Annotated in this window: 107 protein-coding genes, 3 tRNA genes and 1 pseudogene (1 of these 111 running past the window's edge); 68 read left to right on the plus strand and 43 right to left on the minus strand. The window is 65.8% G+C overall.

All coding sequences use genetic code 11. The features are described from left to right. Positions 1-456: LysR family transcriptional regulator (locus ABB22_RS11345; RefSeq protein ID WP_152984153.1), on the minus strand; the 456-nt coding region annotated here is incomplete at its 3' end. A 402-nt stretch (positions 457-858) separates the two neighbouring features. Here ABB22_RS11345 and trpB point away from each other — a divergent pair. The 4 genes from trpB (at position 859) to ABB22_RS11365 (ending at position 4,779) form a co-directional block, all read left to right on the plus strand. Next, a complete protein-coding gene (trpB, locus tag ABB22_RS11350) occupies positions 859-2,076 on the plus strand; it encodes a tryptophan synthase subunit beta (protein WP_055769800.1) in 1,218 nt (405 codons plus the stop codon). After that, positions 2,073-2,711, plus strand: coding sequence for a hypothetical protein (locus tag ABB22_RS11355; RefSeq protein WP_055769799.1), 639 nt, complete (start codon positions 2,073-2,075; stop codon positions 2,709-2,711). Before trpB ends, ABB22_RS11355 begins: the two co-directional genes overlap by 4 nt. Positions 2,712-2,718: 7 nt before the next feature. Beyond that, positions 2,719-3,522 (plus strand): tryptophan synthase subunit alpha, encoded by an 804-nt coding sequence (trpA, locus tag ABB22_RS11360; RefSeq protein WP_200911387.1) that lies wholly within the window; start codon positions 2,719-2,721, stop codon positions 3,520-3,522. 72 nt (positions 3,523-3,594) lie between these two features. Then, positions 3,595-4,779: an acyltransferase family protein gene (locus ABB22_RS11365; RefSeq protein ID WP_055769795.1), complete on the plus strand. Its 1,185-nt coding sequence runs from the start codon at positions 3,595-3,597 to the stop codon at positions 4,777-4,779. Here ABB22_RS11365 and ABB22_RS11370 read toward each other — a convergent pair. Further along, positions 4,760-5,296, minus strand: a complete 537-nt coding sequence (locus ABB22_RS11370; RefSeq protein WP_055769793.1) for a methylated-DNA--[protein]-cysteine S-methyltransferase — start codon at positions 5,294-5,296, stop codon at positions 4,760-4,762. The genes ABB22_RS11365 and ABB22_RS11370 overlap by 20 nt on opposite strands. A gap of 129 nt (positions 5,297-5,425) precedes the next feature. On the opposite strand from ABB22_RS11370, the gene accD reads away from it, so the two are divergent. Next, positions 5,426-6,313 (plus strand): acetyl-CoA carboxylase, carboxyltransferase subunit beta, encoded by an 888-nt coding sequence (gene accD / locus ABB22_RS11375; RefSeq protein WP_055769791.1) that lies wholly within the window; start codon positions 5,426-5,428, stop codon positions 6,311-6,313. Continuing rightward, complete coding sequence (gene glmM, locus ABB22_RS11380; protein ID WP_055769789.1) at positions 6,313-7,680, plus strand: phosphoglucosamine mutase; 1,368 nt, start codon at positions 6,313-6,315, stop codon at positions 7,678-7,680. The genes accD and glmM overlap by 1 nt, the downstream gene beginning before the upstream one ends. A 144-nt stretch (positions 7,681-7,824) precedes the next feature. Here the strand turns inward: glmM and ABB22_RS11385 are convergent, their stop codons facing one another. Together ABB22_RS11385 and ABB22_RS11390 are read right to left on the minus strand one after the other, a co-directional pair. Beyond that, positions 7,825-8,679, minus strand: a complete 855-nt coding sequence (locus tag ABB22_RS11385) for a polysaccharide deacetylase family protein (RefSeq protein ID WP_055769787.1) — start codon at positions 8,677-8,679, stop codon at positions 7,825-7,827. Next, positions 8,591-9,838: a glycosyltransferase family 4 protein gene (locus ABB22_RS11390; protein WP_082443645.1), complete on the minus strand. Its 1,248-nt coding sequence runs from the start codon at positions 9,836-9,838 to the stop codon at positions 8,591-8,593. Before ABB22_RS11390 ends, ABB22_RS11385 begins: the two co-directional genes overlap by 89 nt. A gap of 199 nt (positions 9,839-10,037) precedes the next feature. On the opposite strand from ABB22_RS11390, the gene ABB22_RS11395 reads away from it, so the two are divergent. From ABB22_RS11395 to istB, 40 genes and pseudogenes are all read left to right on the plus strand, one after another. After that, positions 10,038-10,973, plus strand: a complete 936-nt coding sequence (locus ABB22_RS11395; RefSeq protein WP_055769785.1) for an isopenicillin N synthase family dioxygenase — start codon at positions 10,038-10,040, stop codon at positions 10,971-10,973. Positions 10,974-11,171: 198 nt separating this feature from the next. After that, positions 11,172-11,927, plus strand: coding sequence for a triose-phosphate isomerase (gene tpiA, locus ABB22_RS11400; RefSeq protein ID WP_057505246.1), 756 nt, complete (start codon positions 11,172-11,174; stop codon positions 11,925-11,927). A gap of 28 nt (positions 11,928-11,955) precedes the next feature. Further along, complete coding sequence (gene secG / locus ABB22_RS11405) at positions 11,956-12,372, plus strand: preprotein translocase subunit SecG (RefSeq protein WP_055769781.1); 417 nt, start codon at positions 11,956-11,958, stop codon at positions 12,370-12,372. A gap of 52 nt (positions 12,373-12,424) precedes the next feature. Further along, positions 12,425-12,509 (plus strand) — tRNA-Leu (locus ABB22_RS11410). Positions 12,510-12,622: 113 nt separating this feature from the next. Beyond that, on the plus strand, positions 12,623-12,979 hold the full coding sequence (locus ABB22_RS11415; RefSeq protein WP_055769779.1) for an NADH-quinone oxidoreductase subunit A: 357 nt from the start codon (positions 12,623-12,625) through the stop codon (positions 12,977-12,979). Next, positions 12,970-13,524: a NuoB/complex I 20 kDa subunit family protein gene (locus tag ABB22_RS11420; RefSeq protein ID WP_054664850.1), complete on the plus strand. Its 555-nt coding sequence runs from the start codon at positions 12,970-12,972 to the stop codon at positions 13,522-13,524. Before ABB22_RS11415 ends, ABB22_RS11420 begins: the two co-directional genes overlap by 10 nt. A gap of 32 nt (positions 13,525-13,556) precedes the next feature. Then, the gene (locus ABB22_RS11425; protein WP_055769778.1) at positions 13,557-14,309 is read left to right on the plus strand and encodes an NADH-quinone oxidoreductase subunit C; all 753 of its coding nucleotides are present in this window, start codon (positions 13,557-13,559) and stop codon (positions 14,307-14,309) included. Beyond that, positions 14,306-15,613 carry an NADH-quinone oxidoreductase subunit D gene (locus ABB22_RS11430; protein ID WP_055769776.1) on the plus strand — a complete coding sequence of 436 codons (1,308 nt, stop codon included), beginning with the start codon at positions 14,306-14,308 and terminating at the stop codon, positions 15,611-15,613. Before ABB22_RS11425 ends, ABB22_RS11430 begins: the two co-directional genes overlap by 4 nt. Positions 15,614-15,704: 91 nt before the next feature. Continuing rightward, the gene (nuoE, locus tag ABB22_RS11435) at positions 15,705-16,232 is read left to right on the plus strand and encodes an NADH-quinone oxidoreductase subunit NuoE (protein WP_055769775.1); all 528 of its coding nucleotides are present in this window, start codon (positions 15,705-15,707) and stop codon (positions 16,230-16,232) included. 3 nt (positions 16,233-16,235) lie between these two features. Next, positions 16,236-17,573 (plus strand): NADH-quinone oxidoreductase subunit NuoF, encoded by a 1,338-nt coding sequence (nuoF, locus tag ABB22_RS11440; protein WP_055769773.1) that lies wholly within the window; start codon positions 16,236-16,238, stop codon positions 17,571-17,573. Then, a complete protein-coding gene (gene nuoG, locus ABB22_RS11445) occupies positions 17,570-19,816 on the plus strand; it encodes an NADH-quinone oxidoreductase subunit NuoG (RefSeq protein ID WP_055769771.1) in 2,247 nt (748 codons plus the stop codon). Before nuoF ends, nuoG begins: the two co-directional genes overlap by 4 nt. After that, positions 19,813-20,907 carry an NADH-quinone oxidoreductase subunit NuoH gene (gene nuoH / locus ABB22_RS11450; protein WP_055769769.1) on the plus strand — a complete coding sequence of 365 codons (1,095 nt, stop codon included), beginning with the start codon at positions 19,813-19,815 and terminating at the stop codon, positions 20,905-20,907. Before nuoG ends, nuoH begins: the two co-directional genes overlap by 4 nt. A gap of 3 nt (positions 20,908-20,910) precedes the next feature. After that, positions 20,911-21,399 (plus strand): NADH-quinone oxidoreductase subunit NuoI, encoded by a 489-nt coding sequence (nuoI, locus tag ABB22_RS11455; RefSeq protein WP_055769766.1) that lies wholly within the window; start codon positions 20,911-20,913, stop codon positions 21,397-21,399. A 10-nt stretch (positions 21,400-21,409) separates the two neighbouring features. Then, positions 21,410-22,069 (plus strand): NADH-quinone oxidoreductase subunit J, encoded by a 660-nt coding sequence (locus tag ABB22_RS11460; protein ID WP_055769764.1) that lies wholly within the window; start codon positions 21,410-21,412, stop codon positions 22,067-22,069. Then, on the plus strand, positions 22,066-22,371 hold the full coding sequence (nuoK, locus tag ABB22_RS11465; RefSeq protein WP_055769762.1) for an NADH-quinone oxidoreductase subunit NuoK: 306 nt from the start codon (positions 22,066-22,068) through the stop codon (positions 22,369-22,371). The genes ABB22_RS11460 and nuoK overlap by 4 nt, the downstream gene beginning before the upstream one ends. Positions 22,372-22,378: 7 nt before the next feature. Further along, positions 22,379-24,517, plus strand: coding sequence for an NADH-quinone oxidoreductase subunit L (gene nuoL, locus ABB22_RS11470; RefSeq protein ID WP_055769761.1), 2,139 nt, complete (start codon positions 22,379-22,381; stop codon positions 24,515-24,517). Positions 24,518-24,537: 20 nt separating this feature from the next. Next, entirely contained in the window at positions 24,538-26,049 is a 1,512-nt protein-coding gene (locus ABB22_RS11475; RefSeq protein ID WP_055769759.1) for an NADH-quinone oxidoreductase subunit M, read from the plus strand. A gap of 37 nt (positions 26,050-26,086) precedes the next feature. Then, positions 26,087-27,547 (plus strand): NADH-quinone oxidoreductase subunit NuoN, encoded by a 1,461-nt coding sequence (nuoN, locus tag ABB22_RS11480; protein WP_055770363.1) that lies wholly within the window; start codon positions 26,087-26,089, stop codon positions 27,545-27,547. A gap of 206 nt (positions 27,548-27,753) precedes the next feature. After that, positions 27,754-27,830, plus strand: a tRNA-Met gene (locus ABB22_RS11485). A 198-nt stretch (positions 27,831-28,028) separates the two neighbouring features. After that, the gene (rimP, locus tag ABB22_RS11490; protein ID WP_055769757.1) at positions 28,029-28,619 is read left to right on the plus strand and encodes a ribosome maturation factor RimP; all 591 of its coding nucleotides are present in this window, start codon (positions 28,029-28,031) and stop codon (positions 28,617-28,619) included. A 4-nt stretch (positions 28,620-28,623) separates the two neighbouring features. Then, positions 28,624-30,135, plus strand: a complete 1,512-nt coding sequence (nusA, locus tag ABB22_RS11495; RefSeq protein ID WP_055769755.1) for a transcription termination factor NusA — start codon at positions 28,624-28,626, stop codon at positions 30,133-30,135. A 95-nt stretch (positions 30,136-30,230) separates the two neighbouring features. Further along, positions 30,231-32,894: a translation initiation factor IF-2 gene (gene infB, locus ABB22_RS11500; protein ID WP_055769754.1), complete on the plus strand. Its 2,664-nt coding sequence runs from the start codon at positions 30,231-30,233 to the stop codon at positions 32,892-32,894. Positions 32,895-32,970: 76 nt separating this feature from the next. After that, positions 32,971-33,354, plus strand: a complete 384-nt coding sequence (rbfA, locus tag ABB22_RS11505) for a 30S ribosome-binding factor RbfA (RefSeq protein ID WP_055769752.1) — start codon at positions 32,971-32,973, stop codon at positions 33,352-33,354. A gap of 152 nt (positions 33,355-33,506) precedes the next feature. Then, positions 33,507-34,418 (plus strand): tRNA pseudouridine(55) synthase TruB, encoded by a 912-nt coding sequence (gene truB, locus ABB22_RS11510; RefSeq protein ID WP_055769750.1) that lies wholly within the window; start codon positions 33,507-33,509, stop codon positions 34,416-34,418. A gap of 181 nt (positions 34,419-34,599) precedes the next feature. Beyond that, positions 34,600-34,860, plus strand: coding sequence for a 30S ribosomal protein S15 (rpsO, locus tag ABB22_RS11515; protein ID WP_055769748.1), 261 nt, complete (start codon positions 34,600-34,602; stop codon positions 34,858-34,860). A gap of 147 nt (positions 34,861-35,007) precedes the next feature. Then, positions 35,008-37,116 carry a polyribonucleotide nucleotidyltransferase gene (gene pnp, locus ABB22_RS11520; protein ID WP_055769746.1) on the plus strand — a complete coding sequence of 703 codons (2,109 nt, stop codon included), beginning with the start codon at positions 35,008-35,010 and terminating at the stop codon, positions 37,114-37,116. A 517-nt stretch (positions 37,117-37,633) separates the two neighbouring features. Next, positions 37,634-40,170, plus strand: a pseudogene (locus tag ABB22_RS11525) (DNA internalization-related competence protein ComEC/Rec2). Continuing rightward, positions 40,064-40,723 (plus strand): MotA/TolQ/ExbB proton channel family protein, encoded by a 660-nt coding sequence (locus ABB22_RS11530; protein ID WP_055769745.1) that lies wholly within the window; start codon positions 40,064-40,066, stop codon positions 40,721-40,723. Before ABB22_RS11525 ends, ABB22_RS11530 begins: the two are co-directional and overlap by 107 nt. A 6-nt stretch (positions 40,724-40,729) precedes the next feature. After that, entirely contained in the window at positions 40,730-41,152 is a 423-nt protein-coding gene (locus ABB22_RS11535; RefSeq protein WP_055769743.1) for an ExbD/TolR family protein, read from the plus strand. Further along, on the plus strand, positions 41,149-42,894 hold the full coding sequence (msbA, locus tag ABB22_RS11540) for a lipid A export permease/ATP-binding protein MsbA (RefSeq protein ID WP_055769741.1): 1,746 nt from the start codon (positions 41,149-41,151) through the stop codon (positions 42,892-42,894). Before ABB22_RS11535 ends, msbA begins: the two co-directional genes overlap by 4 nt. Next, positions 42,894-43,916 (plus strand): tetraacyldisaccharide 4'-kinase, encoded by a 1,023-nt coding sequence (gene lpxK / locus ABB22_RS11545; protein WP_055769739.1) that lies wholly within the window; start codon positions 42,894-42,896, stop codon positions 43,914-43,916. Before msbA ends, lpxK begins: the two co-directional genes overlap by 1 nt. 283 nt (positions 43,917-44,199) lie before the next feature. Then, a complete protein-coding gene (gene kdsB / locus ABB22_RS11550; RefSeq protein ID WP_055769737.1) occupies positions 44,200-44,973 on the plus strand; it encodes a 3-deoxy-manno-octulosonate cytidylyltransferase in 774 nt (257 codons plus the stop codon). After that, positions 44,970-45,458: a low molecular weight protein-tyrosine-phosphatase gene (locus ABB22_RS11555; RefSeq protein ID WP_055769735.1), complete on the plus strand. Its 489-nt coding sequence runs from the start codon at positions 44,970-44,972 to the stop codon at positions 45,456-45,458. The genes kdsB and ABB22_RS11555 overlap by 4 nt, the downstream gene beginning before the upstream one ends. After that, positions 45,455-46,870, plus strand: coding sequence for a hypothetical protein (locus tag ABB22_RS11560; protein WP_055769733.1), 1,416 nt, complete (start codon positions 45,455-45,457; stop codon positions 46,868-46,870). The genes ABB22_RS11555 and ABB22_RS11560 overlap by 4 nt, the downstream gene beginning before the upstream one ends. Then, the gene (gene uvrC, locus ABB22_RS11565; RefSeq protein ID WP_055769731.1) at positions 46,867-48,714 is read left to right on the plus strand and encodes an excinuclease ABC subunit UvrC; all 1,848 of its coding nucleotides are present in this window, start codon (positions 46,867-46,869) and stop codon (positions 48,712-48,714) included. The genes ABB22_RS11560 and uvrC overlap by 4 nt, the downstream gene beginning before the upstream one ends. A 7-nt stretch (positions 48,715-48,721) precedes the next feature. After that, a complete protein-coding gene (pgsA, locus tag ABB22_RS11570; protein ID WP_055769729.1) occupies positions 48,722-49,336 on the plus strand; it encodes a CDP-diacylglycerol--glycerol-3-phosphate 3-phosphatidyltransferase in 615 nt (204 codons plus the stop codon). Between the two features lie 50 nt (positions 49,337-49,386). After that, positions 49,387-49,462, plus strand: a tRNA-Gly gene (locus tag ABB22_RS11575). Positions 49,463-49,686: 224 nt separating this feature from the next. Then, the gene (locus tag ABB22_RS11580; RefSeq protein WP_014744326.1) at positions 49,687-51,624 is read left to right on the plus strand and encodes a tyrosine-type recombinase/integrase; all 1,938 of its coding nucleotides are present in this window, start codon (positions 49,687-49,689) and stop codon (positions 51,622-51,624) included. Between the two features lie 119 nt (positions 51,625-51,743). Then, the gene (gene istA / locus ABB22_RS11585) at positions 51,744-53,243 is read left to right on the plus strand and encodes an IS21-like element ISPa36 family transposase (RefSeq protein WP_003097546.1); all 1,500 of its coding nucleotides are present in this window, start codon (positions 51,744-51,746) and stop codon (positions 53,241-53,243) included. After that, positions 53,230-54,021, plus strand: coding sequence for an IS21-like element ISPa36 family helper ATPase IstB (gene istB / locus ABB22_RS11590; protein ID WP_003097544.1), 792 nt, complete (start codon positions 53,230-53,232; stop codon positions 54,019-54,021). The genes istA and istB overlap by 14 nt, the downstream gene beginning before the upstream one ends. A gap of 212 nt (positions 54,022-54,233) precedes the next feature. On the opposite strand, the gene ABB22_RS11595 is transcribed toward istB, so the two are convergent. The 3 genes from ABB22_RS11595 to ABB22_RS17840 all read right to left on the minus strand — a co-directional run bounded on the left by ABB22_RS11595 (position 54,234) and on the right by ABB22_RS17840 (position 56,856). Then, the gene (locus tag ABB22_RS11595) at positions 54,234-55,541 is read right to left on the minus strand and encodes a TolC family protein (protein ID WP_211264515.1); all 1,308 of its coding nucleotides are present in this window, start codon (positions 55,539-55,541) and stop codon (positions 54,234-54,236) included. A 75-nt stretch (positions 55,542-55,616) separates the two neighbouring features. Then, positions 55,617-55,928, minus strand: a complete 312-nt coding sequence (locus ABB22_RS11600; protein WP_006226245.1) for a hypothetical protein — start codon at positions 55,926-55,928, stop codon at positions 55,617-55,619. A 286-nt stretch (positions 55,929-56,214) separates the two neighbouring features. Then, on the minus strand, positions 56,215-56,856 hold the full coding sequence (locus ABB22_RS17840) for a LysR substrate-binding domain-containing protein (RefSeq protein ID WP_023657317.1): 642 nt from the start codon (positions 56,854-56,856) through the stop codon (positions 56,215-56,217). Between the two features lie 107 nt (positions 56,857-56,963). Between ABB22_RS17840 and ABB22_RS17845 the strand changes: the two genes are divergently transcribed. Then, the gene (locus ABB22_RS17845; RefSeq protein WP_003097526.1) at positions 56,964-57,269 is read left to right on the plus strand and encodes a helix-turn-helix domain-containing protein; all 306 of its coding nucleotides are present in this window, start codon (positions 56,964-56,966) and stop codon (positions 57,267-57,269) included. Positions 57,270-57,273: 4 nt separating this feature from the next. Here ABB22_RS17845 and ABB22_RS11605 read toward each other — a convergent pair whose 3' ends face one another. The 9 genes from ABB22_RS11605 to ABB22_RS11645 form a co-directional block, all read right to left on the minus strand. After that, positions 57,274-58,164: a LysR family transcriptional regulator gene (locus ABB22_RS11605; RefSeq protein ID WP_003097524.1), complete on the minus strand. Its 891-nt coding sequence runs from the start codon at positions 58,162-58,164 to the stop codon at positions 57,274-57,276. Between the two features lie 231 nt (positions 58,165-58,395). Then, positions 58,396-58,680 (minus strand): CopK family periplasmic copper-binding protein, encoded by a 285-nt coding sequence (locus ABB22_RS11610; protein ID WP_003090336.1) that lies wholly within the window; start codon positions 58,678-58,680, stop codon positions 58,396-58,398. A 128-nt stretch (positions 58,681-58,808) separates the two neighbouring features. Further along, complete coding sequence (copD, locus tag ABB22_RS11615; protein WP_143993485.1) at positions 58,809-59,720, minus strand: copper homeostasis membrane protein CopD; 912 nt, start codon at positions 59,718-59,720, stop codon at positions 58,809-58,811. 19 nt (positions 59,721-59,739) lie between these two features. Next, positions 59,740-60,126, minus strand: a complete 387-nt coding sequence (copC, locus tag ABB22_RS11620; protein WP_003090319.1) for a copper homeostasis periplasmic binding protein CopC — start codon at positions 60,124-60,126, stop codon at positions 59,740-59,742. Positions 60,127-60,267: 141 nt separating this feature from the next. After that, positions 60,268-62,706 carry a heavy metal translocating P-type ATPase gene (locus tag ABB22_RS11625; protein WP_197286470.1) on the minus strand — a complete coding sequence of 813 codons (2,439 nt, stop codon included), beginning with the start codon at positions 62,704-62,706 and terminating at the stop codon, positions 60,268-60,270. A 155-nt stretch (positions 62,707-62,861) separates the two neighbouring features. Next, on the minus strand, positions 62,862-63,134 hold the full coding sequence (locus tag ABB22_RS11630) for a DUF2933 domain-containing protein (protein ID WP_003097518.1): 273 nt from the start codon (positions 63,132-63,134) through the stop codon (positions 62,862-62,864). A gap of 33 nt (positions 63,135-63,167) precedes the next feature. Further along, positions 63,168-63,653, minus strand: coding sequence for a DUF411 domain-containing protein (locus ABB22_RS11635; protein WP_003090303.1), 486 nt, complete (start codon positions 63,651-63,653; stop codon positions 63,168-63,170). A gap of 37 nt (positions 63,654-63,690) precedes the next feature. Continuing rightward, a complete protein-coding gene (locus ABB22_RS11640; RefSeq protein ID WP_005408883.1) occupies positions 63,691-64,671 on the minus strand; it encodes a copper resistance protein B in 981 nt (326 codons plus the stop codon). Between the two features lie 25 nt (positions 64,672-64,696). Continuing rightward, a complete protein-coding gene (locus ABB22_RS11645) occupies positions 64,697-66,607 on the minus strand; it encodes a copper resistance system multicopper oxidase (RefSeq protein WP_082592173.1) in 1,911 nt (636 codons plus the stop codon). Between the two features lie 254 nt (positions 66,608-66,861). On the opposite strand from ABB22_RS11645, the gene ABB22_RS11650 reads away from it, so the two are divergent. The 5 genes from ABB22_RS11650 (at position 66,862) to tnpC (ending at position 71,482) form a co-directional block, all read left to right on the plus strand. Beyond that, positions 66,862-67,554, plus strand: coding sequence for a heavy metal response regulator transcription factor (locus ABB22_RS11650; RefSeq protein ID WP_003097513.1), 693 nt, complete (start codon positions 66,862-66,864; stop codon positions 67,552-67,554). Then, entirely contained in the window at positions 67,526-68,962 is a 1,437-nt protein-coding gene (locus ABB22_RS11655; protein ID WP_003097498.1) for a Cu(+)/Ag(+) sensor histidine kinase, read from the plus strand. The genes ABB22_RS11650 and ABB22_RS11655 overlap by 29 nt, the downstream gene beginning before the upstream one ends. A 168-nt stretch (positions 68,963-69,130) precedes the next feature. Further along, positions 69,131-69,526: an IS66-like element accessory protein TnpA gene (gene tnpA / locus ABB22_RS17850; RefSeq protein ID WP_006217728.1), complete on the plus strand. Its 396-nt coding sequence runs from the start codon at positions 69,131-69,133 to the stop codon at positions 69,524-69,526. Beyond that, positions 69,523-69,855 carry an IS66 family insertion sequence element accessory protein TnpB gene (tnpB, locus tag ABB22_RS11660; protein WP_003121550.1) on the plus strand — a complete coding sequence of 111 codons (333 nt, stop codon included), beginning with the start codon at positions 69,523-69,525 and terminating at the stop codon, positions 69,853-69,855. The genes tnpA and tnpB overlap by 4 nt, the downstream gene beginning before the upstream one ends. 76 nt (positions 69,856-69,931) lie before the next feature. Continuing rightward, positions 69,932-71,482, plus strand: a complete 1,551-nt coding sequence (gene tnpC / locus ABB22_RS11665) for an IS66 family transposase (RefSeq protein ID WP_031757192.1) — start codon at positions 69,932-69,934, stop codon at positions 71,480-71,482. Positions 71,483-71,504: 22 nt separating this feature from the next. Here tnpC and cadR read toward each other — a convergent pair whose 3' ends face one another. After that, a complete protein-coding gene (gene cadR, locus ABB22_RS11670; protein WP_010791743.1) occupies positions 71,505-71,924 on the minus strand; it encodes a Cd(II)/Pb(II)-responsive transcriptional regulator in 420 nt (139 codons plus the stop codon). A gap of 55 nt (positions 71,925-71,979) precedes the next feature. Here cadR and ABB22_RS11675 point away from each other — a divergent pair, with 55 nt between their 5' ends. From ABB22_RS11675 to ABB22_RS11705, 8 genes are all read left to right on the plus strand, one after another. Further along, the gene (locus ABB22_RS11675; RefSeq protein ID WP_077446928.1) at positions 71,980-73,080 is read left to right on the plus strand and encodes a cation efflux transmembrane domain-containing protein; all 1,101 of its coding nucleotides are present in this window, start codon (positions 71,980-71,982) and stop codon (positions 73,078-73,080) included. Positions 73,081-73,665: 585 nt separating this feature from the next. Further along, positions 73,666-73,992 carry a DUF2933 domain-containing protein gene (locus ABB22_RS17855; RefSeq protein WP_003090285.1) on the plus strand — a complete coding sequence of 109 codons (327 nt, stop codon included), beginning with the start codon at positions 73,666-73,668 and terminating at the stop codon, positions 73,990-73,992. A gap of 18 nt (positions 73,993-74,010) precedes the next feature. Then, positions 74,011-74,310, plus strand: coding sequence for a heavy-metal-associated domain-containing protein (locus ABB22_RS17860; protein WP_003090284.1), 300 nt, complete (start codon positions 74,011-74,013; stop codon positions 74,308-74,310). An 8-nt stretch (positions 74,311-74,318) separates the two neighbouring features. Continuing rightward, positions 74,319-75,986: a DUF3141 domain-containing protein gene (locus ABB22_RS11685; RefSeq protein ID WP_003090283.1), complete on the plus strand. Its 1,668-nt coding sequence runs from the start codon at positions 74,319-74,321 to the stop codon at positions 75,984-75,986. Between the two features lie 295 nt (positions 75,987-76,281). After that, entirely contained in the window at positions 76,282-77,415 is a 1,134-nt protein-coding gene (locus tag ABB22_RS11690) for an acetate/propionate family kinase (RefSeq protein ID WP_009516040.1), read from the plus strand. A gap of 217 nt (positions 77,416-77,632) precedes the next feature. Then, positions 77,633-78,085 carry a MerR family transcriptional regulator gene (locus tag ABB22_RS11695; protein WP_009516039.1) on the plus strand — a complete coding sequence of 151 codons (453 nt, stop codon included), beginning with the start codon at positions 77,633-77,635 and terminating at the stop codon, positions 78,083-78,085. 154 nt (positions 78,086-78,239) lie between these two features. Next, positions 78,240-79,556 (plus strand): SAM-dependent methyltransferase, encoded by a 1,317-nt coding sequence (locus ABB22_RS11700; protein WP_006226050.1) that lies wholly within the window; start codon positions 78,240-78,242, stop codon positions 79,554-79,556. Positions 79,557-79,673: 117 nt separating this feature from the next. Further along, positions 79,674-82,103, plus strand: a complete 2,430-nt coding sequence (locus tag ABB22_RS11705; protein ID WP_003090278.1) for a phosphoketolase family protein — start codon at positions 79,674-79,676, stop codon at positions 82,101-82,103. 177 nt (positions 82,104-82,280) lie between these two features. Here the strand turns inward: ABB22_RS11705 and ABB22_RS11710 are convergent, their stop codons facing one another. Beyond that, the gene (locus ABB22_RS11710) at positions 82,281-82,883 is read right to left on the minus strand and encodes a TetR/AcrR family transcriptional regulator (RefSeq protein WP_009516037.1); all 603 of its coding nucleotides are present in this window, start codon (positions 82,881-82,883) and stop codon (positions 82,281-82,283) included. 105 nt (positions 82,884-82,988) lie between these two features. Between ABB22_RS11710 and ABB22_RS11715 the strand changes: the two genes are divergently transcribed. Continuing rightward, complete coding sequence (locus tag ABB22_RS11715) at positions 82,989-83,819, plus strand: SDR family oxidoreductase (protein WP_009516036.1); 831 nt, start codon at positions 82,989-82,991, stop codon at positions 83,817-83,819. Between the two features lie 8 nt (positions 83,820-83,827). Here ABB22_RS11715 and ABB22_RS11720 read toward each other — a convergent pair whose 3' ends face one another. The 20 genes from ABB22_RS11720 to ABB22_RS18425 all read right to left on the minus strand — a co-directional run bounded on the left by ABB22_RS11720 (position 83,828) and on the right by ABB22_RS18425 (position 102,345). Continuing rightward, positions 83,828-85,090 (minus strand): MgtC/SapB family protein, encoded by a 1,263-nt coding sequence (locus ABB22_RS11720; RefSeq protein ID WP_003121546.1) that lies wholly within the window; start codon positions 85,088-85,090, stop codon positions 83,828-83,830. Continuing rightward, a complete protein-coding gene (locus tag ABB22_RS11725; RefSeq protein WP_003121545.1) occupies positions 85,087-86,142 on the minus strand; it encodes a type II glyceraldehyde-3-phosphate dehydrogenase in 1,056 nt (351 codons plus the stop codon). The genes ABB22_RS11720 and ABB22_RS11725 overlap by 4 nt, the downstream gene beginning before the upstream one ends. A gap of 27 nt (positions 86,143-86,169) precedes the next feature. After that, entirely contained in the window at positions 86,170-87,792 is a 1,623-nt protein-coding gene (locus ABB22_RS11730; protein WP_009516034.1) for an ABC1 kinase family protein, read from the minus strand. Further along, entirely contained in the window at positions 87,789-88,820 is a 1,032-nt protein-coding gene (locus ABB22_RS11735) for a hydroxyacid dehydrogenase (protein ID WP_057505249.1), read from the minus strand. The genes ABB22_RS11730 and ABB22_RS11735 overlap by 4 nt, the downstream gene beginning before the upstream one ends. Beyond that, positions 88,817-89,071: a hypothetical protein gene (locus ABB22_RS11740; protein WP_057505250.1), complete on the minus strand. Its 255-nt coding sequence runs from the start codon at positions 89,069-89,071 to the stop codon at positions 88,817-88,819. Before ABB22_RS11740 ends, ABB22_RS11735 begins: the two co-directional genes overlap by 4 nt. After that, complete coding sequence (locus ABB22_RS11745; RefSeq protein ID WP_003121541.1) at positions 89,068-89,712, minus strand: DUF6629 family protein; 645 nt, start codon at positions 89,710-89,712, stop codon at positions 89,068-89,070. Before ABB22_RS11745 ends, ABB22_RS11740 begins: the two co-directional genes overlap by 4 nt. A gap of 53 nt (positions 89,713-89,765) precedes the next feature. Beyond that, positions 89,766-90,665 (minus strand): ribose-phosphate pyrophosphokinase, encoded by a 900-nt coding sequence (locus ABB22_RS11750; protein ID WP_003090267.1) that lies wholly within the window; start codon positions 90,663-90,665, stop codon positions 89,766-89,768. Beyond that, positions 90,662-92,209 carry a thymidine phosphorylase family protein gene (locus ABB22_RS11755; protein WP_003121540.1) on the minus strand — a complete coding sequence of 516 codons (1,548 nt, stop codon included), beginning with the start codon at positions 92,207-92,209 and terminating at the stop codon, positions 90,662-90,664. The genes ABB22_RS11750 and ABB22_RS11755 overlap by 4 nt, the downstream gene beginning before the upstream one ends. Next, positions 92,206-93,567 (minus strand): MBL fold metallo-hydrolase, encoded by a 1,362-nt coding sequence (locus tag ABB22_RS11760; RefSeq protein ID WP_003090261.1) that lies wholly within the window; start codon positions 93,565-93,567, stop codon positions 92,206-92,208. The genes ABB22_RS11755 and ABB22_RS11760 overlap by 4 nt, the downstream gene beginning before the upstream one ends. A gap of 25 nt (positions 93,568-93,592) precedes the next feature. After that, the gene (locus ABB22_RS11765; RefSeq protein ID WP_003121538.1) at positions 93,593-94,090 is read right to left on the minus strand and encodes a TPM domain-containing protein; all 498 of its coding nucleotides are present in this window, start codon (positions 94,088-94,090) and stop codon (positions 93,593-93,595) included. A 1-nt stretch (position 94,091) separates the two neighbouring features. Beyond that, a complete protein-coding gene (locus ABB22_RS11770) occupies positions 94,092-94,976 on the minus strand; it encodes a TPM domain-containing protein (protein WP_009516027.1) in 885 nt (294 codons plus the stop codon). 1 nt (position 94,977) lies between these two features. Continuing rightward, the gene (locus ABB22_RS11775) at positions 94,978-95,589 is read right to left on the minus strand and encodes a LemA family protein (RefSeq protein WP_009516025.1); all 612 of its coding nucleotides are present in this window, start codon (positions 95,587-95,589) and stop codon (positions 94,978-94,980) included. Next, positions 95,586-96,893, minus strand: a complete 1,308-nt coding sequence (locus ABB22_RS11780; protein ID WP_015012974.1) for an MFS transporter — start codon at positions 96,891-96,893, stop codon at positions 95,586-95,588. The genes ABB22_RS11775 and ABB22_RS11780 overlap by 4 nt, the downstream gene beginning before the upstream one ends. Positions 96,894-96,924: 31 nt before the next feature. Continuing rightward, positions 96,925-99,390 carry a heavy metal translocating P-type ATPase gene (locus ABB22_RS11785; RefSeq protein ID WP_006226038.1) on the minus strand — a complete coding sequence of 822 codons (2,466 nt, stop codon included), beginning with the start codon at positions 99,388-99,390 and terminating at the stop codon, positions 96,925-96,927. Between the two features lie 32 nt (positions 99,391-99,422). Further along, positions 99,423-100,286 (minus strand): polyphosphate kinase 2, encoded by an 864-nt coding sequence (ppk2, locus tag ABB22_RS11790; RefSeq protein ID WP_003090242.1) that lies wholly within the window; start codon positions 100,284-100,286, stop codon positions 99,423-99,425. Positions 100,287-100,296: 10 nt separating this feature from the next. Continuing rightward, positions 100,297-100,455 carry a hypothetical protein gene (locus ABB22_RS18550; RefSeq protein WP_010791738.1) on the minus strand — a complete coding sequence of 53 codons (159 nt, stop codon included), beginning with the start codon at positions 100,453-100,455 and terminating at the stop codon, positions 100,297-100,299. A gap of 1 nt (position 100,456) precedes the next feature. Beyond that, positions 100,457-101,107 (minus strand): methyltransferase family protein, encoded by a 651-nt coding sequence (locus ABB22_RS11795; RefSeq protein WP_003090238.1) that lies wholly within the window; start codon positions 101,105-101,107, stop codon positions 100,457-100,459. Then, positions 101,104-101,343, minus strand: coding sequence for a DUF2933 domain-containing protein (locus ABB22_RS11800; protein WP_003090237.1), 240 nt, complete (start codon positions 101,341-101,343; stop codon positions 101,104-101,106). The genes ABB22_RS11795 and ABB22_RS11800 overlap by 4 nt, the downstream gene beginning before the upstream one ends. Before the next feature lie 11 nt (positions 101,344-101,354). Next, positions 101,355-101,756 (minus strand): hypothetical protein, encoded by a 402-nt coding sequence (locus ABB22_RS11805; RefSeq protein ID WP_003090236.1) that lies wholly within the window; start codon positions 101,754-101,756, stop codon positions 101,355-101,357. Between the two features lie 154 nt (positions 101,757-101,910). Further along, positions 101,911-102,345, minus strand: coding sequence for a hypothetical protein (locus ABB22_RS18425; RefSeq protein ID WP_161809365.1), 435 nt, complete (start codon positions 102,343-102,345; stop codon positions 101,911-101,913). A gap of 143 nt (positions 102,346-102,488) precedes the next feature. Between ABB22_RS18425 and ABB22_RS11815 the strand changes: the two genes are divergently transcribed. Continuing rightward, complete coding sequence (locus ABB22_RS11815) at positions 102,489-102,911, plus strand: MerR family transcriptional regulator (protein WP_003090234.1); 423 nt, start codon at positions 102,489-102,491, stop codon at positions 102,909-102,911. 234 nt (positions 102,912-103,145) lie between these two features. On the opposite strand, the gene soxR is transcribed toward ABB22_RS11815, so the two are convergent. Continuing rightward, positions 103,146-103,571: a redox-sensitive transcriptional activator SoxR gene (gene soxR, locus ABB22_RS11820; RefSeq protein WP_006226036.1), complete on the minus strand. Its 426-nt coding sequence runs from the start codon at positions 103,569-103,571 to the stop codon at positions 103,146-103,148. 47 nt (positions 103,572-103,618) lie between these two features. On the opposite strand from soxR, the gene ABB22_RS11825 reads away from it, so the two are divergent. Genes ABB22_RS11825 through ABB22_RS11830 form a run of 3 tightly spaced genes read left to right on the plus strand, consistent with a single transcriptional unit; the run spans position 103,619 to position 105,397 of the window. Continuing rightward, positions 103,619-104,083, plus strand: coding sequence for a Rossmann-fold NAD(P)-binding domain-containing protein (locus tag ABB22_RS11825; protein ID WP_010791737.1), 465 nt, complete (start codon positions 103,619-103,621; stop codon positions 104,081-104,083). Positions 104,084-104,135: 52 nt separating this feature from the next. After that, on the plus strand, positions 104,136-104,399 hold the full coding sequence (locus tag ABB22_RS17865; protein WP_244481344.1) for a MerR family DNA-binding transcriptional regulator: 264 nt from the start codon (positions 104,136-104,138) through the stop codon (positions 104,397-104,399). Positions 104,400-104,422: 23 nt separating this feature from the next. Further along, positions 104,423-105,397 carry an IS5 family transposase gene (locus ABB22_RS11830; protein WP_057505252.1) on the plus strand — a complete coding sequence of 325 codons (975 nt, stop codon included), beginning with the start codon at positions 104,423-104,425 and terminating at the stop codon, positions 105,395-105,397. Between the two features lie 123 nt (positions 105,398-105,520). Here ABB22_RS11830 and mobH read toward each other — a convergent pair whose 3' ends face one another. Then, the gene (gene mobH / locus ABB22_RS11835; protein WP_010791736.1) at positions 105,521-107,335 is read right to left on the minus strand and encodes a MobH family relaxase; all 1,815 of its coding nucleotides are present in this window, start codon (positions 107,333-107,335) and stop codon (positions 105,521-105,523) included. Positions 107,336-107,648: 313 nt separating this feature from the next. On the opposite strand from mobH, the gene ABB22_RS11840 reads away from it, so the two are divergent. The 3 genes from ABB22_RS11840 (at position 107,649) to ABB22_RS11850 (ending at position 109,360) form a co-directional block, all read left to right on the plus strand. Then, the gene (locus ABB22_RS11840) at positions 107,649-108,275 is read left to right on the plus strand and encodes a hypothetical protein (protein WP_003124463.1); all 627 of its coding nucleotides are present in this window, start codon (positions 107,649-107,651) and stop codon (positions 108,273-108,275) included. A gap of 12 nt (positions 108,276-108,287) precedes the next feature. Then, positions 108,288-108,920, plus strand: coding sequence for an RES family NAD+ phosphorylase (locus ABB22_RS11845; protein WP_003121528.1), 633 nt, complete (start codon positions 108,288-108,290; stop codon positions 108,918-108,920). 80 nt (positions 108,921-109,000) lie between these two features. Beyond that, complete coding sequence (locus tag ABB22_RS11850) at positions 109,001-109,360, plus strand: DUF3742 family protein (protein ID WP_003121527.1); 360 nt, start codon at positions 109,001-109,003, stop codon at positions 109,358-109,360. A gap of 6 nt (positions 109,361-109,366) precedes the next feature. Here the strand turns inward: ABB22_RS11850 and ABB22_RS11855 are convergent, their stop codons facing one another. The 3 genes in view from ABB22_RS11855 to ABB22_RS11865 are tightly spaced (at most 14 nt apart) and all read right to left on the minus strand, a layout consistent with a single transcriptional unit that may run on beyond the window. Continuing rightward, entirely contained in the window at positions 109,367-110,890 is a 1,524-nt protein-coding gene (locus ABB22_RS11855; protein ID WP_003119993.1) for a conjugal transfer protein TraG N-terminal domain-containing protein, read from the minus strand. A 14-nt stretch (positions 110,891-110,904) separates the two neighbouring features. Further along, the gene (locus tag ABB22_RS11860; RefSeq protein ID WP_010791734.1) at positions 110,905-111,261 is read right to left on the minus strand and encodes a hypothetical protein; all 357 of its coding nucleotides are present in this window, start codon (positions 111,259-111,261) and stop codon (positions 110,905-110,907) included. Next, a protein-coding gene (locus ABB22_RS11865; protein ID WP_003124515.1) for an integrating conjugative element protein crosses the window boundary here: on the minus strand, positions 111,258-112,205 show its 3' portion. The gene runs 447 nt beyond the window's last position; 948 of the gene's 1,395 nt are visible here — the last part of the coding sequence; the start codon falls outside the window, past its right edge — the gene reads right to left on this strand; it ends in the stop codon at positions 111,258-111,260. Before ABB22_RS11865 ends, ABB22_RS11860 begins: the two co-directional genes overlap by 4 nt.

Here is a 112,205-nt window from a genome sequence, read left to right on the forward strand (position 1 = left end):
CGTTAGATGGGTATAAGGGACCGCGTCCATCCCGGCCAGCCGCGGGGCGAAATCGCCGTCCTGCGCGGCCAGATGCAGGGTCAGCCCCGGCAGGTCGCGCTGCAGCTGCTGCAGGCGCGGGATCATCCAGCGCGCCAGCACGCTGCCCGGGCAGCCAAGCACGAAGGTGTCGTTGCGTTGTCCCCGGCGCAGCGCGGCCACGCAGTCGCGCAGTTGCGAGAACGCCCCGGAGGCGGCTTCCTGCAGGCGCCGGCCGGCGGCGGTCGGGCGGATGCCGCGGCCGTCGCGCTCGAACAGCACCACGCCGAGCTCTTCCTCCAGCGCCCGCAACTGGCGGCTGACCGCGCCATGGGTCACATGCAGTTCGTCGGCGGCCACGCTGACGCTGCGCAGGCGGGCGGCGGCCTCGAAGGCGCGCAGCGCATTGAGCGAGGGCAGGGCGTGTTCGTCCTTCATGGCGCACATCCCTGTGCGCCACCCTTCGGGCGGCTTCGCCGTGAATAACGACTGTCCTGCCGTTCTTTCATGGCGCACACCTGTCCGCCATGGATGGCGGGAATGCCGGTTTTGCAGGAGCAGAAACCGGCTGTGCGCCACCCGTCGGGCGGCTTCGCCGTAAATAACGGCTGTCCTGCCGTTCTTTCATGGCGCGCACCTGTCCGCCATGGATGGCGGGAATGCCGGTTTTGCAGGAGCAGAAACCGGCCGTGCGCCACCCTTCGGGCGGCCTTCCGGTGAAAAGCGCCTGTCCTGTCGTTCTTTCATGTGAGTTTTTCTAACACATGCCGGCCCAGATATCGATTTTCATCTTCGGGACCGTGCGCTACGGTGCAGGCCTGTCCTGCCGACCGCGATGCCATGACCCCCGCCCCGATCACCGATTTCCATGCCTTCCCCGATGCCCGCGGGCATTTCGGCCGCTTCGGCGGCAGCTTCGTCGCCGAGACGCTGGTCGGGCCGCTGCAGGAACTGGCCGCCGCCTACGACCAGGCACGGGTCGATCCGGCCTTCATCGCCGCCTACGACAAGGACCTGAAGCACTACGTCGGCCGGCCCAGCCCGATCTACCATGCCGAGCGCCTGAGCCGCGACGTGGGCGGGGCGCAGATCCTGCTCAAGCGCGAGGACCTCAACCACACCGGCGCGCACAAGGTGAACAACACCATCGGCCAGGCGCTGCTGGCCGCGCGCATGGGCAAGACCCGCATCATCGCCGAGACCGGCGCCGGCCAGCACGGTGTGGCCAGCGCCACCGTGGCCGCGCGGCTGGGGCTGGAATGCGTGGTCTACATGGGCTCGACCGACATCGAGCGGCAGAAGATCAACGTCTACCGGATGAAGCTGCTCGGCGCCACGGTGGTGCCGGTGAGCAGCGGTTCGGCCACGCTCAAGGACGCGCTCAACGAGGCGATGCGCGACTGGGTGACCAACGTGCGCGACACCTTCTACATCATCGGCACGGTCGCCGGCCCGGACCCGTATCCGCGCATGGTGCGCGACTTCAACGCCATCGTCGGGCGCGAGGCGCGCGCGCAGATGCTGGAGGACTACGGCCGCCTGCCCGATGCGATCACTGCCTGCGTCGGCGGCGGTTCCAATGCGATCGGCCTGTTCCATGCCTTCCTCAACGACCGCGACGTGAAGATCTACGGCGCCGAGGCGGCCGGCGACGGCATCGCCACCGGACGCCATGCCGCGTCGATCTCGGCCGGTCGTCCCGGCGTGCTGCACGGCAACCGCACCTACGTGCTGTGCGACGACGATGGCCAGATCACCGAGACCCATTCCATTTCCGCCGGCCTGGACTACCCGGGCGTCGGCCCGGAACACGCCTTCCTGGCCGACAGCGGCCGCGCCCGGTATGTCGGCATCACCGACGACGAGGCGCTGGCGGCGTTCCACCGCCTGACCCGCACCGAGGGCATCCTGCCTGCGTTGGAATCCAGCCACGCGGTGGCGCAGGCGATCAAGCTGGCGCGCGAACTGCCGAAGGAAGCGCTGGTGCTGTGCAACCTGTCCGGGCGTGGCGACAAGGACGTACATACCATCGCCGCACGCGAAGGGCTGGTGCTGTGAGCGCGCCGCTGCTGCGCGGGAGCGCGCTGGCCTGTATCGCGCTGGTGCTGGTGGCCTGCAAGCCGACCGACCCCGGGGTTGCGCCGGCCACGCCTGCACCGCCCGCCGCTTCTGCTCCAGCGTCCGACGCGGCGCCGCGGGCGGCGGCCGGCGATGCCGCGGCGCAACTGGCCGCCGTCGGCGAGCTGCGCATCGGCGCCCCGTTCGGCAAGGCGCCAGGCGATGCGGCCTTCAAGTCCGCCGGCATGCGCGAAGTCATGGAAGGCGACTGCGAGTACTACGACCGCGGCACGTTGCCCGAAGGCATGTCGATGATGGTGATCGCCGACCGCATCGCGCGTTTCGACGTGGATGGCGAAGGCGACCCCGGCGTGCGCGTCGATGCGCGGCCGGCCGCCGCGCCGCCGATTCCCTTCGGCCTGTGGGTAGGCATGGATGCGGCCGAGGCGAAGAAGCGTCTGCCTGCCGGCGTCGTGGTCAGCCCGCATGCCTATGTGTCGCCCGATGGCGACTACCTGACCTGGACCGACAAGCGGGCCAACCTGGCCCTGCGCCTGGAAACCCTCGGCGGCGTGGTGACCTCGATCTACTGGGGCCAGCCGGACGCGGTCGAACTGATTGAAGGATGCGCCTGAGATGTCCGTGACCCGTATCGACGAATGCTTCGCCCGCCTGCGGGCGTCCGGCCGCAAGGCGCTGATCCCGTTCATCACCGCCGGCGACCCGGCCTTGGAAGCCACCGTGCCGGTGATGCACGAACTGGTCGCCGCCGGCGCCGACGTGATCGAACTGGGCGTGCCGTTTTCCGACCCGATGGCCGACGGCCCCACCATCCAGCGCAGTTCCGAGCGCGCGCTGGCGCGCGGCGCCGGGCGGCGCTATGTGCTGGATACCGTGGCCCGGTTCCGCGAGCAGGACGCGCTCACTCCGGTGGTGCTGATGGGCTATCTCAACCCGGTGGAAATCCGCGGCGCCGCGCAGTTCGCGGCCGAGGCGGTCGCCGCCGGCGTGGACGGCGTGCTGCTGGTCGACCTGCCGCCGGAAGAAGCGCAGGAGACCCGCGCCGCATTCACCGCCGCCGGCCTGGCCCTGATCCTGCTGGCCTCGCCGACCAGCAGCCAGGCGCGGCTCGACGGCCTGTGCGATGCCGCGCAGGGCTATCTGTACTACGTCAGTTTCGCCGGCGTCACCGGCGCATCGGAACGGCTGGACAGCGCCGCCGCGGGCGAGCGCCTGCGCCTGCTGCGCAGCCGTTCGACGGTGCCGGTGGTGGCCGGGTTCGGCATCAAGGATGCGTCCAGCGCCGCGGCGATGGCGGTCGATGCCGATGGCGTGGTGGTCGGCAGCGCGCTGGTCGCGGCGATGGCCGAGGCCGGTTCGGTGGCGGAGGCGGTACGCGCGGCGGGGGCGTTCATGGCGCCGTTGCGGCAGGCGCTCGACGCCTGATCGGCGAAGCCGGCGCGCGCCGGCGCACGGTGCAGGGATAATGCGGGCCGGCTCCGTTCCGCAGGACGACATTTGGATCTTTCATCGGCGCATGCCGGCGGCCGCAACCCCGGCATCGATGCATTGCGCGGCGCCTCCATCCTGATGGTGGTACTGCACCACCTGGCCCTGCGCATTCCGCTGCGCGATACCGCGCTGGGCGACATCCTGCCGCGGCGCGTGCTCGATGCGCTCAGTTACAACGGCTATGAGGCGGTGTTCGTCTTCTTCGTGGTATCCGGCTTCCTGATCGCGTCGCATTCGTTGCGGCGCTGGGGTTCGCTGTCGTCCATCGACCTGCGTGCGTTCTATGTGCGCCGGGCGGCTCGCATCCTGCCGTGCCTGCTCCTGCTGCTGGCGGTGCTGAGCGCATTGCATCTGGCCGGCGTGCCTTTCTACGTGATCGACGGGAAAGGGCAGTCGCTGGGCGGCGCGCTGTTCTCGGCGCTGGGCCTGCACCTGAACTGGTACGAGGGCCGCACCGGTTGGCTGCCCGGCGGCTGGGACGTGCTGTGGTCGCTGTCGATCGAGGAAGTGTTCTATCTCGGTTTTCCGCTGGCCTGCCTGCTGGTGCGCGGACGCACGCTGCTGACCGTGCTGCTGGCCCTGTCCGCGTTGTCGCTGCCGCTCACCCGCGCGGCCCTGGCGGGCAACGAGATATGGCAGGAAAAGGCCTATCTTCCCGGCATGGCGGCCATCGCCACCGGCGTGCTGACCGCCCTGCTGGTCGAACGCTGGCAGGCGCCGCGGCGGACCGCGCGGCTGCTGCGCCTGGCCGGCGGGCTGGGCCTGCTGGCGGTGCCGCTCTGCGGGCGCGAGCTGTGGGCCTCGTTCGGCAACGGTTACATGCTGGTGCTGACCGGTTCGGCGGCGATGCTGATCGCCGGCCTGCAGCCGGGCGGAGCGGGTGCGCCGATGCGCGCGCTGGGCTGGCTGCGCGCCTTCGGCCGGCTCAGCTACGAGATCTACCTCACCCACATGTTCGTGGTGTTCGCCCTGGTGGCGCTGTACCGGCACGGCGGCAGCGATGTCCGTTCGGGATTCTGGTGGTACCTGCCGCTGCTGGCCCTGTGCTGGGCGCTTGGCGCGCTGGTGGCGCGGTTCTATTCCGATCCCTGCGACCGGGCCATGCGGCGGCGTTGGCTGGGGCTGCCCAAGGCGGACGCCCATGGCCTGCAGGCCATGGCGGCAGGTGCGGTCAGTCGCGATCGCGGGTAGCGCCGGCGGCGTCGCTGAACAGGTCGGCCGGTCCCATGGGGGGCAGGGCGCCTTCGAGTTCCAGCAGGAACTGCTTGGCCGCCAGTCCGCCGCTGAAGCCGGTGAGCGCGCCATGGGCGCCGACCACGCGGTGACAGGGCAGGAAGATGCCCAGCGGGTTGCGGCCGTTGGCCGCGCCTACCGCGCGGGCCGCGGTCGGGCGGCCGATGCGTGCGGCCAGGCGGGCATAGCTCGTGGTCTGCCCGTAGGGAATGTCCGCCAGCGCGAACCAGACCTGGCGCTGGAACGGAGTGCCCTGTGGCGCCAGGGGCAGGTCGAAGATGCGCCGGTCGCCGCGGAAATATTCATCGAGCTGGCCCTGCGCCTGCCGCAGCAGCGGATGATCGCCCTCGCGCCAGCCATCGCGCGGCAGGAGCCAGGCATCCTGCGGGAACTCGAGCGCAAGCAGTCCGCGGTTGCTGGTGACCACGGTGAGCGGCCCGAGCGGGCTGGGGACAGGGCGGAAGTGGATCGTCATCGTGTTTCCCGGCGGGCAGGCGCGGCGTTGGACCGCGCCGGCGTACGCTACCGTCGGTTTGCCGCCGCGCGCTAGACTGTCGGCCCTGTCGCGGCCTGCGGGCCGCCCTGAACGGAACCGTCATCCCGCATGAGCTGGCTCAGCAAATTGATGCCCTCGGGCATCCGCACCGACAACACGCCCAACAAGAAACGCAGCGTCCCCGAGGGCCTGTGGGAAAAGTGCAGCAGTTGCGGTGCCGCCCTGTACCGGCCGGAGCTGGAGGAGAACCTCGAGGTCTGCCCCAAGTGCGGCCACCACATGGCCATCCGCGCGCGTGCGCGCCTGGCAGCGTTGTTCGACGCCGACAGCACCACCGAGATCGCCGCCCGCCTCGGGCCGACCGACCTGCTCAAGTTCAAGGACCAGAAGAAGTACGCCGAGCGCATCAAGGCTTCGCAGAAGAACACCGGCGAGTACGACGCGCTGGTGGCCATGCGCGGCACGCTCAAGGAGCGTCCGCTGGTCGCCGCCTCGTTCGACTTCGCCTTCATGGGCGGCTCGATGGGCTCGGTGGTCGGCGAGCGCTTCGCGCTGGCGGCCGAGACCGCGCTGGAGATCGGCGCGCCGTTCGTGAGCTTTTCCGCCAGCGGCGGCGCGCGCATGCAGGAAGGCCTGTTCTCGCTGATGCAGATGGCCAAGACGTCGGCCGCGCTGGGCAGGCTGCGTGCCGCCGGCCTGCCGTACATCTCGGTGCTCACCCATCCGACCACCGGCGGCGTGTCGGCCTCGTTCGCGATGCTGGGCGACATCAACATCGCCGAGCCGCAGGCGTTGATCGGCTTCGCCGGTCCGCGCGTGATCGAGCAGACCGTGCGCGAGAAACTGCCCGAAGGCTTCCAGCGCTCCGAGTTCCTGCTCGAGCACGGTGCCATCGACCAGATCTGCGACCGCCGCGAAATGCGCGAGCGCCTGGCCGACCTGCTGGCCATGCTGATGCGCCAGGAGCGTCCGGCCAGCGACGTGGCCGCCGCCTGATGGCGGCCCGCAGGTATTTCGGTACCGACGGCATCCGCGGCCGGGTCGGCGAAGGCGCCATCTCCGCCGATTTCGTGCTGCGCCTGGGCAACGCCTACGGCCAGGCGCTGGTGCGCGCGACCCAGTCGCGCGGCAGCGGCCGCAAGCCGCTGGTGGTGATCGGCAAGGACACCCGCATCTCCAACTACATGTTCGAGGCCGCACTGGAGGCCGGGCTGGTCGCGGCCGGCGTGCACGTGCAGCTGATGGGGCCGATGCCGACCCCGGCGGTCGCGCACCTGACCCGCTCGCTGCGCGCCGACGGCGGCATCGTCATTTCCGCCTCGCACAACCCGCACCACGACAACGGCATCAAGTTCTTTTCCGCGCAGGGCGAGAAGCTCGACGACGCGACCGAGCTGTCGATCGAGGCCGCGCTCGAGCAGCCGTTCTCGACCGTGGCCTCCGAACGCCTGGGCAAGGCGGTGCGCACGCGCGATGCGATCGGCCGTTACGTGGAGGCCTGCAAGAATTCCGTGCCGCGCGACTTCGACCTGGAAGGCATGCGCATCGCGGTGGACTGCGCCAACGGCGCGACCTACCAGGTGGCGCCGCTGGTGCTGCGCGAACTGGGCGCCAGCGTCGATGCGATCGGCATCGATCCCAATGGCGTGAACATCAACGACGGCGTCGGTTCGATGCACCCCGAAGCGCTGGCCGCCAGGGTGCTGGCCAGCGGGGCGCACCTGGGCATCGCTTTCGACGGCGACGGCGACCGCCTGTTGTTCGTGGACAGCGACGGTGGCGTCCACGATGGCGACGACCTGCTGTACCTGCTGGCGATGGACTGGAAGGCCAGCGGCCGCCTGCACGGGCCGGTGGTGGGAACGCTGATGACCAACTACGGCTTCGAACAGGCGCTGTCGCGGGCCGGGATCGGTTTCCTCCGCGCCAATGTCGGCGACCGTTACGTGCACAAGGCGCTGCTGGAGCACGACGGCGTGCTAGGCGGCGAAGCGTCCGGCCATCTGCTGTGCCTGGACCGGGCCACCACCGGCGACGGCATCATCAGCGCGCTGCAGGTGCTGGAAGTACTCAAGCGCCGCGGCATCACCCTGCAGGAAGCGTTGGCGGGGCTGAGGCGGATGCCGCAGCAGACGGTCAACGTCAGGGTCGGGCAGGGCGCATCGGCCAAGGCGATGGTGCAGTCCGACCTCGTGCTGGCCGCGCTGGCCGCCGCACAGCAGGCGGTGGCGGGCCACGGCCGCGCCTTCCTGCGCCCGTCCGGCACCGAGCCGGTGGTGCGGGTGACGGTTGAAGCCGACGACGCCGCGCTGATGCAGGCCACGCTCGAACGCCTGGCCGAAGCGGTCAGGGCCGCGGCCTGATGCGAAAACGCCCCGGAATCCGGGGCGTTCTGCTTTTTGCCGGCGCATTCCCGGCGGTACCCCTTCGGGCCATCGGCCGGCGATGCCGGGAATCGCCCGGGGCGATTGCCCGTGGCGGTGGCGGCGTCGATGGCCTTCAGCCGGTCACGGCCCGGCCACCATGCCCTTGCGGTGGGCCTTGAAGCGATTGAAGAACGGCGCGATCAACGGGCTGTAGCTGCTGGCGATGCGTTTGCGCAGCCACTTCGCCGGGCGGTTGCGGATGGCGAAGCGGTAGATGTGCTCCGGATCGCCGCCGACGAGGTTGCGGCCGAACGGGTGGGTGGTGTGCAGATGGCGGAAGCCGAGCTCGCGCGCGATCCGCACGTAGTCCTCGTCGAAATCGCCATAGGGCCAGCACAGGGTGTCGGAAGCTTCGCCCAGTTCCCTGCGCAGTTCTTCGCGTGCCCGGACCAGGTCGTCGCGGATGCCCGCGCATTTCTCCTCGCGGCTGATCTCCCGGCGCAGCCAGCGGGTATGCGAATGGGTGTGGCAGTGCATCTCGAACGTGCCGGCGGCGATGGCCGCGCGCGCTTCGCTCCAGCGCATCATCACTTCGTCGGCGCGGCCCTGGTTGAAGATCGCATCCTCGCAGCCGCGGTGGTCCGGCGTGGCGGGCAGCGGCGCATCCCCTTGGCCCGCGTGCGGGCGCACGTCGCCCTGGCCCATCCAGCCGGTGACCAGGAACACCACCGCGTGCATGCCGTACTTTTGCAGGATGGGGTGGGCATGCACCCAGTTGTCCAGGTAGCCGTCGTCGAAGGTGATGAGGATGGATTTGCGCGGCACCGGCGCGCCGGCCAGGAAGCCGGCGTACTGCTGCATGGTCAGCGAGGTCCAGCCATCGGCGGCCAGCCAGGCGATCTGGCTTTCAAAGTTTTCCGGGGAGACCGTGATCATGCCCGGCGACGGGCTGACGTGGTGGTGCATCAGCACCGGTACCGACTTGGCGTGGGCCATGTCCCAATTCCTCGAGCCACTGGTGGTAATGATGTTCGGTGGCTTCGCAATGCCCGGCCACGGTGAAGCGGTGTTCCTGATGCAGCCATTCCCGGCCGGCCCGGCCCATCTTCCGCCGCAGTTCGCCCGAGGTGGCCAGTGTACGCAGTGCGGTGGTCAATGCGGCCTGGTCGCCGAGTTCGACGAGCAGCGCATTGACCTGCTCGGCCAGCATTTCCGGGATGCCGCCCACGCGCGTGGCCACGATCGGCACGCCGGCCTCGGCGGCCTCAAGGAACACGGTTCCCGCGGCTTCCTTGTGGCTGGGCAGGGCGAATACATCGAACCCGGCCATCAGGCGCGCGGCATCGTTGCGGTAGCCGGGCAGGTGGATCTGGCGCTGGATCCCGTACTGCGCGCTCGACGCCTTCAGCCGCGACATGACGGGCTCGCCGTCGCCGATGATGAGCAGGTGCAGCTTCGGGTTTTCCCGGCACAGCGGCGCGATCGCATCGAGCAGGTCGAGGTGGCCCTTGGGCTCGCGCAGCACGGCCACGCAGCCGACGACCACATCGTCGTCGTCGAAGCCGAATTCGTCGCGGACCTCGGCGCGCAGCCGTTGCAGTTCCTGCCAGGAGCGTTGCATCGGCTCCTCGCCGGTGGCCTGCGGCGATTGCGCCATGGGCGGCACCACGCCGATCCGGCCGGGGGCGATGCCGCGTTCCTGCAGCAGGCGCTTGACGAACTGGCTGACGGTGATGATCCGGTGCGGCAGCCAGGTATAGGTCAGCAGCGAGTGCACCGGACTCATCAGGTGGCGCGAGCGCACCACCAGCGGGGCGCCCGCCAGGCGCGCGCCGGCCGCGGCGATCAGCGCGTCGCGGCGGCTGGTGACGTTGACCACGTCGTAGCGGTGCGTGCGTACCAGGTCGCGTACCGCGGGGATGCCGCGCAGCAGCCGGGGCAGGCCGCCCATCTCCAGCGTATGTACGACGAAGCCATGGCTGCGGGCCGCTTCGGCCAGGCGGGCGCCGGGCTGGCACAGCAGCGAGAGATCGTGGCCGCGGGCGCGCATGGCCAGCAGGTGGCGGAGCAGGTAGATCTCCTGCCCGCCCATGCCGCGGGCGGCTTCGGTATGCAGGATCTTCAGCGGGCGGTCCGCCAGGGATGCGGGTTCCATACGGAGTGGGCGCGGAGTTGGAGGGGGCGGGAGGTGCGTCGCCGGTCCAGTACCGGCCCGGGTTGAGGGGATTGTATCTTTTTGTATCAGTGTATCCACGGCCGGCCGCCGGGGCGATCTGTCACAATGTCCAGACGGGCGACAGGTGCTGCCGGCCCGCATATCCACGACAAGCCTCCATGACAAGCCAGGAACCGCTGTGAGCAAGATCCCAACCCTCGACATCACCCGCTTCGACAGCGACCGCGAGGCCTTCGTGGCCGAGCTGGGCGCGGCCTATCGCCAGTGGGGGTTCGCGGGCATCCGCAACCATGGCATCCCGCAGGCCGACATCGACGCGGCCTACGATGCCTTCAAGGCCTTCTTCGCCCTGCCCGAAGAGGTCAAGCGCAAATACCACGTGGCCGGCGGCGGCGGCGCCCGCGGCTATACCCCGTTCGGCGTGGAGACCGCCAAGGGCTCCAAGCACTTCGACCTGAAGGAGTTCTGGCACATCGGCCGCGAGATCCCGGACGATTCGAAGTACCGCGAGGTGATGCCGCCGAACCTGTGGCCGACCGAGGTCGAGGGTTTCCGCGAGCGCGGCTACGGCCTGTACCAGGCGCTGGACAACCTGGGCTCGCGGGTGCTGTCCGCCCTGGCCCTGCATATCGGACTGCCGCAGGACTACTTCGCCGACAAGACCAACAACGGCAACTCGATCCTGCGCCCGATCCACTATCCGCCGATCACCACCGACGACATTCCGAACGTGCGCGCCGGCGCCCATGGCGACATCAACTTCATCACCCTGCTGGTCGGGGCCAGCGCGGCCGGGCTGGAAGTGCAGTCGCACGAAGGCGAGTGGGTGCCGTTCACCTCGGACGCGGACACCATCGTGGTCAACATCGGCGACATGCTGCAGCGCCTGACCAACCATGTGTATCCGTCGACCATCCATCGCGTGGTCAATCCCCCGGGCGAACTGGCCCGCCAGCCGCGCTATTCGGTGCCGTTCTTCCTGCACCCGAACCCGGATTTCCTGATCGACGTGCTGCCGTCGTGCATCACCCCGGACAATCCGAGCCGCTACCCGGAGCCGATCACCGCGCACGGCTTCCTCGAGGAGCGCCTGCGCGAGATCAAGCTGAAGTAAGCGCACGAAGGCCGCCGCGAGGCGGCCTTCGTCATGGTGCCGGTCGCCGCGCATTTCCCTGCATCCATGCCGATGGCGGCCAGTACTACCGGTTGCGGGTGGGGCGCATCCGTCCTGTCCCGTGTTGTCTGCCGGTTGTCCTGTGGCTGTCCGTAGTGGGCTATCCTTCGCCCACTTTTCATTGGGAGTCGCTCCTGAATGCGCCGCAAGATCGTTGCCGGTAACTGGAAGCTGCATGGCAGCCGTCAATTCGCCACCGGACTGGTGGGGCAGGTGGCTGCCGGCCTGCCGTTGGATGGGGTCGAGCTGGTGATCCTGCCGCCGCTACCCTACCTGGGGGATCTGGTCGAGTACTTCGAGGACACCGCCCTGGCGTTCGGCTCGCAGGACGTCAGCTGCAACGAGAAGGGCGCCTACACCGGCGAGGTGTCGGCCGCCATGCTGGTGGACGTGGGGGCCGCCTACGGGCTGGTGGGCCATTCCGAGCGCCGCCAGTACCATCACGAAAGCAGCGAGCTGGTCGCGCGCAAGTTCGTGGCGGCGGCCAATGCCGGCCTGGTTCCGGTCTTGTGCGTCGGTGAGACGCTGGAGCAGCGCGAGGCCGGGCAGACCGAGCATGTCATCGCCGCGCAACTGGCGCCGGTGCTGGAGCTGGCCGGGGTCCAGGCCTTTGCCGGGGCGGTGGTCGCCTACGAGCCGGTCTGGGCCATCGGCACCGGCCGTACCGCCAGCCCGGAGCAGGCGCAGGCCGTGCATGCCTTCATCCGTGGCGTAGTCGCCGGGCGCGATGCTAGAATCGCTGATTCGCTGCCGATCCTGTATGGCGGCAGCGTCAAGCCCGACAATGCTGCAGAGCTGTTCGCACAGCCTGACGTCGATGGCGGGCTGGTAGGCGGCGCTTCGCTGGTGGCGGCAGATTTCCTGGCCATCGCGAGGGCGGCAGCCGGTCGCTAACGGTGGAATTGTCCGGGACGGATTTCAAATGCTGATGTTGATCCTCAATGTGGTCTATGTGCTGGTGGCGGTCGCGATGATCGCGCTGATCCTGATGCAGCGCGGCTCCGGCGCGGCCGCGGGCTCGGGTTTCGGTGCCGGTGCATCGGGTACGGTGTTCGGCGCGCGCGGCGCGTCCAACTTCCTGTCCAAGTCCACCAAGTGGCTGGCCGTGGTGTTCTTCGGCATCAGCCTGTTCATGGCCTGGTATGCCTCCCATGGTTCGCGCCCCGCCGAACAGGGGCTGGGCGTGATGTCCCAGGTGCAGGCGCCTGCCGCTCCGGCGGGCGAGCTGCAGTCCGTTCCGCAGGCCGCGGCCGCGGGCGAAGTGCCGCAGGCGACGCCTGCGGCAAATAATCCGGCGCAGGGCGAAGAAAAGCCCGCCGAGGGCTCGCATAAAGACTGAAGACGGTTACAATACGCGCCGCACTGCGAAGCCGGTGCGCTGACGTAAGTAAGCCCAGGTGGCGGAATTGGTAGACGCACTACCTTGAGGTGGTAGCGACGCAAGTCGTAGGGGTTCGAGTCCCCTCTTGGGCACCATGAGTTTGTTATGCGGGTTATGCGGGATGCGGCAGCTCCCGCCGTGGCAAGTCCCGTCAATCCCCATGCGCGGGCGCCTGCAGGTGTCCGGGCAGAGGCAAGAGAGAATCGCTGTGCTGGCCGAATATTTGCCGTCCCTGCTGTTTCTGATCGTCGCCAGCGGCATCGGCGTCGCCCTGATGCTGATCGGTCGTTTCCTTGGCCCCCGCAGCCCTGACGAGCAGAAACTGTCGCCGTACGAGTGCGGCTTCGAGGCGTTCGAGAACGCGCGCATGAAGTTCGATGTGCGCTATTACCTCATCGCCATCCAGTTCATCGTCTTTGACCTGGAAATCATCTTCATCGTGCCCTGGACCCAGGTCTTCATGGAGCTGGGCGCGCGTTCGCTCGTCACCATGGGCCTGTTCGTGGGCATGCTGTTCCTCGGCTTTATCTACGTGTGGAAGAAGGGAGCGCTGGAATGGGAGTGATTCAGACTCTCGATGGCCTGATGAACAATCCGATCCCGGAAGGGCGGGTTGACGACATCCTCCGGCCCGAAGGCGACAACCCGCTGCTCGAGAAGGGCTACGTCACCACCAGCGTCGACGCCCTGCTGAACTGGGCGCGCACCGGCTCGATGTGGCCGATGACCTTCGGCCTGGCCTGCTGCGCCGTGGAGATGATGCACGCCGGCGCCTCGCGCCTGGACCTGGACCGCTACGGCGTGGTGTTCCGCCCGTCGCCGCGCCAGTCCGACGTGATGATCGTCGCCGGCACCCTGGTCAACAAGATGGCCCCGGCGCTGCGCAAGGTCTACGACCAGATGCCCGACCCGAAGTGGGTCATCTCGATGGGCAGCTGCGCCAACGGCGGCGGCTATTACCACTATTCGTATGCGGTCGTGCGCGGCTGCGATCGCGTGGTGCCGGTGGACGTCTACGTCCCGGGCTGCCCGCCGACCGCCGAGGCGCTGGTGTACGGCATCCTGCAGCTGCAGAAGAAGATCTGGCGCACCCAGACCATCGCACGCTGATCCCCTTTCAAGTCAAGAGCACGCCAGCCCCCATGGCCCAGCAAGCACCTTCACTCATCGACCGACTTCGCGCGCGTTTCGCCGGTGCGCAGGTCTCCGTGGTCGAACCGCGCGGCGAAGTGACGCTGGAGGTTCCGTCGGCCGACTGGCATGCCGTCGCCGTCGCCCTGCGCGACGAGTTCGGCTTCGAGCACGCCACCGATCTGTGCGGAGTCGATTATCTCGGCTTCGGCAGCGACGAGTGGGATACGGCCGACGTTTCTTCGCAGGGCTTCAGCCGTGGCGTGGAAGGCAAGGGCGCCGGCCGCTTCGCCTGGGGCGAATTCCCCAGCCACGAAACCGCCGAAGGCGCGCAGCCGGACGCGCTGCCGAAGCAGCGCTTCGCCGTCGTCGTGCAGTTGCGTTCCTACCAGCACAACCAGCTGCTGCGCATGCGCTGCTTCGCGCCGAGCGAGGCGCTGCCGGTGGTGGCGTCGCTCACCGGCGTGTGGCCGGGCCTGAACTGGTTCGAGCGCGAGGCGTTCGACCTGTACGGCGTGATCTTCGAAGGCCACCCGGACCTGCGCCGGATCCTGACCGACTACGGTTTCGTCGGCCATCCGTTCCGCAAGGACTTCCCGCTGATCGGCAACGTCGAAGTGCGTTACGACGAAGAAAAGAAGCGCGTGGTCTATGAGCCGGTGACGTCGGTCGAGCCGCGCGTGGGCGTGCCGCGCGTGATCCGCGACGACGCCCGCTTCGAGACCGCCGAAGGCGAGCGCGCGCAGACGGAGGCAAGCAAGTGAGTGAGTTCCATCAGGCCTCCGAGGCCTTCGCCAGCAATCCCGCCGAAGGCAGGCAGGAGATCCGCAACTACACCATGAACTTCGGCCCGCAGCACCCGGCCGCGCATGGCGTGCTGCGCCTGATCCTGGAGATGGACGGCGAGACCATCATGCGCGCCGACCCGCACGTGGGCCTGCTGCATCGCGCTACCGAGAAGCTGGCCGAGTCCAAGCCGTTCAACCAGTCGATCGGCTACATGGACCGCCTGGATTACTGCTCGATGATGTGCAACGAGCATGCCTACGTCCGCGCCATCGAGACCCTGGCGGGCATCGAGGTGCCGGAGCGTGCGCAGTACATCCGCACGATGTTCGACGAGATCACCCGCATCCTGAACCACCTGATGTGGCTGGGTTCGAACGGGCTCGACCTCGGCGCGATGGCGGTGATGCTGTATGCGTTCCGCGAGCGCGAGGAGCTGATGGACTGCTACGAGGCGGTGTCCGGCGCGCGCATGCACGCGGCCTACTACCGCCCGGGCGGCGTGTACCGCGACCTGCCGGACACGATGCCGAAATACAAGGAGTCGCGCTGGCACAAGGGCAATGCGCTCAAGCGCCTGAACGCCGCCCGCGAAGGCTCGATGCTGGACTTCCTGGAGAACTTCACCAACGAGTTCCCGGCGCGCGTCGACGAGTACGAGACCCTGCTGACCGACAACCGCATCTGGAAGCAGCGCACCGTCGGCATCGGCGTGATCACCCCGGAGCACGCCCTGGCATGGGGCATGACCGGCGTCATGCTGCGCGGCTCGGGCATCGCCTGGGACCTGCGCAAGAAGCAGCCGTACGCCAAGTACGACGCGGTCGATTTCGACATCCCGCTGGGCACCGGCGGCGACTGCTACGACCGTTACCTGGTCCGTATCGCCGAGATGCGCCAGTCCAACCACATCATCAAGCAGTGCGTGCAGTGGCTGAAGGCCAATCCCGGCCCGGTCATGGTCCGCAATTTCAAGGTCGCCCCTCCCAAGCGCGCGGAGATGAAGGACGACATGGAAGCGCTGATCCACCACTTCAAGCTGTTCAGCGAAGGCTACTGCGTGCCGGCCGGCGAAACCTATGCCGCGGTCGAGGCGCCGAAGGGCGAGTTCGGCTGCTACCTGGTGTCCGACGGCGCCAACAAGCCGTTCCGCGCGCACCTGCGCGCGCCCGGCTTCGCCCACCTGTCCTCGCTGGATTCGATCGTGCGCGGCCACATGCTGTCGGACGTGGTGGCGATGATCGGCACCTACGATCTCGTGTTCGGCGAGGTCGACCGGTAATGCCGGGCAAGCGCACAACGCCCGGTGCCAGCGCGGCCATGCTGCTGCAGGCATCGGTTTCCCAGGATCTGCTATTGGTTGAGGTCGGCCGATGAAGGCGACAGGTAATTTCGAGGCGGCGCGCGACGTCGACCCGATGGTGGTGTTGAGCGACAAGACACGCGCTCACATCGATCACTGGCTGACGAAGTTCCCGCCGGAGCGCAAGCGCTCGGCGGTGCTGCAGGGCCTGCACGCCGCGCAGGAGCAGAACCAGGGCTGGCTGAGCGACGAGCTGATCGCCGCGGTGGCCAAGTACCTGGACCTGCCGTTCGTGTGGGCCTACGAGGTCGCCAGCTTCTACTCGATGTTCGAGACCGAGAAGGTCGGCCGCAACAACGTCGCCATCTGCACCAACATCAGCTGCTGGCTCAATGGCGCCGACGACATCGTGCGCCACTGCGAGAAGAAGCTGGGCATCAAGCACGGCGAATCGACCCCGGACGGCCGCGTCTACCTCAAGCGCGAGGAAGAGTGCCTGGCCGGCTGCGCGGGCGCGCCGATGATGGTCATCAACGGTCACTACCATGAGCGCCTGACGCTGGACCAGGTCGACGCGCTGCTGGACGGGCTGGAGTAAGGCATGGCACACCACGAATCCAGGGGTCCGGTCGGTCCGGCGCCGCTTCCGCACAACGTGGTCTACACCACGCTGCACTACGACACCCCGTGGTCGTACGAGAATTACCTCAAGACCGGCGGTTACGCCGCGCTGCGCAAGATCCTCGAGGAGAAGATCGCGCCGGCCGACGTGATCGAGATGGTCAAGCAGTCCGGCCTGCGCGGCCGCGGCGGCGCGGGCTTCCCGACCGGCCTGAAGTGGTCCTTCATGCCCAAGGACGCGCCGCAGAAGTACATCCTGTGCAACTCGGACGAATCCGAGCCGGGCACCTGCAAGGACCGCGACATCCTGCGCTACAACCCGCACTCGGTGGTCGAGGGCATGGCGATCGCCTGCTACGCCACCGGTTCGACCGTGGGCTACAACTACCTGCGCGGCGAGTTCCACCACGAGCCGTTCGAGCACTTCGAGCAGGCCCTGGCCGATGCCTACAAGCACGGCTGGCTGGGCAAGAACGTGCTGGGCAGCGGCGTGGACATCGACATCTACGGCGCGCTGGGCGCCGGCGCCTACATCTGCGGCGAAGAGACCGCGCTGATGGAGTCGCTGGAAGGCAAGAAGGGCCAGCCGCGCTACAAGCCGCCGTTCCCGGCCAATTTCGGCCTGTACGGCAAGCCGTCGACGATCAACAACACCGAGACCTATGGCTCGGTGCCGGCGATCATCCGCAACGGCCCGGAGTGGTTCAAGGGCCTGAGCAAGACCGCCAATGGCGGCCCGAAGTGCTTCTCCGTGTCCGGCTGCGTGCAGAAGGGCGGCAACTTCGAAGTGCCGCTGGGCACGACTTTCGACGAACTGCTGGAAATGGCCGGTGGCCTGCGTCCGGGCCGTACGCTGAAGGCGGCGATTCCGGGCGGCGTGTCGATGCCGGTGCTGACCGCCGAGCAGCTCAAGGGCCTGCCGATGGATTACGACACCATCCGCGCGCTGGGCTCCGGCCTGGGTTCGGGTGCGATCGTGGTGCTGGACGACAGCGTGTGCTGCGTCAAGTTCGCCTGCCGCATCAGCCAGTTCTTCCACAAGGAATCCTGCGGCCAGTGCACGCCGTGCCGCGAGGGTACCGGCTGGATGCATCGCGTGCTGGAGCGCATCGTCGCCGGCAAGGCGACGATGGAAGACCTGCACCAGCTGCGCACCGTCGCCGGCCAGATCGAAGGCCACACCATCTGCGCCTTCGGCGAAGCGGCGGCATGGCCGATCCAGGGGTTCCTGCGCCAGTTCTGGGACGAATTCGAGTACTACATCGTCAACGGTCATTCGAAAGTTGACGGCAAGAAGGTGGAGGCTGCTGCCGCATGAGCGCGCAACCCATGAACCCTAGCGAGGCGCCGGTGGTGCCGGAAGGACACGTCACCATCGAGATCGATGGGCAGACGATGTTCGCGCCCAAGGGGTCGATGATCATCCAGGCCGCCGACAAGGCCGGCATCCCGATTCCGCGCTTCTGCTACCACGAGAAGCTGCCGATCGCGGCCAACTGCCGCATGTGCCTGGTCGACGTCGAGAAGTCGCCCAAGCCGTCGCCGGCCTGCGCCACGCCGGTCATGGACGGCATGAAGATCCAGACCCGCAACGAGAAGGCGCTCAAGTACCAGCGCTCGGTCATGGAATTCCTGCTGATCAACCATCCGCTGGACTGCCCGATCTGCGACCAGGGCGGCGAGTGCGAGCTGCAGGACGTGTCGCTGGGCTACGGCCGTTCGGTCAGCCGCTTCAACGAGCGCAAGCGCGTGGTGGCCGACGAGGACATGGGGCCGCTGGTCGCCACCGAGATGACCCGCTGCATCCAGTGCACCCGCTGCGTGCGCTTCACCGCGGAGATCGCCGGCACCTATGAGCTGGGCGGCATGTACCGTGGCGAAAACCTGCAGATCGGCACCTACGACGGCAAGCCGCTGACCACCGAGCTTTCGGGCAACGTGATCGACGTGTGCCCGGTCGGCGCGCTGACCAACAAGGTGTTCCAGTTCCGGGCCCGCCCGTGGGAACTGACCGCGCGCGAGTCGCTGGGCTACCACGACGCGATGGGCTCGAACCTGTTCCTGCACGTGCGCCGCGGCGAAGTGCTGCGCGTGGTGCCGCGCGACAACGAGCTGGTCAACGAGTGCTGGCTGTCCGACCGCGACCGTTATTCGCACCAGGGCCTGTATGCCGCCGACCGCGCGGTCAAGCCGCTGCAGAAGGTCAACGGCGAGTGGAAGGAAGTGAGCTGGGCCGAAGGTCTGGCCGCCGCCCGCGAGATCCTCGACGGCAACCGTGGCGATGACCTCGGCGTGCTGGTGCACCCGTCCACCTCGAACGAGGAGGGTGCGCTGCTGGCCCGCCTGGCCACCGGCCTGGGCTCGAACAACCTCGACCACCGCATCGACAACCGCGACTTCTCCGACGCCGCGACCGCCGAGGTGTTCGGCGCTTCGCTGGCCGACATCGAGAACGCCGACCGCATCGTCCTGCTGGGCAGCAACATCCGCCACGAACTGCCGCTGCTGCATGCGCGCCTGCGCAAGGCGCAGACCCAGAAGGGGGCGCAGATCTTCGCGGTCAATCCGGTCGATTTCGATTTCGCATTCGCACTGGCCGGCAAGCAGATCGTCGCGCCGTCGACGTTCGTCCAGGCGCTGGGCGATGCCGGGCTGCGCGAGGCGGTGAAGGCCGGTGGCAACGCCGTCGTCATCGTCGGCGCGATCGCCGAGAACCATCCGCAGGCGGCCGCGATCCGCGCTGCCGCGCGCGATTTCGCCGCGGCCACCGGCGCGAAGCTGTGCCGCATCCCGCAGGGCGCCAATGCCATCGGCCTGTCCCGCGCCGGCGTGCTGCCGGCCGGCAAGGATGTCGCCGCGATGCTGGCGCAGCCGCGCAAGGCCTACGTGCTGTACGGCATCGAGCCGGGCCTGGACTTCGCCGACGGCGCCGCCGCGCGCAAGGCGCTGGCGGGTGCCAAGGTGGTGGCGTTCAGCCAGTTCGCCTGCGCCTCGACCCGCGACGTGGCTGACGTGATCCTGCCGATCGGCGCGCTGCCGGAAATCGATGCGACCCTGACCAACCTCGATGGCCGCGACCAGCAGGCCCGTGCCGGCGGCAAGCTGCCGGGCGAGGCCCGCGAGGGCTGGCGCGTGCTGCGCGCCCTGGGCGGCGACCTGCAGCTGGCCGGCTTTGGCTTCACCGATCTGGCGGGCCTGCGTGCCGGCCTGCAGCCGGTGCAGGTGAGCGTGGCTGCCTCGGCGCAGCCGCAGCTGGCGGGCGAGGGCCTGGAAGTGGCTTCGACCCCGGCGATCTACCGCACCGATGCGGTGGTGCGTCGCGCCGAAGCGCTGCAGGCACATCCGCTGAACAACGCGCCGCGCATCGTGCTCAACGCCGATGACGCCGCGCGCCTGCAGCTGGTGGAAGGGCAGATGGCCAAGGTCGGCACCGACGCCGGCAAGGCGACCCTGCCGGTCGTGGTCGACGCGCGCGTCGCCGCCGGTACGGTCTGGATTGAATCGGGCCACGGCGCCACCGCGCCGCTGGGTGCCGCTCGGGTAACGGTGGTGGCTGCATGAACGAGTTGCTGTTGAACGCGGTCGATCCGCTGCACCAGTGGTTCCTGACGCTGGGCGACATCGGCATCGTGCTGTGGACGGTGCTGAAGATCCTGGTCATCGCCATGCCGATCATCGTATCGGTGGCGTTCTACGTGCTGTGGGAGCGCAAGCTGATCGGCTGGATGCACGTGCGCCACGGGCCGATGTATGTCGGCCTGGGCGGCCTGCTGCAGGCCTTTGCCGACGTGACCAAGCTGCTGTTCAAGGAAATCGTGCAGCCGGCCAACGCGCACCGGACGATCTACGTGCTGGCGCCGCTGATCGTGCTGGCACCCTCGTTCGCCGCCTGGTCGGTGGTGCCGTTCGATTACAAGCTGGTGCTGTCCAACGCCAACGTCGGCCTGCTGTACCTGCTGGCGATGACCTCGCTGGGCATCTACGGCGTGATCCTGGCCGGCTGGGCGTCGAACTCCAAGTACGCCTTCCTTGGCGCGATGCGCTCTGCCGCGCAGATGGTCAGCTACGAAATCGCGATGGGCTTCGCCCTGGTCGGCGTGATGATCGCCGCGGGCAGCCTGAACCTGAGCGAGATCGTGCTGGCGCAGAAGGGCAGTTCCGGCCTGTTCGACTGGTTCCTGCTGCCGCTGCTGCCGCTGTTCGTCGTGTACTGGGTGTCCGGCGTGGCCGAGACCAACCGCGCGCCGTTCGACGTGGTCGAGGGCGAGTCGGAAATCGTCGCCGGCCACATGGTCGAATACTCCGGCGGTGCGTTCGCGCTGTTCTTCCTGGCCGAGTACGCCAACATGATCCTGATCAGCTTCCTGATCTCGATCTTCTTCATGGGCGGCTGGCTGAGCCCGATCCAGGGCTGGGTGACGGCGGACGTGTCGCCGTGGGTCAACTGGATCTGGAACGGCGGCTGGCCGTGGCTGCTGGCCAAGGTGTTCTTCTTCGCCAGTTCGTACATCTGGTTCCGCGCCACGTTCCCGCGCTTCCGCTACGACCAGATCATGCGCCTGGGCTGGAAGGTGTTCATCCCGCTGACCATCGCGTGGATCGCGGTGACCGCATTGCTCGTGTTCTACGGCGTGATCCAGAGAGGCGTTTGATTCATGAAAAAGATCACCCACTATTTCAAGAGCCTGCTGCTGCTGGAGCTGGTCTCCGGCATGTGGCTGACGCTGAAGTACGCGTTCAAGCCCAAGTACACCGTGCTGTACCCGATGGAGAAGTTCCCGCAGTCGCCGCGCTTCCGCGGCCTGCACGCGCTGCGCCGCTACCCGAACGGCGAGGAACGCTGCATCGCCTGCAAGCTGTGCGAGGCGGTGTGCCCGGCGTTGGCCATCACCATCGATTCGGCCAAGCGCGAGGACGGCACCCGCCGCACCACGCGCTACGACATCGACCTGTTCAAGTGCATCTTCTGCGGTTTCTGCGAGGAGAGCTGCCCGGTGGACTCGATCGTGGAAACCCACATCCTCGAGTACCACTTCGAGAACCGTGGCGAGAACATCGTCACCAAGCCGCAGCTGCTGGCCATCGGTGATCGGCTGGAAGCCGAGATCGCCGAACGCCGCGCCGCCGACGCCGCCTTCCGCTGAGGACCGAAAGATGGATTGGGTAAATATCGCTTTCTGGTTCTTCTCGATCGTGGCGGGGCTTTCGGCCCTGTCGGTGATCAGCGTGCGCAACCCGGTGTATGCCGTGCTGTGCCTGATCCTGACCTTCTTCTCCATCGCCTGCGTGTGGCTGCTGGTCGGTGCCGAGTTCCTCGGCGTCACCCTGGTGCTGGTGTACGTCGGCGCGGTGATGGTGCTGTTCCTGTTCGTGGTGATGATGCTCGACGTGGAAACCGCCAGCCTGCGCGAAGGCTGGGTGCGCTACCTGCCGGTCGGACTGGTCGTCGCGGTGGTGATGCTGGTGCAGATGCTGACCCTGATCGGCATCAAGGCGCGCATGGCCGTGCCGTTCCCGGCCGACAACGCGGCCGCCGTCGCCGCCGACAACTCCAATGTCACCTGGCTGGCGCGCAGCCTGTTCACCGAATACCTGCTGCCGTTCGAGTTCGCCGCGGTGATCCTGACCGTGGCGGTGATCGCCGCGGTGATGCTGACCCTGCGCCGCCGTACCGGCGTGAAGACGCAGAATCCGTCCGAGCAGACCCGCGTCCGCGCCAGCGACCGCCTGCGCATCGTGAAGATGGCGGCCGAGAAGCCGGTCGTGCTGACCGATACCAAGCACAACGAAGGCGGCGAGGAGGCCAAGCCATGATTTCCCTGGGCCACATGCTCGCTCTTGGCGCGGTGATGTTCTGCATCTCCGTCGCCGGCATCTTCCTCAACCGCAAGAATATCATCGTGCTGTTGATGTCGGTCGAGTTGATGCTGCTGTCGGTGAACATCAACTTCGTCGCCTTCTCGCGTCAGCTCGGCGATACCGCCGGCCAGCTGTTCGTGTTCTTCATCCTGACCGTGGCCGCGGCGGAAGCCGCCATCGGCCTCGCGATCCTGGTGACCCTGTTCCGTACCCGCCACACCATCAACGTGGGCGAAGTCGATTCGTTGAAGGGCTGACCCACAGATGGAAATCACTCTCTCCAAGAGCCTGTTGATCGCAGTGGTGCTGGCACCGCTGCTCGGCAGCGTCATCGCCGGCCTGTTCGGTCGCCAGGTGGGGCGCAAGGGCGCCCAGTACGCCACCATCCTCGGCGTGGCGGTCAGCTGCGCGCTGTCGATGCACACCCTGTACCAGTTGCTGTGGGGCGGGGCGCAGCCGTTCAACCAGAACCTCTATACCTTCTTCGAAGTCGGCCAGTATTCGGCGCACGTCGGCTTCATGGTCGACCGCTTGACCGCGATGATGATGGTGGTGGTGACCTTCGTGTCGCTGCTGGTGCATGTCTACTCGATCGGCTACATGGCCGACGATGACGGCTACCAGCGCTTCTTCAGCTATATCTCGCTGTTCACCTTCTCCATGCTCACCCTGGTGATGAGCAACAACTTCCTGCAGCTGTTCTTCGGCTGGGAAGCGGTGGGCCTGGTGTCGTACCTGCTGATCGGCTTCTACTTCAAGAAGCCGAGCGCGATCTTCGCCAACATGAAGGCCTTCCTGGTCAACCGCGTGGGCGACTTCGGCTTCCTGCTGGGCATCGCCGGCGTGCTGTGGGTGTTCGGCACCCTGGACTACGCGACCGTGTTCGCCAACGCGCCGCTGCTGAACGACCCGAACGCGCTGATCCAGGTGTGGTCCGGCTCGATCAACCTGTTCGGCCACCCGGTGCAGGTGCTGGGCGAGCCGGTGATCTGGTCGATCGCCACGCTGATCTGCATCTGCCTGTTCATCGGCGCGATGGGCAAGTCGGCGCAGGTGCCGCTCCACGTGTGGCTGCCGGACTCGATGGAAGGCCCGACCCCGATCTCGGCGCTGATCCACGCCGCGACGATGGTGACCGCCGGCATCTTCATGGTCACCCGCATGTCGCCGCTGTTCGAGCTGTCGCAGACGGCGCTCAACTTCATCCTGTTCATCGGTGCGACCACGGCCTTCTTCACCGGCCTGATCGGCATCGTGCAGAACGACATCAAGCGCGTGGTCGCCTACTCGACGCTGTCGCAGCTGGGCTACATGACCGTGGCGCTGGGCGTGTCCGCCTACTCGGGCGCGGTGTTCCACCTGATGACCCATGCCTTCTTCAAGGCGCTGCTGTTCCTCGGTGCCGGCTCGGTCATCATCGGCATGCACCACGAGCAGAACATGATGAAGATGGGCGGCCTGCGCAAGTACATGCCGATCACCCACATCACCATGTGGATCGGCACCCTGGCCCTGGTCGGCACGCCGTTCTTCTCCGGTTTCTACTCGAAGGACACCATCATCGAGGCGGCCGAGCTGCATGCCCACGCGTCCGACAGCTGGGTAGCCACCTACGGCTACTGGGCGGTGCTGGGCGGCGTGATCGTCACCAGCTTCTACAGCTTCCGCCTGCTGTTCCTGACGTTCTTCGGCAAGGAGCGTTTCCGCGACGCGCACGAGGACCACGGCCATGACGCGCACCACCATGACGAGCATCATGGCCATGGCGCGCACGAGCCGCACGAGTCGCCCTGGGTGGTGACCCTGCCGCTGGTCCTGCTGGCGATCCCGTCGATCCTCATCGGCTTCTTCACCGCCGGTCCGATGCTGTTCGGCACCGACTGGGCCGGTCATGCCAGCGGCAACGGCATCCCGGGGCAGGTGATGTCCTTCTTCACCGGCATCGTCGACTTCTACGACCCGGCGCGCGACACCATCGCCGAAGTGGGCAAGGAAGGCTGGCATGGCGCCGTGCAGTTCGCGCTGCATGGCCTGACCGCGCCTGCATTCATCCTGACCGTCGCCGGTTTCGTCCTGGCCTGGGTGTTCTACATCTGGAAGCCGGAACTGGCCGGCCGGTCCCGCAAGGCCCTGGCGCCGGTGGTTTCGGTGCTGGAGAACAAGTACGGCTTCGACAAGCTGTGGATCGAAGGTTTCGCCGGCGGCAGCGTCAAGCTCGGCAAGGCCGCGCGCGCCGTGGACAGCAACGTGGTCGACGGGGTGGTGAACGGTGCGGCCCGCGTGGTCGAGCTGGCCGCCAACCTGCTGCGCCGCACCCAATCCGGTTTCCTCTACCACTACGCCTTCGTGATGATCATCGGCCTGATTGCCCTGCTGGGCCTGCTGATGCATTTCTGGCGTTGACCTGTACGGAATAAGAAGACGTGTCGAACTGGCCCCTACTCAGTATCCTCATCTGGCTGCCGATCCTCGGCGGTGCGTTGATTCTTGCCGTGCGCAACGCCCAGGCCGCCCGTTGGGCGTCCCTGGCGGTGGCACTGCTCACCTTCCTGTTGAGCCTCGGCCTGCTCGCCGGCTACGACCGCACCGCCGCCGAGGTGATGCAGTTCGTCGAGCAGCACCCGTGGATCCCGGCCTACGGCATCGGCTACAACCTGGCCGTCGACGGCATCGCCATCGCGCTGGTGCTGCTGACCACGCTGGTGGGCGTGCTGGCGCTGATCGGCGCCTGGGGCGTGATCGACAAGCGCGTGAACCAGTACGTGGCCGCCTTCCTGATCCTGGAAGGCGTGACGGTGGGCATCTTCGCCGCCACCGACGCGATGCTGTTCTACGTGTTCTTCGAAGCCATGCTGATCCCGATGTTCCTGATCATCGGCGTATGGGGCGGGCCGCGCCGCATCTACGCGGCGATCAAGTTCTTCCTCTATACCTTCCTCGGCTCGGTGCTGATGCTGGTGGCGCTGATCTACCTGTACATCAAGGGCGGCAGCTTCCAGCTGGCCGACCTGTACCAGCTGCAGCTGTCGGGCAGGGAGCAGACCTGGATATTCTTCGCGTTCCTGATTGCCTTCGCGGTCAAGGTGCCGATGTTCCCGGTGCACACCTGGCTGCCGGACGCGCACGTGGAAGCGCCGACCGCCGGTTCGGTGATCCTGGCCGCGATCGCGCTGAAGATCGGTGGCTACGGTTTCCTGCGCTTCAACCTTCCGATCGTGCCGGACGCCAGCAGCGAATGGGCCTGGCTGGTGATCGCGCTGTCGCTGGTGGCGGTGATCTACGTCGGCCTGGTGGCGCTGGTGCAGGACGACATGAAGAAGCTGGTGGCCTACTCCTCGGTCGCGCACATGGGCTTCGTCACCCTGGGTACCTTCACCGCCCTGTGGCTGGTGCGCGAGGCCGGCAATGCCGACGCCGCGCGCCTGGGCCTGCAGGGTGCGATGGTGCAGATGATCTCGCACGGCTTCGTGTCCGGCGCGATGTTCTCCTGCATCGGCGTGCTCTACGACCGCCTGCATACCCGACGCATCGCCGACTACGGCGGCGTGGTCAACGTGATGCCCTGGTTCGCCGCCTTCGCGCTGCTGTTCTTCATGGCCAACTCCGGCCTGCCGGGCACCAGCGGTTTCGTCGGCGAGTTCATGGTGGTGCTGGCCAGCTTCCAGTGGGAGCCGCTGGTGGCGCTGGGCGCGGCCACCACGCTGATCATCGGCGCGGCCTATTCGCTTTGGCTGTACAAGCGCGTGTTCTTCGGTGAAGTGGGCAACGCCCACGTGGCCGAGATGAAGGACATCAACGGACGCGAATGGCTGGTGCTGGGCGTGTTCGCCGTCGGTACGCTGGCGCTGGGCGTGTATCCGCGGCCGCTGACCGAACTGATGGAGCCCTCCATCGCCAAGCTGGCGATGCAGATCGCATCGAGCAAGCTGCTGTAAGCGGCCCCGTCGAGAGTATTGATTCCAGGATTTGATGATGACAACGCCGACGCTACTGCCGTTGACCGCCGCCGACCTCCCGCCGCTGCTGCCCGAACTGGTGGTGATCGGCGGAGCTTTCGCCCTGCTGATCCTCGACCTGTTCATCAGCAACCGCCACAAGGTCTGGACCCACTTCCTGTCGGTCGCCATCCTCGCTGTCGCCTTCGCGCTGCTGCTTGGCGGCGTGGGCGGGCAGGGCGAGGTGTTCCATGGCATGTTCATCCGCGACAACGCCGCCGACATCATGAAGACCGTGGTGGTGCTGGTCAGCGGCCTGACCCTGGTCTATGGCTGGAGCTACCTGCGCGAGCGCAGCCTGTACCAGGGTGAGATCGCGGTACTGGTCCTGTTCGCCACCGCGGGCATGATGATCCTGGTCTCGGCCGGCAGCCTGCTGATGGTCTACCTGGGGCTGGAACTGCTGGCGCTGTGTTCCTACGCCCTGGTGGCAAGCAACCGCGAGAACAAGCTGGCCGCGGAAGCGGGCATGAAGTACATCGTGCTCGGCTCGCTGGCCTCGGGCCTGCTGCTGTACGGCATGTCGCTGATCTACGGCGCCACCGGCTCGCTGCACCTGGACGTGATCCATGCCGCCGCCGCGCACTCGGACGAGCGCATGCTGCTGCTGACCGGCGCGGTGTTCATGGTCGCCGGCGTCGCCTTCAAGCTCGGCGCCGCGCCGTTCCACATGTGGCTGCCGGACGTCTACCAGGGCGCCCCGGCGCCGATCGCGCTGTTCATCAGCTCGGCACCGAAGCTGGCCGCGTTCGGCATGGCCTACCGCCTGCTGGAAGCCGGCGTCGGTCCGCTGTCGACCGAACTGCAGTACGTGCTGGCCGGCCTGTCGGCGCTGTCGCTGGTGGTCGGCAACCTGATGGCCATCGCCCAGACCAACCTCAAGCGCATGCTGGCCTATTCGACCGTCTCGCACATCGGCTTCCTGCTGATGGGCGTGGCCGGCGGCGGCGCGGCGGGCTACTCGGCGGCGATGTTCTATGCCGTGGCCTACGCGATCATGTCCACCGCGGCCTTCGGCGTGATCATCGCCCTGTCCCGTGCCGGTTTCGAAGCCGAGAGCATCGACGACTTCAAGGGCCTGAACGCGCGCAACCCGTGGATGGCCGGCCTGATGCTGTGTGCCATGTTCTCGCTGGCCGGCATCCCCCCGTTCCTGGGCTTCTGGGCCAAGCTGGCGGTGCTGGGCGCCGCGGTCAACGGTGGCCTGCTGTGGCTGGTGATCCTGGGCGTGATCAGCGCGGTGGTGGGCTGCTTCTACTACCTGCGCGTGGTCAAGGTCATGTATTTCGACGAGCCGGTGGGCGAGCCGCTGGCGCGCAACAACGACCGCATCCTGGGCATCGTGCTGGGCGTGAACTGCGTGGCGTTGCTGGTGCTGCCGGTGGCCTTGGGGCCGCTGCTGGCCTGGATGCGCAACGCATTTGCACATTTGTCGTAAAAAACGATACAAAACGGCGCGATTCATGTAATATGCGCGCCCTGAGTTGATGGCGACGCTGGCAAGCCGGCGTCGCCGGACCATCGCAAGATGGTCGACCGGAACGGGATCGTTCCGGGTTTCGGCGGAACCCCCGGGTTTCCTGAAACAATGAAGTAAAAAAGACTTGCGGTAACGGTCCAATTACTTCATAATTCCGCTTCTGCTGCGGGGTGGAGCAGTCTGGCAGCTCGTCGGGCTCATAACCCGAAGGTCGCAGGTTCAAATCCTGCCCCCGCTACCAGTTTCAGTCTTCTTCAATCTTGATTGTCGAAGGCGGAATCTGGGCTCGAAGAAACGCTTGCTTCCGTTTCTTCAACCGGAATCCAGTCACCGGATTCATACCGGACAAAGGGCCCAGTCGGGCCCTTTGTTGTTTCCGCAAAACGAAAAGTCCGGCTGGGTTTTTCCGTTATCACCATTATCGAAATCAAGGCAGGCTGTGAGCGACAAGGCTACTGAAATCGCGAATCTGCTGGGCCCCACCGTGCAGGCGCTGGGCCTGGATCTGCTGGGCGCCGAGTATCTGCCGGCGCCGGGCGGCGCAACGCTGCGCCTGTACATCGACGTGCCGCTGGCCGAGCAGCCCGAGCGCGTGGTCAACATCGACGACTGCGAGCGGGTGAGCCGCGAGGTGTCCGCGCAGCTGGACGTCGAGGATCCGATCAGCGGCAACTACACGCTGGAAGTGTCCTCGCCGGGCGTGGACCGCCCGCTGTTCACGCTGGAGCAGTTCGAACGGCACCTGGGCGAGTCGGCCAAGGTCGGCCTGAAGCTGCCGCAGGAGAACCGCCGCCGACTGCAGGGCGAGATCGCCGCGGTGGACGCGGCCGCCGGCACCGTGACCTTCACCGTCGATGGCAGGCCGTTCGTGGCCGCCTTCGACAACATCGACAAGGCGCGCATCATTCCGGACTGGGCCGCGCTCGGCCTCGCTCCGACCAAACCGACCGGTCCGGCCCCCAAGCAGGGCGGCGCGGCCAAGAACAAATCCAATAACGAAACCGCGGCCCGCAAGCCGCGCGCGGAGTAAGCCGATGAGCAAGGAACTTCTGCTGGTAGTCGACGCGGTCGCCAATGAGAAAGGCGTGCCGCGCGAAGTGATCTTCGATGCGATCGAGGCCGCGCTCGCCTCGGCGGCAAAGAAGCGCTATGTGGACCAGGACGTGCTGGCGCGCGTGGCGATCGACCACAAGGACGGCAGCTACGAGACCTTCCGCCGCTGGGAGGTCGTGGCCGACGACGTGGTGATGGAATCGCCGGACCGCCAGATCCGCATGATGGACGCGATCGACGAGGCCGATGGCGTCGAGATCGGCGACTACATCGAAGAGCAGATCGAGAACCCCGACTTCGGTCGCATCGCCGCGCAGGCCGCCAAGCAGGTGATCGTGCAGCGCGTGCGCGAGGCCGAGCGCCAGCAGGTCGTGGACGCGTGGAAGGATCGCGTCGGCGAACTGGTGACCGGCGTGGTCAAGCGCGCCGAGCGCGGCAACATCTACGTCGACCTGGGCGGCAACGCCGAGGCCTTCATCCCGAAGGACAAGGGCATTCCGCGCGACGTGCTGCGCGCAGGCGACCGCGTGCGCGGTTACCTGGCCGAAGTGCGCTCGGAGCCGCGTGGCCCGCAGCTGTTCATCAGCCGCGCCGCGCCGGAATTCATGATCGAGCTGTTCAAGCTGGAAGTGCCGGAAGTCGGCCAGGGCCTGGTCGAGATCAAGGCCTGCGCCCGCGATCCGGGCGACCGCGCCAAGATCGCGGTCATTGCCCACGACAGCCGCACCGATCCGATCGGTGCCTGCATCGGCATGCGCGGCTCGCGCGTGCAGGCCGTGAGCAACGAGCTCAACGGCGAGCGCGTGGACATCGTGCTGTGGAACGAGAACCCGGCCAATTTCGTCATCAATGCGATGGCGCCGGCCGAAGTGCAGTCCATCATCGTCGATGAGGAAAAGCACTCGATGGATCTGGCCGTGGCCGAAGAGCGCCTGGCCCAGGCCATCGGCAAGGGCGGCCAGAACGTGCGCCTGGCCAGCCGCCTTACCGGCTGGCAGCTCAACGTGATGACCCAGGACCAGGTCGCCGCCAAGTCGGAGGCCGAGCAGGCCGTCGCCCGCCAGCTGTTCATGGACAAGCTGGAAGTGGACGAGGAAATCGCCGGCATCCTGGTCAGCGAGGGCTTCAGCACCGTCGAGGAAATCGCCTACGTGCCGATCGGCGAACTGCTGGCGGTGGAGGGCTTCGACGAGGACATCGTCGAGGAGCTGCGCGCCCGCGCCCGCGATGCGCTGCTGAACGAAGCGCTGGCGGTGGAAGAGGGCGCCGAGGAAGGCGTGCCGGCCGAAGACCTGCTGGCGTTGCCGGGCATGGACGAGGCAACGGCCTATGCGCTGGCCGGCAACGGCGTGCGCACGAGTGAGGATCTGTCGGACCTGGCTGCCGACGAGATCCTGGAGTTCGGCATCGAAGGCATGGACCTGGAGCGCGCAGCGGCGCTGGTCCTGGCCGCCCGCGCCGAGGAGATCGCCCGTCTGGAGCGCGGCGAATGAGCCAGCGATGAACAGTGCCCTGAGCCGCTCAGGGCGTAGACTCCGCGCTGCCTTCGTCCGTATCGAGGGGGCGCCAACAAGATCATAGGATCCGAATGTCGCAGCAAACCACCATCCGCAAGCTCGCCCAACTGGTCAATACGCCGGTGGAGAAACTGCTGGAACAGCTGGCCCAGGCCGGCATGAAGTTCAGCGGTCCCGACCAGGTCGTGACCAGCGCCGAGAAAGTGAAGCTGCTCGGTTTCCTTCGCCGTTCCCACGGCAAGGACGAGCCGGTCGCCGACGAGGCTGACGCCGCGCCGAAGAAGATCACCCTGAGCCGCCGTACGCAGCAGGAAGTGACCGTCAATGCCGGCCGCAGCAAGACCACGGTCAATGTCGAGGTGCGCCAGAAGCGCACCTACGTCAAGCCGGCTGCCGGCGCGCCGATGGATGCGGATGCCGAGCGCGCCGAGATCCTGCGCAAGCTCGAGGAGTCGCGCCAGCGCAACCTCGACGAGCAGCGCATGCTGGCCGAGAAGGACCGTGCGCGCGACGAGGAGATCGTGGCGCGCCAGAAGGCGGCCGAAGATGCCGAGCGCGAGCGCGCGGAGGCCGAGCGCCAGGCTGCGGAGGATGCCGCCAAGGCGGCCGAAGCGGCCAAGGCCACGCCTGCGGCGCCGGCCGTCAGGCAGCCGATCATCGAGACGCTGACGCCGCGTCCTACGCGCACCACCTCGACCACGCCGCGCCCCGCGGCTCCGGCACCTGCGCGCGACGATCGCGGCAGCGCGCATGCCAAGCCGGGCAACAAGTCGTCCCGTGGCGGCCAGTCGGAAGACGAGGGTGGCAAGCGCTTCGGCGGTCAGCTGCACCTGTCGCCGTCCGATCGCGCCCGCCGCGGCAACAACAGCAATTCGCGCGGCCGCCCCGGCGCGCGCGCGCCGCAGGGTCGTCGCGGCAACGAGCAGTCGCGCGGCGGTGGCGGCAGCCACGGCTTCGAGCGTCCGACCGCACCGGTGGTGCGCGAGGTCGCCATCGGCGACACCATCACCGTGGCCGATCTGGCGCAGAAGCTGGCGCTGAAGGGCGGCGAGGTGGTCAAGGCGCTGTTCAAGATGGGCGTGATGGCGACCATCACCCAGTCCATCGACCACGACACCGCCGCGCTGGTGACCGAGGAACTCGGCCACAAGGTGGTGCGTGCCGGCAACAACGATGCCGAAGACGCGCTGCTGGCCATCACCGATGCCGATCACGGCGACGCCGTGCCGCGTCCGCCGGTGGTCACCATCATGGGCCACGTCGACCACGGCAAGACCTCGCTGCTGGACTACATCCGCCGCACCAAGGTCGCCAACGGCGAGGCCGGCGGCATCACCCAGCACATCGGCGCGTACCACGTGGAAACGCCGAAGGGCGTGATCAGCTTCCTCGACACCCCGGGCCACGCCGCGTTCACCTCGATGCGCGCCCGCGGCGCGCAGCTGACCGACGTGGTGGTGGTGGTGGTGGCGGCCGACGACGGCGTCATGCCGCAGACCAAGGAAGCCATCCAGCACGCCCGCGCGGCCAATGCGCCGATCGTGGTGGCGATCAACAAGATCGACAAGTCCACCGCCGATCCGATGCGGGTCAAGAACGAACTGCTCGCCGAGCAGGTCGTGGCCGAGGATTTCGGTGGCGACACGCAGATGGTGGAAATCTCGGCCAAGACCGGCCTGGGCATCGACGACCTGCTGGATGCGATTTCGCTGCAGGCCGAAGTGCTGGAGCTGAAGGCCGTGGCCGAAGGCCGCGCCGCCGGCGTGGTCATCGAATCGGCGCTGGACAAGGGCCGTGGCCCGGTCGCGACGGTGCTGGTGCAGCAGGGTCAGCTCAAGAAGGGCGACTACCTGGTGTGCGGCATCCAGTACGGCCGCGTGCGTGCGCTGTTCGACGAGACCGGCCGGCAGGTTGCCGAGGCCGGCCCGTCCATCCCGGTGCAGGTGCTGGGCCTGTCCGGCGTGCCGGATGCCGGCGACGACTTCGTCGTGGTCGAGGACGAGCGCCTGGCCAAGGACGTCGCGCAGCAGCGTGAAACCAAGCGTCGCGAGTCGCGCCTGGTCGCCACGGCGGGCAGCCGCATGGAAGACATCATGGCGCAGATGGGCAAGGGCGAAGGCCAGCAGGTGCTGAACCTGCTGATCAAGGCCGACGTCCAGGGCTCGGTGCAGGCGCTGAGCCAGTCGCTGGTGGGGCTGTCCAACGACGAGATCCGGATCAACGTGATCCATTCCGGCGTCGGCGGCATCACCGAATCCGACGCCAACTCGGCGGTAGCTTCCAAGGCCACGGTCATCGGCTTCAACGTGCGTGCGGACGCTTCGGCCCGCCGCATCATCGAATCCAATGGCGTGGACCTGCGTTACTTCTCGATCATCTATGACGTGATCGACCAGGTGAAGCAGGTGGCTTCGGGCCTGCTGGGCGTGGAGATCCGCGAAGAGATCATCGGCATCGCCGAGGTCCGCGACGTGTTCCGCAGTTCCAAGTTCGGCGCGGTCGCCGGCTGCATGGTGGTCGAGGGCGTGGTCAAGCGGAACAAGCCGATCCGCGTGCTGCGCGACAGCGTGGTGGTGTTCGAGGGCGAACTGGAATCGCTGCGCCGCTTCAAGGAAAACGTCGAGGAAGTCCGCAACGGTACCGAGTGCGGTATCGGCGTGAAGGCCTACAACGACGTCAAGGCCGGCGACCAGATCGAATGCTTCGAGCGCATCGAAGTGCCGCGCACCCTGTAACAACGCAGTACCGGCCGGCCCGCGCGATGCGGGCCGGCCACGCTTTCCCCCGCAGCAATCAGACGAGCGAGAATCCGTGCCCAAGACCTTCCACCGTACCGACCGAGTTTCCGCGCAGATCCGCCGCGATCTGGGCACGCTGGTGCATGCCGCCGTGCGCGAGCACGGGCTGCCATCGGTCAGCGTTTCGGACGTGGAAGTCACCCGTGACATGGCCCATGCCAAGGTGTTCGTCACCGCGCTGATGCCGGAGCGTTCGGTCGAGGCGGTCAAGGGTCTGCGCGAGCTGGCCGGCGAGCTGCGCATGGCCCTGGCCCGTGCGATGAAGCTGCGCCATGTGCCGGAGCTGCATTTCCATTACGACGATTCGGTGGATCGCGGCGAGCGCATCGACAATCTGCTGCGCGATCTGCCGGATACGCTGGCGGCGCAGGCCGGCAGCGAAGCCGACGACGAGTAAGTCCGGCCCGGCGTTGCGCCGACCATTTCTGCTGGGCATCCTCCGTTCCTGTACGACACCCACCGCTTCCGGTCCGACCGGCGGCGGGGTGCCGGTTTCCTCCTGTTCCCGCCGGCATGCGGACGACCGCGCCGGTCCGACAAGGGTGTTGCATGCGTCCCCGTATCCAATTCCGCCGTCTGGACGGCATCGTCCTGCTCGACAAGCCTGCCGGCATGAGTTCCAACACTGCGCTGCAGGTGGCGCGGCGCCTGTTCAGGGCGGAGAAGGGCGGGCATACCGGCAGCCTCGATCCGCTGGCTACCGGCCTGCTGCCGCTGTGCTTCGGCGAGGCAACCAAGATCGCCGGGCTGCTGCTGGGCTCGGCCAAGGCCTACGATGCCGACATCGCGCTGGGCGCGACCACCGATACCGACGATGCCGATGGCGCGGTGCTGCTGCAGCGCCCCGTACCGGCCATCGACGCGCAGGCGCTGCGGCAGGCGCTGGAGCCGTTGACCGGGCACATCCGCCAGCGCGCCCCGATCTACTCGGCGCTGAAGCAGGGCGGCGAGCCACTGTATGTGAAGGCGCGTCGTGGCGAAGCCATCGAGGCACCGGAGCGGGATGTCCACGTGCAGTCCATCGAGGTGCTGGAGCAGCAGCCGGAGCGGCTGCGGCTGCGCGTGACCTGCGGCTCGGGAACCTATATCCGCAGCATCGCCCGCGACCTGGGCGAGCGGCTGGGCTGCGGTGCGCACATCACCGCGCTGCGCCGGCTGTGGGTGGAGCCGTTCCTGTCCCCGCGCATGATCGGCCTGGACGAACTGCGCGTCCTGGCCGAGGGCGGGGACGATGCGGCCCTGCTGGAATGGCTGCTGCCGCTGGAGGCGGGACTGAGCCATTTCGGCCGGGTCCAGCTGGACGCTGGCCGCGCGCAGCGCTTCTGCATGGGCCAGCGCCTGCGCGAGCCATCGTGGCCGCAGGGCCTGGTGGCGGTGTTCGCCGACGATGGCAGGGTGCTGGGACTGGGGCAGGTGGATGCGGCCGGAATGCTGGCGCCGCAACGCCGCTTCAATCTCTGAATGGCCGCTGTTTGCTGTCCGGAACCCAGTCGCGCCTTGTCGCGACAGGCGCGTATCGTTACAATTCTGCGGCCCTTTGCCGGGCACCGGTCCGCCGTCGGCGGTCCGCATTCCTTAAACGGCGAGCTGCGCGGTGCGTCATCAGCACGTTCCTGCCGGCCACGCATCCAGAGAAAACATCATGTCGATCGACACCCAGAAAGTTATTGAAGACAACAAGCGCGGCGCCAACGACACCGGTTCGCCGGAAGTCCAGGTCGCCCTGCTGACCGCCCGCATCGAGCAGCTGACCGAACACTTCAAGCTCCACAAGAAGGATCACCACAGCCGCCGCGGCCTGCTGCAGCTGGTCAACCGCCGCCGCAGCCTGCTCGACTACCTGAAGAAGAAGGACGTCGAGCGCTACAAGGGCCTGATCGAAAAGCTTGGCCTGCGTCGCTAAGCAGCAACCCCTCCGCGGCGCAGCGATGCGCCGCGGTTTTGTTTTTGCAGTTCAACAGCATTCCCGGGACCGGAACAACCGGCCGCCCGCTGGCGACAAGGGTCGCCGACGGTCCATTCGCAGACAGCATCCCCAAGGACACCCTCCGTGGCAAAAATCACCAAAACCTTCCAGTACGGCAAGCACACCGTCACGCTTGAGACCGGCGAAGTCGCCCGTCAGGCCAGCGGTGCCGTCATCGTCAAGATGGACGACACCGTACTGCTGGTCACCGCCGTCGCCGCCAAGAGTGCGCGCGAAGGCCAGGACTTCTTCCCGCTGACCGTTGATTACCAGGAGAAGTTCTACGCCGGCGGCCGTATCCCGGGTGGTTTCTTCAAGCGCGAAGGCCGTGCGACCGAGAAGGAAACCCTGATCTCGCGCCTGATCGACCGTCCGATCCGCCCGCTGTTCCCGGAAGACTACAAGAACGAAGTGCAGATCATCGCCACGGTGATGTCGCTGAACCCGGACGTGGATGGTGACATCCCGGCCCTGATCGGCGCTTCGGCTGCCCTGGCCCTGGCCGGTACCCCGTTCATGGGTCCGATCGGCGCCGCCAAGGTCGGCTACAAGAACGGCGAGTACATCCTGAACCCGACCGTCAGCGAACTGGCTGACTCGCAGCTGGAGCTGGTCGTCGCCGGTACCTCCAATGCCGTGCTGATGGTCGAATCCGAAGCCGCGCTGCTGTCCGAAGAAGTGATGCTGGGCGCCGTGACCTTCGGCCACCGCGAAATGCAGAAGGTCATCAACGCGATCAACGAGCTGACCGTCGAAGCCGGCACCAAGCCGTCGACCTGGGAAGCCCCGGCCAAGAACGACGCGCTGATCTCCGCCCTGAAGGAAGCCATCGGCCCGCGTCTGGGCGAAGCCTTCCAGGTGCGCGACAAGCTGCAGCGCCGCGACGCCATCTCGGCGATCAAGAAGGACGTGGTCGAAGCCCTGGCCGGCCGCGTGGCCGCCGAAGGCTGGAACCCGGCCGAGCTGTCGAAGGAATTCGGCGAGCTGGAATACCGCACCATGCGTGACTCGGTGCTGGACACCAAGGTCCGCATCGACGGCCGTGCGCTGGACACCGTCCGCCCGATCGCGGTGAAGACCGGCGTCCTGCCGCGTACCCACGGTTCCTCGCTGTTCACCCGCGGCGAAACCCAGGCCATCGTGACCATCACCCTGGGCACCGCCCGTGACGGCCAGGTCATCGACGCCGTTGCCGGTGAGTACAAGGAAAACTTCCTGTTCCATTACAACTTCCCCCCGTTCTCGGTGGGCGAGTGCGGCCGCATGATGGGCCCGAAGCGCCGCGAAATCGGCCACGGTCGTCTGGCCAAGCGTGGCGTGCTGGCTGTCATGCCGTCGCTGGAAGCCTTCCCGTACACCATCCGCGTCGTGTCGGAAATCACCGAGTCGAACGGCTCCTCGTCGATGGCCTCGGTCTGCGGCTCGTCGCTGGCCCTGATGGACGCCGGTGTGCCGGTGAAGGCGCCGGTGGCCGGTATCGCCATGGGCCTGGTCAAGGAAGGCGAGCGCTTCGTCGTCCTGTCCGACATCCTGGGTGACGAAGATCACCTGGGCGACATGGACTTCAAGGTGGCCGGTACCGCCGAGGGCATCTCCGCCCTGCAGATGGACATCAAGATCGAAGGCATCACCGAAGAGATCATGAAGCAGGCCCTGCAGCAGGCCAAGGCCGGCCGCCTGCACATCCTGGGTGAAATGGCCCACGGCCTGACCGCCCCGCGTTCGGAGCTGTCCGACTACGCACCGCGCCTGCTGACCATCAAGATCCACCCGGACAAGATCCGCGAAGTGATCGGCAAGGGTGGCTCGACCATCCAGGCCATCACCAAGGAAACCGGCACCCAGATCGACATCCAGGACGACGGCACCATCGTCATCGCGTCGGTCAATGCCATCGCTGCCCAGGCCGCCAAGGCCCGCATCGAGCAGATCACCTCGGACGTCGAGCCGGGCCGCATCTACGAAGGCAAGGTCGCCAAGATCATGGACTTCGGCGCGTTCGTCACCATCCTGCCGGGCAAGGACGGCCTGGTGCACGTCTCGCAGATCTCCAGCGAGCGCGTGGAGAAGGTCGGCGACAAGCTGAAGGAAGGCGACGTGGTCAAGGTCAAGGTGCTGGAAGTGGACAAGCAGGGCCGCATCCGCCTGTCGATGAAGGCCGTGGAAGAAGGCGAGGGCGTGTCGGCCGAATAAGCCGGACAGCTCTGCTTGATATCGGAAAAGCGGGCCACTGGCCCGCTTTTCTTTTGGTGGCCTCGCAGCCGAGGGGCCGGTTCCGGACAACGGCGATGATGCTCCGCGGCGCTGGGCAGCGCCAGGCGGGGCTTGGCCGATGAGGCTCCAGCGGGGCGTTGCCCCGCTCTACAGTCGGATTGGATCGTGGCGGTCCGGTGGCGCCAGGCGGGGCTTGGCCGGTGAGGCTCCAGCGGGGCGTTGCCGCGCTCTACAGTGGAGGCGGATCGTGGCGGCCTTGTAGTGCCGGGCTGCGCCCGGCACGCCTTTCCGGTAAGGCCCCCGCGGAGCGCCTGATCTTTGGGCCGCGGACAGGCGCTGGCGGGAATCGCGCCGTTGCTCTGCCCGTCGCCATCGAGTTCCGGCCCCGACCTTCGCGCAGGGCCTTTTCCGCTGCACTGGCATGTCACTTCCCTACAGCCCTGGCGTTCCCGTCCCGTCAGCATGGAGATGAGCCGGTGGCAGGGGGAGGCAGGGAATGTGGCGATGGGCCAGCCAGCGCGCCGGGCTGTCATGGCGGCGACGGCGAGCCGCCGCACAGCCTTTGCTCGGCAAGGCCGCCGCGGCCTGTTTTCTCGCCGGCATCGGTGCGGCGTTGTGGATGCCGGCCCTGCCGCCTTCCTGGTTGCGTTGGATGCTGCTGTTGGCCGGGCTGGCGATCTGGGGAGCGGGGGCCAGGGTGTGGTGCGGGGCGCTGCTGGCCGGTGCCGGCTGGGCGTCCCTGCATGCCGGCTGGGTTCTGCAGGCGCAGCTGCCGCCGGCACTGGAACGCAGCGAAGCCGTCATCGTGGGTACCGTGGTGTCCCTGCCAGAGGCCGGGCCCAGGCGGACACGGTTCCGCTTCCGCGTCGATGATGCCGCGGCCCAGCCTGCCCCACTGCGCGGACGCCTGCTGCAACTGGCGTGGTACGACGATTTCGGAAGTACGCAGCCGGGGCCGCGGACGGAGGTGCATGCCGGCACGCGCTGGCAGTTGCAGGTGCGCCTGCGGGCGCCGCGCGGGCTGGCCAATCCGGGCGGCTTCGACGCCGGGCGCAATGCGCTGGCGCAGCGGATCGCCGCCACTGGACTGGTCGTGAGCAAGGGCGGCAGGGCGCTGGCGATGCCGTCCGGAATCGATGCATGGCGCGAGGACATGGCCGGAAAGATCGACAGCGCCGTCGGCGCCTCATCCTCGCGCTATGTGCGGGCATTGGCGGTAGGCGACACCCGTGCGCTGGACGATGGCGACTGGCAGATGCTCAGGGCCACCGGCTTGACCCATCTGATCGCCATCTCCGGCTTCCATGTGGGCATGGTCGCCGGCTGCATCGCATTGGCCGCGGCCGGCTTATGGTGGTTGCTGCCCTGGCTGGGACGATGCTGTCCGCGTTCCCATGCCGCGGCCATCGCGGCCGTGCTCGGGGCCGCCGGCTATGCCGCGGTGGCCGGTTTCGCCCTACCGACGGTGCGCACGGTGCTGATGGTCGCCGTGGTTGCGCTGGCGCGGCTGGGGCGTCGCCACGGCAGCGTTGCCGGCTCGCTGGCGCTGGCGGCCCTGGTGGTGCTGGCCTGGGATCCGTTGGCGATGCTGATAGCCGGGTTCTGGCTGAGTTTCGCCGGCGTGGCCTGGCTGGTCTGGTGCCTGCCCGAGCGCATGCACTGGCTGCGCGGTTTCCTTTCCGCGCAGGCGGTGGCGACGGTGGGGCTGCTGCCGTTCACCGCGGCGCTGTTCGACCAGGCTTCCCTGGCCGGGCCGCTCGCCAATCTGATCGCCATTCCATGGTGGAGCCTTGTGGTGGTGCCGCTGGCCGTGCTGGGCACCGGATTGGAGGCCGTGCTGCCAAGTGCCGGGACATGGCCGTGGCGCGCGTCGGCGTGGTGCTTCGACCTGAGCTGGCCGCCACTGTCGTGGCTGGGGAGCAGTCGCTTCGCGTTGTGGTGGTTGCCAGAGGCGCGGAGCGCGGCGGTGCCGCTCGCGCTTGCCGGCGCCGTGTGGCTACTGCTGCCGGGCGGCATTCCCGGCAAGCGGCTGGCGCTGCTGCTCTGGTTGCCTCTGCTGTGGCCGGCCCGTGAGCTGCCCGGGCATGGCGAGGTGGAGCTGGTACTGCTCGATGTGGGGCAGGGACTGTCGGTGCTGGTGCGCACCCGTGACCACCACCTGCTCTATGACGCAGGGCCGGCGGTGCGCGATAGCTTCGATGCGGGCGAGCGCGTGGTCGTGCCGGCGCTGCATGCCTTGGGGGTGGGCCAGCTCGATGCCGTGGTCGTCAGCCATGCCGACAACGACCATGCCGGAGGTGTGGGCGCGGTCCGCGCCGCCATGCCCGTGGACGACTGGCGCGGGCCACCGGGAATGCCGCTGCCTGCAGCCGGCGACAACCTGACCGAGTGCGCGGCCGGCCGGCGCTGGCAATGGGACGGGGTCTGGTTCGAGTACCTGCACCCGCATGCTGGTTTTCCCTATCTGGGCAACGAGTCCAGCTGCGTGCTCCGGATAGCGACCCGCCATGGCGCGGCGCTGCTGACCGGAGACATCGGTCAGGTCATCGAGGAGGCATTGGTGCGGCGGCAACGGCCGTCGTTGCAGGCGGAGGTGGTGGTGGCGCCGCATCATGGCAGCGGCGGCTCCTCGTTGCCGATGTTCATCGCGGCCACGCGCGCACGCCTGGTGCTGGTGTCGGCCGGTCATGGCAACCGGTTCGGCCATCCCAGGCCCGAAGTGGTCGAGCGCTGGCGCGGAGCCGGCGCCGAGGTGCTGGCAACTCCCGCGAGTGGCGCGGTCAGGGTGTGGCTGGGAGAGCGCGGCCTGCAGGTGCGCGAGCGCCGCAGCTGGCGTCGTCGCCTCTGGGATGCTGCTGGGCGGGCACGGGCGGCTGTTATCCTATCGGAGGACGAAAACACGGCCGCCGCGCCGGAGGGTTGAAACGTGTGGGAACTGGTCAAGGCCGGTGGTTGGCCGATGGTGCCGCTGCTGCTGCTGGGCGTGCTGGCGTTGGCGATCGTCCTGGAGCGCTTCTGGAGCCTGCGGCGTAACGAAGTGCTGCCACCAGGCCTGGGGCAGGAGGTCCGCAACTGGGCGGCGCGCGGCAAACTGGATGCTTCCCACATCGAATCGCTGCGCGCGAATTCGCCGCTGGGCGCGCTGCTGGCCGCCGCGCTGGAAGCCCGCAATCGTCCGCGCGACCAGATCCGCGAGCGCATCGAGGACACCGGCCGGCATCTGGTGCATCGGATGGGACGCTACCTCAATGCCCTGGGTACGATCGCCTCGGCTGGCCCGCTGCTCGGCCTGCTGGGCACGGTGATCGGAATGATCCAGATGTTCCTCGGCATCCTCGACCATGGCGTGGGCGATGTGAACCAGTTGGCCGGCGGCATCGGCAAGGCCCTGGTGTGTACCGCCACCGGCATGATCGTGGCGATCCCGGCGCTGATGTTCCACCGTTATTTCCGGGCGCGCGTCGATGGCTATGTGATCGAGATGGAACATGAAGCTGGCGCGCTGCTGGATACGCTCGATGGTCGCCCGGCGGTGATGGCCGCGACCAAGCCGGCCCCGCAGGCCGCGGCTGTGGCCAAGGCCTGACTGCGCATGCGCATCCGCAATGACCGGGCCCAGGACGAACCGCATATCGATCTGGTGCCGCTGATCGACGTGATCCTGGTGCTGATCATCTTCTTCGTGATCACTACCACCTTCGACGCACGCTCCACCCTGCAGGTGCAGCTGCCCACCGCCAGCGACCAGCGCAACGCCGAGCCGCCGCGCTCGCTCAGCGTGCTGGTCAATGCCGACGGCCGCTATTTCATCAATGACCAGGAAGTGCTGCGCACCGACGTGGAATCGGTGAAGCGGACCATCATCCAGGTCGCCGGCGACGACCGCAGCCAGACCGTGCTGCTGCGCGCCGACGCGCGCACGCCTTACCAGGCCGTGGTGACGGTGCAGGATGCGCTGGGCCAGCTCGGCTTCCGCCGCATCGCCATCGCCACCGCGCCGGAGGCGCAGCAATGAGCGGGCACGCCACTCCCTGGCAGACATACCGGCGCCTGCTCGGGTTCGCCAAGCCCTACCGTGGATTGCTGATGGTGGCCGCGCTGGGCATGCTGATCGAAGCGCTGGCCGGTGGCGGCTTCCTCCTGCTGATGAGCCCCATCACCAACAACCTGGTGAATCCGGAGGACATCAATTGGTGGATGCCCATGGCGATCGTGGGCCTGTTCCTGCTGCGAGGAGTGGCGGGCTACCTGACCGACATCGGCATGGGCAAGGCCGCGCGCAGCATCGCCCGCGACCTGCGCGTGCAGGTGCTGGGCAAATACCTGCGCCTGCCCGGCCTGCAGTTCGATGCCGAGCCGGTGCCGTCGATGCTGGTGCGGCTGGGCTCGGACAGCGACCAGGTGGCACAGGCGGCCGTCGACGCGATGAAGGTGGTGTTGCAGCAGTCCCTGCAGGTGCTGGTCTCGCTGGCGACGATGCTGTGGTACAGCTGGCAGGTGACACTGGCCATCTTCGTGCTGGCGCCGCCGCTGGCCTGGGTGATGAACAAGGTCGCCAAGCGCTATCGCCGGATCAGCCATCGCATCCAGGAAAGTGGCGCCGAACTGCTGCAGGCTGCGGACCAGACGCTGTCCAGCCAGCAGGAAGTCAAGATCTACGGTGCGCAGCGCAGCGAACTGGAACGCTACGGTGCGTTGGCCGACACCAACCTGAAGCTGGCGATGAAGGTCGAGGCCACGCGCAGCATTTCCTCGGCGATGGTGCAGCTGATCGGCGCGGTCGGATTGGCGGCGCTGCTGCTGATCGCCGGCCATGAAGCGTCGGCTGGGCGTTTGTCCGTGGGGCATTTCGTCTCGATGATGCTGGCGATGATGACCGTCATCCCCGCGCTCAAGCAGCTCACCAATGTGCAGAACATGACCCAGCGGGGCATCGCCTCGGCGCAGCGCCTGTTCGTGGTGCTCGATGCGCAGGACGAGCCGGACAAGGGCACCCTTGAACTGCGGCGGGCCGAAGGACTGCTGGAGTTCCGCGACGTCACCGCACGCTATCCGGGGCAGGTGCGGCCGGCGATGGAGGGCATCAGCTTCGTTGCGCGCCCGGGCACGGTGACGGCGATCGTCGGCCGTTCGGGCAGCGGCAAGTCCACCCTGATCAAGCTGATCCCGCGCTTCTACGAGCCGGAGTCCGGGCAGATCCTGCTCGACGGCCGTCCCGTGCAGGATTACCGCCTGGCCGACCTGCGCCGGCAGATCGCGCTGGTCGGGCAGCAGGTGGTGCTGTTCGACGGCAGCATCGCCCAGAACATCGCCTACGGCGAACTGCTGGAAAGCAGCGCCGAACAGCTGGAACAGGCCATCGTGGGCGCCAACGCGCGCGAGTTCGTCGAACAATTGCCGCAGGGCATGGATGCGCAGGTCGGCGCCAAGGGCGGCCGGCTGTCCGGTGGCCAGCGCCAACGCCTGGCGATCGCGCGGGCGATGCTCAAGGATGCGCCGATCCTGATCCTGGACGAAGCCACCGCGGCGCTGGACAACGAGTCCGAGCGCCTTGTGCAGGATGCGCTGCAGAGGCTGATGCCGGACCGCACCACGCTGGTCATCGCGCACCGCCTGTCCACCATCGAACATGCCGACCAGGTGCTGGTGATGGACCAGGGGCGGATCGTCGAGCGCGGCACGCACCAGGAACTGCTGGCGCTGGGCGGCCTGTACGAACATCTCTACCGCATGCAGTTCCGGGAAAGGCAGGTCTGATGGCCGGCAAGGGAACACAGACGCCGGCATGGTGGTATGACGGCGCCCCGGTGCCGTGGACGGCCCGCCTGCTGGCGCCGGTGTACGGCGCCGTCGCCGGGCTTCGTCGGGGCCTGTACCGCCGTGGTTGGCTGCGCCGCCGCCAGGTGCCGGTGCCGGTGATCGTGGTCGGCAACATCACCGCCGGCGGCACCGGCAAGACGCCGTTGACCATCGAGCTGGTGGAGCGCCTGCGCGCGGCGGGCTGGAAACCGGGCGTGGCCAGCCGCGGTTATGGTCGCGACGATGCCGGCAGCGCCCGCTGGATCACGCCGGACCTGGCGCCGGGGCTGGGCGGCGACGAGCCGGTGCTTATCGCCTGGAAGACCGGCGTGCCAGTGCGCGTGGACCGGGATCGCGTCGCCGCGGCCAAGGCATTGCTTGCGGCCGGCTGCGACGTGGTGGTCTGCGACGACGGGCTGCAGCATTACCGGTTGGCGCGCGACATCGAGATCGAAGTGGTCGATGCGCAGCGGCGTTACGGCAACGGCCGGCTGATGCCGGCCGGCCCGCTGCGCGAGCCGGTAGCGCGGGCCCGCGACTGCGATTTCCGGGTGATCAACCAGGGGCAGGCCAGCGATGCCGAACAGGCGCCGTCGGCTTCCGGTTTTGGCGAATGGGCGATGCGGCTGCGCATCGACAGCGCCCGCCCGCTGCGTGGCGGGCGCGAGCGCTCGCTGCAGGGATTCGCCGGCCAGCGCGTGCATGCCGTGGCCGGCATCGCCCATCCGCAGCGTTTCTTCCAGATGCTGCGCGCCCGCGGCATCGGCGTGGTGCCGCATGCGTTCGCCGATCACCACCGCTATCAAGCGTCGGACCTGTCCTTCGGCAGCGAGCTGCCGGTGCTGATGACCGAGAAGGACGCGGTGAAGTGCAGGGCGTTCGCCACCGACTGGCACTACGCGGTGCCGTTGCAGGCCGAACTGCCCGCGGCGTTCTGGGTCGCGCTGCTGGACCGGCTGGGCAAGCTGGCGCGGGCGTGATCCTTCTGCGGCAGGCGCGCCCGATGCGGACGCTGCGTGCCGGATCCGCGCGCAGCGCCGGATGCGCGGGCCGTGATGCGGGCTGCCAGGCCCGATACGGAAGACCGGCTCCCGCCAGCGTGCGAGGGCAAATGCGAATCCGCGCGACGCCTTGCCGCGCCGCCATATGTCGCCACGGCCCCAGCCCTTATCCTCATCCGGTCTTTCTCTCCGGCGGTGCCGCCTGCGGCCGTCGCGCGGAGGGGAACCACCAAGTTCTGCCCGGAACGGGCAAGGAGTGCAGATGAACGCGGTTCCTGAATTCGTTGTGGCGATCCCGGCGCGCTATGCGTCCACCCGCCTGCCGGGCAAGCCGCTGGCCCTGCTGGGCGGGCAGCCGATGGTCGTGCACGTGGCGCGGCGCGCCCTGGCCGCCGGCGCCCGCGAGGTATGGGTGGCCACCGACGACCGGCGGATCGCCGATGCGCTCGACGGCCTGGATGGCATACGCGTGGCGATGACGCGCCAGGACCATGCCTCGGGCACGGACCGCCTGGCCGAGTGCGCACGCCAGGCCGGCTGGGACGGGCAGGCGATCGTGGTCAACCTGCAGGGCGACGAACCGTTCGCGCCGGCGGCGGGCATCCGCGCGGTCGCCGCGACGCTGGCGGCCAGCGGCGCGCCGATGGCGACCCTGGCCACGCCCGTGGAGGACGCCCGGACACTGTTCGATCCCAACGTGGTGAAACTGGTGCGCAACGCGCAGGGAGACGCGCTGTACTTCAGCCGCGCGCCGATTCCCTGGCACCGCGATGCCTTCGCCCGATCGACGGCGCAGCTGCCGCAGGCGCAATGGCTGCGCCATATCGGCATCTATGGCTACCGCGCCGGCTTCCTGCAGCAGTTCGCGGCGATGCCTCCGGGCACGCTGGAGCAGATCGAATCGCTGGAACAGCTGCGCGTGCTGGAGGCGGGTTTCCGCATCGCCGTCGCGCTGTCGCCCGAGCCGTTCCCGCCGGGCATCGATACCCCGGAAGACCTCGCGCATGCCGCCGCGCGGCTGGAGGAAGGCCGGTGAAGCTGCTGGTGGTGTGCCTGGGCAACATCTGCCGCTCGCCGATGGGCGAGGGCGCCCTGCGCGCCCGGATCGAGCGCTCGCCGCTGGCCGGGCGGATCGAAGTGGATTCGGCCGGCACCGCCGGTTGGCACCACGGCAAGCCACCGGACCCGCGGGCCGTGGCCTGCGCGCGTCGTCACGGCGTGGATATCTCCGGCCTGCGTGCGCGCCAGCTGCAGCCCGCCGATTTCCTGCATTTCGACCATATCCTGTGTGCGGACCCGGACAATCTGGACGATGCCCTGGCGCTGGCACCGCCCGAGGCGCGCGCACGGGCCGCGTTGCTGCTGCCCTGGGCCGGCATCACCGCCGCCAGCGTGGTGCCGGATCCCTATTACGGCGACGACACGGATTTCGAGCACAGCTGGACGCTGCTGGAGGCCGCTGCCGAAGCGGCGGTGCAGCGCCTGTCGGCGCGGCCCGACTCCGGCATAATCGGCCCATGAACGCTCAGCCCGCGATGGATCTTCCCAAGTCCGGCACCTGGCTCAACGCGGTGCCTTCCACGTTGCAGGACCACGCGGGCCGTCCTCTGGTGCTGGCCTTCGTCAATGCCGCCTCGGTCTGGTGCGTGCAGCGGCTGCTCGAGGTGCTGCAGTGGCAGGCGCGCAATCCCGGGCGCCTGCAGCTGCTGGTGGTACAGGTCCCACGCTTCGATTTCGAACGCGAGCCGCAGCCTGCCCTGAAGCTGCTGCGTCGCCATGGGGTCACCGCGCCGATCCTGCTGGACGCGCAGTGGGAGGCCTGGCGCCGCTTCGGCATCGAGGCATGGCCGACCCTGCTGCTGATCGACGCGCAGGGCCAGGAGCGCGAGCGCCTGGTTGGCGCGGCAGGCGACCTGGAGCGCTGCCTCAACGCGCTGTGCGAGGGATTGGCGCGACCGCTGGACGAGGATCTCCGCGCGGTTCCGGAAACCAATGTGGAACCGCGCCTGCCACTGCGTTTCCCGGCGGGGCTGGTGGCAAGCGCCGACCGGCTCTATGTCGCCGACACCGGTCACCACCGCATCCTGGAGTGCACCCACAACGGCCGCGTGCTGCGCCAGTTCGGCGTGGGCAGCGCGGACCTGGTCAACGGCCCGGCGGGTGAGGCAGCCTTCAACCGGCCGCATGGGCTGGCGCTGGAGCGCGAGATGCTCTATGTCGCCGACACCGGCAATCATGCGCTGCGCCGCATCCACCTGCCCAGCGGGCAGGTGGATACGCTGTGCGGCACCGGCCGCGCCGGCGATCCGGTGGCCGGCGTGCTGGCGCAGCCCTGGGACAGCCCGCTGAACCACCCGCTGGATATCGCCATCGCCGACAACCAGCTGCACATCGCCATGGCCGGCGACAACCATATCTGGAGCTACGACCTGGGCATCCGTTCGCTGCGCTGGCGCGCGGGCGCCGGTGCCATGGAAGTGCGCGACGGTGGCGGCCACCTGGCCGCGTTCGCGCAGCCCTGCGGCGTGGTGGCGGTGCAGCAGGTGCTGTACGTCTGCGACGCGCTGGGCTCGGCGATCCGTTCGGTGCAGCTGCGTGGCGACGTCGTGCAGACGCTGGTCGGGCAGGGGCCGTGGGAATTCGGCAATACCGACGGGCCGCGTGTCCGCGCGCATCTGCAGTATCCGCAGGCGATCGCCATGGGCAGCGAATCGCCGCTGCTGTGGATCGCCGACGCCGGCAACGGCTGCCTGCGCATGCTGCGCCTGGGCGGCGGCGACCTGTCCACGGTCAACCTGCCGCGGCGCCTGCATGGTCCGGCCGCGCTGTCGGTGGCCGCCGGCGCGGTGTGGATCGCCGAGACCGATGCGCACGCCATCCTGCGTTTCGACCCGGTGAGCGGCGAACTGGGCCACGTGCCGATCGAGGAATGAGCGCAGCGGCGACAAGCGGGTTCGACGGCAAGGCGTATGCGGCAGCACTGAGCACGGCGCCGGGCGTCTATCGCATGTACGCGGCCGACGACACGCTGCTGTACGTCGGCAAGGCCGGCGCGCTGCGCAAGCGCGTCGGCAGCTATTTCAACGGCTCGCCGAAGAGCCGGCGCATCATGATGATGCTCGCGCAGGTGGCGCGGATGGACGTGACCGTCACCCGCACCGAGGCCGAGGCGCTGCTGCTGGAGAACCAGCTGATCAAATCGCTGGCGCCGCGCTACAACGTCTCCCTGCGCGACGACAAGACCTATCCGCAGGTGCTGCTAACCCGCGAGCAATGGCCGCGTATCGCCCTGCACCGCGGTCCGCGCTCCGTGCCGGGGCGTTACTACGGCCCGTATCCGGGCGTGGGCGCGGTGCGCGAGACGCTGAACCTGATGCACAAGCTGTTCAAGCTGCGCAGCTGCGAGGACAGCGTGTTCCGCAACCGTTCGCGCCCATGCCTGCAGTACCAGATCGGCCGGTGCAGCGCGCCCTGCGTGGAACTGGTGGCGCAGGCCGAATACGACGAATCGGTGCGGCGCGCGGCCTTGTTCCTTGAGGGCAGGAGCGACCAGCTCGCCGACGAGCTGGTGCAGGCCATGCAGCAGGCCAGCGACGCGCTGGAATTCGAGCGCGCCGCGCGCCTGCGCGATCTGGTGGCCTCGCTGCGCAGCATGCAGAACCGGCAGTACGTGGACGGCCGCGCGGCCGACCTCGACGTGCTGGCCTGTGCGATGCAGGGCGCCAGCGCCTGCGTGATGCTGCTGGCGTTCCGCGATGGCCGCAATCTCGGTACGCGGGCCTTCTTCCCGCGCACCAACGGCGAGGACAGCGCCGAGGAAGTGCTGGCCGCTTTCGTATCGCAGTATTACGTCGAGCACGCGCCGCCGCCGGAGGTGTTGCTGGATCGTGGGATTCCCGACGCGGAGATGATCGAAGCCGCGTTGACCATTGCGGCCGAGCGCCGGGTCGCGCTGAAGTGGAACGTGCGCGGCGAGCGCGCCGGCTACGTGGAGCTGGCCAGCCGCAACGCGCAGATCACCCTGGCCAGCGAACTGGACAGCCGTGGCGCGCAGCATGCGCGCAGCGAGGCCGTGCGCGAGCTGCTGGGCCTGGCCGAGCCGGTCAAGCGCGTGGAATGTTTCGATATCAGCCACACCATGGGCGAGGCGACGGTGGCCTCCTGCGTGGTGTTCGATGCGGCCGGCCCGGTGCGTGCGCAGTATCGGCGCTACAACATCAGCGGCATCGAGCCGGGCGACGACTATGCCGCCATGCGCCAGGCCATCGACCGCCGGTTCCGCCGCGCGGTGGAAGAGCAGGGCGTGCTGCCCGACGTGCTGCTGATCGACGGTGGCGCCGGACAGCTCGCGCAGGCGCAGGCGGCACTGGCCGATCTCGGCGTCGAAGGCGTGCTGCTGGTCGGCGTGGCCAAGGGCGTGGAGCGCCGCGCCGGCCATGAGGCGCTGGTACTGCCGGATGGGCGCGAGCTGCGCCCCGGCGCGGCATCGCCCGCGCTGCAGTTCATCCAGCAGGTGCGTGACGAAGCGCACCGTTTCGCGATCACCGGGCATCGCGGGCGCCGGCAGAAGGCGCGCATGACCAGCCGGCTGGAGGATATCCCCGGCATCGGCCCGCGCCGCCGTGCCAGCCTGCTCAAGCATTTCGGCGGACTGGCCGGATTGAAGGCCGCCGGCGAAGCCGAGATCGCGCGCGTGGAAGGCATCAATGCCGCCCTTGCAACGCGCATCTACGCTAACCTTCACGGACTGTCGATCCCGGATCCGGCAGCGGAGTAAAGCTGTAATGACCCTGACCGTACCCACCTGGCTGACGCTGCTGCGGATCGTGATGATCCCGGTGCTGGTGCTGGTGTTCTATCTGCCTTACACCTGGGCCAACTTCGCCTCGGCGGCGGTGTTCGGCCTCGCGGCGATCACCGACTGGCTCGATGGCTGGGTCGCGCGCCGCTACCAGATGCATTCGGCGTTCGGCGCCTTCCTCGACCCGGTGGCGGACAAGCTGATGGTCGCGGTGGCGTTGTTCCTGATCGTGCAGGGGCACCCGACCGCATGGATGGCGTTCTGGGCCGCGGTGATCGTCGGCCGCGAGATCGCGGTGTCCGCATTGCGCGAATGGATGGCCGAGATCGGCCAGCGCGCCAAGGTGCGGGTGGCGATGATCGGCAAGATCAAGACCACCGCGCAGATGATCGCGCTGTTGTGCCTGCTCTATTCGGTATCGCCGAAGACGCCGGTGGCGAGCATCTGGATGGGCTGGCCGATATTCCACATCGGCGACTGGATGCTGGCGATCGCCGCTTTGCTGACGCTGGTGTCCGCGGTGCAGTATCTGCGCGCTGCATGGCCGAGCCTGCGCGAGGATGAAATCGCCGCGCGCTCGCAGTCGAAAAAAAGATGAAACAAGGCTGTTGACAGGCAGGCGATTGCATGTAGAATTTCGCCTCCCAAGCGGGAATAGCTCAGTTGGTAGAGCGCAACCTTGCCAAGGTTGAGGTCGCGAGTTCGAGTCTCGTTTCCCGCTCCAATTTATGATCTACAGACTTCCACTGACGTCTGTAAGTCATTGAAAAGAGGAGCTTCGGCTCCTTTTTTCATTCCAGCGAAAGCCACGGAAGTCCACTGACAGCCACCATTTTTGAGGCCAAAAACAAGGCCAAAGAATGCGGGTCGTGCCGGTTCCGGGTTGTTGCTGGGGTTGGATCGGGATGACAAGCAGCATCGGGCCTAAGTCCAAGACTTAGGAGCTTGATGATGACACTCTCTGATCTGACCGTGCGGCAAGCCAAGGCCGCCGAGAAAACCTACAGCATCCCCGACACCGATGGCCTCGGCCTGGTGGTCGCCCGCACCGGCGGCAAGTCGTGGCATTTGCGCTATTACTGGCTCGGCAAGCAAAAGCGCATCTCCCTGGGGAACTACCCCGAGATCGGTTTGCGCGAAGCGCGCACCTTGCGCGACGAAGCCCGGGCGCTTCTGGCAAAGGGCGTCAACCCCCATACCGATCGGAAACAGAAGCGACACGCGGTCAAGCTTGCGGCCGACTACACCTTCAAGGCCGTCTTCGATGCGTGGGTCGAGCATCGCCGCAAGGAAATCAAGGAGGGCAGGAACAGCACGCTGTCGCAAATCCTGCGGATCTTCAACAAGGACGTGCTGCCTAGCCTCAAGCAGATGTCGATCTACGACATTCGCCGGCCCCAACTCCTGGGCGTCCTGGCGAGGATCGAGGAGCGCAAGGCGTTCACCACTGCCGAGAAGGTCCGCACCTGGCTGGGGCAGTTGTTCCGCTATGCCCTCGTCATCGTGGAGGGGCTGGAAGCCAATCCGGCCTCCGACCTGGACGTGGTGGCCGAGCCCAAGCCCCCGGTGAACCACAACCCCTACCTGCATCTTCCGGAGCTTCCCGAGTTCCTGCACAAGCTCAGGCTCTACAACCCTCGTGGTTGGCAGACCCAACTCGGCATCCGGCTGCTGTTCCTGACCGGCGTGCGTACCGGCGAGCTGCGGCTGGCGACCCCGGACCAGTTCGATCTCGACCGTGGCCTGTGGATCATCCCGCCGCAGATCGTCAAGCAACTCCAAGACGAGATGCGCAAGGCCGGCAAGCGCCCGCAGGACGTTCCGCCCTACATCGTGCCGTTGTCCGTGCAGGCCATCGAGATCGTGCGCTACCTGTTGGGTGTGATGAGGCCGGCCCAGGTCCATCTGCTCACGCACCGCAGCGAACTCAAGAAGCGCATCAGCGAGAACACCCTCAACGCGGCCTTGAAACGAATGGGCTACGAGGATCAACTGACCGGTCACGGCATCCGCGGAACCATCTCGACGGCGCTCAACGAGATCGGCTATCCCAAGATTTGGGTGGACGCGCAGCTTTCGCACTCGGACCCGAACAAGGTGAGTTCGGCCTACAACCACGCCAAGTATGTTGAGCCGCGCCGCCGGATGATGCAGGACTGGGCGGATCGTCTCGATCTGCTCGAACAGGGCCAAGTGGAAGCGGCCAGCGCGCACCTCACGATCCATATTGAGGGCGTGCCGGCCATGGCAGAGGAGGACAAGCCCAACACCATCGTCGCTGCTGCTTCTGCGGCATCCGTTCCGCCTGTGGTGGCCGAACCCATCGTCGTGACGCCAAACGACGGGGGAATCACATTCCAGCGACTGTCGCAGGTACCACCGCCCCCGACGCATGCGCCAGAGCCGGAGGTGTCTGTCATCCAGCGCGAGCGCGAGGAAATGCTGGTCATCTACGAATCGCCGAGCAGTCTGCCGGTCCCGCTGTTCGGCAAGTTGGCCGGGAAGTCCAAGGACCAGATCAACCGCGAGCTGAAGGCGGGCAAGCTGCTGTCCATCAGCTTGGGCAACCGCGGGCAACGCGTGCCCGACTGGCAGCTGGTACCCCTCAAGCACAAGCTGGCACAGGTGCTCATGAACCAGTGCCCGCATGCGGATCCGTGGGACCTGTACCGGATGCTGACCCGCCCACATCCGGACCTGGGTGATCGCGCAGCCATCGACATCGTGACACCAGGAAATTTGGGCATGGTCGTGCGGGTCATCGCGGGCACCCAGCAGCAGCCAAACAGGCCCGGACCTGACTCGTCTGTGCAAGGTATTCCAGAGGAGACTCGCCAGCGCATTCAACGGTTGCTAAATGATGCGGCAATGCTCGAAAGTGCCTGACGCTGTTGGCGCGCATCCAGAACTGACCCACTTTCGGCGGTGATGCGCGGGTAAAACTGACCCACCTGAAGCCCACATCCTGAGCATCTTTTGCTCGGGGGATTTCAGGAGTGATCACCATGGTCATGTTGGCCAAGATCCGGCGGATGCATTTCCGCGATGGCCTGCCGCTGCGCGAGATCGCCAAGCGCACGGGCCTATCCCGCAATACCATCCGGCGATGGCTGCGCAGCGGCCAGTCCGAGCCGGTCTATCCCAGGCGAGCCTCGCCCTCCCGGCTCGATCCCTACCGGTCCCAGTTGGAGACGTGGCTGCGTGCCGACAGCCATCGTCCCCGGCGGGAACAACGCACCGCCAAGGTGCTGTTCTCGCAGTTGCAGGCGATCGGCTATCCGGGCACCTACACCCGGGTGACGGCCTTCATCCGCCAGTGGAAGGCGGCCGGCGGCGCCAGCCGCCGCCCGGCCTTCGTGCCGTTGCACTTTCCTCCGGGTGAAGCCTTCCAGTTCGACTGGAGCCGCGAGTACGCCTTCGTCGGCAGCCACGCCAAGATGCCGCTGGATCTCGCCCACGTGAAGCTGGCCTGCAGCCGCGCCTTCTGGTTGGTGGCCTATCCCACCCAGAGCCACGAGATGCTGTTCGATGCTCATACCCAGGCGTTTACCGCCTTCGGTGGCGTGCCGCGCCGCGGCATCTACGACAACATGAAGACGGCGGTGGACGGGATCGGCCAGCACCGGGAACGGCGGGTCAACGCCCGCTTCCACGCCATGACCAGCCACTACCTGTTCGCCGCGGAGTTCTGCAACCGCGCCGCGGGTTGGGAGAAGGGGCGGGTCGAGAAGAACGTGCAGGACCGGCGCCGACAGATCTGGATCGAGGCCGGGGCCCGCCACTGGCCAGATCTGGACACCCTCAACGCCTGGCTCGCCAGCGAGTGCCGCGCCGCTTGGCCGATGCAGGCGCATCCGGATGCCTCCGACATCACCGTGGCCGAAGCTCTGGAGGACGAACAGCCCCACCTGATGCCGATGCCCGCGCCCTTCGACGGCTACATCGAGCGGCCGGTGCGGGTCAGTTCGACCGCGCTGGTCAGCTTCCAGCGCAACCGCTACAGCGTGCCGTGCGAACACGCCCACGCCGTCGCCAGCCTGCGCGTGTATCCCTTCGAACTGGCCGTGGTGGTCGGCGAGGCCGAGGTCGCCCGCCACCGGCGCAGCTTCGAGCGTGATCGGGTCCACTACGACTGGCAGCACTACATCGCCCTGGTCCAGCGCAAGCCGGGGGCACTGCGTGACGGCGCGCCGTTCCTGTCCATGCCCGATCCGCTGCGCAAGCTGCAGCAGGTGTTGCTGCGCCAGCCTCACGGCGACCGCGCCATGGCCCAGGTGCTGGCCGCCGTACCCGTGCACGGGCTCGAAGCGGTACTGGTGGCGGTGGAACTGGCACTCGAGTCCGGCCTGGTGCGCGCCGACCACGTGCTCAACGTGCTGGGGCGATTGCAGCATCCGGACCGCACGATCGAGACGGTCGCCTCGCGAGTGACGCTGCGTCATCCGCCGGTGTCCGATCCGGCCCGCTACGACGCCCTGCGGGAGGCAGATCATGTCGACGCCTGACCTGCCGCTGCGCATGCAGCAGCTCAAGCTGCACGGCATGGCCAGCCAGTGGCCCGAACTGCTGGCCAAGATGCGCCTGCACACCATGGAGCCCGAACACTGGATGGCCGAACTGCTGCAGGCCGAGTCCGCCGAACGGCAGGTTCGTGCCCAGGCCAACCAGATGAAGGCCGCACGTTTCCCCGTCCATCGTGACCTGCTCGGGTTCGACTTCGCGGCCAGTCCCGTTGATCGCGCACTGGTCGAACGACTCCACCAGGGTGACTTCATCCACACCCCCGAGAACGTCGTCCTTGTCGGTGGACCGGGCACCGGCAAGACCCACCTGGCCACCGCCATCGGCATCCAGGCCGTGCGCCAGCATCGCCTGCGCGTGCGCTTCTTCTCCACCATCGAACTGGTCAATGCGCTGGAGAAGGAACAGGCCCAGGGCAAGGCCGGGCAGATCGCCCTGCGCCTGACCTATGCCGACCTGGTCATCCTCGATGAACTGGGCTACCTGCCGTTCACCCCCTCAGGCGGCGCGCTGCTGTTCCACCTGATCAGCAAGCTCTACGAGCGCACCAGCCTCGCCATCACCACCAACTTGGCCTTCTCCGAATGGGGTCAGGTGTTCGGCGACGCCAAGATGACCACCGCGCTGCTGGATCGCATCACCCACCACTGCCACATCCTGGAGACCGGCAACGACTCCTGGCGGCTGCGCAACAGCACCGCCGCCAACAAGACCAAAGCCAGAATCAGGGCAAAGGAGGCCACCACCCAGACCACCAACTGATACCCTCAGCCCCGTACACCGGGTGGGTCAAAGTTCAACGCGCAGCCTGGGTCAGTTTTAAGTGCGCGCCAACAGACGTTGGCAGCGGGGGAGCCGCTGAGGTGGCCGGCGCGCCATTGGGCGACGCCCCATCCAACGGCAATACCGGCAGCAACCAGCGTCAAGCCGGCAAGGATGTTTCTCGAAGAGGTATTCATGGCGAGGGTCTCCACTCAGTCCGCGATCAGGCTGTTCAGTCGGGCGACGAGGCTGTCGCGCTGCGCTCCGAGGTCGATCAGACGCATGCGCGTCTCCAGCACCTGGGCGCGTGCACTGAGCACAGCGCTCAGGTCCCCCTTGGCGGATCGGTAGTTGCTCAACGCAAGCGCCGCTCGGTTCCGTACCAGCTGCAAGCCGGCGGTCTGCAGGCGGTCGATCTGGCTGTTCAACGCTTGGAGTTCGGCGGCGCTGTCGTCCAACTCCTGCAAATGTCGCCGCGCCACGTCTTCGCGTTCGGCGTCCAGACGCTCCAACTCGTGCCGTTTTGCCTCGATCATGGGCACTTGGCGTCGATCTTTCTGCCAAGGCAGATCGAATGTCACCTGAAATGACACCATGTCGCCCCATCGGCGATCACGCCGGCTATACGCTATCTCCCAGGCCCAATCGCCGCGGGTCTCTGATTGGGCTTCGCGGGACTCGGCCCGGGCCATGCTTTGCATCGCCGGATAGAGTTCAAGCTCCGCGTGATTCGCCAGTTCTGTGCGCAGTTGCGCGACGGGGCGAGTGAGCGGGCCTGGATCGCCTTGCAGTGCTTCGTCGGCCCTGGAGCCCACCCAGCGCCGCAATGCGGCCCTGGCCTTGGCCCGGTCCCGCTGTAGATCGTCACGGCGGTCCGTGAGTGTCAGCGCCTCCTGTTGCGCGACCAACAGGTCGCCAGCCTGGGCGGTGCCGCCGGCGACGCGAGCGGGGAGACTGTCTTGCAGGCGCTGGTTCTCCGCGAGCAGTTCCGTCAGCAGTATCTCCCGTTGCTCCACCGCCTGCGCGGCGATCCACGCCAGGCTGAGTTCCTGGCGGATCTGCAATCGCTGCAAAACCAGCGCCGCGCGTTCTCGATCCACACGCGCCTGCGCGCTGGCGACCTGGGCGTCGCGCTTGGCCCTGTTGGGCACTTCCTGCATGAGCGCCAAGCGCTGCATCGTCATGGATTCGCGCGTCATGCTCCAGCGATCCATGCCGCTGATGGGGTAGTTTTCGATGCCGAGCGAGAGCTTGGGGTCGGGCAGCGAGCCTGCTGCCTTCTGCACGGATTCGGCGACGTTAACCTGCAACTGCTGCGCGCTTATGCGTGGGCTCTGCTGCTCCGCGATAAGGCGTGCCTCAGCAAAATCGAGGGCGTAGGCTACAGGCGAGACAAGCGCACTGCCCGCCAACGCGATGCTGATAGCTTTCAGACGATGCACTCGCATCGAGGCCGGCATTGTGCCTCGGCCGTACGCCGACGGGCGCCCCTCGGGGGCGCCAAAAAAGGGAGTAAACATGGTTGTCCTCGGAATTGGTATTCACGAAATCACGTGGTCTGCCGCATCGGTGCGCGGCGAGCACGGACACATAAATCAATTCCGCAGGACTTGGAACGTGAGGTAGATCGGCGGAAAGCCCGCGCGGGGATTGGGAGGAATGTAGGTAACGTGCCGCCTGAGGGCTACCCGGTCGAGAACCAACCCGGGCAGCGAGTTGGCGAGCCACATCACGTGCGCCGCGAGAAACTGAATGTCCAGCCCCTGCCATGAAAGCGCCGACTCCCGATCGCCACTGCAATGAGCGTGGCACAACTGTGGCGCTTCGCTGTCCATGGAATCAGGCATGCCGGTGCAATCCGACATTGGCAACTTGTCAGCCTGCTGCATCGAGATCGTGGCACGCATTTGCGTGGTTTCCACAGATGCCCTCGGGTCTGGCTTGGGACAGACGTACATCGCCATCGCAACCTGCGAGAAAAGCAAGGTTACGACTAGGCCGCTGGTAATCCAGCGGCTCCATCTTGCGAGAAGGCGCCTTAAGCCGATCATGCGGACATACTATTGGAAGTTGTAGGGAGTTGAATTGATCAAGGTCAGTTTCCAGGATGAATTGATGCGTCTGGACGGCGCCTTGGCCCGAACCGGCACCCGCTGCAAATCCACCGGCAAGGGCGGGCACCGCACGTGGTTGTCATGCTTTACGCGCCTCGGCAACTCGCAAGGCTCTAAGCTCAAATCGATCAGCTACAAGATTCGTCTGTCCCGAGAGTCGCTGCAGGTGCGTAATGACCTCGTAGGGGCCATCGGCTATTGGGCGCGTGCAGATTCCGCACTGGCTAGCGGTTTCGATGCGTGATCGCGAGGAAATCCCTACGCCATATCCAGCTGCGACCCAGAGCAATAACATCTCAAAAGAACTGACATGCTGGACATTCGGCCTTTCCGTTGATGACATGGAGGACAGGTACTGGTCCAGCGAAGGAGAATATTCGGCCTTCCATCGAAACACGGAGTGCTCCTTAAGTTCGTCTATTCTGATTGACTGCTGCCGGAGCAGTGGGTATCGCAGCGGCGTGGCAAGAGCTGTCGCCTCGAACCAAATAGAAAGACTCTTCAGCGAAGAATCGCTCACCTGCTTCAGAGAAAGGCCGACGTCGAAGCGCCGTTTGTAGAGGCCCGTAATGAGATCGCTCGCCGTAACCTCATTAAATTCCATAGAAACTTCGGGCTCCTCCGCGCGCTGCAGGGCAAGCAATGCAGCTAGGTACGAAGAGGCCACACCAGGCGCTATGGCGAGCCTGAGCTGTGGGCGTGGGCTGGTGGCGTCGTGCATGAGAGGCCCCAAGAAGCGATAAGACAAGGATGGAAAGTCTTCATGATAGCTAGTTTGAGTTAAACTTAACGTGGTTAAATTGTTTGGACTGTTCGACGCTTCCAAGGATGGAGAAGCGAACTGTCCGACGAGGCCGTCCCCCAGGAACTACCACTTTCGACGCCGAGCCAGCGTTGGCATTCGGAGCGGCCGTTCGTGTCGCCCGCCTGACGCAAGGTGTTGCTCAGGAAGAACTGGCTGCGAAAGCAGGGATCGAGCGATCGCACATGGGCAAAATAGAGCGTGGGGAGCACATGCCCACTCTCGCTCTGATCTTAAGAATCGCCGCCGGACTCAAGCTCAGTGCTGCGGAACTCGTCAGCGCAGCCGAACGCAATCTTCGTGCCGCGGCGCACGATTCAGATAGGCATTGACGCTTTAGTCATCCGGAGGTCCTCGCAGACGTTCGATGAAGCGATCCAGCGAAACCGATGAGTTGCTGCTTTCTGGCCGAAGCAGATAGGTTGTGATTACCGCCGTGTCCTGCGCCAGAGGGCGAATCACCACGTCCGGCCTCTGGCTGATGGGAATCTTGGTCGCCGTCATGAAACCAATCCCATAGCCTGCGCCGACGAGCGTTAGCATCATGTCCAGCGACGACACTTCTTCGACAACGTTGAGTCTGTGTTCCAGAACCTGTAGCAGCCGATTTAATTCTCGGCAGTAGCCTTCGCAGGCCAGTTTGTCGCACAGAACCAGTGGGTGACCCTGAAGTTCGTTCAGCGGAACTTGCTTGTGCGCAAGAAGCGAGTGCCGCGCTGGCACGGCGATCACAATCGGGTCTCGCCAGATCGGTTCAGCCACGATGCCTTCGCCAACATCCGCCGCGTGTGCAAATCCGATCGTGAAGTCGCCAGACCGTAGGCCCCGTATCTGCTCGGTCAGCGGTACCTCGGAGAGACGTATCTCGACCTCGGGCTCTTCCGCGCGGCAACGAGCTAGGAACGCCGATAGTCGTGGGTCCATCGCACCATCGGAAATTGCAATGCGCAGGCTGCCCCTCAGGCCCGCGGCAATGGCTCTGGCATTTTCACGCGCTTGCTCCAGGACAGTGAAGAGTCGGCGGGTGTCCTGCAAGAATGCCGCCCCCGCCACGGTCAGCCGTGTGCCCCTGCGGTCGCGGTCAAACAGCGTGACCCCAAGCTCATCTTCCAATTCCTTGATCGCGCGAGACAAGGGGGGTTGCTCTATATGCAGCCTCTCGGCCGCCCGCGTGAAATGCAACTCCTCTGCCAAGACGACAAAGCATCGTAGATGACGCAACTCCATAAATCGGGCTCCTCGCAAGTTCTCATTCGCGCCAGATGTCCCGTGGACGAATCACGGTGGACGGGGAGGCTGGATCCATTTCAGGGAAGTTGATGCGCTTGACATCGCAAAAACTGGCACCTTGAGCGCTCGTGGTTGCTCGTGACGCGTCCCAAGCGCGCGCGCCCAATCGGGGCGCGCGTCTCTGTCACACTGTGCAGAAGCTTTGAAAAGCACCGCACACCCGCGGCGTCATCCGCCGTGCTCTTTTTGTAGCAGCGACCCGAGGCGAGCGACTTCATTGCTGGTGATCGCGATGTTGCGCCCATCCTTCGTCGACACCGAAGCTCCGACATTGAGATAGACGGCGCGCCCGAAGCGGCTTTCCTGTGCCATCTTTCCGTCCTTGAAGATGTACAGCGTTCCCCCGTCAGCCAAGGGAACCATTTCCTTGGCTGCTTGGGCTGCTGCATGACCGGCGAAGGCTGGCACGGAGAGAGCGCTCAACAGGGCGGCAATGACAATTTGCGATTTCATGATCGACTCCTTTGTAAAAACGACGACAACTTGCGCCGCGTCGTTAAATGTAGAAGCAGGCGGTCTACAGAGCGCTTACCCGTGCATTACATTCAATTCATGTGCTGTCATCTGCCGCCCATGAAGGACTAGGTTCCAGTGGGAGACAAGATGCCAAGCCATGCAACGCTCGCCAGAACCAAAACGGCCAAGGTCGCCTCCGTGAACAGACTCTGTCTAAGCTTGATGACTGCCTGTGCGCGATTGCCTGCCTTCAAAGCAGCCTCCAGGCTCGGGCTCAACCGATACCGATTGGCAGCAGCCAACGCCAGCATGCCTGCGAAAAGCAAGAGCTTTACCATCAGCAGCCGGCCATACAGCGTCGAGATGAGCGGATCAAACGATGGTCCGGCGATCAACAGGTAATTGAGAATTCCACTCACGACGAGTGCAGCCACGATCGCTGTACCTATGCGAGCAAAGCCATTCGACGTCCGACTGAGGACCGCTACCGGGTCTTGCGCGACATCCTGCTTGTGGGATGCCAGCATCAAGAACGCCACCAATGCGCCCACCCAAGCGCCCGCTGCCCAGAGGTGCGTGATATCCGACGCAAGATGGATGTAGCCGCGAACGCCGTCGTCCATCGCGCCGTGGCCTGCCCACGCAAGGGTCGCCAGCGCCACGCCGGTGGAGAGCGCCATCACTGCAAATCGCAAGGTAGCGTTCAATTTCAACATTGCGACGAGCACACACACCAACAGCGCGAGGATGCGAATGCACCAGGCGATGCCCATGTGCGTGCCCGTAATGAGCATGTCGAAGACGTGCGTTGACAGCTCCGCGTAGCTCTGGGCACCGGACATGGCCTTGGCCATGACCGTCATGCCCCACATCGACAGGGCAATGCCGATGGCAGCGGATGCGCCAATGAGGACGCGATAGCGGCGCGAGATCGTCGAGGATCGCTCGTCGTTGCCCAAAGCATAGAGACCGAACATGGCGACGCCAAACGCCGCCGCCAGGTCCAGATACAGCGCCAGGCGCAGGACGATGGTCAACCAATCCCCGGCCATGGGCTTACTTCACCTTGAAGGTGACGTTACCCGTGATCGGATGCGTGTCCGAGGAGACGGCACGCCATTCGACGCGATAGTCACCGGGCTGGAGCGCCTGTGCCGGCGTGATGACCATGGTCTTGCCGTCGCCGGCAGCCGCGACGCTGGCGTTGATCTTCATCGGGCCATGGCTCGCCATTCCCGGCATGCCAGTCATGACAAGGCTCGCGGCGGAGAACTGCGGCACCAGCGTCTCGGAGAACTTCAGTTCGATGGTGGCTGGCGCAGAAACCTGCGACTTGTCGGCCGGCGTTGAAGACACCAGCGAAGGATGCGCGAATGCGGCGGTGGCGAACAGACCAGCAGCGATCGGCGCGACGAGCTTGGCGATGAAATGTGAACGGGTCATAGAAGTTTCTACCTGGATGTGTGAGGTGTGGTTTAAGAACGAAATGCCGAGATAAGGCTTGCACCTTTGCAACGGCGTGGAACGAAAGAAACGGTTTGCTGGGCGATAGCAGGCTCCTGTAGTTTCAGAAAGAAAATCCGGTCACAGTCGGCTCGCTCTCAGGCGCAAGGCGTTGCCAACGACCGACGCCGAACTCAGGCTCATCGCCAATGCTGCGATCAGCGGCGACAGCAGCCAGCCCGTGAGGGGATAGAGAACCCCGGCGGCGATGGGGATGCCCAGCGCGTTGTAGAGGAAGGCGAACATGAGGTTCTGCTTCATGTTGCGCACGGTACTCACCGAGAGCGTGCGAGCGACAGCGATGCCACGCAGGTCACCCTTGACCAGCGTGACCTGGGCGCTGTTCATCGCCACGTCGGTTCCCGTTCCCATGGCGATGCCCACGTCTGCCTTCGCCAAGGCCGGCGCGTCGTTGATGCCGTCTCCGGCCATGGCGACGATGCGTCCTTCTTTCTGCAGTCGCTCGATCAACATGAGCTTGTCCGCCGGCTTGACCTCACCATGCACCTCGTCGATGCCTAGGCGTGCACCGACGGCTTTGGCGGTGGTCTGCCCGTCCCCGGTGGCCATGATGACCCGCAGGCCCGCAGCCTTCAACGCGGCCAGGGCCTCGGGGGTGCTGCCCTTGACCGGATCGGACACGGCGAGCAAGCCCGCGAGCTGCCCGTCCACCGCCAGGTACATGACGCTGGCCCCTTCGCCGCGCAGAGCTTCGGCCTGGGGTACGAGCGGTTCCACCGATACGCCAGACTGTTCCATCAGCACTGTGTTGCCCAACGCCAGTTGCCGGTGCTCAACCTTTCCGCGCACGCCGATGCCGGTTCCCGATTCAAAGCTCTGAGGCTTCACGAGTTGGAGGCCCTGGGCACGCGCGGCCTGCACGATGGCGTCGGCCAGGGGGTGTTCACTGCCCTGGTCCAGGCTGGCCGCAAGACGCAGCACCTCATCGTTCGTAAAGCCGGGGGCTGCGACGACCTGATCGAAAGCAGGTCGGCCTTCGGTCAGGGTTCCTGTCTTGTCGATGACGAGGGTATCGACCTTGCGAAGATTCTCGATCGCCGCGGCATCGCGGAACAGCACGCCCTGCGTGGCGCCACGGCCCGTTGCGACCATGATCGACATCGGCGTGGCCAGACCCAGCGCGCACGGGCAGGCGATGATCAGGACGGCCACCGCATTGATCAGTCCATAGACCCAGGTGGGCTGTGGCCCGAAGAATCCCCATACAAGGAGCGTCGTTACCGCAATGGCGACGACGGCCATCACGAAGTAGCCGGCAACGACATCGGCCATGCGTTGCATCGGTGCCTTGGAACGCTGCGCCTGGGCGACCATCTGGACGATCTGCGATAGAACGGTGTCCGAGCCGATCCGCTCCGAACGCATGACCAGCGCGCCGCTGGTGTTGAGTGTGGCCCCGATGACCTTGTCGCCCACGCGCTTGCTGACGGGCAGCGGTTCGCCGGTCAGCATGGATTCGTCAATCGAGCTGCTGCCCTCGTGCACGATGCCATCCACCGGCACCTTCTCGCCGGGTCGGATGCGCAGCAGGTCGCCGACGTGCACATGGCTGAGTGGCACGTCTTCCTCGCTGCCGTCCGCATTGATGCGCCGCGCCGTCTTGGGTGCCAGCCCCAGCAGCGACTTGATGGCTGCCGAAGTCTGGGAGCGGGCCTTGAGTTCCAGCACCTGGCCGAGCAGTGTCAGCGAGATGATGACGGCGGCGGCCTCGAAATACACGCCGACCCGTCCCATGGACATGAAGGAAGCTGGAAACACTTCCGGCGCAACGGTTGCCACAACGCTGTAGATGAATGCCGCACCCGTTCCCAGGCCGATCAGTGTCCACATGTTCGGGCTGCGGTTGACCACGGACAGCCAGCCGCGGGAGAAGAAGGGCCAGCCGGCCCACAGCACGATCGGCAACGACAGCACCAACTCGACCCAGCTCTGTGTAGCCATGTCCATCAGGTGCAGCCGCTCGCCCAGCATCGCCAGCGCCAAGACCACGAGCGTCAGCGGCAAGGTCCACCAGAAGCGACGCGAGAAGTCACGCAACTCCGGGTTGTCGTCATCGAGGTCGGGCAGCAGAGGCTCCAGCGTCATCCCGCACTTGGGGCAGGTTCCCGGATGATCCTGGCGGATCTCCGGGTGCATCGGGCAGGTGTAGATGGTTCCGGGCGCGGTTGGCGATGCCGCCGGGGCCGGTGAAACTGCGGTGCTGGCATGGTGATGCGGTGCATGGCCGCTGCCTGTGCCTATGCCCGCGTCACCGCTGGCATATCGCGCCGGATCGGCGTCGAATTTGGCCTTGCATCCGGTGCTGCAAAACAAGTACGTGTTCCCCAAGTGCGTGGAACGGTGCTCCGACGCCGCCGTGACCGCCATGCCACACACCGGATCTCGCGTCGCGGCATCGGGCTGCGTGTGGCTTGAGGACCCGCCCGCGTCGTCACTTCCAGCATGGCTGGCGTGATGGTGGTGCGTATGCGGGCCGGACGTTGTGGCACCCGCCGCCATGCCTGCGTGCTCATGTCCTGAAGACTTGCTGGGTGAATTCATAGTGACAAGTGCCCTCCGCCGTTAACCTTTGGTGTCTGGTGATCGCAGCAGGCCGCAGGCGCGCAAGGAGACAAGCGCGGCGTCGCGTGCTCGCACGGTGCGAGTGCCTCGACTCATTGCTTCTGCTCCTTGGAGGCTGCGGCACCTTCCTTACCCTGACGCGCGGCATGATCGTGTCCGCCGTGGCCGTGACCACGGTGCATGAACAGGTGCATCAGCGGACAAGCCGCCAGCAGCAGGAAGGGGAGATAGCCGGCAACATGTGCCGTATGCTCCTTGAGCAGGAAATACGCGGCGACAGCGGCGATGATGAGGAACGCCACGCCGTAGCGCGATCGCCAGAACCGGGGGCGATCGCTGGGGGTCTGTGTGTGCTGATGCTGCATGGCATATCTCCACGGAGAAGGGTTGATGGATGGTCAGCGATGCGACTGATAGACCGTGCTGCTACCGTTTTTCCCAATCAGCAGCACGTCGTAGGCGTCCTTGCGTCCACCATAGGCCGGACCATCCATGCCGGGCGAACCGACCGGCATGCCGGGCGCCGCGAGGCCGATGGCCTGCGGGGCTTCGCGCAGCAAGCGTTGAATGTCCGAGGCAGGCACATGACCCTCGATGGCATAGCCGCCGATCTGCGCCGTGTGGCAAGAACCGTACTTCTGCGGGATGCCCAGCCGCGTGCGCGCTGCGGTGTTCCCGGTGTCGAGAACCTGCACATCGAAGCCTGCGCCTTGCAGGTGTGAGACCCAGTCCTTGCAGCATCCGCAGCTCGGGTCCTTCCAGACCTTGGCAATCGGTCGGCTCTGCGCCAGGCTCGGTCCTGCGAGTGCCATCACCAACAAGCCAGCGATCAATGCCTGGCGTCTCGGCACTTTGCCCTGGCTTCTGTCGTAGTGCATGTTCATGGATCGCCTCTCATCAGATGATCAAACCCGCTAGGTTCTAGAACCAGAATCGCACGCCAGCCACCCAGCGCGTCTGCTGCGCACGGCCGCCTTCGGCACGCACATAGTCCGCGGTGCGTCCGAAGCTGCCCGCCCGTTCCACGCCGATATAGGGGGCGAACTGGCGACTGAATTCATAGCGCAGGCGCAAGCCAGCAGACGCTTCGGCCAGGCCCTTGCCGATACCGCGTTCCGGGTCGTCCTTGCCATAAAACTGCAACTCGGCGCGAGGCTCCAGAATCAGTCGCTGGGTCAGCAGCAGCTCGTAGCTGCCTTCGACACGCAGCGCCGTACGTCCACCACTTCCCACGTAGCCCGTCGCCTCCAGCTCGAACCAGTAGGGGGCGAGGCCCTGGATGCCGAAAGCCAACCATTGACGGCTCGGGCCTTCCCCGTTATCCACCCGAACGCCGAGCTGGGTGTCCCAGTACGGTGCGACGGCGTGCCCCCAGAGAAGCTCGGTACGCGATTCTTCGAGCTTTCCTTTGGCGATATCGCCTTCGGCCTTCACGACGGCCTTGTTGTAGGTCGTCCCATACCACGCCTGGAGGTCGTAGGCCGTGGAGTCGTCTCCTTTGCGCGTGAAGCGGCGTTCCAGAGTTTCGCCGCGCAACGAAAAGAACCTGTGTTCGTCGGCCAGCATCAGCCGCGGCACACCGGGTACGGCGTAGTCGCCCGATCCCAATGTCAGGCCATTGGAGTAGCCATGCGGATCGCGGGCGTCAGGAGGCGCCGACCCGCCCTGCATCTGCATGTTGCCGTGATCCATGGCCGGGGCCGCGGTCGAGCCGCTCGCCGACGTCGCGTGACCCGCGTGCGGGTCGGCGGCAGGAGCCACGGTCTGAGTGGATGGCGCGGCCGTTTGAGCGTCGGCCTGGCCGTGCGCTGCATGGTCGTTCTGTGCTTGTGCCTGGGCGGCGACGCTTACCAGGGCCAGAAGCGTCGTGGCCAGTGCGCGAGTGGGGAGTGCTTTGGACATTCTTGGTCTTCCTTGTGCGCTGGGTTCAAGACACCACGACTTCGCGGAACATGCCGGCATCCATGTGGAACATCAGGTGGCAGTGCCACGCCCAGCGGCCGAGCGCGTCGGCTGTCACCAGGAAGCTGATGCGTTGTGCCGGCTGCACCGGCAGGGTGTGGCGGCGCGCAAGGAAGCGACCGTCGGGGCTTTCCAGCTCGCTCCACATGCCGTGCAGGTGCATGGGATGGGTCATCATGGTGTCGTTGTGCAGAATGACCCGCAGCCGCTCGCCGTGTTTGAAGTGCACCGGCGTGGACTTTCCGAACTCCAGCCCGTCCAGGGACCATGCGTAGCGTTCCATGTTGCCCGTGAGGTGCAGTTCGACCTCCCGGCCGGGGCCTCTCTTGTCCAGCGGCCCCGACGGGGTATGCAGATCCGCGAGGGTCAACACGCGCCGACCGTTGTTGCGCAGTCCGATGCCGGGGTCATCGAGGTTGGTGCGCGCCATGTCAACGCGCATGTCCGTGCTGGCACCATACTCGGTGCGAGCGTGGCGAGCAGTAGTGCTGGGCACGGCCAGTCCCCCCGCCGCCGCGGCGTGTTGGCTGTGATCCATCGCCATGCCACCGTGGTTCATGGCGCCGTGATTCATGCCTGCCATCGCCCCATGATCCATCCCGGACATCGAACCCGAGCCCATCCCGGTCATCCCGGTCATGCCCGTCATGCCCGTCATGCCCGTCATCCCGGTCATCTCCATGGCCTGGCCGGACCCGCCATGGTCCATGCCCCCCATCATGCCGCCCATCATGTCGTTCATGGTCAGCCATTCGACCGGATCGAGGGCAGGCACGGGAGCTTGAAGACCTTCACGCACGGCCAGCGTGGCACGCGCGTAGCCTGTCCGGTCCATCGCCTGGGCGAAGATCGTGTAAGCGTCATCCCGTGGCTGGACGATCACGTCGACGGTTTCGCCAGGACCGAATCGGAACTCATCGACGGTCACCGGCTCCACGTCAACACCATCGACGTGCACCACCGTGAGTTTCAGTCCTGGAATGCGTACGTCGTAGAAGGTGTTGCCCGCACCGTTGACCATGCGCAGCCGCACGCGCTCACCCGGTCGGAACAGCGCCGTCCAATTGCCGGCGGGGGTGACGCCGTTGGCCAGATAGGTCAGCGTGGTGGCAGACAGATCTGCGAGATCCGTCGGATTCATCCGCATCTCGTTCCACATCTTGCGCTTGTCGATCGCAGCGGCCGTGCCTTCGCGCGAGGCGTCCCGGAAGAAGTCGAAGACGGTAGGTTGGTTGTAGTTGTAATAGTCGCTTTGGGACTTGAGCTTGGTGAACACCCGCATCGGGTCTTCGTCGGTCCAATCCGAGAACAGCAGCACGTGGTCACGGTCGGCGTGGATGGTCTCGGCGCCAGCGGGGTCGATGATGATCGCCCCGTACATGCCCGTGAGTTCCTGGAAGCCGGAGTGCGAGTGGTACCAGTAGGAGCCGCTCTGCTGAACCTTGAAGCGGTACGTGAAGGTCTCGCCGGGAGCGATGCCATTGAAGCTGATGCCCGGCACGCCATCCATCTGATACGGCAGGATGATCCCGTGCCAGTGAATGGATGTGGCTTCACGCAGCTTGTTGGTTACACGGATTGTGACGGTGTCACCCTCGCGCCAACGCAATGTCGGTGCCGGCAGCGAGCCGTTGATGGTCGTAGCCACGCCTGGCTTGCCCGTGAAGTTCACGGGCGATTCGGCGATCACCAAGTCGAACTCGGTGCCCTTCAGCACAGGGGCGGCACCGCGCGTCGCGGAGCCTTGCTGGGCAAATGCCTTGAACGCCGGCGTGGACAGCCCAGCGAGAACGCCGCCGGCGGCTAACCCTTGGACGAAACGCCGACGAGAAAGGCCCTGTGTGGGCACGATAAAAAAGGGTGAACGAGGCGGCATGGCCTGAAATCCTCCATAGATGACTCGGAAGTCGTTCTAAACGCCACCCCATCCTGAGCGGCACAGTTCGACGCAATGCAGGTCATGCTATGGGTTGGGCACTTTCCATCGAATGACCCCTGAATTACATTCATGTAATGTTCGTGTCATGTTCGTGGAAGCTGGCAACCAGTAAATTGCTGATTGAAAGTGGATGAATGCGTACATCGTGAGCGGCTATTTTTCCGCGCCGTAGCGATTTCATGGGACATGCGATGAAACTGCTGGTCGTTGAAGACGAGAACAAGACGGCGGATTACGTCCGCCAAGGTCTCATGGAGGCGGGATTCGTCGTGGATCTGGCGCGCAACGGATTGGACGGACACCACCTGGCCATGGGCGAGACATACGATCTGGTGGTCTTGGATGTCATGCTGCCGGATGTCGATGGCTGGCGCATCGTGCGTGCCCTTCGAGATGCCGGTAAACAGGTCCCTGTGCTCTTTCTGACGGCGCGTGGCGGTGTAGACGACCGTGTCAAGGGATTGGAACTGGGAGCGGACGACTACCTCGTCAAGCCATTCGCGTTCTCTGAGTTGCTGGCGCGGGTGCGGACGCTGCTGCGACGCGGAAGCGCTCCGAGCCAGCCTGATCGCATCCAGGTTGCCGATTTGGTGCTGGACTTGGCGCGCCGGCGCGCAACGCGCGCTGGCCAACGCATCAATCTCACCAGCAAGGAGTTCGCGTTGCTTGAGCTCCTGGCCCGTCGCCAGGGGGAGGTCCTTCCACGGTCTCTGATCGCGTCGCAGGTATGGGACATGAATTTCGACAGCGACAGCAACGTCATCGATGTAGCCATCCGCCGTCTACGCGCGAAGATAGACGATGCGTTCAATCCGAAGCTCATCCACACCGTGCGTGGAATGGGATACACGCTCGATGCGCCCGATGATGCCCCTGCGCCATAAGCCGCGGCAAAGCCGTCCAGCGTCGCTTGCATTGAGGGTCACGGCCCTCGTTGGTATCGCCACGACCTTGGTGTTTCTTGTGTTCAATTGGGTCATTCTCCGGTCGTTGGAGCACCACTTTGCTCAACAGGATGCCCACGAACTGGAGGCAGTGACAACCGCTTTGGCTCAGCCCTTGCACCAGCTTGCAAGTGACATCGCAAGCGACGAACTGAAGCAACACTTGGCCAACGCAGTCGCAGGACATCATGGGATGACGTACGGCGTCTACGATGGGGCTGGCAATAGCATCTATGCCACGCCCGGTCCTGACCTGTCTAAACTTGCCAGTAGCAAAAAGTTGGTCAACCGCATCACCGCTGACGATTTGATCGTGTGGCAGGAGGATCAGAGGTCATATCGAGGTGTGGTGCTGCAACTGCCTGCTGACGATTCAGCGGCGCCCGGCTACCGCATCGTCGCTGCCATGGACATCGGCTTTCATCTCGACTTCCTGGCGGAGTTCAAGCGCATGCTCTGGTGGGCAACCGGCTTGGTCATGTGTCTGGCGCTCGGTGTGGCTTGGCTGGCGGTGCAGTGGGGCCACCTGCCGATTCGCAAGGTCAATGAAGAGATTCGGGCGATTCGCTCTTCAAAGCTGGATGTGAGGCTGGATCCTCGGGATGTGCCGATCGAACTGGCGGAACTGGTATTCGCCTTCAACGATATGTTGGCGAGAATCGAGGAAGGCTTCACCCGGCTATCACACTTTTCCGCAGACATCGCGCACGAGTTGCGCACGCCCGTCACCAACCTGGTCACGCAGACTCACGTGGCGCTTGGCCAGCCGCGCAGCAACGAGGAATACAGAGAAATCCTCTATTCAAATTTGGAAGAGTTTGATCGGATGGGACGCATGATTGGTGACATGCTGTTTCTTGCCCAAACGGAAAATGATCCCCGCAACTTGCGTCTGTCTACCATTGATCTGTCCGAATTGGTGCGGAGTCTGTTCGACTATTTCGAGGCGCTGGCAGAAGATAGCGGCATTACGCTTGGTGTTAAAGGGGCGATCGGCAGCATAGCGGCGGATCGGGAAATGCTCACCCGGGCGCTGAACAATCTTCTCTCGAATGCAATTCGACACACGCCTCGCGGCAAGAGCATCACGGTCTTGCTTTCGCAGGACGAGCAGTGGACAACGATCAGTGTGGTCAATCCCGGTGAGAGAATTCCTGAGCGCGATCTACCAAAGCTCTTCAACCGCTTCTACCGAGTTGATCCGGCACGGCAACGAAATACGGCGGGCGCCGGTCTTGGCCTTGCCATCGTGAAATCGATTGCGGAGGCACATGGTGGCTCCGTTGCCGTGACCTCCAGTGAGCTTGTCACCAGGTTTGACTTGGTATTGCCCCATCTGCGGCAGTAGTCCGAGGGCGCTGCGGTCCGTCCAGCCAACTGGCGTATCTCTTTGCCTGATTCTGGGATCTACCCGGCCGGCCACGTTGCTACGCGAGCGGGACATTTTTTCTCCGTGACGTAAGCGTCCGGCAATCCCATCTTGAGATAGACCCAGTGTCGAGGCATCGTGTGCACGATGAACATCACGCACACTATGGCGAACGACACGATCGCCCAGCGCCCCAAGCGGCACTACTACTCCCCGGAACTTAAAGGCCAGATCGTGGCCGAATGCCAGGTCTCCGGCGCGTCAGTGGCCGGCGTAGCGCTTGCACACGGAATCAACGCCAACATCGTTCATCGCTGGATGCGCGAGCAAGCAGACTCCCTGTTGCCAGCGCCCCGGAATGAGTTCGTTGCGCTGAATCTGCCTCCACCAGTTGAACAGCTCCCAGCAACCGAGACCAGCTCGCCGCCCGTGTCGCGTGCGATTCGCGTTGATGTTCGGCGCAGCGCCAGCGTAGTCACCGTGAACTGGCCCCTGGAAGATGCAGCGTCATGTGCAGCGTGGCTGCGCGACTGGCTCCGATGATCCGCATTGATGCGCTGTGGCTCTCCACCGAGCCGCTGGACATGCGAGCAGGCACCGAGACGGCGCTCGCCCGGGTAGTGGCTGTCTTTGGCGCAGCGCGCCCACACCACGCCTATCTGTTCGCCAATCGACGAGCCAACCGCATGAAGGTGCTGGTGCACGACGGCATCGGTGTCTGGCTGGCGGCCCGGCGCCTGAATAGCGGCAAGTTCGTCTGGCCGCGCGATGCCGCCACCACCGCCACACTCAGCCGAACGCAGTTCGATGCGCTCGTGCTGGGCCTGCCCTGGAAGAACGTCGGCGAGGCTGGAGTCATCACTGTACTTTGAGTGCTCCGGTCGTTGGCCAGGCAATCAGCGCTTGCACCGATGCGCGAATGTGATGTTAGCCGCATCATCTTCTCCCGTGATCACCGCAGACCACCTTGACACCCTGGAGCCGCAGCAGATGCGAGCGGCCCTGCTGTCGTTGATGGGTGAGCTGGCCGAGCGAGACGGCGTGATCGCACGCCAGGGCCAAGAGGCGGTCTTCAAGCAGGCGCAGATCGACAAGCTCACGCACGAGAACGCACTGCTCAAGCGCATGAAGTTCGCCGCACAGTCGGAGCGCTTCAGCGCCGAGCAGAAGAGCCTGCTCGATGAATCGCTGGATGAGGACCTGCAGGCGGTGGCCGATGAGATCGAGCAGGCCACGCCGCCAGTGGCAGGCCGCCAAGACAAGCAAGTCCCCAAACGCGCCCCCCTGCCGGCCAACCTGTCGCGGCGCGAGATCCGCCACGAGCCCGAGTCCACCACCTGCGCCTGCGGTTGCCAGATGAAGCGCATCGGCGAGGACGTGGCCGAGAAGCTGGACTACGCGCCCGGCGTGTTCACGGTGGAGCGCCACATCCGGGGCAAGTGGGCCTGTGCCCAGTGCGAGACGATTCACCAGGTGCCTGTCGATCCTCACATCATCGACAAAGGCATCCCTACCACTGGGCTACTGGCGCAAGTGCTGGTGGCCAAGTACGCCGACCACCTGCCGCTGTACCGCCAGGAAGCGATCTTCGGCCGCGCCGGCCTAGCCATCCCCCGCTCCACGCTGGCGCAATGGGTGGGCTCGTGTGGCGTGCAGTTGCAGCCACTGGTTGACGCCATGAGGACAGAGCTGCTGCAGCGCCGCGTGCTGCATGCCGACGAGACGCCGGTGTCCATGCTCAAGCCGGGCAACGGCAAGGCGCACCGGGCGTACCTATGGGCCTATGCCACGGGCGCCTTCGAGAACATCAAGGCGGTCGTCTACGACTTCTGCGAATCGCGCTCGGGCGAACACGCCCGGCGCTTCCTGGGCGACTGGAGAGGCAGCCTCACCTGTGACGACTTCAGCGGCTACAAGGCCTTGATCGCAAGTGGTGTGACCGAGGTCGGCTGCCTGGCGCACGCGCGGCGCAAGTTCTTCGATTTGCACGCGGCGAACCAAAGCCAGATCGCCGAGGTCGCGCTGCAGCAGTTCGCGCGGGTCTACGAGATCGAGCGTGAGGTCAAGGAGATTGCGACCGATCAGCGCCAAACCATCCGGCAACAACAAACGAAGCCGCTGCTTGATGCCTTGCACCAGTGGATGGTGCTGCAACGCCAGAAGGTGCCGGAAGGCTCGGCAAGCGCCAAAGCGCTGGACTACAGCTTGCGGCGCTGGGAGGCTTTGACCCGGTTCGTCGATGACGGACAGCTGCCCGTGGACAACAACTGGATCGAGAACCAGATTCGGCCGATTGCCATTGGCCGCAACAACTGGCTCTTTGCGGGCAGCCTACGAGCTGGTCAGAGGGCAGCAGCCGTCATGACGCTCATCCAGTCAGCACGACTCAATGGGCATGATCCCTATGCGTATCTCAAGGACGTTTTGGCTCGCTTGCCGACGCAACGGGTTAGCCTGGTTCACGAGTTGCTACCGCATCGTTGGTTCGCACCGAGCTGAATGTCGTTATTTGAGGCTCCGCTCAGCGAACGGTTGGCCAGCTTGCCCCAGTGGCGCTGCGCAGCGATTCAAGTGCACCGCAATCGCCAACGCATACCCCTCCCGCACAGGTACTGCGGATGGCACGCAGTTGCTTGCGCAGCGCCTGCAACTCGGCGATTCGCTGCTCTACCAAGCGCATTTGATCGTCTAGCAAGGCATTGACCTCGTCGCAGGACATGGCGGGGTCGTCCTGCAACTGCAGCAGAGCCCGGATATCGTCGTGCGACATGTCCAGCGAGCGGCACCGAACGATGAAGGCCAACCTGTCGACATGCTGTTGGCCATATTGCCGATAGTTGTTGGCGGCCCGCAGGGGCGCCTGCAGAAGGCCCTCTGCTTCATAAAAGCGCACCGCGGGAACGGAGCACCCTGCCAATGACGATAGTTCACCGATTTTCATATTTGCCTACCTACCGCTTGACTCTACAGCTACTTGAGGGTTTCTAATACGGGACATGAGTACATGTCAAAGCAGTAGCTGCTCGAGCAGTTGCAATTCGCAGACGGTCGACGAGGCCCCAAGCGCCATTGCTTCCGTGGAGAGCACATTTTCAGTTCCGGGAATGGACTGCCCCTCCGAGGAGAACCTCATTCGCATGGCGCTGGGTGGTCTGACCGGGGTTGGGCCGATGACCTTCGATCTGGCCCATCGGCAGCTCCGGGTGGTGCACTCGGGCGAGCCCGCCAGGATCGCCCAGAAGCTGACGCCCCTGAACTTGGGTGCGGTTCTGCTGACAAGCGAGAGGCGCACCGAAGGCGGGCAGTGGAAGACGCGTTTCTCCGTGCCGAAGATGGATTGCCCGTCGGAGGAGAATCTCATTCGGATGGCGCTGGCCGATGCGTCGGCTGTTGCGGCACTGGACTTCGATCTGAAGGACCGTGTACTCACCGTGCAGCATGGGGGAAGTACGCAAGAGCTGCTGGGCCGTCTCATCCCTCTCAACCTCGGCGCGCAAGTGTTGGACAGCGTGCAAAGCGACGAGTCTACGGCCCCAGACGCAGAGGGGAATGCCTCTGAGGCTCGGACCTTAAAGCTGCTGCTCGCTATCAACGGTGCGATGTTTGTCTTTGAGTTGATCGTTGGCCTGATCGCCCAGTCCACAGGTCTCATAGCGGACTCGCTTGACATGTTCGCCGATGCGGCGGTCTACGGACTGGCGCTCTATGCGGTGGGCCGCGCCGCCGCCTTGAAGATGAAGGCAGCGCACATCGCTGGTTGGTTGCAAGTCGTGCTTGCGCTTGGCGCGCTTTTGGAGGTCGTTCGGCGGGCAGTTGTGGGAAGTGAGCCGGCGTCCATGCTCATGATGAGTATCGGGCTGGTCGCATTGATCGCCAACGTCACCTGCCTGGTGCTGATCGCCAAGAAGCGGGATCGGGGCGCCCACATGACGGCAAGCTACATTTTTTCTGCGAATGATGTGATCGCAAACGCGGGGGTGATAGTCGCTGGTGTTTTGGTCGCTTGGACGGGCTCCTCGTACCCTGACCTCGTGATTGGCGCAGTCATTGCGCTGATAGTGCTCAGCGGTGCCCGGCGCATCCTGAACCTCCGATAGCCAATCTAGCGGCATCCCACACCGATGCCTAGCCAAGGTGGGATGGCCGGCCGCTTACTCCGTGACTGCCACGTGCCCAGTCCTAGCGGCAGGCGCCGACATCATGCGCTTGTGTATCCCATCGCTACGTCCACACCGCACGGGAGGGCCTTTGCTCGGCCGCGATCCGGTCACAGTTCCGGACACCGTTCGTAGATAGCCTCCGATCGGTGCCGAACGTCTGCCTGCTCGGCACATCTGGCGCGCGCTCACTTGGCGGTGTGCGCTGAGCCCCTGAGGTGAGCTGGTCTGCTGGTTCGCTGCGCGGGGTATGTACCCCGTAGCTGGGTACAGAGAGTCTTTTTGATCAAGATCAAGGTACTGCCTTCACCTCAGCTCTATGCTGAGCTTAACAAGCCACATTTGGCACGGGTCGATCATGCTCAGAAACTATCGAGGACTTTTTAGCGGGGCCATGGAAATCTCCGGTGTTCAGCCCCATTCTTCTGGCATACCTGTTTTATGGATGGGCCTGATCAGCGCCCTGCACTCGAATGCGGGAATCTCGCCAATCGACAAGGGTCAACTTCACGAAGGAGCATCGCCATGAATATTCCGCCCGATCGAAGTAAGAGCACAGGAAACGGCCCGAACTGGTCTCGCATCAACCAGTGGCTGCTGTGGCTCGGCCTCGCCGCCGCCGTTGCCTGGATGTTCTACCGCCACAACGCCCATCTTCTGCAACTGCTTCCCTTCCTCTTCATCCTCGCCTGTCCGTTGATGCACATCTTCGGCCATGGCAGTCACGGCGCACATGGCGGTCATGACCATCAAGATCAGCCGCCTCGGGGCGATGAAGGGGGTTCGCCTGCGCGCCAATCAGACGACCGGAGCCGCCCGAAATCCGTCGACCAGTCCGGGCACCACCACTGAAACCACCGGAGCATCATCATGGAAACCATCGAACTCAAGGTTGCCGGCATGACCTGCGCCTCCTGCGCGAACTCGGTCAGCAAGGCGCTCAAGCGCGTAGCTGGTGTGCAAGACGTGCATGTCGATCTCGCTCGCGGCGCAGCGAGTGTCACCGGCGACCAGACGGCCCAGAAGACGCCTGAGCTGATCGCGGCCTTAGCTGCCGCGGGCTACGAGGCATCCGCTGATTCCTCGCCGGGCATTGCGGCGGGTGCCGGTGCCTCCCATGCGCCGGCCGCTGCCCGTTCAAAGGGGCATGGCGGCTGCTGCTGCCGCTGATCGACGCCATGGACGCACGCACGAACTCCCAGGGTATCGCCGCCGCACCGCTTGGGCTCTTTGCTGCCTACTGGGGCGACATGCTGTGGCGGACCGTCGCGTCCGGCGAAGCGCTGAGACAGCGCGCCAACAACATGACCGAACACGAAGCGGCGGGTATGCCGCCGCTGCTCCACTTCGAGTCAGAGCAGGTGGCTGACGGCCACGACTTGCAACCGGCGAGCAACTACCGGCTCCTGCGTGTCACTCGCTGTGGCACCGACGCCTTGGAGAAGCATGTGCGCAAAGGCGCCGCGCCGGTGCTGGTGGTCGATCCACGCGCCGGCCACGGCCCTGGCATTGGCGGCTTCAAACGCGATTCTGAAGTTGGCATGGCACTGCTCGAAGGCCATCCCGTGTACTTCGTAGTGTTCGATCCGGAGCCCGTCGAGGGCCAGACCATGGGCGCAGTCGTCCAGACCCTGGCCACATTCATCGACATGGTGGCCAAGCGCCACCGAGGCAAGGCCCCGATCGTCTACGGCAACTGCCAAGGCGGTTGGGCGATCACGCTGGCGCTGTCGCACTGCGAGCACCGTGCCGCCTTGGCAGTGCTCAATGGCTCGCCGCTGTCGTACTGGGCAGGCGAGAGAGGCATCAACCCCATGCGGCTGCTCGGTGGGTTCACGGGCGGCATCTGGCCGGCGCACTGGGCGTCGGACCTCGGCGCCGGGCGATTCGACGGTGCCTGGCTGGTCCAGAACTTCGAGGCGTTGCGGCCCGAGGGCGTGTTCAAGAAATACGACACGCTCTTCGCGCAGCCGGAGACTGAGCGCGATCGCTTCCTGGAGTTCGAGCGTTGGTGGAATGGCTTCTACCAGCTTGCCCGCGAGGAAATGTTGTCGATCGCAGGCGATCTTTTCGTAGGTAATCACCTGGAGAGCGGCGAGGTCGTGGTCGATGGCCACTGCCGCGCGGATCTCAGCCGCATTGGCGCACCGCTGGTGGTCTTTTGCTCCAACGGCGACAACATCACACCGCCCCACCAGGCGCTCGGCTGGCTCAAAGCGGTATATCCGACGACCGCAGACCTGGTGGCGGCGGGCCAGCGCGTGGTGTACCTGCTGCACCAACATGTTGGCCACCTTGGCATCTTCGTCTCCGCGGGGGTGGCGCGACGCGAGCACCGCGCCATCTTGCATCATGCCGAATCGATCCAGGCACTCAAGCCTGGACTCTACGAGATGGTTCTGGAGGACAGCGCCTCTTCGGAGTCGGCCGCCGCTGCGCAGTTCCAGCCGCGGCGGCTGGAAGACCTGCCTTACGACGCCAACCCGGCGGGGTTCGACAAGGTCGAAGCACTCTCGGAGATCACCGAGCGCTTCTATTCGCAGTGGGTGTCGCCGTGGGTCCGCTTCGCCGTCACCCCCGACTCGGCTCGTGAACTTCGCGCGCTGCACCCCATGCGCGTCAGTCGCAAGGTCTGGTCCGAGCAGGTGACCCCGGCCCTGGCGCTGCTGCCATGGGTGCAACGATGGCTTGAGCAGTGGAGTGCGCAGGATCCCCATCGGGTCGAAAATCCTTGGTATCAGCTTGAGCGAACTGGTGCAGACGCGATTGGGCAGGCCATGGAATCATGGCGCAAGAGCCGGGACCTGTGGGCTGAGCTTGTGTTCGAGCAGGCCTATGCCAACTGAACGACCCTCCACTGTGGCTGCAAAAAGAGACGCTCACGGGTCGCAAGCAGCACGCTCCTTGTCGGAGGCGATGCGCCTGCCACGGCCGATTTCGCTTTTCAGCGTCGTCCAGGCACGGATCAAAGTTGGATTCTCCCGTATCACCACGCCAGCAACGGCGCTACAGCATCGGAAGCATGGGCCTGATCGGCGGCCTCGCGTGCTGCTAGCGCCGAGCGAAACTTGGCAATTCGATCTGATGAACGTTGCCAATGGCGGCGACGTCGGCACTGACCGGCGCTGACGGAGCTCCGACATGCGCGTCCTCGCCATCAATGCCGGCAGTGCGACCCTGAAGTTCGGAGTTTTCGAGTCGGCTCGTACCTTGCCATTGATCGACTCGGCGATTGATCATCCTGCGGTGGATGCTGCGACCTTCGAGGAGATCGAGCGGCACTTGCACAGGGCGGGTGTCACAACGCTCGATGGCATTGGTCACCGCGTCGCACACGGTGGCCCACTGTTGAGCAACGCGGTGCTCGTGGATGAAGAAGTCGAACGCGAGATCGGCAAGGCTTCGGCTCTGGCGCCGCATCACAATCCTGCCGCATTGGCCGGCATACGCCTGACCCGTGAGCGTTGGCCCGGCGTGCGCCACGTCGCGGTCTTCGACACCGCTTTCCATGGCGACATGCCCGAATACGCCCATTCCTATGCTGTTCCGCCATCGTGGCGCGCGGCAGGGGTACGGAGATACGGCTTCCATGGCCTGTCCCACCAGGGTGTACTGGCCGCCGTCAGCACCGAGCTGAAACGGCCGCCGTCAGAACTTCGTATCGTGAGCTGCCACATTGGAAGCGGCGCCAGCGTCTGCGCGATCGATCGCGGAAGGTCGGTCGATACATCTATGGGAATGACCGCGCTTGAAGGTCTTGTGATGGGCACGCGCTGTGGAGACCTCGACCCTGGCGTACCCGGCTTCGTCGCACGCGCACTGGGTTTGACGTTGGCGCAGATCGAGGCGGCGCTTTACAGCGACAGTGGACTCAAAGGATTGTCGGGTGAGAGTTCGGACCTGCGGATTGTGGAGAAGCGCGCGGGAGAAGGAGTCGCAGCCGCCCAACTGGCAATGCAGGTTCACGCGTACCGCGTGCGCAAATACATCGGCGCCTACGCCGCCGCGATGGGCGGTTGCGATGCTGTGGCCTTCACTGGCGGAGCTGGAGAAAATTCGGCCGCGTTGCGTCGGCGCATCGTTGATGGCCTGGAGTTCATCGGCCTGGAACTAGACGAAGAGCGCAATCGCGCCTACTCGCCCAACACTGAAGTCGCCCAGTTGCAGTCATCCCGATCCGCCGTCGCCGTGCTGGTGGTTCAAGCACGCGAGCAGTTAGCGATCGCGCGTGAGACGTTCCGAGCGCTGAATGACCAGGCAAGTGGTTTGGTATAGGCAATGAACTGGGACAAGACCACGATAAGTCTTCCTCCGGGCCGGGAGCCACGCCCGTTGATGCTCGCGCCGATGATGGTACAGTTGCCCATCCAACCGCACGTTGAAGGAAGGAACGGAGCGGTTCAGACACCGGGCCCTTGACCCATGTGCAGCACCTGGGTTCAAACTCGCTCGAAAGTGAAGGGATTCAAGACAACCTTGCTGGAGGATGGTGATGCAACTCATTGAATGCGCCAAGGCGGCAGGCGTCACACCGGACACGTTGCGTCACTACCTTCGGGTGGGGCTTGTGGTGCCCGATGGCCGGGGCACGAACGGCTACCGCGCATTCTCGGATCGAAGCGTCGCCCGGGTTCGTTTCATACGCAATGCATTGGCCCTCGGCTTCACGCTCAAGGACGCTGCAGAGTTTGTCGAGATGAGCCAGCGCGGTGCATCGCCTTGTCCGCGCGCGCGGGCGCTGCTGAGCGAACGGCTTGACGAGCAGGCCCGGCGGCTGAAGGAGGCGACAGATTTGCATCGCCGCATGCAGCAGGCAGAGCGCGACTGGAAGCGGCTGCCGGACGGCGTCCCGGATGGCCATTCCGTCTGCGGTTTGATCGAAGGAGCGGATGCGGACGTTCAGCGCAATTCGGTGCGCGCGAAGTCCCGTCGTGTACGCGCATGAATCGCTCTGATCATCGTCGACATTCCCCGGCATCACGACGCTCTACGTACATGCGGTGCAGCGGTTGTGGTCGTGCCGATCACGCCAGCGCCAAGTATGAGTCGTCTATCCACTTCGCAGCATCCGCTGCACACGAGCGAGCGAGGCGCCCCCAATGAGCCACCTCACGACACGGGATCGAACCGTATCGCCCGACGGATATGCCGCCGCGCTACGGATCTTGCGCCGGCTGCTGGCCGGCATCGAGCGCCCGCCGGCGTTGCGTCTGGGCGATATGCTCTTGCACGAGCTCGAATCGCACCCGGAATACACCCTGATCATCCGTGACCCGGGTCTGCTGCGTCGCTTGGTCCTGCGCCCGGATCCGCTGCTGCTGGCGGAAGCCTATTTCCGCGGCACCATCGACATTGAGGGAGACCTGTACACCGCGCTCGGGCTCAAGGCGCATTTCGAGAGGTTTTCGCTCTCTTGGCGCGACAAACTGGCCCTGTTGCGCGACGCACTGCTGCTGCGCGTGTCCGACCAGGACGGGTTGAAGCCCTCGCGGAGTCTGGCCTCGCGCGTCGCACGTCGCTTCTCCCATCGCCATTCGCGTCAAACCGATCAGGCCGCGATCTCCTTTCACTACGATGTGTCCAACGCGTTCTATGGCCTCTGGCTCGATGCCGAGAGGGTCTACTCATGTGGCTATTTCAAGGCGACGGATGACACGCTGGACCAGGCTCAGCGCAACAAGCTGGAGCACATCTGCCGCAAGCTGCGCCTGCAGCGAGGCGAACGCCTGCTCGACATCGGCTGCGGCTGGGGCGCGCTCGTGTGCTGGGCGGCAAGAGAACATGGCGTCCGTGCGCACGGCATCACGCTCAGCCAACAGCAACTCGAATACGCGCGCGAGCGCATCCGCTCGGAGGGCCTGCAGGATCTCGTCACCGTTGAACTGCGCGACTACCGTGACCTCGAAGGCACGGCCGTTTTCGACAAGGTGTCAAGCATTGGCATGTTCGAGCACGTGGGACTCGCGAACCTACCGGCCTACTACGCGGTGGTCCAGCGGGTTTTGCGGCCAGGAGGACTCTTCCTCAACCACGGGATCACCCATGACGAGGAGGGCTGGAGCCGAACCGTCGCGACCGAGTTCATCAACCGCTACGTCTTCCCCGACGGCGAATTGGACTGCGTCAGCAATATCCAGCTAGGGATGGAGCGCTCCGGCTTCGAGATCCATGACGTCGAAGGTCTTCGACCCCACTACGCGCTGACCTTGCGTCATTGGGTCCAGCGACTCGAAGCGCGCCGGGAGGAGGCCTTGCGGGAGGTCGATGAGGTGACCTTCCGCATCTGGCGCTTGTACATGGCGGCGTGTGCACTGGAATTCGAGGCCGGGGGGACTGGGATCTACCAGATCGTCGCGTCCAAACGCGACGGCGGAAGCTGGCCCGTGCCCTTGACCCGCTCTGATCTTTATGGATAACACAGCCATGAACGCTAGATGGCCGTGCCGCTGGCGCGCGAAAGACGATCACAGACGCCAGCCTTCCCAATCTCGCCGTCGCGCTTACCTGCGTGCCGGCTCTCAAGGACTTTCCACATGAACCACGAGCTTCCCTGGGTCGCCGAGCGCGTCCGCGTGTTCCGCGAGTCTGATCCCGAGTTCGCCCGCTGGGCGCGCGGCCACGGCCCCATCACCCACAACGATCTCACGCAACTGCGAGTCCACGATCTCGCACAGGTGCTGGTTGCCGAAGGCAAGGCGAGCGACACAACCGCGGTGTATCGCACGCTCTGGTCGGCGGACCGCCTGGCCGTGGCAGGCATGTGGTTGACGGTTCACATGACCTATGCCGACCGGGTCTATCCCGATGGCCGGGAGATGAGAGCCGAGGATTTCAAGGAGACGCCGGAGGGGCATACCGGTGGGGCGCTGAACATCGTGCCGGCCTATGTCGGCTACCTGGCCGCGAACGCGCTCAGTGGGTTGACGCGTGGCTGGTTGATGGGCCAGGGCCATTGCGTCGCGGGCATCGATGCCTGCAACCTTCTGGTGGGCAACATGACGCCGCGCCACGCCGAGAGATACGACCGCAGCGAAAGCGGCCTCACGCGCTTTGCCCGGGATTTCTATAGCTACGCGATCGACGCACAGGGGCGTCCCGCCTCGCCGCTGGGCAGCCACGTCGGCCCGAATACGGCAGGCGGTCTGTCCGAGGGCGGCTATCTCGGCTTTGCCGAACTGCAGTACGTGCACATGCCCTTGCCCGGCGAGCGGCTGGTGGTGTTCCTCAGCGACGGCGCTTTCGAGGAGCAGCGTGGCAGTGACTGGGCGCCGCGCTGGTGGCGGGCAGAAGACAGCGGCTTCGTGGCACCGTTCATGATCCTCAACGGTCGCCGCATCGAACAGCGCAGCACCATGCAGCAGCAGGGGGGCCGAGAATGGTTCCACCAGCATCTGCGGCTGAACGGCTTCGACCCGATGGAGATCGACGGCACCGACCCCGCCGCGTTCGCCTGGGCCGTTCACGCGATGGAGGAGCGGTTGTCGGCCTGCGCGGCTGGAGTTTCGCAGGGCACCGTTCAGTACCCGGTACCCCTCCACTACACCATCGCCGAAGCGCCCAAGGGATTCGGCTTCCCCGGTGCTGGAACCAATGCCGCGCACAACCTGCCGCTGGAGGGGAACCCCCGGGTCGACCAGATAGCGCTTCAGCAGTTCAACGAGGGTGCTCGCGCTCTCTTCGTGCCGTCGCACGAACTCGACGAAGCGGTCGCACTACTGCGCCGGCACGAAGTGCAGCATCGTCCCCTGGAGCGGGACCATGCCCTGGCGCACCGCCAGGTGGCGGCCCCCAGACTTCCGGTTCCGCAGTGGCATGTTGCGGGCCAGGGCGAGGTCTCGCCAATGGCGGCACTCGACGGAGCCTTCGCGGCCCTCGTCCAAGCCAACCCACAGCTGCGTCCGCGGGTAGGCAATCCGGACGAGCTGCGCAGCAACCGCATGGGCCAGACATTGGACCTGCTCAAACACCGCGTCTTCACGCCCGAACCGGGCCTGGCGGAGGCCGTCGATGGCGCCGTGATCACGGCGCTCAACGAAGAAGCGGTGGTCAGCGCGGCGCTGGGCAACAAGGGCGGCATCAACTTGGTCGTCTCTTACGAGGCATTTGCCGTCAAGATGCTGGGCGCGCTGCGCCAGGAAATCCTGTTCGCGCGACATCAGGCGCAGGCAGGCACACCACCCGGATGGCTGTCGGTGGTCACGGTTGCGACGTCCCACACCTGGGAGAACGGCAAGAACGAGCAGTCGCACCAGGATCCGACGCTGGCCGAAGCGCTGTTGGGCGAAATGTCCGACACCTCGCGCGTGTTGTTCCCGGTCGATGCCAACAGTGCCGTTGCGGCGCTGCGCGCGGCCTACGCCTCGCATGGCCAGTTCTGGACGCTGGTCGTTCCCAAGCGGGCCGTCGCCAGCCAGTTGAGTGCCGAGCAGGCCGAACGCTTGGTCGATCAGGGTGGTTGGGTGGTGAAGCCCTGCGACGCCCCCGACGTGTTGCTGGTTGCCATCGGCGCATACCAGCTACAGCAGGCCCTGCTTGCGGCGCGGCGCCTCGAAGCCGCTGGACATCGGACCGCAGTGACCTGCGTCATCGAGCCGGGCCGCTTCAGAGCACCCCGCGACGAACGCGAGCAGGACTTTGTGGCCGGCGACCAGGCCTTGCGCGCCCTGTTCCCGGAGACTGCCGCCGTGCGCGTCATCGTCTCGCACATGCGACCCGAGCCGACGCTGGGCCTGATGCGTCGGATCGATACAGGGGCGCGGCAGACCCGTGCCTTGGGCTACCAGGCGCGCGGCGGGACACTCGATGTGGCCGGCATGCTGTTCGCGAACCGTTGCACGTGGGCGCACGTCGCGGCGGAGGCGGCTCAAGGGCTCGGTGTCGATCCGCAGAGCTTGCTGAGCGCCGAGGAGTGGGCGGCCGTGCAGGGGCGTGGCGACCCGCGCGTCATCACGGTCTCGGCTTAACCCCCTTCCAGCACGACCCACGACCGGACGCTGATTGCGCCGACGCACTCTGCTTCTTCATGTGCGTTGCCAGGTCGCACTGGGTTCGGATGTCTGACGAATGGCTGTGGGACCGATGGCCACGTCGCGCCTGAATGTCGTCCTCCCGTGCCAAGTAGCACTTCCTTGTCCGGGCGTTCAGCGCGAGGCGTCAACCATTTTCCCGCGCTGGAGAGGGGATTTGCCAGGCGAAAGCATCCGCGCAATCGCCAACTGAATCGCCCGTCTGCGCGCCTCGTGCTCCTGCGAATCCCTCGCCGCCGGTGCCATGCACCACGTTTGCACGATCGTCGCTACCAGTCGCACGATCTCATCAGGCGTGAAATCCGCTGTGATGCGTCCTTCCGCCTGGGCAGCGGTGATGGCCGCATGTTTGGCTTCCAGTACGCTGTGACCGGCGGGGAGCAGGAGCACTTCTTGGCCTCGCTCCAGGTGGAACCAGGTCATGAGCCGCCATAGGTGCGGCCGCTCGGTGAGCAAATCGTAGGTGCGCCCCGCATAGCCGGGAAGATCGTCCGCATCGAAGCGCTCGTCCTGCGCCGCGGCGAGGATTTCCCGGCTGAGCACGGCGTCGAAGAGAGCCTCCTTGTCCCCGAAATGGACATAAAGCATCGGCTTGCTGATGCCTGCTGCCGCCGCGATCCGGTCAATTCGTGCCCCCGCCAGCCCGTTCTCGGCAAATTCCCCCAGCGCAGCGTCCAGCAGCATTTGCTGGGTCTCGGCGGGACGTCTCTTGGCCATGGGCCGTTACTCCTCAACAACATTTCATCCGAGCGCCCATCATCGCTTGACACGGGCGCCATTAACTTACAAACTAGTTGGTAAGTAAACCACAGGAGTGCATTTATGTCCAGACATTGGTTCCTCACCGGCGCATCCAGCGGCATCGGTCGCCATCTTGCTGAAATCATCCTGGCTTCGGGGGATGACCTCACGGCCACCGTCAGGCGTCCCGAGACGCTCGACGACCTGGCAGCACGCTACGGTGACCAGCTCGTTGTCGAACGGCTCGACGTGACCGTGAAGGGGGACATCGCACCCGTGGTCCAGCGCGCCGAGGCCCGCCGCCCGGTCGATGTCCTGGTCAACAACGCCGGCGGCGGCATCATCGGCGCCACCGAAGAGTTTTCCGACGCGGACATCGAAGGGCAGATCAGCCTCAACCTGCTGGCGCCGGTGCACGTCACGCGGGCCTTCATTCCCGCCATGCGCACACGGCGAGCCGGTCGGATCATCCAAATCTCCAGCGCCAGTGGCCAAGGCTCCCTGCCGACCAGCAGTCTTTACCACGCCGCGAAATGGGGTCTGGAAGGCTTCAGCGAATGCCTTCGCCAGGAACTGGAGGGGTTTGGGGTCTTCGTCACACTCATTGAACCGGGCGGCGCTCGCACGAGCTTCAGCCGCAATTTGCAGTACGCGCCGGCGAACCCCGCCTATCAGGACACGCCCGCTGGACAGATTCGCGCGATGTTCGAGAACGCGGGTGACGAGTTGTACACGCTCGATCCGCAGAAGATCGCGCACCGGATCTTCGACACGGCCACGAGCGAGAAGCCACCGCTTCGGGTGGCGCTGGGCGGTGACGCCTTCGGCGTCATCCAGGCGGCGCTCAAGGGCAGGCTGTCTGCCCTTGAAGCGCAGGAGAGTCTGGCGCGATCGGTGGCCTTCGATAGCTGATCGCTGTTTCAGGTCAAGCCCAGGGCGACGGCAAAGCCAGCAGCAGCCATGGCCGCGTACGACGGGAGCACTCTCCATGCGAGCGCCCTACCGCCCAGCGACATCAACAGGACAAGTTTGGTGACCTGATTGACGGATGCGGCGATGAACAAGGCCAGGGTGGCCGAAGCGGCGGTGACGGCGCCCTCGGTCACCAGGCGGCCAATCGAGAGCGTGATCGCATCGACGTCCACCAGACCCGAGGCAGCGGCGGTCAGCATGACGCCAGCATCCCCGAAGCGATCGGCAAGAAAGCGGCCTGCCAGCATCACCGCGGCCAGGAAGGCTGCGAACTGGAGCGCGGAGCGCAGCTGCAATGGGTTGCCAAGCTGAAGTTCGGGCAAGTCGTCGGCGGGCGACCGCGCCGCCAGGAACGTCCCCAGAACACCGCCAGCCACGGCCATGGCCACGAAGATGACCACCGGGTCCCAGCCGATGCCGGGGGCTGCGATGGCGACGAGAGCCGCCATGCGCGCAAACATGGCTGCGCAGGCGAGCGCCGCCCCCGCCGCTGCCAGTGGATGCCAGCCTGGCGTCTGCCCGGCCCAGCGCGCCAACGTGGCCGTGGTGGCGGTGCTCGACACGATCCCGCCGAGCAGCGCTGTGAATACCAGCCCTCGTTTCCTGCCGAGCGAGCGCATCAGGACGAACCCAGCGAACGACAGCACTGCCAGCAGGACAACGGCCCACCAAAGGCGATAGGGATTCAACGCCTCATAGGGGCCAAAGCCACGATCAGGGAGTACGGGCAGTACGACCACGCTGATCAACAGCAACTGCGTGCCGCTGCTGATCTCCGCCTCGGACAGCTTGCCGACGCCGGCGTGCAAGAGCTGCTTGAAACGCAGCAGCGCCAGCACGACCACGGCGGCGACCGCCGAAACGCGCCAAGCGCCACTGGTCGCCAGCGCCCCGATGGCGAAAGTCGCAAGGGCGGCGACGGACGTGGTCAGTCCCATCACGGCATGCATATGCGCCGTCACCAGGTAGCCCACCACCAGATACACCCCGACGAGTACGAGCAGAGCGATGAGCATGCCGGCTCCCCAGCGCTGGGCCAGCAGCCCGCCAAGGCCGCCGAGCAGGCCGATCAGCGCAAAGGTGCGAACGCCCGCGACGCGATGTCCCTCGGGCCGCTCGCGTTGCTGCCATCCCCGTTCCAGGCCGATCAGAAGTCCCGAAGCGAGTGCCAGCCCGAGCCCGACCAGCGCGGGATCATCGAATTCACTCATCGTCGAACCTGGACGCGGTCACGGATGAAATCACGCTGCAGTCCCAGCGAAGCATCGGTGCGCGCCATCGACACCTGGGGATCGGTCTCGATGCCGCTCAAGGCGCGAATGGCATCGATGGTCTCGGGGATTACGATCGCCTGGTTGAAGACCTGGTAGGTGTAGTACGCCTGATCGCCATCGACCGAAAGCACGTCCTCCCACAACGCGACCTCCCACAGGTCGCCGCGCGGGCGGCCGAGATCGGCCATCAGTTCCACCGTGCTGTTGAGGGCCACGAGACCATCCGAGGATCGCACGAACGCGATCCGTGGCGCAGCGCGAAAGGCCGCCAGCACCTCGTCGCGCGTGGCCGGCCTCGTCAGTTCGACCCACCAGGTGTGCAGGTGGCTGCTGTTGTGCGGCGCCTTGACCGCGATCGTGACGACGTCCAGGTCCGGGATCACAGTGCGCGCGTCCGGTCCCTGATGGCTGGGGATCGTCTTCTCCGGCACGAGCGTGTTGATGATGCCCTCCGCATGCGCCTCCCACGGGTCGGAAGCCCGGCGGATCAGCGTCCCGCGGGCTCGCTTGAGCAGGCCCGCTGTCCGAAGCGCCCCCAGGGTGCGCACGATCGACGTCGTGTTGCAGGACACCACCCGGGTGGAGGTGCGGCCGATCGCGGTTGCGTAGTTCTCCTGTGCGACGAACGAATGACCGGTCAACGCGTGGGACTCGCCGCCATGGAAGATGGACTTCACACCGGCAGCGTCGTACGCCCTCTTGTTGACCGCGGCGACTTTCTTGGGTGTGCAATCGACCACGACGTCCGCGTTGGCGAGCAGGTCGGCCAGATCGCCCGCGACAGGAAGCCCCGCAGCACGCATCGATTGTGCGGCTTCAGCGGTCGCCGCGTAAATCGGGAAAGCGCGCTGCGCGGCCACCTGCAGGCGATAGTCGTGCACCACATCCGCGACGCCGGCTAGCGCCATGTCCTCCTGGAGTGCGACCGCATCCGCCACCCGCTTGCCGATCACACCGTATCCGTTCACCGCCACTCTGACCTTGTTCATGCCTGACTCCTTGCTTGATGAGGCGCCTCAGCCGCGGCTGCGCGCGATGGAAAACGTGAACCGGATCGCCAGCGCATAGCCCAGCAGCGCGAGTACCGGCATGTCGCCCCAGCGCGGGCCCACGCCGTGCTGCATCAACAAGCTCGATGCGATGTACAGGCCGAGCGTCACGAGCGCCAGCGCGACGCGACGGCCGAGGCGGTCGATCCCGCTCAGCATCCTGGCATCCGGCTTGATCGACAGTTGCAGCAGGTCACCCTGCCGCAAGACGCTGTGCAGACGCCGCGCCATCAGGGAGGGCAGGGCGTGGGCCGCGTTCCCCAGTTCATATGGCAGACGCTGCGATGCCGCAGACTTGGGCTCGTCGAAGACGCCCGTGGTCGTGTGGCGAGAGATGGCTTCGATGATGGAAAACTCGGGTGCCAGCAGGCGCACCGTCCCTTCGAGCAACAACAGGGTACGCGTGAGCACGAGGAGGTCCCTGGGCAGCCGGACTTCCTGGGTCCGGCCCGCCGCCACGAGCTGCGCGAGAGCACCTGAGAGCGACCAGTCCTTCAGCGGCCTCTGTGCGCAGTCTGCGACCAGGGCACGCACGACAGGCACGAACACGGCCCGATCGGTGCCGTCGCCGAGCAGGCCCAGGTCGAGCCAGGCATCGACCACCCATTCGGCATCCTGCTCGACGAAGGCCAGGGCGAACGCCACCAGCGCCCGCCGCATGTTGCCGTCGACCCGGCCCACGATGCCGAAGTCGTGCAGGCATATGCGGCCATCGTCCATCACGAAGACGTTGCCGGGATGGGGGTCGCCGTGGAAGAAGCCATCGCGGAAGATCTGGGCGACGTAGCTGTCCACGAGTTTGCCCGCGGCCGCCACCGCGGTGGACGAAGGCAGACCGTGCAGGTGAGCTCCGTGGCTGAACTGCTGGACCATGACGGTCGGCGTGCACAGGCCGTCCACCACGTCGGGGATCACGATGTCGGCAGAGCCGCGCCAGGCGTCGGCGAAACGTCGCACGGAAGCTGCCTCGCGCGACAAATCCATCTCGTAGCGGAAGTTGGCCGCAACCTCGTCCACGATGGCTGCCAGCCCCCAGCGACGCAGCGAGGGCACGAGCCCCTGCATGACCAGGACGATGCGGCGCAGGATGCGCATGTCGGTCTCGGCCTGCTCGGCCGCGCCAGGGCGGCGGATCTTCACCACCACTTCCGTCCCGTCCGGCAGGGCTGCACGATGAATCTGGGCGATCGAGGCCGCGGCGAGCGCGTGCATGTCGAAGCGTGCGAAGAGCTGCTGCCATGGGCGGCCGAGCGCCGCCTCGACCTCCTGGACCGCCTGCTCGGGAGGAAACGGCGCCACATTGGCCTGCAGGCTGGCCAGAGCCTCTTGCGCATCGGGCGCCAGAATGTCGGCCCGCAGGCTGAGATGCTGGCCCAGCTTCACGAAGGTCGTGCCCAATCGCTGCAGCACTTCGGCGAAGCGGTCGGCCGCCCGGTGGGTATCGCAGCGCATCAGGCCCCGGTGCCAGGCCACCCAGAGCAGGAACCCGCTCAGGGCCATAGCGATCTGCGTGGCCCGGCGCAGCGCCGAGCGTTGCGTTGGGCGGCCCGCAAGACGCACGGTGGAAACGGGGCGGTTCGGTCGCGTCATGGCTCATCCAACCTGTTGCGCAGGCGGCCCGCATGCCAGGCTGCGATGTTCGAGATGGTCTCGTCGAGGATGCGCGCGATCGCCTCCGACGTATTGAACCCGACATGCGGTGTCACGAGCACACGCGGATGCGTCAGCAGTGGGCTGGATGCCGACCAGCCGGTATCGCAACCCAGTCCGCCGCAGCCCGTGGGCACTTCGGGAGACAGATCCCCTTCCTGTTCCAGCACGTCCAGTCCTGCTGCGGCGACGGTACCTGCCTCCAGTGCGTGCAGCAGGGCGGCCTCGTCGATGAGCGCACCCCGTGCCGTGTTGATCAGTACCATGCCCGGTTTCATGCGCGCGAAGGCCTGGCCATCGAGAAGGTGGTGCGTGGCCTGCGTGGCCGGAACATGAAGGCTCAGAACATCGCTGCTTTGCAGGATCTGCTCCCACGTCACCACGCGGACGCCGGCGATGGGTGCTGCCGTGATGTCGAGCGATGGGGCGAGGGCCGGGTCGTACGCGAGAACTTCCATGCCGAAGCCCAGGGCGATACGGGCCACGTGGCGCCCGATCCGGCCCAGCCCGACGATGCCCAGCGTCTTTCCTTCCAGCTCGAAGCCGGTGAGGCCGCGGTAAGCGAAAGAACCTTGGCGCGCCCGCTCGTGGGCTTGTGTCAGATGGCGAGCCACGCCCAGCAGCAGCGCGAAGGCATGTTCGGCGACGCTGGCGGACCCATAGTCCGGCACGTTGCACACGGCAATGCCGCGTCGGCGGCAAGCCTGCAGGTCGATGTGATCGAAGCCCGCGGAGCGCGTTGCCACGAGCCGCACGCGCGGCAGCAACCGGAGCACCGATTCGTCAACGCGCGTGCGCACGAAGACGCACAGCACCTCGGTGTCTTCATCGCCGACATCGGATACCACCAGGCGTTCGTTCTGGACGAAGTGCGCGTGCCAGTGGGTCGGAAGCCGTTGCTGCAGCGCGGCCTGGTCCGCCGGTGCGATGTCGGAGAACAGAACGGACAGACGGTTTTGTGCGGTCATGAGCCCTCCTCGATTACCCGGTGCAGGGACAGGATGCAGAACGCGGCGATGAAGTGCCCGGTCTTGGTGCCTTGCGCGAGTTCCGCTTGCGCGAATACCGTCGGCAGCCGGCCGGCGACCGCATCGCGCATGGTCTCGAATCCGTCGAGCAACTGAACCGTGAAGAACGCCGCGCGGCGCATCGGGCCCTGCGTGCGGCCGCAGTCCGCGTAGGCCAGTGCGGGCTTGAATCTGGCCGGAGAATTCGTCATGGCACGGCCAGCCTCGCTCGGGGCTCACGGAACTGCCACAGCACGATGAAGCTGAGCACAGCGGCAAAGAAGCACCACACCGAGATGAACCAGGTTGCATAGAACATGTAGGCGGCGATTGCGGAGACAAAGGCGGCCACCCCAAAAGCCGCCACGCGCCGGTGGCTAGAAACCATCAGGCTTGCGCAGGTGCCGATCAGATACAGGGCCATCGTGGTCATCACGTAGAAGTGCGGAGAGTCGTAGAGGATGTGCTGGCCGACCACGCGGGCCGTGATGGGCAGCTTCACCAGCATCGCCAGCAGGTACAGACCGACGAGCGCGCCCGCGACTGCAATGGCCACCAGAACCCGACGGCGCCAACGGACGCTCTCCAGCGCCAGCGCAGCCAGCGGGACGTAGATCGGCCACAGGACGTGCGAGAAGAACGAGTAGAGATGCGTCAGCGCCACGTTCAGCAAGGGCGCGCGGTCGGGGAACGTCAGCCACAGCATGCCTTCGAGCAGTTGCTGGACCCCGAACAGCAGCGGGATGGCGGCATACGGCAGTTCGCGCCGTGAGCGGGCCCGGCGCATGGTGACGGTCCCCAGGCCCAGCAGAACCGCTGCGGCCGTGAAACTGGCGGGTGCGGAAAAGCACATGGGCAGTCATCTCCCCTCGATCGTGAGCGTCATGGCGAGCGCGGCGCAGCGGCTCATGGCGCGCCGGCTTCCATCAGTTCCTGCACCGCTGTCGCCAGCGGTGCCACCACGCTGATGCCGTTAGAGACATGCGGCACGGTGTCGCAGGTCACCACCCGCTGGGGCCCTGCCGCAAGAAGTGCGTGGTACGCGTCGGCGGCGAACAGGGCGTGCACCCCAATGCACACCGGTGGCGGCAATCCCACGCTGCGCACACTGGCGATTGCCTGGATCATCGTGCGCGCGCTGGACACGATGTCATCGATGAGCACAGGCTGGCGGTCTGCCAGGGCCGCGGTGTCGGGAAGGCTGACCTCCACGTCCTTGTCGCCCCGGCGGATCTTCTGCAACACCGTGAACGGCGCGCCAGCCAAGCGCGCGACTTCCTGGACCCATTGCTCGCTTTCCGCATCGGGTCCGATCAACACGGGACGGTCCACATGGGCTGCGACCCAGGCCGCGATGGCGGGCGCGGACTGGACCACACGGGTCGGCACCCGGTAGACCTCGCCGAGCGAGCGGTAGCGGTGCAGATGGGGATCGACGGTGACGATACCGTCGAACACCGTCGACACCAGCGCAGCGAACGTGCGGGACGTGATGGCTTCGCCCGTGTTGAAGCGCCGGTCCTGACGCAGGTACGCCAGGTACGGGGCAGCCAGCAACACGCGGGTGGCGCCGAGGTCGCGCGCTGCGTCCGCGGCGAACAACAAGGGCAGCGCCTTGGCGTCCGGCTGTGCCAGGCTGGCCACGATCACGACGGTGCGGCCGGTGACGTCGGCGTCCAGCCGCACCAGCGACTCGCCGTCCGGGAACCGGTGCAGTTGCAGGGCAGCCCGCTGCGCGCCCAACGCCCGGATCAGTCCATCGGCGAAGTCTTCGTCGCCCGGCAGGTGAAAAACGAGAGGTTTCATAGGTTCTCCGAAATCTGGAAGATCGGTGGGCGCGAGCGGACGAACTGCAGCGCATAGGCCAGCTCGCCCGGCGCCTGGGCGTGCAGCGTGAAGAGCGGCTGTCCCGCTTCGACCTGGTCGCCCAGGCGCGCATGCACGTCGATGCCGGCGGCAGCGGCGGTCGGTGCTCCGGCGAGCTTGGCCGCCCGCGCGAGCAGCCGGTTGTCGATTCGGGAGACCCGTCCCGTGGACGGCGATGCGACGGTGTGCCGATGCGTTGCCACCGGGATGCTGCGCAGGCCGCCCTGCTCAGCGCAGATCGCCTCGAACGTGGCCCAGGCGCGGCCGTCGGCCAGCACCTGCGTGGCGAGCGTCAGGCCGCCGCCGGCGGGCGCTGCACCGCCCATTTCGAGGATGTCCGCCGCCAGCCGCAACGCTCGCTCCCGCAGGTCGGCCGGGGCCTCGGGCGTCCCTTGTAGGACGGCCAGCACGTCGCGGGCCTCCAGTGCCGGGCCGATCCCGCGGCCGACCGGCTGCTCACCATCGGTGACGCGCAAGGCCACGTGCAGGCCGATGGCGCTGCCCACCTCCTGCAGGCGCCGACCGAGCGCCGCCGCGGCCTGCGCGCTGCGCACTTTGGCGGTGGCACCCACGGGCAGGTCGATCAGCACATGGGTCGAGCCCGCAGCGGCCTTCTTGGACAGGACCGAGGCGACGAGCTGGCCCTCGCTGTCCAGGTCCAGCGGCCGCTCGACGCGGATGAGGATGTCGTCGGCGGGGCTGAGCCGTACCGAGCCGCCCCAGACGATGCAGCCGCCCGTGCGTTCGACCACGCGCCGCATGCTTCGCACATCCAGGTTCACCGGCGCCAGCACCTCCATTGTGTCGGCCGTCCCGGCCGGCGAGGTGATGGCGCGCGAGGAGGTCTTGGGCATCGTGAGGCCGCAGGCGGCCACGATGGGCACCACGAGCAGGGTCGTGCGGTTGCCGGGCAGGCCGCCGACGCAATGCTTGTCCACCACCAGCGGGCGCCCCCAATCGATGCGGTCACCGACGCCAATCATGGCTTTCGTGAGCGAGACGGTCTCCGCGAGGTCCAGGCGATCGCCGGCGCAGGCGGTGATGAAGGTGGCCAGATGCAGGTCAGAGTAATGGCCCGCCGCGACGTCGGAGATGATGGCGCTGAACTCGGCATCGCCCAGGGCATTGCCGTAGACCTTGGCCCGGACATGGCTGAGCGAATCCAGCGGCGGTGCATGGGTCACCGTGACCAGCTGGCCCGGCTGCGCCCCCAGCGACGCCCATGCCGATTCGGACAGGCCAGCGACGTTCTCGGCCAGCCAATCCCCATCGACGACGCTGAGCGTCGCCACGATGCTGCGGCGGCCGGCCGTCAGCTGCACGCGCGCCTGGGTCGTGAAACCCTCCGACCGGCAGACAGGGCAGTCGCGCCGCATGTAGACCACCGGCTCCTGATGGGTGTCGATGCCGGTGCGCCACGCCTGCAGCGTGTTCACGCCATCCTCTCCGGTGCCGGTGCCGGTCTCGTGCAGGTGCGCCGTCATACCAGATCCACCGTCTGCAGGTACTCGGGCACGGCAACCGACCAGCCCAGTTCATGGTCGATCCGCGCGCGCAGCGCATCGGCCGCCTCCGGCTCGCCGTGGGTCACGAAGGTTCGGCGCGGTGTTTGCGTGAAGCCGCGCATCCACGCGAGGATCTCGTCGGCATCGGCGTGGGCGGAAAGGTTGTCGAGCGAGGCCACCTCGGCGCGGATCGGCACGTCCTGGCCATGGATGCGGACGGTGGACGCGCCGTGCACGATCGCGGCGCCACGGGTGCCGCCCGCCTGGTAGCCGGCGAACAGGATGGTGTTGCGATGGTCGGGCGCGAATGACTTGAGGTGGTGCACCACGCGTCCTCCAGTGGCCATGCCACTGGCGGAGATGATGACCATCGGTCCACGACCGGCGCTGAGCGCCTTGGACTCCTCGACCTTGTTGACGATCTTCGCGGCATGGCACATGCCCTCGCATTCCTCGGGCGAGAGCCGGTGCTCGTCGCGATGGGCGTGGTACAGCCGTGTGGCATCGATGGCCATCGGGCTGTCCAGGTACACGGGCAGGTGCTGGTGGATGCGCCCTTGCTTCTTGAGCTGGTAGATGCCGTACATCAGGCTCTGCGCTCGGCCGACAGCGAACGCTGGGATGACCACGACCCCTCCACGGGCGGCCGTCTTGTTGATGACAGTCTCCAGCTGCGCCAGTGCGTCGGACGCTTCATGCTTGCGGTTGCCGTAGGTGGATTCCACCAGCAGGTAGTCGGCGCCGGGGACCTGCACCGGCGGGCGCAGCACCGGGTCGTTGGGCCGGCCGATGTCGCCGGAGAAGAGCACGGATCGCCGGCCGTCGTTGAGGTGCACGAAGGCCGAGCCGAGCATGTGCCCGGAAGGCGTCAACCGCGCGGTGAGTCCGGGCAGCGCCTCGAAGTCCTGAGAGAACGGACGTGGCGCGAACAGCTTCAGGCAGCGCTCGGCGTCCTCACGGGTGTACAGCGGCAGCGCGGGCTGGTGTTTGGAGAAACCGTGCCGGTTGGCGAACTTCGCCTCTTCCTCCTGCAGATGGCCGCTGTCGGTGAGCAGGATCTTGCACAGCTCGTGCGTCGCGGACGTGCAGTAAACCCGGCCGCGAAAGCCTTGTCGCGCCAGCAGTGGCAGGTAGCCGCTGTGGTCGATGTGGGCGTGGGTGAGCACGACCGCGTCGACGGTCTTGGGCGCGACCGGCAGCGGCTCCCAGTTGCGCAGGCGCAGCTGCTTGAATCCCTGGAACAGGCCGCAGTCCACCAGAATGGTCGCGTCGCCATGGCGCAGCAGGTATTTGGAACCGGTCACGGTGCCGGTGGCACCCAGAAACTGAAGTTGCATGGTAGGTCTCCAAGGATGTTGTCGTTCAAAGAAGGACCGGCCGATCCGGCAACTCGTTGCCGTGGTCCGCGCCCCGCGGAAAGTGCTGCACCAGCAGGTGGCTGACGGCCACGATGCCTTCCAGGGCTCCGGCCTCGAAGCGTCCCTGCGCAAACTGGGCTTCCATGCGCTGGCACACAGCCGACCACCTTTCGGCACCGCAGCAGGCATGGATGCCGCGATCGGCCACGATCTCCACGGCCCGGTCGGCCAGCAGCACGTAGATCAGGACGCCGCTGTTGTGCGCCGTATCCCACACACCCAGGCGTGCGAACAGGTCCAGCGCCCGCTCGCCCGGCGATTGGTTGCGCCACAGTGGCGATCCGTCCAGCGCACCCTCGACCACGAAGCGCAGTTGGCCCCCATGCTGGAACTCTCCCGTGCGGATGGCCTGCTCGATCGCATCCAGGGCACGCGGGGGGAAGGCGCGGCGGACTGCGCGATCCGTGGTCGCAAGGTGGCGAAGAAGTCGTTGCATGTTCATCTCACCACCGTCCTGACGCGCCGCCGCCACCGAAGCCGCCGCCGCCGCCGCGGAATCCTCCGCCCGGCCAGCCGCCTCCCCGGTGGCGCCCGTGCAGGCCGCCGTGGCCACCCATGCCGATGCCCAGCAGCGTGACGAGGAATCCCGCCAGTCCAGCCACCGCGGCCACCGCGAAGGTGCCCACCAACAGCCACGCAGCGGCACCCAGCACGCCAGCCGTGACCAGGGAGCCTGGAAGGCGGCCGAGGGCGTTGCGCAGCACTCCGCCCAGCATCAGGGCCGCGACGAACAGGAAGGGCCAGGCCTGCCCGATGTCGTTGGTCTGCCCCTGCCGCCGTGGGTCCGCCGCAGGCAGGGCCTCGCCATCGATCACCCGCATGATCTGTTCGGCGCCTGCGGCGATGCCGCCGTCGAAATCGCCCTGGCGCAGGCGCGGCGTGATCACCTCGTCGATGATGCGCCGCGATACCACGTCGCTCAGCGCACCCTCGATGCCGTATCCGACTTCGATGCGCACGGTGCGGTCGTCCTTGGCCACCAGGAGCAACGCGCCGTCGTCCACCTTGCGACGGCCGAGCTTCCATTGCTCTACCACCCGCAGGGTGTACTGCTCGACGGGTTCGGGCCGCGTCGAGCGGACCATCAGCACGGCGATCTGCACGCCCTTGCGTTGCTCGAAGGCCCGAAGCTGCGCATCCAGCGCGGCGACACGATCGGCGGCGAGCGTTCCCGTGAGATCGGTGACGCGCGCCTGCAGCGGGGGAACGGCGACCAACTCCTGCGCGGACGCGACCGAAAGGAACAGGCTCAGCAGCAGCCAGGCCAGAGCGTGGGCCAGCCGAAGAGGGGCCGCCGGAGAGAGCACCGCTGTTCTGGGCGTTCTCATGTCAGGGGCGCGCCGCCGGCGCCGAGGCGCCGAAATCGACCTGTGGCGGCGCCGCCATGGCCTTCTCGTCGGCGACCGAGAAATTGGGCTTGACGACGTAGCTGAACAGCTTGGCCGTGATGTTGGTCGGGAAGCTGCGCGTGAGCACGTTGTAATCCTGCACCGCCTTCACGTAGCGCCCACGCGCCACGGTGATGCGGTTCTCCGTGCCCTCAAGTTGGGCACGCAGGTCTTGAAAAGCCTGGTTCGCCTTGAGTTGCGGGTAGTTCTCGCTCACCACCAGCAGCCGGCTCAGCGCGCCGGACAGTTCGCCCTGTGCCGCCTGGAACTTCTGGAACGCCTCGGGGTTGTTGACGAGTTCCGGCGTGGCCTGGATCGAGGTCGCCTTCGCGCGGGCCTCGACCACCCGGGTCAGCGTCTCCTGCTCGAAGTTGGTCTCGCCCTTGACGGTCGCGACGATGTTGGGGATCAGGTCGGCGCGCCGCTGGTACTGGTTCAGCACCTCGGACCAGGCGGACTTGGTCTGCTCGTCCAGCCGCTGGAAGTCGTTGTAGCCGCATCCGCTCAGCGACAGGGCAAGCGCTGCGAGCAGGGACATCAGGATCAGTCTCATGGTTCGGTTTCCGTGGAAGTGAGAAAAGTGCGGGACGGTGAAGCGCTCACCAGGACGGGGTTGGCTGGCCACCAACGCCGCGGAATGAGCAGCAGCGCGAGGGTGGCGGCCAGTGGAATCGACAGCCACGCAAAGGTGCTCTGCATCACAGCGCCGAATAGCCATCCGGTGGCGGCCGATCCCAGTGTTTGTCCGAGGCCGGCTGCCGCGGCGAGCCCTCCCATCGCGATACCGAGCCGCCGCGCCGAGGTGCCGGCAGCGAGGTAGGCCAGGGTGGGGAGCACGAGACCCGTGCCCGCAGCCGTGAAACTCACGCCGACGTACAGCCACATCTCGCTGCCATGGCGGGCCAGCATCAGGAGCCCGGCGATGCCCAGGACCATGCCGCAGGCCAGTACGCGGCGTGGGTCGGCGCGCTCCAGCAGGCCGGTGAAGAACAGCACCGCGTTGACGCCCAGCATCACCAGACTGCACTCGGCGAACATCAACGACACCTCTCGGGAGGAGAGATCGGGGTGGCGCTGGCCCTGCAGCACGATGCCGAGTTCAAAGCCGGCAAGCACGAACATGACCACACCGTTGAGAATCCAGAGCGCCAGGGAGCGGCTCCGGGGTGCTCCGTCGTGATCGGCTGCGTCCGCCTCTCCAAGGGAGGAAGGTGCGGGAAGCGTTGCGGCCAGGCCCAGCATCATCAGCGCGCCGAGCGCGGCCGAGAGTGCGATTACGAGCGTGGTCGATGAGCCCTGTACCAGCACGCTCAAGAAGCCCAGGCCGACAAGCCGTTCTGCAGCGGCGTTCAGGCCGGGGCCGAACAGGAACCCGAGCAGCGACATCGCACCCAGCCATGCAAAGCGCCTGGCGCGAATCGATTCTGGGGTGTACTGCGCGACGAGCGCCGGCACCACCGGCACGACCGCGGCCACAAAAAAGCCCGTCGCGCCGCGCAGCGCATAGATGCCGACCACGCCCAGGGACTCGGGGCGCAGCAGCGGGAGCAGGCTGGCCACGTAGCCGATCAGGCCCACCAGCAACACGCGGGCACGCCCCAGCCTGTCCGCCAGCATGCCCCACAGGGGCGCACCCAGCAGGATGCCCGCCGTGTAGATGCCGCTGAGGTAGCCGACATGGCGCGCAAGCGCCGCAGGATCCGCGTCGCCCATCAAGGGCCGCAGCCAGTCGGGGATCAAGGGCATCAGTGCCCCATATCCGGCCGAGACGACGAATACGGCCGCAGCGAGCCAACCCAGCTGCGCGACGCCGAGGTCTTGCTGGCGGGTGGGCCCGGATTCGCGCGGTGATCGCATGGCGCGGCTCTCTACCATGGTGGCCCGCCGCTCAGGCTGACGCGGCCGCTGGGACACTGGCACGCGACGTCACGCGCTTGATCCCCGGCAGGCGCGTGCGCTTGAGCATCAGCGCATTGATCGCGACGATCGCGGAACTGCCCGACATGGACAATGCAGCGACCTCGGGCGACAAGGTGAACGGATACAGCACCCCGGCCGCCAGCGGGAAGGCGATCACGTTGTAGGCCACGGCCCACCAGAGGTTCTGGTGCATCTTGCGCAGCGTCGCCCGGGACAGTTCGATGGCCCCGACCACGTCGTAGGGGTCACTCTTCATCAACACCACCTGGGCGCTTTCCATCGCAACGTCCGTCCCCGCGCCAATCGCAAAGCCCACGTCGGCCTGCGTCAGCGCCGGAGCGTCGTTGATGCCGTCGCCGACCATGCCGACCTTGTGACCCTGCTGCTGCAGTTCCTTGATCTTGGAGGCCTTCTGCCCGGGCAACACATCCGCAAGCACGATGTCGATACCCAGTTCCTTGCCGATGCGCTCGGCGGTCGCCTGGTTGTCGCCGGTCAGCATCGCGACCTTCACGCCGCGTGCCTGCAGCTTGGCGATCGTCTCGCGCGAGGTCGGCCGCACGGCATCGGCGATCGCGATGAGGCCGATCAGCCGGCCACCGCGCGCGACGTGGACCACAGTGCGCCCCCCGCCTTGCAGCCGCGCCGCCTCGCTGGCAAGGGGGGCCAGATCCACCTGTTCCGACTGCATCAGCAGCCGGTTGCCCAGGAGCACCGTCTCGCCCCCGATAGTGGCCCGTGCGCCTTGCCCATCGATGTTGGTGAAGTTCTCGGTGACCTCCGTCGGCATGTCTCCCGCACGCTTGAGCACTGCGAGCGCGAGGGGGTGCTCGGAGAACTTCTCCACCGCGGCGGCCGTCGCCAGAAGCCGCGTCTCCTCGACACCGGGCGCGGCCACCATCTCGACGACATCGGGCTGCCCCAGTGTCAAGGTGCCGGTCTTGTCGAACACCACGACCGTCAACTTGGTGGCGTTCTCCAATGCGGCCGCATTCTTGAAGAGAATGCCGTTCATTGCGCCCAGCCCGGTCCCGACCATGATGGCCATCGGGGTGGCCAGCCCCAGCGCATCAGGGCATGCGATCACGAACACGGTGATGGTCAAGGTGAGTGCGAACAGTAATGTCTGTCCCATCACCCAGTACCAGACGCTGAAGGTCAGCAGGCCAATCACGATCGCCGCCAGCACCAGCCACTGGGATGCGTGGTCGGCCAGCAGCTGGCCGGGGGCCTTCGAGTTCTGGGCCTCCTGGACCAGCTTGACAATCTGCGCCAAGGCCGTGTCCGCGCCGACCTTCGTGGCCTTGTAGCGAAAGCTCCCGCTCTTGTTGATGCTGGCGCCTACGACGGTGCTGCCCACGCCCTTCTTGACCGGCATGGACTCGCCCGTCAGCATCGACTCGTCCACTTGCGACGCGCCCTCGACGATCTCGCCATCCACCGGGATCTTGTCGCCGGGCTTGATCACGACCAGTTCCCCGGCTGCAACCTCGGCGGTCGGTACCTTGGTCTCCACCCCGTTGCGCACGACCGTGGCCATGGGTGGGGCGAGATCCATCAACGCGCGAATCGCGTCGGATGCGCCCGCGCGGGCGCGCATCTCCAGCCAGTGCCCCAGCAGGATGAAGACCAGCAGCACCGATGCCGCTTCATAGAACACCTCACCCTCGTAGAAGAAGGTCGCGCCGATGCTGAACAGGTAGCCGGTGCCCACCGACAGCACGACCAACGTGGCCATGTTGGCGACGCCGTTGCGCAGCGCGCGCCACGCCGCCACGTAGAAAGGCCAACCTGGATAGATGATCGCGGCACTTGCGAGGAAGAAAAGAAAGAGCTTGTCGTCCAGCCCGAACGGCGTCTGGAAGTCGCCGAACATCTTCCCCATCGGGGAATAGAAGAACACGGGAATGGCGAAGACCAGGGCCACGAAGAAGCGATTGCGCATGTCCCGAGCCATGTCCTGCATCGAGCCCGACCCGTGGCCCATGTCGTGCATCATGTCGTCCATCGCAGGGTCGCCTGCGTGGGCCTGGTGCGCAGCATGGGCGGCGGGCGTCGTGGCCGCAGCCTTCGCGCGTGCGGCCGTGGCGGGGGCATGCGCGTGGTGCCCCTCATGCCCCATCTCTTGCGCCTGACGTGCGGGTGCGCCGTGATGGCCGTGCACCGCATGGCTGGGGTCGGCAGAGACGCCAGCGGCGGGCGCGCACACGTGCTTGGGCGTCTGCTCGCCACGGCAGTGATAGCCGCATTCGGCGATGCGCTGGCGCAGATCCTCGACACTGAGTTGTCCCTCATCGAGATGGACCGTTGCGCTTCCCGCAACATAGTTGACATCTGCATGATGGACGCCGGGAAGCTGCAGCAGCTTGCGGCGTACTCCCTCCGCGCTCAGGCTCGATACGAGCCCTCCGACTTCAACGTTGATCGACTTCATGGCTGTTCTTCCTGTTCGCTGTGTTCGTGGTCTCAACGAGCGAGTCGGCCCGAGTCCAGGCAGTCCTGCGAGAACTCGAAGACGATCTCCCGGTCGGGAGCGATGACCTTGTGCTTCTTGCCGGCGTAATGCAGCCGGGAGAGGATGTCTCTGATCAGGTTGAGCCTCGCCAACCGTTTGTTGTCGGCGTGCACGACAGACCAGGGCGCCGCGGCCGTATGGGTGCGCATGAACATCTCGTCGCGCGCCCGTGTATAGCCGTCCCAGTGCTTCAGCGCGACGGCATCCACCGGGCTCGACTTCCACTGTTTGAGGGGATCACGGCGGCGTTCCCCGAGCCGGCGGCTCTGCTCCTTCTTGCCGATGTCGAGGTAATACTTCAGCAGCTTGATACCGGAGTTGACCAGCATCTCCTCGAACTTGGGCACTGAGTTCATGAATTCCTCGTGCTCCTCGGCGGTACAGAAGCCCATCACCGGTTCCACGCCCGCACGGTTGTACCAACTGCGGTTGAACACCACGAGCTCTTCGCCAACTGGCAGGTGCGGGACGTAGCGCTGGAAGTACCAGCCCGTGCGATCCCGGTCGGAGGGCTTTCCTAGCGCGACGACCCGTGTTTCCCGAGGACTCAGGTGTTCGACCAGCCGCTTGATGCTGCCGTCCTTGCCTGCGCCGTCCCTTCCCTCCAAGAGGATCAGGATACGGTCGTTGCATTTGATGAAATGCCGCTGCAGTTTCACCAGTTCGATCTGCAGCATGTGCAACTGTGCTTCGTAGTCCTCGCGGCCGATCGAGCGTGTCGCTGTCTCGTCGCGCGCTGAGCCGTGGGCAGTGCCGGTGCCGTCCACATCGGCCTTGTGCTTGGCGCCTTTGGCGCCCTTCTTGTTCTTTGCCATGGGTTCTCCGTTAGGTCTGGTCGCAGGCGATCAGCATTGCGTGTGTCGACGCCCGGCGGGGCGCGGCGCTCATGTCCGCATCCGAGCGGGAGCCGCAGCCATCGCCTTGTCCGTAGGCTGCAGCCAGGTACGGTCGATTGATGCGCTGACGCCAGCGGGTCTTCTTCATGTCAGCCTCGCTGGCGCGTGTCCGAGAGGGAGGGAAGGAAGCGCGGCGTGCGCGCGGCATAGGCGTCGAACTCGGCGCCGAACTGCTTGCGCATGTCCTTCTCCTCGTTGACAGCCAGCCTCGAGTACATCACGACGAGGAAGGGGAACATCAGCAGCGTCAACAGCGTCGGCCACTGCAGCAGAAAGCCGAAAAGGATCGCCACGAAGGCCACATACTGCGGGTGCCGAATCCTGGCGTATGGGCCGCTCACGGCAAGTTGGGCGTGCCGTTGCGCGTGGTAGAGCACCGTCCAGGCGCTCGACAGAAGCCAGAAGCCGCCCCCGATGAAGATGTAGCTCGCGATATGAAGCGGGCTGAAGTGAGGGTCGCCGCTCTCGCCCAGCAGGGTCGACCAGAGATGGCCGCTGTTGTGCGACAGCAAGTCCAGACTGGGATACTTGGTCTGAAGCCAGCCGGACAGCACGTACAGCGTCAGCGGAAAGCCGTACATCTCGACGAACAAGGCAACAATGAACGCTGCGAATGTCCCGAAGGTTCTCCAGTCGCGCGAGGTCTGCGGTTTGAAGAAGCTGAAGGCGAACATGATGAAGACCGCCGAGTTCACGAGGACGAGCAGCCAAAGCCCATAAGCGGGCGCATCGTGGTTCATTTGCGCTCTCCCGGGTACGGTGGATTCGCCTTGCTACCGTCGCCTGGTACGGCATGGCGATGCATCAGCACATGAGCGATGACGCAAGTCGCCAGGAGGACCAGTGGCAGCGCGGCCAGGTAGTGCCCGCGGTGTTCCGTCAGCAGCATGTAGATGCTCACGGCCAGGAAGACCAGAAAGCCCAGGAACCATCGCGAGCGCGAAAACCTTGGACCGGTGCGGTGAGAAGTTGTCATGGTCGTCCTCCTCACTTCGCCGGCTCAGGCATCCGGTCCATCATCATCTGCATCATGGACTGGCACATGTCCATGCGCATTTCGAGCATTTGCTGCCGCTCAGCTGTCGGCGCCGACTCGGCTCCATCCTTCATTGCGCCCATCATCGCCATGCCAGCCCGCATGGCCTGCATGTGTTCGGCCATGAGCGCCTTGCGCTGCGCAGGCGTCTTCGCAGCCACCATCCGTTCGTGCATGGCCTGCATCGACTTCAGTTGCGCATCCATGCCCTCGGTGGTCGGCGCCCTTGGCGTCTCGGCCGCGGTCGGACTCGCACCTGCGGGGTGATGGGCCTGATGGTTGTCCTGCGCGAACGCAGACAAGGTGACCAGTGCGGCGCCAACGATGGCCGCGATCGAATGCGTGAATTTCATTTCTCTCTCCTTTAGCCGCGGGTGCCTGCCATTGGGGCGAAACCGATGTCGCCGCAAGCGGACAAAGCCCTATGAAAACTCCGTAGTCGGGTACAGAGTCAAGGCTTATGAGTTGTGCGCCGGGTGTGACCGACACGGCAACTCAAAGGAGGCGCTACAGCGCGAGACGCTCGAACAGCAGCCACGACGGCCGCTTGGGAGGTGGTCGCTGGTGACCCCTCGATGGGATGGCTCGCAGAGCCAACGTCGGAGCCAGCAGCTGGTCTCCATAGGCGGGAGGCGCCAAACCGACGAGGTCGAACGCGAAGGTTGGTGCTTTCTGAATGGCGGACTGGTTGACGTCGCCGCAGAGCTTCAGGCACGGGGCCTTCGACGGGTCGTGGGAACCTTCTTCGTGCTCACCATGGAGGCCTTCATGATTTCCATGCCCGGACGATGGGACATGCTCATACCCGACAGCATGCCGATGTTGCTGCGGAGACTCCAGAAGGCAGGCATTGGCCACCCCGGCCCCGAGCGCAAACAGCCATACCCCGAGCACCATCCACACGATGGCGCGAATCCTGCGGTGGTTGAGAAGTGTGCGCATGTGCGGCCTATTGACCCATTGACACCTGTGATTCTATTCCCAACTGAGCTGCGGGAAATTGATTTGGATCAAATGGAGGCAAGGGTCAACTACGCGGTACTGCGTTATTCTGTGTTGCTCGTGAATAGACAGTGGATCGCTCGATGAACGAAGGTTTGGGTGATTGGATGACGGTTGGCAGGCTGGCGAAGGTCGCTGGCGTCGGCGTGGAGACAATCCGCTACTACCAGGGACGCGGCCTGTTGCCGATCCCGAAGAACGCCGGCAGCTTCCGGCGCTACCCCGCTTCGATGATCCAGCGGATCGGCTTCATCAAGCGCGCTCAGAGCCTTGGGTTCTCGCTGGACGAGGTGAAGTCGCTCTTGGATCTGGAGGATGGGCGGAATCGCCGGGCTATTCAGACGGTGACACGGCGGCGCCTTGACCAGATCGATGAGAAGGTTGGCGACCTTCAGCGCATGCGAGGCGCTCTGAGAGACATGCTGGAGAGGTGCGAAGACACGGGAGAGGCGCTTCCTTGCCCTATCATTGCTGCGCTCATGGGGCCTTTGAATACGTCCGAATGATTGCGCGCTGTGAGGAACAGACGAGACCCAAGGAAAGCGAACGAGGCCTGTCACACTTCGTTGGTAATGGTCGTGCGGACTGTTCGCTGCACAAAAATGCCGAATGAATTTTCCGCAATCTCACGGCCGACTTAGACGACGTGAACTGCGGCGGTCGGCGTAGCGGATACATCGCCCTACGTCGACCCTGCCGGCGCGATCCACTCAGTCGACTGTCAATCTCACAAGTCCCGCCTATTCTCGCTCAAGGATACGCGCACCGGGCCCCTGGCCTGCGAGTATGTCGCCCGGATTACGCAACGGGCACTCTTTGAGAGAGAGACAACCGCACCCGATACATCCCCCGAGTTCGTCCCGCAGCCGCATCAACTGCGTAATGCGGTCGTCAAGGTCTTCACGCCACCTAGACGCCACACGGCGCCAATGCGCAGCAGTCAGATGAACGCCCGGCTGATACTGCCCGAGAGCGTCGAGCACTTCGTCCAGCGATAGTCCGGCCCGCTGCGCGACTTTGACGATGGCCAGATACCTCAAGATAGCGGGCGAGTATCTCCGCTGATTTCCGGACGTGCGTTCGCTCTGGATCAGGCCCTTGGACTCGTAGAAGTGGATCGTGGATACGGGCAGGCCGCTGCGCTGTGACACCTCTCCAACCGTCATGCGAGGCTCGCAACCTAGCCTTGTCAGTCTTGCGGGTGAGTTGGCCTATGGAGCGATTGTTTCCGCGGATCATCCTGGCGCTTCGGTGCGGGAAATGGTTTTGCTCAGCGCCGCAAGGCAGACTGCCTTACGTGGCGGGCGAGGACGTGGCGCGCACCGCTGCGGCGGTACTGCGGGCGGACCCTGTTCCGCCCGGAGAGCTGGCGATCACCGGCCCGCAGGCTCTCACCGCCGAGGCGCTGGTGAACAGCATCAATATCATCTTCGGAGCCAGCATCGACCTGGTGCCCGTCAGTGAGGAAGCCCTGGCGCTGCATCTGCAGGTCTCGGGCTTTCCGAAATCCACGGTGCGAGAGGCGCTGATCATCGAAGAGGTGTCCAAACGCGGGCTGGCGCCGTTCTCCGACGGTGTCATCGAGCAGATGACCGGTCAGCCGCCGCGCAGCATCGAGGCGGTGCTGGTCGAACACCGCCTCGATTTGCTGTTGTCCACCAGCACCCCCCGGCTTTGAGACGAGTCGACTTCTTCGACTCTAGAGGCTGCAGGCGTGCTTGCTGCAGTACATGATCCACGCCGAGACGATGATGAAACAACGATCTGTACGAACAGCCACCCCGACGACGGTGGTCGCCAAGCCTTTTGCCACGGAACGTGTGCCAATTGTTGGCGACGTCGCCAGCCTCGGCGGCGTAACCGTGTCCAACGTTCGTTTCTATGAAGCAGAGAGGTTGATCCATGCTACGCGCACGGCAGGCAACCAGTGCCTCTATGGGCCCGTATCTAGGGAAGGTCTGAACAAGTCCACGGATCACGCCCTGATGCGTTGAACGTTGCAAAGGAGTTCGCTGCGATGAGCCAGATCAGCTTCTCGGACGCGGAGTACGCAGGCAAGCGCAAGAAGACGCGGCGCGAGGTCTTCCTCGAAGAGATGGAGCAGGTGGTGCCGTGGAAGGCGCTGCTGAAGGTCCTCGAGCCGCACTACCCGGTGGCCGGCCGTGGCCGCAGGCCGTATCCGCTGGACGCGATGCTGCGCGTGCACCTGATGCAGAACTGGTTCGCGCTTTCGGACCCGGCGATGGAGGAAGCACTGTACGAGATCGCATCGCTTCGCAACTTTGCCGGCCTGAGCCTGAGCGAGCCGATCCCGGACGAGACGACGATCCTGAACTTCCGGCACATGCTCGAAGAGTCGGACCTGGCCGAGGACATCTTCAAGCAGGTCAACGCGCACCTGTCACGCAAGGGCCTGCTTCTGAAGCGAGGCAGCATCGTCGATGCAACCATCATTGCTGCGCCCAGCTCCACGAAGAATGCCGAAGGCGAACGCGACCCCGAGATGCACCAGACCAAGAAGGGCAACCAGTGGCACTTTGGCATGAAGGCGCACATCGGCGTGGATGCTGATAGCGGTCTGGTACACACCGTGACGACGACGGCGGCCAATGAAGCAGACGTCGAACAGGTCGCCGATCTGCTTCACGGAAAGGAAGAACAGGTGTGGGCCGACTCCGGCTACCGCGGTGCGCAATCGCGTGTGCAGCGCGACGATCTGAGGTGGCATATCGCCGCCCGGCCGAGCGACATCGCGAAGTTGCCTGAGGGTCGTGCGAAGGCGCGGCTTCAGAAGAGCGAACATCGCAACGCCAGCGTGCGCGCAAAGGTAGAGCACCCGTTTCGCGTGATCAAGCGCCAGTTCGGCTTGATGAAGGTGCGCTTTCGTGGCCTGCAGAAGAACACCGCGCATTTGCTGACGCTGTTCGCGCTGTCCAACCTTTGGATGGCGCGACGACAGCTCATGCCAGAAGTCCGTCCGAAAGCGGCGTGAAGGCCGCAAACACGGCCGAACCCCCACCTTGACGCGACCGCGATCGCAAGTCCTATGGACCATTTCGACTCGAACGGCCTGTGCGCTGCCTGCGTTTCGAGTTGTTCAGACCTTCCCTAGCACCTATGCCAGTTTCAAGTAGGGATTGTTCGGTGGCCGCTCATCGAACAGTTGGCCAGGGTCATCGAGTAAGTAGCCATGCAGCTTGCGCGACTTGCGCGGGCCGGTGACCTCGCAGGTCCAGATGTTTAAGCTGCTGGGCTGCTTGCGATGGACCTGCAGCTTCTCGAAGCGCTTCTGGACCCATTGCCAGTCGACAACGGCATCCTGCTTGGCGAGTGCTGGAACTTGAGGATGCTCCTGGACATAGCGCTGAAACACCCCAGGGCTTACCAGGAACACCGTGTCGTCCACGGTATGCACCAGTGCCTTGGCATCGTTGAGAATCAGCTTTCGGCTCTGCAAGCCATGCCTAAGCCAGCCCATGAAGTGCTCGCCCGAAGGCTGCTGTGTCGATGCCGAAGATTTAGACGCTGGCACAGGCAGTACCAGCGAACTCGTTGCGAAGGCCGGGACGGGCTCTGCATCCTGTCGCGTCGCAAGGAGGTGTCCGGAGCCCACCATCGCCAGCATGTCTTCCATGACGTCAGGCAGGGGCTGAACTGCGGGCGGTGAAGCCAAGTTAGCGGGGCTGCTGCCTTCCCAAGGTGGCGTCGTCTGTTCTTCCAAGACAGGCTTCGCGGCAGTCATAGGCGGGGCAGCCTCCGAGCCAGCATCCTTCTCGATTGCCGCAGCGTCGATTGCCACCGTGCCGGTAAACGATGCTGGCCGTTCGCCAGCTTCCCAGATCAGCGCGGGAGCTAGACGCAGCAGGGTAAATGAGTGGGACCAGCCGGTCGCACTGGTCACGGTCGCGCGCCAGACCGCCTTCCCGTCCGACGTCGGCTGCAATATGCCGTGGTCCTGAAGCACGTTGAACACCGCAGTGTTGTTCGTAGGGATGCCATCGATGCCCTCTGACAGCAGGTGCGCACGTAGCTTGTCCGAAACCGTCTTGCTCACCAGCCACAAGGCGTCCTCGGTGAGCCAGCCATCGGAGGCTTCGGGCTGGTTCAGCTTCAACTCTTCCTTGAGCAGGTAGCGCAACCCGTCCAGCAGCTTGCGTTGCAGCGCGTGCTTGGGGGCGGCCATAGCGCGCGCGGGATCGCCTCCCAACTCTTGGGCCACGGAAGCGCGGTCGGCCTGTACGACAAGTTCGCCCAGCACGCCGGCGTGCTCGTACTGGCCGGCCAGGACGTAGAGCAGCGGTCCCCACAGGTCGGGATAGCCACTGAGCCAGTCCAGGGCATCACGGTCGAGGAGTTGGCGGTAGAGCAAACCTGTCGCAGCGCTGTGGAGCCGATATTCTCGATCGTCGCGGTAGCGGAAGCGGTATGGCTGGTGCAGCGGGCCGTGCCAGGGGTGCCACAGCGAGCCGTCGGCCAGTTCGACGTGCAGATCGACGGCGATCTTGCCGATGTCGTGCAGCAGCGCGGCATAAGCGACTGCGGCAGTCCAGGCTTCAGACTGCGCCGCCTGGTCTTCGGGACTGGCGCCAATGGGCAGCAGATGGGACTGCCGCAGCTTGAGCGCATAGGCGACGATCTCCAACCCGTGATCCAGCATGCCGCCGGGGTAAGCGTGGTGATGGCTTTCCGATGCGGGGAATTGTTGGACCAACTCGGCGTAGTGCTCCAGCGGCGTGCGGTATAGGGTGGCGAACTGCCGCCGCGACAGCGACGTGCGCTGCCAGATGTGTTCCAGCAGCTTCTGCCGGCGCGGTGTTGCCAGCAGCGATGCGGCCGATTCGGGCCGCAGCAACCCTTTCGGGAGGTCGGTGGCGGGCGCTGGCGACGGGGCAGCGACCGGGGGCCGTTTTCGCTGGAACAGGGAGAGCATGCGGGTGTCCTCTGGGGGGCCGGCCGGGAGGCCTTTTCGCCTTTTCGAGGTAGGGCCTTTCCCCTTGCACCCCATTCCCTTGCCGTTTCGGCCCTTTGGCCTTTAACCGTTTCGGTATAGCGGGGCATGGGGTGCGGCTCCAGCGTCAATGGGGAACCCGCTGGAATGGATTGGACAGCGAGCCGGTGCCGGTCGCGGCTCTATGCTGCCTGGACGCCACTTCCGCCAGGCAGGTGCGTAAGGCGACAAAGTTGACAAACGCGACAAGGGAGACTAGAGTGAATCCTGTCTCAAACCTGCCTGGGAGATCACCATGCCCAATGCCATTGAATTCATTGCCGACCATCTGCCGCGCGTCACGGTGGAGGATGTGCGCCGCTTCGCGGATACCGTCGAAATCCGGGATGCCACGGCTTTCGCGGCCGAGTTGCAGGCGTTCGTCCACGAGCGTGTGGAGGCGGTGAAGCTGCCCGCCAGCCTGGAAGCGGAGACGGTGCAAGAGGCCCTGGCACGCAAAGCGGGCGCGCTGCGCGCCGAGACGCGCTGGGCGCCGAGTGAAACCGACGTCCAGCGTGGCCGCGCTGCGCTGCTGGAAACCTTCAACCAGCCGCACAACCTGGCGATCCCCGAGTACGCCAAGCTGGCGGACAAGTCGCGCCAGCAGATCTACAAGGACATCCTCGCGCGCCGGCTGCTGGCGCTGAATGTGGGGCCGCGCGGCCAGAAGCTGCCCGACTGGCAGCTCGACCCGGTGAAGCAGCAGTTGACCCAAACCGTGCTTCAGGAGGTCGAGGGCATCGACCACTGGACGATCTACCGCGCGCTGTCCGAACCGCTCGAAGGCTTGGGCGGACGCTCGCCGGTGGATACGGTGACGCATGGCACGATCGATGACGTGGCCGAAGCGGTGTTCAACGTGCTGGGCGTCCAGGTGCATTGAGGCAAGACTGCCATGAGCCGCGAACTGCCTTTGTTCCTGATCGATGCGGGTGAACTGCTCCAGCATGTGAGCCGCGTCGTCTATCGGGGCAGCCCGCTGTACTATGGCCGCAGCGGCACCAATCGCTACGACGACCCGGCGCGGACCTACGGCGTGCTCTACCTGGGCCGCGACCTGCCCACGGCGCTGATGGAGTCGGTGTTTCACAAGCACCAGTGGCTGGCGGATGAAAAGCGCTCGATCGCGCTGAAGGAAGTCGAGAGCCGGCTCTTGCGCGCCGTGGGCGTCCTGGACGACGTGCGGCTGGCCGATCTCACGGCCGAGGGTGTCATGGCGGGTTACTTCGGCCTGAACCTGGAACAGTTGGCCAGCCGCGACTACACGCACACGCAGCAGGTGTCCGCGCAGGTGCATGCGATGCTCGGAGACGACGGCCAGCCGCTGTTCGACGGGGTGCTCTATCCGTCGCGCAACAACTATCCCGCCAAGAGCATCGCCCTGTTCGAGCGTGCGGCAGCAAAGGTTGGCGTTGTCGATGACATCGACCTGGTGGACCATGTGGACTGGCCGCGCTTCGTTGCCACGTATCGCGTCGGCGTGGAACCCGACCCCGGCCCGGTGGAACCGGATGACGAAGCGTCCTGAAGCAGCAAGAGAGCACATTGAAGCCCCAAACAGAATGAAATGGACCAAACTGGAATAGGCCTCTGTAGCAAGAGACGACCATGAACACCACGACCCGCATCAGCACTGCAGAACGCCTCGGCCGCACCTTTGGCCGCGGATGGCGCGCCTACGCGCGCGGCGAACGTCGGGCGTCGAACTGGTTGGTGTCCAAGGGGGTGCCGGCGGCCATTGCCACCGCGCTCGTGCGGGTGGTCAAGCTTGTTGCGCTCGGGATTCTGGTGTACACCACCTTCTGGCTGGCCCTGCTGCTGGTGTGCGTCATGGTCGTTGCCTGGATGGCCCGTAACGCCGACTTGGGCGAAGGGTTGCCCGAGCCAGAGTGGCGAAACGGACCAGCAGGATTCGGCCTATACACCTATGACGGTTTTCGCATTGATCCTCATGTCGAGGACGACTAGCAGTCATCACTTCTTCGAAACTGCATTGATCGCAATGCTTCCGCCCCTCCCGCCAGCAGCCTTGGCATCTCCGGTGGCACCAGCGAGGCCTTGGAGCACGTTGCCGGCGCGAACGCCCGCCCAAGCCAGGGCCATGATCCAGAACGTGGGCAGTACGATGAACATCGTGCCCGTGACGAACATCAGGAGCATGTCGCCGAAAGCGTTGTTCAGGCCCACCAGCGGGTCGAAGTTGGTATGCGGCCGGTTCCAGCCGAAGCCCCAGCCATAAAGCGCATCCAGGATCGTTGAATCGATCCAGCGCGCAAGCTGAAACCAGAAGTCCGTGAAAAACAGCGCAAACTGCACGACGCTGACCGTGACGACCGTCTTCAGGTCATAGGTGCCCACGACCAACACGAGCGGAATGCAGATGACCAGCGCCATTTTTAGCAATGCAAGCACCATGGGCAGGGCCTGCCTCGCGACGTCCATGGCTGGAAATGCAGCAATCGCGCCGACTGCCATCCCAACATCGCCCGTGGCCCGCGTCACGATGTTTGGCAAGGTCTTGTCGATCTGGCCACCGTAGTCCGTATAGACGCTGCCTTGGTTCAACTTCTGCTGCCGCGGTGACGCGATCGTGCGGATCACCGAATCGTCCACCTCGGCCCGGCTCAGGAAGCCAGCCCAGCCCGCCAGGCGATTGAGCAGGCTCGGGTCCACCTGACCCAGCAAGCGTGCCCGCAAGCCATTGCTCCCATCGCTCCACCACTGGCGGCAGGTAGGGTAGCCGCCACCGCTGGCCACCTGCGCAAGCCCTGCGTCGCGGGTGCTGTCATAGGGCCAGTCCTCGCGCGGGGTGCTGGAACGGTATGTGTCGTAGTAGCCGTTCGTGTCCGTGAAGAAGCGTGAGCCGATCCAGGTCACGTCGTGCATCTGCTGCTCATCGAGTTGAGGCCGCTGCATGAACAATTTCGCCCGCGCAGCCCCATAGCAATCCCGCGAGAAATCCGCTACTTCCTGAGCCAACACTGGGTCGTCAATGCGAGTCGCGTCGATCTCCATGCGCATCTGCCGCAGGTCCGTGCCGCACGGGATTGCCGCCACCGAAGCGCCGGTGACGGCGCGCGAGAGCGTGTGCATGAACGCCCACCACACCGGCACCTTCGCCGACTGGTTGTTGATGGTGCTGAAAGATTGCGACCAGCCGGTATTCGAGGGCTGCGGCACACTGACCTGGCACTGGGCCGAGCGTGAGCTGTCGTACTGGATGGTGTTGAGGTCCACGTCGATGAACGGGATGCCCGCGAACATCACCACCACGATGGCGACGAAGACCCGGTTCTCGATGCGGGCGGCGCTCAGCACGCCTTTATTGCCCTCGTCGGCGCCTTCTGCACGGGCCTTCAACCACTCCTGCACGATGATCGCCACGAAAGGCAGCGCGAAGACGCCGCTGGACACCAGCACGGCCCAGATGCCGTTGTTGACGATCCAGGACACCAGCGTCAGGTAGTACTCCAGGTAGTCGGTCGTGAACAGCGTCATGGCGCCATCTCCCCTCAACCCGCCTGCATCAGCAGGCTGGCTTCCAGCGCCACGATGGCGACGACGCCCGCGATCTCGGTGCGCACCAGGCGGCGCCGCGCCTGGGCGTCGTCCTCACGTACCAGCAGCCGGCGGCGCATCCAGATCCACCCGTACACCGTCGCCCCGTATAGACACAGCCGCCACACGAAGAAGTAACCCGCGGCGGCGAGCCACCGCTCCCAGCCGGCCACGCTGCCGACCAAGTAGATGCCGGCGATGTTGGCCGCGACCGCGTCGGCAACGATCAGCACCGTCCACAGCAGCGCCTTCGCCGCACGCCGGCTGAACAGCCAGCGCAAGGGGCGCCAAGTCATGCGCGCCGCGCTCATGGCCTGGCTCCTGGATTGCCCTTCTGCAACTGGTCGAGGCGGTCGGGCACCGGATCGCCCTCATAGATGCCGCGCGAGCCTGCCGCGCGCGTGCCATGGCGCTGGATGATCGCCATCGGCGAGTTGTTCGCCAGCTCGCGCCGCAGTTCAAGTTCGGTCTTGAGGTTGCGGATCTCCCGGTCGAGCGTGTCGCTCTCGTGGTTCACGGCCTCGACCGCCAACTCGTTGGCTGCCACGTTGGGCTCTTTCTTGCCGGTGAGCAGCGTGCGCTGGAGCAGCAGCGCCTTCTCCAGCACCGACGACAGCGCCACCTCGGACGCGAGGCGCCGCGCCAGCAGGTCCTGGTCGGGCTCATCGCGCAGCGCCTCGATCACGCCGCGCGTGATCGGCAGCGACGTGCTGCCAGCCTCGCGCAGGTTCTCAAAGGTGGTATTGCGCGTGCCGGAAACCAGCTCCTGAAGGACCTCCAGCTTCGCCTCGTACTCTTCCTGGATCAGCGGCGTCAGCCCGACGCCGGGCACCGTCTCGGTCTTGGTGCAGGAGTCGCACGTGCGCTGCACCTGCTCTCCGAGGACCCGCGTGGCCCATTCGGTCGCCTGCTGCGGCGACGTCCAGGTCTGGCAGGACAGGCTCGCGCAACTGGTGGACGCGATGGAGGAGGTGTCCGTCACGCCGCGACCGTTGACCAGGTTGTAGCCCGCGCGGGTGACGTCGCCGACCACCCGGATGGCGGACTGGCCCGCACCACCGGCATTGCTGCCGCCCACCCAGGGAACGCCGTCGTTGCCGCGGCGCGTCTCGGCCTGCTCGACAGCCGACACGGCATCGTTGCTGCCAACCGCGTCACGCAAGGCCATGCCTTCGGCCATTTGGCTCCAGCCAAGCTGGCCACCCGCCGTCTCGGCCATCTTCTCCGCCATGGCGCGGCACGTCAGCTTGGAGCG

Origin of the sequence: Stenotrophomonas nitritireducens (genome assembly GCF_001431425.1) — a bacterium.
Lineage (GTDB): Bacteria > Pseudomonadota > Gammaproteobacteria > Xanthomonadales > Xanthomonadaceae > Stenotrophomonas > Stenotrophomonas nitritireducens.

What these genes read in the sequence shown, in the direction of transcription:
- trpB (WP_055769800.1), top strand. Translation starts at nt 859, where the DNA reads ATGACCCCCGCCCCGATCACCGATTTCCATGCCTTCCCCGATGCCCGC.
- ABB22_RS11370 (WP_055769793.1), bottom strand. Translation starts at nt 5,296, where the DNA reads ATGACGATCCACTTCCGCCCTGTCCCCAGCCCGCTCGGGCCGCTCACC.
- accD (WP_055769791.1), top strand. Translation starts at nt 5,426, where the DNA reads ATGAGCTGGCTCAGCAAATTGATGCCCTCGGGCATCCGCACCGACAAC.
- glmM (WP_055769789.1), top strand. Translation starts at nt 6,313, where the DNA reads ATGGCGGCCCGCAGGTATTTCGGTACCGACGGCATCCGCGGCCGGGTC.
- ABB22_RS11385 (WP_055769787.1), bottom strand. Translation starts at nt 8,679, where the DNA reads ATGGCCCACGCCAAGTCGGTACCGGTGCTGATGCACCACCACGTCAGC.
- ABB22_RS11390 (WP_082443645.1), bottom strand. Translation starts at nt 9,838, where the DNA reads ATGGAACCCGCATCCCTGGCGGACCGCCCGCTGAAGATCCTGCATACC.
- tpiA (WP_057505246.1), top strand. Translation starts at nt 11,172, where the DNA reads ATGCGCCGCAAGATCGTTGCCGGTAACTGGAAGCTGCATGGCAGCCGT.
- secG (WP_055769781.1), top strand. Translation starts at nt 11,956, where the DNA reads ATGCTGATGTTGATCCTCAATGTGGTCTATGTGCTGGTGGCGGTCGCG.
- ABB22_RS11420 (WP_054664850.1), top strand. Translation starts at nt 12,970, where the DNA reads ATGGGAGTGATTCAGACTCTCGATGGCCTGATGAACAATCCGATCCCG.
- ABB22_RS11425 (WP_055769778.1), top strand. Translation starts at nt 13,557, where the DNA reads ATGGCCCAGCAAGCACCTTCACTCATCGACCGACTTCGCGCGCGTTTC.
- nuoE (WP_055769775.1), top strand. Translation starts at nt 15,705, where the DNA reads ATGAAGGCGACAGGTAATTTCGAGGCGGCGCGCGACGTCGACCCGATG.
- nuoF (WP_055769773.1), top strand. Translation starts at nt 16,236, where the DNA reads ATGGCACACCACGAATCCAGGGGTCCGGTCGGTCCGGCGCCGCTTCCG.
- nuoG (WP_055769771.1), top strand. Translation starts at nt 17,570, where the DNA reads ATGAGCGCGCAACCCATGAACCCTAGCGAGGCGCCGGTGGTGCCGGAA.
- nuoH (WP_055769769.1), top strand. Translation starts at nt 19,813, where the DNA reads ATGAACGAGTTGCTGTTGAACGCGGTCGATCCGCTGCACCAGTGGTTC.
- nuoI (WP_055769766.1), top strand. Translation starts at nt 20,911, where the DNA reads ATGAAAAAGATCACCCACTATTTCAAGAGCCTGCTGCTGCTGGAGCTG.
- ABB22_RS11460 (WP_055769764.1), top strand. Translation starts at nt 21,410, where the DNA reads ATGGATTGGGTAAATATCGCTTTCTGGTTCTTCTCGATCGTGGCGGGG.
- nuoK (WP_055769762.1), top strand. Translation starts at nt 22,066, where the DNA reads ATGATTTCCCTGGGCCACATGCTCGCTCTTGGCGCGGTGATGTTCTGC.
- nuoL (WP_055769761.1), top strand. Translation starts at nt 22,379, where the DNA reads ATGGAAATCACTCTCTCCAAGAGCCTGTTGATCGCAGTGGTGCTGGCA.
- nuoN (WP_055770363.1), top strand. Translation starts at nt 26,087, where the DNA reads ATGACAACGCCGACGCTACTGCCGTTGACCGCCGCCGACCTCCCGCCG.
- nusA (WP_055769755.1), top strand. Translation starts at nt 28,624, where the DNA reads ATGAGCAAGGAACTTCTGCTGGTAGTCGACGCGGTCGCCAATGAGAAA.
- infB (WP_055769754.1), top strand. Translation starts at nt 30,231, where the DNA reads ATGTCGCAGCAAACCACCATCCGCAAGCTCGCCCAACTGGTCAATACG.
- truB (WP_055769750.1), top strand. Translation starts at nt 33,507, where the DNA reads ATGCGTCCCCGTATCCAATTCCGCCGTCTGGACGGCATCGTCCTGCTC.
- rpsO (WP_055769748.1), top strand. Translation starts at nt 34,600, where the DNA reads ATGTCGATCGACACCCAGAAAGTTATTGAAGACAACAAGCGCGGCGCC.
- ABB22_RS11535 (WP_055769743.1), top strand. Translation starts at nt 40,730, where the DNA reads ATGCGCATCCGCAATGACCGGGCCCAGGACGAACCGCATATCGATCTG.
- msbA (WP_055769741.1), top strand. Translation starts at nt 41,149, where the DNA reads ATGAGCGGGCACGCCACTCCCTGGCAGACATACCGGCGCCTGCTCGGG.
- lpxK (WP_055769739.1), top strand. Translation starts at nt 42,894, where the DNA reads ATGGCCGGCAAGGGAACACAGACGCCGGCATGGTGGTATGACGGCGCC.
- kdsB (WP_055769737.1), top strand. Translation starts at nt 44,200, where the DNA reads ATGAACGCGGTTCCTGAATTCGTTGTGGCGATCCCGGCGCGCTATGCG.
- ABB22_RS11560 (WP_055769733.1), top strand. Translation starts at nt 45,455, where the DNA reads ATGAACGCTCAGCCCGCGATGGATCTTCCCAAGTCCGGCACCTGGCTC.
- uvrC (WP_055769731.1), top strand. Translation starts at nt 46,867, where the DNA reads ATGAGCGCAGCGGCGACAAGCGGGTTCGACGGCAAGGCGTATGCGGCA.
- pgsA (WP_055769729.1), top strand. Translation starts at nt 48,722, where the DNA reads ATGACCCTGACCGTACCCACCTGGCTGACGCTGCTGCGGATCGTGATG.
- ABB22_RS11580 (WP_014744326.1), top strand. Translation starts at nt 49,687, where the DNA reads ATGATGACACTCTCTGATCTGACCGTGCGGCAAGCCAAGGCCGCCGAG.
- istA (WP_003097546.1), top strand. Translation starts at nt 51,744, where the DNA reads ATGGTCATGTTGGCCAAGATCCGGCGGATGCATTTCCGCGATGGCCTG.
- istB (WP_003097544.1), top strand. Translation starts at nt 53,230, where the DNA reads ATGTCGACGCCTGACCTGCCGCTGCGCATGCAGCAGCTCAAGCTGCAC.
- ABB22_RS11595 (WP_211264515.1), bottom strand. Translation starts at nt 55,541, where the DNA reads ATGTTTACTCCCTTTTTTGGCGCCCCCGAGGGGCGCCCGTCGGCGTAC.
- ABB22_RS11600 (WP_006226245.1), bottom strand. Translation starts at nt 55,928, where the DNA reads ATGCGTGCCACGATCTCGATGCAGCAGGCTGACAAGTTGCCAATGTCG.
- ABB22_RS17840 (WP_023657317.1), bottom strand. Translation starts at nt 56,856, where the DNA reads ATGCACGACGCCACCAGCCCACGCCCACAGCTCAGGCTCGCCATAGCG.
- ABB22_RS17845 (WP_003097526.1), top strand. Translation starts at nt 56,964, where the DNA reads ATGGAGAAGCGAACTGTCCGACGAGGCCGTCCCCCAGGAACTACCACT.
- ABB22_RS11605 (WP_003097524.1), bottom strand. Translation starts at nt 58,164, where the DNA reads ATGGAGTTGCGTCATCTACGATGCTTTGTCGTCTTGGCAGAGGAGTTG.
- ABB22_RS11610 (WP_003090336.1), bottom strand. Translation starts at nt 58,680, where the DNA reads ATGAAATCGCAAATTGTCATTGCCGCCCTGTTGAGCGCTCTCTCCGTG.
- copC (WP_003090319.1), bottom strand. Translation starts at nt 60,126, where the DNA reads ATGACCCGTTCACATTTCATCGCCAAGCTCGTCGCGCCGATCGCTGCT.
- ABB22_RS11625 (WP_197286470.1), bottom strand. Translation starts at nt 62,706, where the DNA reads ATGGCGGCGGGTGCCACAACGTCCGGCCCGCATACGCACCACCATCAC.
- ABB22_RS11630 (WP_003097518.1), bottom strand. Translation starts at nt 63,134, where the DNA reads ATGCAGCATCAGCACACACAGACCCCCAGCGATCGCCCCCGGTTCTGG.
- ABB22_RS11635 (WP_003090303.1), bottom strand. Translation starts at nt 63,653, where the DNA reads ATGAACATGCACTACGACAGAAGCCAGGGCAAAGTGCCGAGACGCCAG.
- ABB22_RS11640 (WP_005408883.1), bottom strand. Translation starts at nt 64,671, where the DNA reads ATGTCCAAAGCACTCCCCACTCGCGCACTGGCCACGACGCTTCTGGCC.
- ABB22_RS11645 (WP_082592173.1), bottom strand. Translation starts at nt 66,607, where the DNA reads ATGCCGCCTCGTTCACCCTTTTTTATCGTGCCCACACAGGGCCTTTCT.
- ABB22_RS11650 (WP_003097513.1), top strand. Translation starts at nt 66,862, where the DNA reads ATGAAACTGCTGGTCGTTGAAGACGAGAACAAGACGGCGGATTACGTC.
- ABB22_RS11655 (WP_003097498.1), top strand. Translation starts at nt 67,526, where the DNA reads ATGCGCCCGATGATGCCCCTGCGCCATAAGCCGCGGCAAAGCCGTCCA.
- tnpA (WP_006217728.1), top strand. Translation starts at nt 69,131, where the DNA reads ATGAACATCACGCACACTATGGCGAACGACACGATCGCCCAGCGCCCC.
- tnpB (WP_003121550.1), top strand. Translation starts at nt 69,523, where the DNA reads ATGATCCGCATTGATGCGCTGTGGCTCTCCACCGAGCCGCTGGACATG.
- cadR (WP_010791743.1), bottom strand. Translation starts at nt 71,924, where the DNA reads ATGAAAATCGGTGAACTATCGTCATTGGCAGGGTGCTCCGTTCCCGCG.
- ABB22_RS11675 (WP_077446928.1), top strand. Translation starts at nt 71,980, where the DNA reads ATGAGTACATGTCAAAGCAGTAGCTGCTCGAGCAGTTGCAATTCGCAG.
- ABB22_RS17855 (WP_003090285.1), top strand. Translation starts at nt 73,666, where the DNA reads ATGAATATTCCGCCCGATCGAAGTAAGAGCACAGGAAACGGCCCGAAC.
- ABB22_RS17860 (WP_003090284.1), top strand. Translation starts at nt 74,011, where the DNA reads ATGGAAACCATCGAACTCAAGGTTGCCGGCATGACCTGCGCCTCCTGC.
- ABB22_RS11685 (WP_003090283.1), top strand. Translation starts at nt 74,319, where the DNA reads ATGGACGCACGCACGAACTCCCAGGGTATCGCCGCCGCACCGCTTGGG.
- ABB22_RS11690 (WP_009516040.1), top strand. Translation starts at nt 76,282, where the DNA reads ATGCGCGTCCTCGCCATCAATGCCGGCAGTGCGACCCTGAAGTTCGGA.
- ABB22_RS11695 (WP_009516039.1), top strand. Translation starts at nt 77,633, where the DNA reads ATGCAACTCATTGAATGCGCCAAGGCGGCAGGCGTCACACCGGACACG.
- ABB22_RS11700 (WP_006226050.1), top strand. Translation starts at nt 78,240, where the DNA reads ATGAGCCACCTCACGACACGGGATCGAACCGTATCGCCCGACGGATAT.
- ABB22_RS11705 (WP_003090278.1), top strand. Translation starts at nt 79,674, where the DNA reads ATGAACCACGAGCTTCCCTGGGTCGCCGAGCGCGTCCGCGTGTTCCGC.
- ABB22_RS11710 (WP_009516037.1), bottom strand. Translation starts at nt 82,883, where the DNA reads ATGGCCAAGAGACGTCCCGCCGAGACCCAGCAAATGCTGCTGGACGCT.
- ABB22_RS11715 (WP_009516036.1), top strand. Translation starts at nt 82,989, where the DNA reads ATGTCCAGACATTGGTTCCTCACCGGCGCATCCAGCGGCATCGGTCGC.
- ABB22_RS11720 (WP_003121546.1), bottom strand. Translation starts at nt 85,090, where the DNA reads ATGAGTGAATTCGATGATCCCGCGCTGGTCGGGCTCGGGCTGGCACTC.
- ABB22_RS11725 (WP_003121545.1), bottom strand. Translation starts at nt 86,142, where the DNA reads ATGAACAAGGTCAGAGTGGCGGTGAACGGATACGGTGTGATCGGCAAG.
- ABB22_RS11730 (WP_009516034.1), bottom strand. Translation starts at nt 87,792, where the DNA reads ATGACGCGACCGAACCGCCCCGTTTCCACCGTGCGTCTTGCGGGCCGC.
- ABB22_RS11735 (WP_057505249.1), bottom strand. Translation starts at nt 88,820, where the DNA reads ATGACCGCACAAAACCGTCTGTCCGTTCTGTTCTCCGACATCGCACCG.
- ABB22_RS11740 (WP_057505250.1), bottom strand. Translation starts at nt 89,071, where the DNA reads ATGACGAATTCTCCGGCCAGATTCAAGCCCGCACTGGCCTACGCGGAC.
- ABB22_RS11745 (WP_003121541.1), bottom strand. Translation starts at nt 89,712, where the DNA reads ATGTGCTTTTCCGCACCCGCCAGTTTCACGGCCGCAGCGGTTCTGCTG.
- ABB22_RS11750 (WP_003090267.1), bottom strand. Translation starts at nt 90,665, where the DNA reads ATGAAACCTCTCGTTTTTCACCTGCCGGGCGACGAAGACTTCGCCGAT.
- ABB22_RS11755 (WP_003121540.1), bottom strand. Translation starts at nt 92,209, where the DNA reads ATGACGGCGCACCTGCACGAGACCGGCACCGGCACCGGAGAGGATGGC.
- ABB22_RS11760 (WP_003090261.1), bottom strand. Translation starts at nt 93,567, where the DNA reads ATGCAACTTCAGTTTCTGGGTGCCACCGGCACCGTGACCGGTTCCAAA.
- ABB22_RS11765 (WP_003121538.1), bottom strand. Translation starts at nt 94,090, where the DNA reads ATGAACATGCAACGACTTCTTCGCCACCTTGCGACCACGGATCGCGCA.
- ABB22_RS11770 (WP_009516027.1), bottom strand. Translation starts at nt 94,976, where the DNA reads ATGAGAACGCCCAGAACAGCGGTGCTCTCTCCGGCGGCCCCTCTTCGG.
- ABB22_RS11775 (WP_009516025.1), bottom strand. Translation starts at nt 95,589, where the DNA reads ATGAGACTGATCCTGATGTCCCTGCTCGCAGCGCTTGCCCTGTCGCTG.
- ABB22_RS11780 (WP_015012974.1), bottom strand. Translation starts at nt 96,893, where the DNA reads ATGCGATCACCGCGCGAATCCGGGCCCACCCGCCAGCAAGACCTCGGC.
- ABB22_RS11785 (WP_006226038.1), bottom strand. Translation starts at nt 99,390, where the DNA reads ATGAAGTCGATCAACGTTGAAGTCGGAGGGCTCGTATCGAGCCTGAGC.
- ppk2 (WP_003090242.1), bottom strand. Translation starts at nt 100,286, where the DNA reads ATGGCAAAGAACAAGAAGGGCGCCAAAGGCGCCAAGCACAAGGCCGAT.
- ABB22_RS18550 (WP_010791738.1), bottom strand. Translation starts at nt 100,455, where the DNA reads ATGAAGAAGACCCGCTGGCGTCAGCGCATCAATCGACCGTACCTGGCT.
- ABB22_RS11795 (WP_003090238.1), bottom strand. Translation starts at nt 101,107, where the DNA reads ATGAACCACGATGCGCCCGCTTATGGGCTTTGGCTGCTCGTCCTCGTG.
- ABB22_RS11800 (WP_003090237.1), bottom strand. Translation starts at nt 101,343, where the DNA reads ATGACAACTTCTCACCGCACCGGTCCAAGGTTTTCGCGCTCGCGATGG.
- ABB22_RS11805 (WP_003090236.1), bottom strand. Translation starts at nt 101,756, where the DNA reads ATGAAATTCACGCATTCGATCGCGGCCATCGTTGGCGCCGCACTGGTC.
- ABB22_RS18425 (WP_161809365.1), bottom strand. Translation starts at nt 102,345, where the DNA reads ATGCGCACACTTCTCAACCACCGCAGGATTCGCGCCATCGTGTGGATG.
- ABB22_RS11815 (WP_003090234.1), top strand. Translation starts at nt 102,489, where the DNA reads ATGAACGAAGGTTTGGGTGATTGGATGACGGTTGGCAGGCTGGCGAAG.
- soxR (WP_006226036.1), bottom strand. Translation starts at nt 103,571, where the DNA reads ATGACGGTTGGAGAGGTGTCACAGCGCAGCGGCCTGCCCGTATCCACG.
- ABB22_RS11825 (WP_010791737.1), top strand. Translation starts at nt 103,619, where the DNA reads ATGGAGCGATTGTTTCCGCGGATCATCCTGGCGCTTCGGTGCGGGAAA.
- ABB22_RS17865 (WP_244481344.1), top strand. Translation starts at nt 104,136, where the DNA reads ATGATCCACGCCGAGACGATGATGAAACAACGATCTGTACGAACAGCC.
- ABB22_RS11830 (WP_057505252.1), top strand. Translation starts at nt 104,423, where the DNA reads ATGAGCCAGATCAGCTTCTCGGACGCGGAGTACGCAGGCAAGCGCAAG.
- mobH (WP_010791736.1), bottom strand. Translation starts at nt 107,335, where the DNA reads ATGCTCTCCCTGTTCCAGCGAAAACGGCCCCCGGTCGCTGCCCCGTCG.
- ABB22_RS11840 (WP_003124463.1), top strand. Translation starts at nt 107,649, where the DNA reads ATGCCCAATGCCATTGAATTCATTGCCGACCATCTGCCGCGCGTCACG.
- ABB22_RS11845 (WP_003121528.1), top strand. Translation starts at nt 108,288, where the DNA reads ATGAGCCGCGAACTGCCTTTGTTCCTGATCGATGCGGGTGAACTGCTC.
- ABB22_RS11850 (WP_003121527.1), top strand. Translation starts at nt 109,001, where the DNA reads ATGAACACCACGACCCGCATCAGCACTGCAGAACGCCTCGGCCGCACC.
- ABB22_RS11855 (WP_003119993.1), bottom strand. Translation starts at nt 110,890, where the DNA reads ATGACGCTGTTCACGACCGACTACCTGGAGTACTACCTGACGCTGGTG.
- ABB22_RS11860 (WP_010791734.1), bottom strand. Translation starts at nt 111,261, where the DNA reads ATGAGCGCGGCGCGCATGACTTGGCGCCCCTTGCGCTGGCTGTTCAGC.